The sequence below is a fragment of the Natronolimnobius sp. AArcel1 genome, assembly GCF_011043775.1.
Taxonomy (GTDB): Archaea; Halobacteriota; Halobacteria; order Halobacteriales; family Natrialbaceae; genus Natronolimnobius.
The window spans coordinates 340,480-455,822 of sequence record NZ_JAAKXY010000001.1; the positions used below are offsets into that span (position 1 = coordinate 340,480).

92 protein-coding genes and 1 pseudogene (2 of these 93 only partly in view) are annotated in these 115,343 nt (G+C 59.9%); 39 read left to right on the forward strand and 54 right to left on the reverse strand.

What is annotated here, in order from left to right; genetic code table 11:
- The 3 genes from G6M89_RS01685 to G6M89_RS01695 form a co-directional block, all read left to right on the forward strand.
- A protein-coding gene (locus G6M89_RS01685) for an RICIN domain-containing protein (protein WP_165160066.1) crosses the window boundary here: on the forward strand, positions 1-1,070 show its 3' portion. The gene continues 601 nt to the left of window position 1, outside the view; 1,070 of the gene's 1,671 nt are visible here — the last part of the coding sequence; its start codon lies beyond the left edge, outside the window; it ends in the stop codon at positions 1,068-1,070.
- 99 nt (positions 1,071-1,169) lie between these two features.
- On the forward strand, positions 1,170-2,156 hold the full coding sequence (locus G6M89_RS01690; RefSeq protein ID WP_165160067.1) for an LLM class flavin-dependent oxidoreductase: 987 nt from the start codon (positions 1,170-1,172) through the stop codon (positions 2,154-2,156).
- A 142-nt stretch (positions 2,157-2,298) separates the two neighbouring features.
- Positions 2,299-3,540, forward strand: coding sequence for a mandelate racemase/muconate lactonizing enzyme family protein (locus tag G6M89_RS01695; RefSeq protein ID WP_165160068.1), 1,242 nt, complete (start codon positions 2,299-2,301; stop codon positions 3,538-3,540).
- Positions 3,541-3,549: 9 nt separating this feature from the next.
- Here the strand turns inward: G6M89_RS01695 and G6M89_RS01700 are convergent, their stop codons facing one another.
- Complete coding sequence (locus tag G6M89_RS01700) at positions 3,550-4,488, reverse strand: dihydrodipicolinate synthase family protein (RefSeq protein ID WP_165160509.1); 939 nt, start codon at positions 4,486-4,488, stop codon at positions 3,550-3,552.
- 123 nt (positions 4,489-4,611) lie between these two features.
- On the opposite strand from G6M89_RS01700, the gene G6M89_RS01705 reads away from it, so the two are divergent.
- Positions 4,612-5,748, forward strand: coding sequence for a mandelate racemase/muconate lactonizing enzyme family protein (locus G6M89_RS01705; RefSeq protein WP_165160069.1), 1,137 nt, complete (start codon positions 4,612-4,614; stop codon positions 5,746-5,748).
- Between the two features lie 332 nt (positions 5,749-6,080).
- Here G6M89_RS01705 and G6M89_RS01710 read toward each other — a convergent pair whose 3' ends face one another.
- The 4 genes from G6M89_RS01710 to G6M89_RS01725 are packed head-to-tail and all read right to left on the reverse strand — an operon-like array spanning position 6,081 to position 8,511.
- Complete coding sequence (locus G6M89_RS01710; protein ID WP_165160070.1) at positions 6,081-6,920, reverse strand: NAD(P)-dependent oxidoreductase; 840 nt, start codon at positions 6,918-6,920, stop codon at positions 6,081-6,083.
- Between the two features lie 45 nt (positions 6,921-6,965).
- Positions 6,966-7,271, reverse strand: coding sequence for an L-rhamnose mutarotase (locus tag G6M89_RS01715; protein ID WP_165160071.1), 306 nt, complete (start codon positions 7,269-7,271; stop codon positions 6,966-6,968).
- A gap of 57 nt (positions 7,272-7,328) precedes the next feature.
- On the reverse strand, positions 7,329-8,327 hold the full coding sequence (locus G6M89_RS01720) for a Gfo/Idh/MocA family protein (RefSeq protein ID WP_165160072.1): 999 nt from the start codon (positions 8,325-8,327) through the stop codon (positions 7,329-7,331).
- Positions 8,328-8,352: 25 nt separating this feature from the next.
- Positions 8,353-8,511, reverse strand: coding sequence for a hypothetical protein (locus G6M89_RS01725; RefSeq protein WP_165160073.1), 159 nt, complete (start codon positions 8,509-8,511; stop codon positions 8,353-8,355).
- 79 nt (positions 8,512-8,590) lie between these two features.
- Between G6M89_RS01725 and G6M89_RS01730 the strand changes: the two genes are divergently transcribed.
- Positions 8,591-9,868, forward strand: coding sequence for a BNR repeat-containing protein (locus tag G6M89_RS01730; RefSeq protein WP_165160074.1), 1,278 nt, complete (start codon positions 8,591-8,593; stop codon positions 9,866-9,868).
- A gap of 69 nt (positions 9,869-9,937) precedes the next feature.
- Here G6M89_RS01730 and G6M89_RS01735 read toward each other — a convergent pair whose 3' ends face one another.
- Entirely contained in the window at positions 9,938-11,779 is a 1,842-nt protein-coding gene (locus G6M89_RS01735) for a DUF2264 domain-containing protein (RefSeq protein ID WP_165160075.1), read from the reverse strand.
- Positions 11,776-14,550 (reverse strand): family 78 glycoside hydrolase catalytic domain, encoded by a 2,775-nt coding sequence (locus G6M89_RS01740; RefSeq protein WP_165160076.1) that lies wholly within the window; start codon positions 14,548-14,550, stop codon positions 11,776-11,778. Before G6M89_RS01740 ends, G6M89_RS01735 begins: the two co-directional genes overlap by 4 nt.
- Before the next feature lie 103 nt (positions 14,551-14,653).
- Here G6M89_RS01740 and G6M89_RS01745 point away from each other — a divergent pair, with 103 nt between their 5' ends.
- The 3 genes from G6M89_RS01745 (at position 14,654) to G6M89_RS01755 (ending at position 20,847) form a co-directional block, all read left to right on the forward strand.
- Positions 14,654-16,270, forward strand: coding sequence for a glycoside hydrolase family 28 protein (locus tag G6M89_RS01745; protein ID WP_165160077.1), 1,617 nt, complete (start codon positions 14,654-14,656; stop codon positions 16,268-16,270).
- Positions 16,271-16,494: 224 nt separating this feature from the next.
- Positions 16,495-18,369 (forward strand): ABC transporter substrate-binding protein, encoded by a 1,875-nt coding sequence (locus G6M89_RS01750; RefSeq protein ID WP_165160078.1) that lies wholly within the window; start codon positions 16,495-16,497, stop codon positions 18,367-18,369.
- Positions 18,370-18,510: 141 nt separating this feature from the next.
- Entirely contained in the window at positions 18,511-20,847 is a 2,337-nt protein-coding gene (locus G6M89_RS01755; protein ID WP_241175185.1) for a right-handed parallel beta-helix repeat-containing protein, read from the forward strand.
- Between the two features lie 322 nt (positions 20,848-21,169).
- Here the strand turns inward: G6M89_RS01755 and G6M89_RS01760 are convergent, their stop codons facing one another.
- The 4 genes from G6M89_RS01760 to rhcD all read right to left on the reverse strand — a co-directional run bounded on the left by G6M89_RS01760 (position 21,170) and on the right by rhcD (position 25,830).
- Complete coding sequence (locus tag G6M89_RS01760; protein ID WP_165160079.1) at positions 21,170-22,207, reverse strand: zinc-binding dehydrogenase; 1,038 nt, start codon at positions 22,205-22,207, stop codon at positions 21,170-21,172.
- A 105-nt stretch (positions 22,208-22,312) separates the two neighbouring features.
- Entirely contained in the window at positions 22,313-23,092 is a 780-nt protein-coding gene (locus G6M89_RS01765) for an SDR family NAD(P)-dependent oxidoreductase (RefSeq protein ID WP_165160080.1), read from the reverse strand.
- A gap of 491 nt (positions 23,093-23,583) precedes the next feature.
- Positions 23,584-24,621: an LLM class flavin-dependent oxidoreductase gene (locus G6M89_RS01770; protein WP_165160081.1), complete on the reverse strand. Its 1,038-nt coding sequence runs from the start codon at positions 24,619-24,621 to the stop codon at positions 23,584-23,586.
- A 3-nt stretch (positions 24,622-24,624) separates the two neighbouring features.
- Positions 24,625-25,830 carry an L-rhamnonate dehydratase gene (rhcD, locus tag G6M89_RS01775; protein WP_165160082.1) on the reverse strand — a complete coding sequence of 402 codons (1,206 nt, stop codon included), beginning with the start codon at positions 25,828-25,830 and terminating at the stop codon, positions 24,625-24,627.
- A 236-nt stretch (positions 25,831-26,066) separates the two neighbouring features.
- Between rhcD and G6M89_RS01780 the strand changes: the two genes are divergently transcribed.
- A complete protein-coding gene (locus tag G6M89_RS01780) occupies positions 26,067-27,101 on the forward strand; it encodes a zinc-binding dehydrogenase (RefSeq protein ID WP_165160083.1) in 1,035 nt (344 codons plus the stop codon).
- A gap of 111 nt (positions 27,102-27,212) precedes the next feature.
- Entirely contained in the window at positions 27,213-28,079 is an 867-nt protein-coding gene (locus G6M89_RS01785; protein WP_165160510.1) for an amidohydrolase family protein, read from the forward strand.
- Positions 28,080-28,111: 32 nt separating this feature from the next.
- On the opposite strand, the gene G6M89_RS01790 is transcribed toward G6M89_RS01785, so the two are convergent.
- Positions 28,112-28,954 (reverse strand): fumarylacetoacetate hydrolase family protein, encoded by an 843-nt coding sequence (locus G6M89_RS01790; RefSeq protein ID WP_165160084.1) that lies wholly within the window; start codon positions 28,952-28,954, stop codon positions 28,112-28,114.
- Positions 28,955-29,121: 167 nt separating this feature from the next.
- On the opposite strand from G6M89_RS01790, the gene G6M89_RS01795 reads away from it, so the two are divergent.
- From G6M89_RS01795 to G6M89_RS01810, 4 genes are all read left to right on the forward strand, one after another.
- Positions 29,122-30,240, forward strand: a complete 1,119-nt coding sequence (locus G6M89_RS01795; protein ID WP_165160085.1) for a Gfo/Idh/MocA family protein — start codon at positions 29,122-29,124, stop codon at positions 30,238-30,240.
- Entirely contained in the window at positions 30,241-30,993 is a 753-nt protein-coding gene (locus G6M89_RS01800) for a hydroxypyruvate isomerase family protein (RefSeq protein WP_206335411.1), read from the forward strand.
- 96 nt (positions 30,994-31,089) lie between these two features.
- Positions 31,090-32,526 carry a glycoside hydrolase family 4 gene (locus tag G6M89_RS01805; RefSeq protein ID WP_165160086.1) on the forward strand — a complete coding sequence of 479 codons (1,437 nt, stop codon included), beginning with the start codon at positions 31,090-31,092 and terminating at the stop codon, positions 32,524-32,526.
- 68 nt (positions 32,527-32,594) lie between these two features.
- Entirely contained in the window at positions 32,595-32,855 is a 261-nt protein-coding gene (locus tag G6M89_RS01810; protein WP_165160087.1) for a hypothetical protein, read from the forward strand.
- Positions 32,856-32,913: 58 nt separating this feature from the next.
- Here the strand turns inward: G6M89_RS01810 and G6M89_RS01815 are convergent, their stop codons facing one another.
- The 5 genes from G6M89_RS01815 to G6M89_RS01835 all read right to left on the reverse strand — a co-directional run bounded on the left by G6M89_RS01815 (position 32,914) and on the right by G6M89_RS01835 (position 40,028).
- Positions 32,914-33,351: a PEGA domain-containing protein gene (locus G6M89_RS01815; RefSeq protein ID WP_165160088.1), complete on the reverse strand. Its 438-nt coding sequence runs from the start codon at positions 33,349-33,351 to the stop codon at positions 32,914-32,916.
- 327 nt (positions 33,352-33,678) lie between these two features.
- Positions 33,679-35,853 carry an ABC transporter ATP-binding protein gene (locus tag G6M89_RS01820; protein ID WP_165160089.1) on the reverse strand — a complete coding sequence of 725 codons (2,175 nt, stop codon included), beginning with the start codon at positions 35,851-35,853 and terminating at the stop codon, positions 33,679-33,681.
- An 85-nt stretch (positions 35,854-35,938) separates the two neighbouring features.
- Complete coding sequence (locus G6M89_RS22720) at positions 35,939-37,099, reverse strand: ABC transporter permease (RefSeq protein WP_343162613.1); 1,161 nt, start codon at positions 37,097-37,099, stop codon at positions 35,939-35,941.
- A complete protein-coding gene (locus G6M89_RS01830) occupies positions 37,086-38,081 on the reverse strand; it encodes an ABC transporter permease (RefSeq protein ID WP_165160091.1) in 996 nt (331 codons plus the stop codon). The genes G6M89_RS22720 and G6M89_RS01830 overlap by 14 nt, the downstream gene beginning before the upstream one ends.
- A gap of 81 nt (positions 38,082-38,162) precedes the next feature.
- Positions 38,163-40,028, reverse strand: a complete 1,866-nt coding sequence (locus G6M89_RS01835) for an ABC transporter substrate-binding protein (protein WP_165160092.1) — start codon at positions 40,026-40,028, stop codon at positions 38,163-38,165.
- 136 nt (positions 40,029-40,164) lie between these two features.
- Here G6M89_RS01835 and G6M89_RS01840 point away from each other — a divergent pair, with 136 nt between their 5' ends.
- Complete coding sequence (locus G6M89_RS01840) at positions 40,165-40,368, forward strand: hypothetical protein (RefSeq protein WP_165160093.1); 204 nt, start codon at positions 40,165-40,167, stop codon at positions 40,366-40,368.
- Between the two features lie 590 nt (positions 40,369-40,958).
- Here G6M89_RS01840 and G6M89_RS01845 read toward each other — a convergent pair.
- The 3 genes from G6M89_RS01845 to G6M89_RS22215 form a co-directional block, all read right to left on the reverse strand.
- Positions 40,959-42,155: an oligogalacturonate lyase family protein gene (locus G6M89_RS01845; RefSeq protein WP_165160094.1), complete on the reverse strand. Its 1,197-nt coding sequence runs from the start codon at positions 42,153-42,155 to the stop codon at positions 40,959-40,961.
- A gap of 111 nt (positions 42,156-42,266) precedes the next feature.
- Positions 42,267-43,397 carry a hypothetical protein gene (locus G6M89_RS22210; RefSeq protein ID WP_241175186.1) on the reverse strand — a complete coding sequence of 377 codons (1,131 nt, stop codon included), beginning with the start codon at positions 43,395-43,397 and terminating at the stop codon, positions 42,267-42,269.
- A 27-nt stretch (positions 43,398-43,424) separates the two neighbouring features.
- Positions 43,425-45,215 (reverse strand): glycosyl hydrolase 115 family protein, encoded by a 1,791-nt coding sequence (locus G6M89_RS22215; RefSeq protein WP_241175187.1) that lies wholly within the window; start codon positions 45,213-45,215, stop codon positions 43,425-43,427.
- Between the two features lie 132 nt (positions 45,216-45,347).
- Between G6M89_RS22215 and G6M89_RS01855 the strand changes: the two genes are divergently transcribed.
- Complete coding sequence (locus G6M89_RS01855; protein ID WP_165160095.1) at positions 45,348-47,024, forward strand: aldehyde ferredoxin oxidoreductase family protein; 1,677 nt, start codon at positions 45,348-45,350, stop codon at positions 47,022-47,024.
- A gap of 6 nt (positions 47,025-47,030) precedes the next feature.
- On the opposite strand, the gene G6M89_RS01860 is transcribed toward G6M89_RS01855, so the two are convergent.
- The 3 genes from G6M89_RS01860 to G6M89_RS01870 form a co-directional block, all read right to left on the reverse strand.
- Positions 47,031-47,327, reverse strand: a complete 297-nt coding sequence (locus tag G6M89_RS01860) for a ubiquitin-like small modifier protein 1 (protein WP_165160096.1) — start codon at positions 47,325-47,327, stop codon at positions 47,031-47,033.
- A gap of 834 nt (positions 47,328-48,161) precedes the next feature.
- Positions 48,162-50,378 (reverse strand): LUD domain-containing protein, encoded by a 2,217-nt coding sequence (locus tag G6M89_RS01865; RefSeq protein ID WP_165160097.1) that lies wholly within the window; start codon positions 50,376-50,378, stop codon positions 48,162-48,164.
- Positions 50,378-50,881 (reverse strand): LUD domain-containing protein, encoded by a 504-nt coding sequence (locus G6M89_RS01870; RefSeq protein WP_165160098.1) that lies wholly within the window; start codon positions 50,879-50,881, stop codon positions 50,378-50,380. Before G6M89_RS01870 ends, G6M89_RS01865 begins: the two co-directional genes overlap by 1 nt.
- Positions 50,882-51,054: 173 nt before the next feature.
- Here G6M89_RS01870 and G6M89_RS01875 point away from each other — a divergent pair, with 173 nt between their 5' ends.
- Positions 51,055-53,313, forward strand: coding sequence for an RICIN domain-containing protein (locus tag G6M89_RS01875; RefSeq protein ID WP_165160099.1), 2,259 nt, complete (start codon positions 51,055-51,057; stop codon positions 53,311-53,313).
- An 87-nt stretch (positions 53,314-53,400) separates the two neighbouring features.
- Here G6M89_RS01875 and G6M89_RS01880 read toward each other — a convergent pair whose 3' ends face one another.
- Together G6M89_RS01880 and G6M89_RS01885 are read right to left on the reverse strand one after the other, a co-directional pair.
- Positions 53,401-54,165, reverse strand: a complete 765-nt coding sequence (locus tag G6M89_RS01880) for an IclR family transcriptional regulator (protein ID WP_165160100.1) — start codon at positions 54,163-54,165, stop codon at positions 53,401-53,403.
- Between the two features lie 77 nt (positions 54,166-54,242).
- Positions 54,243-55,274 carry a mannonate dehydratase gene (locus G6M89_RS01885; RefSeq protein WP_165160101.1) on the reverse strand — a complete coding sequence of 344 codons (1,032 nt, stop codon included), beginning with the start codon at positions 55,272-55,274 and terminating at the stop codon, positions 54,243-54,245.
- 385 nt (positions 55,275-55,659) lie between these two features.
- Here G6M89_RS01885 and G6M89_RS01890 point away from each other — a divergent pair, with 385 nt between their 5' ends.
- From G6M89_RS01890 to G6M89_RS01925, 8 genes are all read left to right on the forward strand, one after another.
- The gene (locus G6M89_RS01890) at positions 55,660-56,433 is read left to right on the forward strand and encodes an SDR family NAD(P)-dependent oxidoreductase (protein WP_165160102.1); all 774 of its coding nucleotides are present in this window, start codon (positions 55,660-55,662) and stop codon (positions 56,431-56,433) included.
- A gap of 204 nt (positions 56,434-56,637) precedes the next feature.
- Positions 56,638-57,957 carry an extracellular solute-binding protein gene (locus G6M89_RS01895; RefSeq protein ID WP_165160103.1) on the forward strand — a complete coding sequence of 440 codons (1,320 nt, stop codon included), beginning with the start codon at positions 56,638-56,640 and terminating at the stop codon, positions 57,955-57,957.
- Complete coding sequence (locus tag G6M89_RS01900) at positions 57,958-58,875, forward strand: carbohydrate ABC transporter permease (protein WP_165160104.1); 918 nt, start codon at positions 57,958-57,960, stop codon at positions 58,873-58,875.
- The gene (locus tag G6M89_RS01905; protein ID WP_165160105.1) at positions 58,872-59,738 is read left to right on the forward strand and encodes a carbohydrate ABC transporter permease; all 867 of its coding nucleotides are present in this window, start codon (positions 58,872-58,874) and stop codon (positions 59,736-59,738) included. The genes G6M89_RS01900 and G6M89_RS01905 overlap by 4 nt, the downstream gene beginning before the upstream one ends.
- A gap of 1 nt (position 59,739) precedes the next feature.
- Positions 59,740-60,462: a DUF624 domain-containing protein gene (locus G6M89_RS01910; protein ID WP_206335412.1), complete on the forward strand. Its 723-nt coding sequence runs from the start codon at positions 59,740-59,742 to the stop codon at positions 60,460-60,462.
- Between the two features lie 120 nt (positions 60,463-60,582).
- Entirely contained in the window at positions 60,583-61,815 is a 1,233-nt protein-coding gene (locus G6M89_RS01915; protein ID WP_165160106.1) for an ABC transporter ATP-binding protein, read from the forward strand.
- A gap of 28 nt (positions 61,816-61,843) precedes the next feature.
- Positions 61,844-64,633: a glycoside hydrolase family 2 protein gene (locus tag G6M89_RS01920; protein WP_165160107.1), complete on the forward strand. Its 2,790-nt coding sequence runs from the start codon at positions 61,844-61,846 to the stop codon at positions 64,631-64,633.
- Between the two features lie 50 nt (positions 64,634-64,683).
- Positions 64,684-67,098, forward strand: coding sequence for an alpha-L-arabinofuranosidase (locus G6M89_RS01925; RefSeq protein ID WP_165160108.1), 2,415 nt, complete (start codon positions 64,684-64,686; stop codon positions 67,096-67,098).
- Positions 67,099-68,387: 1,289 nt separating this feature from the next.
- On the opposite strand, the gene G6M89_RS01930 is transcribed toward G6M89_RS01925, so the two are convergent.
- The 10 genes from G6M89_RS01930 to G6M89_RS01975 form a co-directional block, all read right to left on the reverse strand.
- Positions 68,388-69,368: an isocitrate/isopropylmalate dehydrogenase family protein gene (locus tag G6M89_RS01930; RefSeq protein ID WP_165160109.1), complete on the reverse strand. Its 981-nt coding sequence runs from the start codon at positions 69,366-69,368 to the stop codon at positions 68,388-68,390.
- Between the two features lie 60 nt (positions 69,369-69,428).
- Positions 69,429-69,878 carry an SHOCT domain-containing protein gene (locus G6M89_RS01935; protein WP_165160110.1) on the reverse strand — a complete coding sequence of 150 codons (450 nt, stop codon included), beginning with the start codon at positions 69,876-69,878 and terminating at the stop codon, positions 69,429-69,431.
- Positions 69,879-69,953: 75 nt separating this feature from the next.
- On the reverse strand, positions 69,954-72,233 hold the full coding sequence (locus tag G6M89_RS01940) for a S8 family serine peptidase (RefSeq protein ID WP_165160111.1): 2,280 nt from the start codon (positions 72,231-72,233) through the stop codon (positions 69,954-69,956).
- Positions 72,234-72,370: 137 nt separating this feature from the next.
- The gene (leuD, locus tag G6M89_RS01945; protein ID WP_165160112.1) at positions 72,371-73,015 is read right to left on the reverse strand and encodes a 3-isopropylmalate dehydratase small subunit; all 645 of its coding nucleotides are present in this window, start codon (positions 73,013-73,015) and stop codon (positions 72,371-72,373) included.
- Positions 73,012-74,433: a 3-isopropylmalate dehydratase large subunit gene (gene leuC, locus G6M89_RS01950; protein ID WP_165160113.1), complete on the reverse strand. Its 1,422-nt coding sequence runs from the start codon at positions 74,431-74,433 to the stop codon at positions 73,012-73,014. The genes leuD and leuC overlap by 4 nt, the downstream gene beginning before the upstream one ends.
- Positions 74,430-74,696, reverse strand: a complete 267-nt coding sequence (locus tag G6M89_RS01955; RefSeq protein ID WP_165160114.1) for a hypothetical protein — start codon at positions 74,694-74,696, stop codon at positions 74,430-74,432. Before G6M89_RS01955 ends, leuC begins: the two co-directional genes overlap by 4 nt.
- Positions 74,697-74,711: 15 nt before the next feature.
- Positions 74,712-75,758, reverse strand: a complete 1,047-nt coding sequence (ilvC, locus tag G6M89_RS01960; protein ID WP_165160115.1) for a ketol-acid reductoisomerase — start codon at positions 75,756-75,758, stop codon at positions 74,712-74,714.
- A complete protein-coding gene (gene ilvN / locus G6M89_RS01965; RefSeq protein WP_165160116.1) occupies positions 75,751-76,446 on the reverse strand; it encodes an acetolactate synthase small subunit in 696 nt (231 codons plus the stop codon). The genes ilvC and ilvN overlap by 8 nt, the downstream gene beginning before the upstream one ends.
- Complete coding sequence (ilvB, locus tag G6M89_RS01970) at positions 76,443-78,263, reverse strand: biosynthetic-type acetolactate synthase large subunit (protein ID WP_165160117.1); 1,821 nt, start codon at positions 78,261-78,263, stop codon at positions 76,443-76,445. The genes ilvN and ilvB overlap by 4 nt, the downstream gene beginning before the upstream one ends.
- Before the next feature lie 347 nt (positions 78,264-78,610).
- The gene (locus G6M89_RS01975) at positions 78,611-79,819 is read right to left on the reverse strand and encodes a LeuA family protein (protein WP_206335434.1); all 1,209 of its coding nucleotides are present in this window, start codon (positions 79,817-79,819) and stop codon (positions 78,611-78,613) included.
- Between the two features lie 519 nt (positions 79,820-80,338).
- On the opposite strand from G6M89_RS01975, the gene G6M89_RS01980 reads away from it, so the two are divergent.
- Positions 80,339-80,629 (forward strand): DUF5779 family protein, encoded by a 291-nt coding sequence (locus G6M89_RS01980; protein WP_165160118.1) that lies wholly within the window; start codon positions 80,339-80,341, stop codon positions 80,627-80,629.
- 86 nt (positions 80,630-80,715) lie between these two features.
- Here the strand turns inward: G6M89_RS01980 and G6M89_RS01985 are convergent, their stop codons facing one another.
- The gene (locus tag G6M89_RS01985) at positions 80,716-81,405 is read right to left on the reverse strand and encodes a VOC family protein (protein WP_165160119.1); all 690 of its coding nucleotides are present in this window, start codon (positions 81,403-81,405) and stop codon (positions 80,716-80,718) included.
- A gap of 124 nt (positions 81,406-81,529) precedes the next feature.
- Here G6M89_RS01985 and G6M89_RS01990 point away from each other — a divergent pair, with 124 nt between their 5' ends.
- Both G6M89_RS01990 and G6M89_RS01995 read left to right on the forward strand, forming a co-directional pair.
- Positions 81,530-82,216, forward strand: a complete 687-nt coding sequence (locus G6M89_RS01990) for a hypothetical protein (protein ID WP_165160120.1) — start codon at positions 81,530-81,532, stop codon at positions 82,214-82,216.
- A 63-nt stretch (positions 82,217-82,279) separates the two neighbouring features.
- Positions 82,280-82,702, forward strand: a complete 423-nt coding sequence (locus G6M89_RS01995; RefSeq protein WP_165160514.1) for a hypothetical protein — start codon at positions 82,280-82,282, stop codon at positions 82,700-82,702.
- Between the two features lie 13 nt (positions 82,703-82,715).
- Here the strand turns inward: G6M89_RS01995 and G6M89_RS02000 are convergent, their stop codons facing one another.
- A complete protein-coding gene (locus tag G6M89_RS02000) occupies positions 82,716-82,925 on the reverse strand; it encodes a ribbon-helix-helix domain-containing protein (protein WP_004216700.1) in 210 nt (69 codons plus the stop codon).
- 124 nt (positions 82,926-83,049) lie between these two features.
- Between G6M89_RS02000 and G6M89_RS02005 the strand changes: the two genes are divergently transcribed.
- Complete coding sequence (locus G6M89_RS02005; protein ID WP_165160121.1) at positions 83,050-83,379, forward strand: hypothetical protein; 330 nt, start codon at positions 83,050-83,052, stop codon at positions 83,377-83,379.
- Positions 83,380-83,436: 57 nt separating this feature from the next.
- Here the strand turns inward: G6M89_RS02005 and aglJ are convergent, their stop codons facing one another.
- The 5 genes and pseudogenes from aglJ to G6M89_RS02025 all read right to left on the reverse strand — a co-directional run bounded on the left by aglJ (position 83,437) and on the right by G6M89_RS02025 (position 88,872).
- Positions 83,437-84,483: an S-layer glycoprotein N-glycosyltransferase AglJ gene (gene aglJ / locus G6M89_RS02010; RefSeq protein ID WP_165160122.1), complete on the reverse strand. Its 1,047-nt coding sequence runs from the start codon at positions 84,481-84,483 to the stop codon at positions 83,437-83,439.
- 141 nt (positions 84,484-84,624) lie between these two features.
- Positions 84,625-85,917: a UDP-glucose 6-dehydrogenase AglM gene (gene aglM / locus G6M89_RS02015; protein ID WP_165160123.1), complete on the reverse strand. Its 1,293-nt coding sequence runs from the start codon at positions 85,915-85,917 to the stop codon at positions 84,625-84,627.
- Positions 85,918-86,036: 119 nt separating this feature from the next.
- Positions 86,037-87,020 (reverse strand): GDP-mannose 4,6-dehydratase, encoded by a 984-nt coding sequence (locus G6M89_RS02020; RefSeq protein ID WP_165160124.1) that lies wholly within the window; start codon positions 87,018-87,020, stop codon positions 86,037-86,039.
- Between the two features lie 161 nt (positions 87,021-87,181).
- Positions 87,182-87,354 (reverse strand): annotated as a pseudogene (locus tag G6M89_RS22520) (sugar phosphate nucleotidyltransferase); the annotation flags it as partial.
- A gap of 78 nt (positions 87,355-87,432) precedes the next feature.
- Positions 87,433-88,872: an oligosaccharide flippase family protein gene (locus tag G6M89_RS02025; protein WP_165160125.1), complete on the reverse strand. Its 1,440-nt coding sequence runs from the start codon at positions 88,870-88,872 to the stop codon at positions 87,433-87,435.
- A 447-nt stretch (positions 88,873-89,319) separates the two neighbouring features.
- Between G6M89_RS02025 and G6M89_RS02030 the strand changes: the two genes are divergently transcribed.
- Positions 89,320-89,877 (forward strand): hypothetical protein, encoded by a 558-nt coding sequence (locus G6M89_RS02030; RefSeq protein ID WP_165160126.1) that lies wholly within the window; start codon positions 89,320-89,322, stop codon positions 89,875-89,877.
- A 250-nt stretch (positions 89,878-90,127) separates the two neighbouring features.
- Here the strand turns inward: G6M89_RS02030 and G6M89_RS02035 are convergent, their stop codons facing one another.
- Positions 90,128-91,015 (reverse strand): hypothetical protein, encoded by an 888-nt coding sequence (locus G6M89_RS02035; RefSeq protein ID WP_165160127.1) that lies wholly within the window; start codon positions 91,013-91,015, stop codon positions 90,128-90,130.
- A 7-nt stretch (positions 91,016-91,022) separates the two neighbouring features.
- On the reverse strand, positions 91,023-91,766 hold the full coding sequence (locus tag G6M89_RS02040; protein WP_165160128.1) for a hypothetical protein: 744 nt from the start codon (positions 91,764-91,766) through the stop codon (positions 91,023-91,025).
- 175 nt (positions 91,767-91,941) lie between these two features.
- Here G6M89_RS02040 and G6M89_RS02045 point away from each other — a divergent pair, with 175 nt between their 5' ends.
- Complete coding sequence (locus G6M89_RS02045) at positions 91,942-92,397, forward strand: hypothetical protein (RefSeq protein ID WP_165160129.1); 456 nt, start codon at positions 91,942-91,944, stop codon at positions 92,395-92,397.
- A gap of 26 nt (positions 92,398-92,423) precedes the next feature.
- Here the strand turns inward: G6M89_RS02045 and G6M89_RS02050 are convergent, their stop codons facing one another.
- Both G6M89_RS02050 and aglG read right to left on the reverse strand, forming a co-directional pair.
- Positions 92,424-93,386 (reverse strand): glycosyltransferase, encoded by a 963-nt coding sequence (locus G6M89_RS02050; RefSeq protein ID WP_165160130.1) that lies wholly within the window; start codon positions 93,384-93,386, stop codon positions 92,424-92,426.
- Positions 93,376-94,350 carry a glucosyl-dolichyl phosphate glucuronosyltransferase gene (aglG, locus tag G6M89_RS02055; protein ID WP_165160131.1) on the reverse strand — a complete coding sequence of 325 codons (975 nt, stop codon included), beginning with the start codon at positions 94,348-94,350 and terminating at the stop codon, positions 93,376-93,378. The genes G6M89_RS02050 and aglG overlap by 11 nt, the downstream gene beginning before the upstream one ends.
- 177 nt (positions 94,351-94,527) lie before the next feature.
- Between aglG and G6M89_RS02060 the strand changes: the two genes are divergently transcribed.
- Positions 94,528-97,455, forward strand: a complete 2,928-nt coding sequence (locus tag G6M89_RS02060) for an oligosaccharyl transferase, archaeosortase A system-associated (protein WP_165160132.1) — start codon at positions 94,528-94,530, stop codon at positions 97,453-97,455.
- Between the two features lie 399 nt (positions 97,456-97,854).
- Positions 97,855-97,989: a hypothetical protein gene (locus tag G6M89_RS22525; protein WP_255487936.1), complete on the forward strand. Its 135-nt coding sequence runs from the start codon at positions 97,855-97,857 to the stop codon at positions 97,987-97,989.
- A gap of 77 nt (positions 97,990-98,066) precedes the next feature.
- Here G6M89_RS22525 and G6M89_RS02065 read toward each other — a convergent pair whose 3' ends face one another.
- The 5 genes from G6M89_RS02065 to glpA all read right to left on the reverse strand — a co-directional run bounded on the left by G6M89_RS02065 (position 98,067) and on the right by glpA (position 105,909).
- Positions 98,067-100,154, reverse strand: coding sequence for a hypothetical protein (locus G6M89_RS02065; protein WP_165160133.1), 2,088 nt, complete (start codon positions 100,152-100,154; stop codon positions 98,067-98,069).
- A gap of 123 nt (positions 100,155-100,277) precedes the next feature.
- Entirely contained in the window at positions 100,278-101,429 is a 1,152-nt protein-coding gene (locus G6M89_RS02070) for a Cdc6/Cdc18 family protein (protein ID WP_165160134.1), read from the reverse strand.
- On the reverse strand, positions 101,429-102,775 hold the full coding sequence (locus tag G6M89_RS02075; protein ID WP_165160135.1) for an anaerobic glycerol-3-phosphate dehydrogenase subunit C: 1,347 nt from the start codon (positions 102,773-102,775) through the stop codon (positions 101,429-101,431). The genes G6M89_RS02070 and G6M89_RS02075 overlap by 1 nt, the downstream gene beginning before the upstream one ends.
- Before the next feature lie 37 nt (positions 102,776-102,812).
- Positions 102,813-104,216, reverse strand: coding sequence for a glycerol-3-phosphate dehydrogenase subunit GlpB (gene glpB, locus G6M89_RS02080; protein WP_165160136.1), 1,404 nt, complete (start codon positions 104,214-104,216; stop codon positions 102,813-102,815).
- A gap of 1 nt (position 104,217) precedes the next feature.
- Positions 104,218-105,909, reverse strand: a complete 1,692-nt coding sequence (gene glpA / locus G6M89_RS02085; protein ID WP_165160137.1) for an anaerobic glycerol-3-phosphate dehydrogenase subunit GlpA — start codon at positions 105,907-105,909, stop codon at positions 104,218-104,220.
- Positions 105,910-106,199: 290 nt separating this feature from the next.
- Here glpA and glpK point away from each other — a divergent pair, with 290 nt between their 5' ends.
- The 3 genes from glpK (at position 106,200) to G6M89_RS02100 (ending at position 109,825) form a co-directional block, all read left to right on the forward strand.
- Positions 106,200-107,738 carry a glycerol kinase GlpK gene (glpK, locus tag G6M89_RS02090; protein WP_165160138.1) on the forward strand — a complete coding sequence of 513 codons (1,539 nt, stop codon included), beginning with the start codon at positions 106,200-106,202 and terminating at the stop codon, positions 107,736-107,738.
- Positions 107,739-108,074: 336 nt separating this feature from the next.
- Positions 108,075-109,022: a hypothetical protein gene (locus tag G6M89_RS02095; protein WP_165160139.1), complete on the forward strand. Its 948-nt coding sequence runs from the start codon at positions 108,075-108,077 to the stop codon at positions 109,020-109,022.
- Between the two features lie 110 nt (positions 109,023-109,132).
- Entirely contained in the window at positions 109,133-109,825 is a 693-nt protein-coding gene (locus G6M89_RS02100) for an HAD-IIB family hydrolase (protein ID WP_165160140.1), read from the forward strand.
- Between the two features lie 21 nt (positions 109,826-109,846).
- Here the strand turns inward: G6M89_RS02100 and G6M89_RS02105 are convergent, their stop codons facing one another.
- The gene (locus G6M89_RS02105) at positions 109,847-111,043 is read right to left on the reverse strand and encodes an iron-containing alcohol dehydrogenase (RefSeq protein ID WP_165160141.1); all 1,197 of its coding nucleotides are present in this window, start codon (positions 111,041-111,043) and stop codon (positions 109,847-109,849) included.
- 128 nt (positions 111,044-111,171) lie between these two features.
- Here G6M89_RS02105 and G6M89_RS02110 point away from each other — a divergent pair, with 128 nt between their 5' ends.
- Positions 111,172-111,462, forward strand: coding sequence for a hypothetical protein (locus G6M89_RS02110; protein WP_165160142.1), 291 nt, complete (start codon positions 111,172-111,174; stop codon positions 111,460-111,462).
- 3 nt (positions 111,463-111,465) lie between these two features.
- On the opposite strand, the gene G6M89_RS02115 is transcribed toward G6M89_RS02110, so the two are convergent.
- Complete coding sequence (locus G6M89_RS02115) at positions 111,466-112,269, reverse strand: AAC(3) family N-acetyltransferase (protein WP_165160143.1); 804 nt, start codon at positions 112,267-112,269, stop codon at positions 111,466-111,468.
- 283 nt (positions 112,270-112,552) lie between these two features.
- Here G6M89_RS02115 and twy1 point away from each other — a divergent pair, with 283 nt between their 5' ends.
- The gene (gene twy1 / locus G6M89_RS02120) at positions 112,553-113,533 is read left to right on the forward strand and encodes a 4-demethylwyosine synthase TYW1 (protein ID WP_165160144.1); all 981 of its coding nucleotides are present in this window, start codon (positions 112,553-112,555) and stop codon (positions 113,531-113,533) included.
- Between the two features lie 15 nt (positions 113,534-113,548).
- Here the strand turns inward: twy1 and G6M89_RS02125 are convergent, their stop codons facing one another.
- Positions 113,549-114,157, reverse strand: a complete 609-nt coding sequence (locus tag G6M89_RS02125; RefSeq protein WP_165160145.1) for a TetR/AcrR family transcriptional regulator — start codon at positions 114,155-114,157, stop codon at positions 113,549-113,551.
- A gap of 500 nt (positions 114,158-114,657) precedes the next feature.
- Between G6M89_RS02125 and G6M89_RS02130 the strand changes: the two genes are divergently transcribed.
- Positions 114,658-115,343, forward strand: partial view of a COG1361 S-layer family protein gene (locus tag G6M89_RS02130; protein WP_165160146.1) — the start only. The gene runs 1,054 nt beyond the window's last position; 686 of the gene's 1,740 nt are visible here — the first part of the coding sequence; the start codon lies at positions 114,658-114,660; its stop codon lies off the right edge, out of view.

The window sequence follows — 115,343 nt, forward strand, 5'->3', positions numbered from 1 at the left end:
TCGACTCCGCGACGATTACGGGGTCGGGCTCACACGCCGTCGAAACCTACGGCGTCCACGATATCGACATCGGAACGGTCGAAACGGAAGATACCGGCGGCTGTGGCGTCCTGTTGAACGACACGAGCAGCGCCAGCGTCGACCTCGTCGATGCCGTCCGCGCGGACGAGGGCGGCGGCTACGCCGGCTTTCGCTGTGCAAACGATGCCGGGCCGAACATCCACGTCAGCGAGGTTCGCGCGAGCAACTGCGGGCGCGGCGTCTTCACCGTCTCGGGCAGCCACGGCATTACAATCGATCACGTCGATATCGACGCCTGTGGCTCGAACCTGATTCAGGACTCGAGAAATGTCCAGATCAACGGCGGATCGATCACGAACAATGCGGGCGAGGGCGTTCGTATCGACTCACGCAGCGAGGACAGCCATCACCACACGCGTGATGTGACGGTCCAGTACGTCGACATCCACGGCAACGACTACGGCGTCCTCGAGACCGGCCCTGATACCGAGGAAAACGCGATTCTCGACAACGACTTCTGCGATAACGGGACAGATATCGAAACCTACGCCGGCAGTACGACAGTCAGCGGCAACACCTACTGTGGCGACGGCGGGGGCGGTAGCGGCGGTGACAGACCCATCTCGAGTGGTACCTATCGAATCACGAACGTCAACAGCGGCAATCTCCTCGAGGTTGCAGACGCCGAGACGGAAGAAGGTGCAAACGTACAGCAGTGGAGCGACACCGGTTGTTCCTGCCAGCACTGGCACGTCAGCGAGGAAGGAGATGGCATCTACACCCTCGAGAACGCAAACAGCGGGCATTTACTCGATGTTGATGCACTCGGGACCGACGAGGGCGATACGCTGATTCAGTGGCCGGATACGGGCGGCGACAACCAGCGATTCGTCATCGAGGACGTTGGCGGTAGCGAGTATCGACTCGAGAACGCAAACAGCGGGCTGGTCGTCGATGTCTACGGTGGCCGAACCGATGACGGCGACGACGTTATCCAGTGGTCTTGGAGCGACGACGCCAACCAGCGCTGGACGTTCGAGGAAGTGTAGAGTCGCACCGGCCACTCCCGAACGAGGCCGTTCCGTCGACACGACGTGCCACACAGCACAAAAGGTAAGTAGATGTATTACAGATTTCGAGACAACCACATGAAGTTCGGGATTTTCCCAATCGAAGGCGGAGACCGATGGACGGGCGTTGTCGAGCAGTGTCAGCTCGCCGAAGACGTTGGCTTCGAGACCTGCTGGGTCAACGACCACCAGGCGACCGAGGGCGACAACTACTGGCCCTCGCCGCTGACGCGCCTGACCAGTATCGCCGAAGGCACGGAGGACCTCGAGTTGGTGACCTCCGTTCTCATCCTGCCGCTGTATCATCCGCTGCACGTCGCCCAGCGCGCGGCGATGCTCGATAACATCTCTGACGGCCGGCTCACGCTCGGTGTCGGACTGGGCTACGTCGAAGAGGAGTTCGAGGCGTTCGACGTACCGATGGACGAACGCGCCGGGCGGATGATCGAGGGACTGCGATTCATCGACGAGTTCTTCCGCAGTGATGAACCGATCACGTTCGAGTGTCCGTTCTTCTCGGTCGAAGACTGGGAGCCGCTGCCGAAGACGGTACAGGACCCGCGTCCACCGCTGTGGATCGGTGGCTGGGGCGACAAACAGATCGCTCGCTCGGTGAAGTTCTCCGACGCGTGGGTGCCGGGCGTCGTTGCCGACCTCGGCATCGTCGAAGACCGCAAGGAACTCCAGCAAGAGCGTATCGAAGACAGCGATCAAGAGTGGGACGAGATCGCTCACCCGCTGATGCGCGAAGCCGTCATCGCCGAGACCGAAGAAGAAGTCATGGAGCGCAAGCAGTACCTCCACGAAACGTACGTCTCGGAGTACGGCGGCGAGTTCTCGCACCCGCTGATGAACGCCGACAGCGTCGAAAACTTCGAAGAGTTGGCCGACGACCGCTTCATATACGGCACGCCGGACCAGATCATCGAACAGATCGAAGCCATGCAAGAGCGGTTCCCACTGACGGAACTGACGCTTCGCTTCCACCACTCCGGCATGCCCGCCGACCTGGTCGAAGACCAGATCCGACTGTTCGGTGAGGAAGTCATCCCGGCTTTCGAGTAAGTCTGGACCGTTTTTTAGACTGCATTTTGCAGCAATCATCCGTTCACAGCGGATACTCCTCGAGAGCCATCTCGTAACTGCATTGTTGCTGATCTCTGCGGACGAGCGGTGGATTCATTTTGATGCCCTTCGATGGGAGCGTATGGAAATCGCAACAGTGAGCGGCTACGCTCTCTCGTCACCAATCGACCCGGTACAGGACCGACCGTTCCATGGCGGTACGCGCCGTCTGCACAAACGCGATGTCGTCCTCGTCGTCGTCGAAACGCGCGATGGCACCCGCGGATTCGCAACCGCCGGAGCCAGTAGTTCCGCGATGCGTGAGTACTTCGAAGGCGACTCACAGGGAACGTTCGCCGATGTCGTCAACGACACTGTCGCCGACGCACTCGAGGGCGAGACACTCGAGGAAATCGCCGATGCAGCGACTCACATCCGGGCAACTTCGTTGCCTGCGCATCTCCAGATCGAGGCGATTTCGGCAATCGATGTTGCGCTCTATGACATCCGCGGGAAGGAACTCGGTGCGCCCATCTACGAACTGCTCGCCGCGGAGAACGACGGCTGGGAGCCGACAACGGAGATTCCACTCTATGCGAGCGCGGGCATGTACATGGAACCCGAGGGGTACGCCGAGCAGGCCGCAGTCATCGAGGACGCGGGCTTTTTCGGCTACAAGTACCGCCCCGGGATCGGCCCCGACGGCGACCGCCAAACCGTCGACTTACTCGCTGAAACGCTCTCGGAGACGGAGTTCATGCTCGATGTCCACACCTGGTGGAAACTCGGCGAAGCCTACGGCGAGGACGTCGTGACCGAACTGGTCGAGCACGCTGCGGATTCGGGTGCGTACTGGATCGAAGAGCCTGTCGAGCCGACCGACCGCGAAGGGTATTGTCGGCTCGCCGAAACCGGCGCGCCACTCGCTGGCGGCGAGAGTGAAGAGACGCCTACATCGCTCGTCGAACTCGGTGAAACCGGCTCGGTCACGTTCTTGCAGGGCGACGTGCGCCATCACGAGGGCTTTACTGGCTGTCTCCCAGCAATCGAATCCTGCCGCGGCCGCGACGTGGAGTTCGTCCCGCACAACTTCGGCACCTGGCTCGGCCTCATCGCCAACGCCCACCTCGTCGCCGCCGCGCCGGAGGTCCGACTGCTCGAGTATCCAGTCTTCGAAAACGATCCGCTCATCGATGCGGAGCCAGATCCGGGCATGTATCCGTTCGAACTCGCGTTCGACATCTTCGAGGGTGAGCCTGCAGTCGATGACGGGCAGTTGACCGTCCCTGACGGGCCGGGGCTCGGGTTTGAGGTTGATCTCGACGTTCTCGAGGAGTATCCCTTCATCGAGGGACCGTGGACTGAGTTCCAGTACGACGAATAACACCGAGGACTACTCGAGCAGCCGCTCGAGGTCGTCGTCGAGTTGCTGATAGAGCGCTTCGGCGCGACGTTCGTCCGCGTCCGACAGGGGCTGAATCGGCTCGCGCACGTTGCCCCCGTTGAGCCCGGCGAGTTCGAGTGCTTTTTTGACTGCAGAGACGCTTATTGCGCCGGAAATTGCGTTGTCCTGCCCCGTTTCCTCGCGGAATTGCTGGTACGGCAGGCAGGCGTTTCGAAGTTCGCGGGCGCGTTCCCAGTCGCCACTCGAGAGTGCGTCGAAGAGTGCGAGGCCGACTTCGGGGCGGAAGTTACTGACACCAGCGGAGAAGCCTTCGACGCCCTCTGCCCAGAAGGAGACGGCGTAGGGTTCGGCGAGACCGTCGACCCAGACGACGTCGTCCGCACCGGCGGCGACGCCAGCACCGAGTTTGATTGGATCCGGCAGGGCGTACTTGATGCCGACGACGCCATCAATCCGGGTGAGATCGCCAAGATACTCGACGGATGGCTCGAAGCCGCGGACGTAGGGAACGAGCGGCGTCTCAGTCGCCGCATCGAGCTTTCGATAGTATTCGAGGAGGCCGCGCTCGTGGATGTAGGTGTGATCCGGCGGCATGATCATCATCGCGTCGACGCCGATCTCGTCGTAGCGCTCGATCAACTCGATTGCGTTGGCTGTACTACCGCCGACGCCGGCAAGGACGCAGGCGTCGTCCGGAAGCGCGTCGACGCTCGTTTCTGCAACCGCGACGCGTTCGTCCTGCGAAAGCGAGTGATACTCACTAATGTTCGCCGTGGCGAGAAACGTCTCGATACCGGCACTCGAGAGGGTATCTGCGTTCTCGCGGATGTCCTCGTGGATGATCCGGCCCTCGTCGTCGAACGGTGTCAGCAGTCCAACGGCGACTCCGCGGAGATGCTCCCGTACGTCGTCAGCGGCAACTGTCATACGAGGCTGGTGACCGCGAATTACATTAAACCCATCGACGCTCTCGTCGGCGTTCAGGCCGGAAACGGGCATTATCTCCCCTCGAGCACAAGCTATATTGGAGCCGCGTCCGGCCGTCTATGCATGGAAATCACTGCCATCGAACCGATTCCGATCAGTCACACCCTGCCGGACGGTGAGGGCGTTGGTGACGCCCGAAGCTTCGGTCACGACCGGGCGACGACACTGGTGCGACTCGAGACTGACACCGGCCTCGAGGGCTGGGGCGAGGCGTTTGCGCCGGGCCGAATCGTCGAAGCGACGGTCGCAGAGTTGTTCGCCGAGGACGTACTCGGGATGGACCCGTTCGCCGTCGAATCGCTCGCTATTGACTCCTATACGAACCCGTATCACTTCGGTGGCGACGTCTTCGTCCAGAGCGTCGTCAGCGCTATCGACGTCGCCTGCTGGGACATTATCGGCAAATCGCTCGAGCGCCCGATCCATCGAATTCTTGGGGGTACTGAACGCGAGACGCTCGTTCCCTACGCCTCAACGATGTACTTCACCGAGCAAGAACGCCCCCTCGAAGAGCCGATTCAGGCGGCCGTCGACGAGGGCTTCACCGCCGCAAAAATCAAGATCGGCGCAAACACCGAAACCGACGTTGAACGTGTGCGAACCGCTCGAGAGATTCTCGGAGATGAGGGCCGACTCATGGTCGATATGAACGGCAACTATCGCCCGCATCAGGCAATCGAGACGGCACAGGCAATCGCCGAGTACGATATCGACTGGATCGAAGAGCCGGTCCCGCCGGAAAACGACAGCGGCTATCAGGACGTGAAAGCAGCTATCGACATTCCGATTGCTGCCGGTGAAGCCCACTACGGCCGGTTCGCGTTCAAGAAACTCATCGACAATCGTGCCGTCGATATCGTCCAGCCAAACCTCGGTCGCTGTGGCGGACTCTCGGAGGCCCGGCTTATCGCCGGCATGGCGACCACCGAAAACGTCGCCGTCAGGCCCCACATCTGGAACAGCGCCGTCGGCATGGCCGCTGCAATCCAGTTTGCCGCAAGCGTCGCCGACTACCCTCACACGCGCAACATCCCCGAACCGATGCTGATCGAGTTCGACCGCAGCGAGAACCCTCTCAGAGATGACCTCCTCGAGTCGCCGTTTGATCCATCCGGCGGCGAACTCGCGGTGCCCCAAGAGCCTGGACTCGGGGTTTCAATCGACGAGGACGCCCTCGAGCGCTATCGCAGCGACGAGTAACACCACTGTTTTTCGAGCAATTCAGGATCAATCATCCGGTATTGCCGAACAAGTGGGCTGACAGGGGAGGGGCAGCCAAAAATCCAATATATAGCCTCGAGACGGCCACATTCTACTATAAAACAGAATAGCCACACAAGGAATTACGCGGGTACGCCTGTAACAGATGTGAGATCATGACCGAGTCTCACAGCGGATGTGAAGTCACAAATCCGACCATACCGGACGCAGTGAGCGAGTTGTTCACACACCATTGCTACCGCTCGAGGTCGCTAATCGATGCTGACCTCGAGTCGAGTGTGTCCGCACGAAAAATGTGGGTCGCTTTTGGCCTACGCTGGCGGTTCGTCCCACTCCTCGCCGTTATCCTGCGGTGTGTAGCCGATGAGCGAGCGCGCGTGTTCGATCGAGTACCAGCGTCGGTCGTTATCGCTGACACCGTGGAAAATCTCGAACCCATCGATATCGGCCTGCAGACAACAGTCGATCTGGTGGGCGAAATCCCGCCGAGACTGCCACATCGCTTTCATTCGGGCCACGTTTCGGTCGTACTCGGCGCTGCCGTGTTCGAACTCGCCGTTGTCAGCCTTCTCTTCGGCATCACCGTACGGATGATCGTACGCCGCTGCATTGACCGTGCAGATCCGTAGTGCGAAAAAGCGCTCGAGTTCGGAGTCGTTCTCGACGTACTGGCGGCCGAGATTTTCGCCCAACGCCTTCGTCGTCCCGTAGTACGAGTCGGGGCGGACAGGGTCAGTTCGCTCGAGGGCGATTCCGTGCCCTGGTTGATAGATTTCCGGTGCGTGTTCCTCTTCGTACATCCCCATGACGTGATTCGTCGACCCGAAGATTACTGTCTCGATACCGGCGTCATCGGCCGCCTCGAGCACGTTGTGCATGCCCTCGATGTTCGGATCGTGTACCTGCTCCCAGGTCCCGTCTGTCTCGGGATACGCGGCGAGATGGATGACGGCGTCCTGTTCGTCGAATGCGGGTCGAATAGCGTCGTAGTCGCTTACGTCCGCAAGAACGGTGTCGTAGCCGCCGTATGGGTGATCGTCGTCACGATCCGACCGATTCAGGTAGGTGAAGTCGTAGTCGTCGCGGTCATGAAGGTGGTCGATAATCGCGGTCCCACACCGACCGTACGCGCCGGTGACCAGTACGTTCATACCGCTAGCAGGGCGCGTGATCGATATAAACGCTTGGGAGCAACCTCAGCGCAGCCGATACACTTCGTCCATCCAGCCGCCATCCTCGCTTGGCTCGAGGATGCCGTCCATCACCTCGTCCCAGTCAGCCTGGGCCTCACTCTCGTTCATGACGGTCTTGAGCGCATTGGGGTCCTCGAGTTCCAGAAAGCCAAAGACATGGCCGTCTCGCTCGAAAACAGAGTAGGTCTCGATGCCAGCGTCCGACTCGAGGTAGGCCTCCTCGAGTGCGTCGTGGACGTTTTCGTGGGTCTCGCGGTATGCATCGCGCTGTCCGTCGATAATCTCCAGGTGGAACGCAATTCGCTCCATACGAATCAGTTCGGTTAGATGACTATAGCCGTTTGGGTCGACGAAGACGCGAATGGGCTATTCGAGGTCCACCGAGACTCGCTCACCCGTCCGAGCCGACTCGTAGGCGGCATCGAGCAGCGCAGTCACCCGCACGACATCGTCGACGGTCGCTGGCGGCTCGGTTCCCGTTTCGATGGCCTCGACGAACGCCTCGACCTTGCCGGTCGCGTTCTCGTGATCGAGTTCGCGCGCCGACTCGTCGTCGGCGTCGATTGCCGTCAGCGTCGCTCGCCCCCAGTCGCGTCTGTCTACCTCGAGTGCGCCGTCGTCGTCCCAGATCCGAATGCGCTCGCGGGCGGCCGGGGCGGTCGCCGTATCGCTCATCGACGCGAGCGTGCCGTTGTCGAATCGGATCGAGAGCACGGATTCCTGGTCGATCTCCTCTGCGTCGTCGTAGAACGTCATCTCGGCGCCGACGGAGTCCGGTGTCAAGCCAGTCATCCAGACAATCGACTCGAGGACGTGCGTGCCAACGCTAAAGAGGTGGCCGCGCCCGCCCACGTCGGGGTCAGTCCGCCAGTTCGTGCCGGATTCGAAGTGCTCCGACCAGTCCTGGGTGAGTTCGCCCGTGATGAACGTCGGCTCGGCGTCGCCGTCGCTCCAGCGCTCGTAACACTGGATAAACGCCGGATCGAGGTGGCGCTGGTAGCCCGCCATCAGCACCTGTGAGCTGTCCTCGAACAGTCCCGCGATATCGCGAGCCTCCTCGAGGTCGACGACGACCGGCTTCTCACAGAGGACGTGCAGTCCGCGGTCGAACGCCTCTCGGATCTGTCCGTGATGGAACGCGGGTGGCGTTGCGATGATGACCGCATCGAGGTCGTGGTTGTCGTACAGCGCCGTTTCGTCGGTGTAACAGGCGTCCTCCTCGACGCCGAACTCCTCGACGGCCGTCTCGAGATTGTCCTCGGTGACGTCGACGACGCCCTCGAGTGTGGCGTTCGGGTGCTCGAGCAGTTGCCGTCCGAGCAGTTGACCAAAGCCGCCGAGTCCCACAATTGCGGTCCGAATCATGGCTCGAACAACAGACACTCGGCAGTTAGGTGTTTCCCTTCCGGCACCAGCGGAGCCCTGAGAGCGCCACATCGCCCGTGAGTGGGACATCCTCGGTGACTCGAGTGATTGTATACGTCTTCGTCATCGCTCGAGGATAGATTTCGCCGGCACCGAGATAAATCGCCGTGGTCCGTCCGTTCACCTGTCGCGTCCCGATCCGTCCATTGTCTCGCAGCGCAGTGTCACAAGAGCTATGCGTGCGTTAGGTGTTATGAGTTAGCATGACGACGAACGTCGACCTTCTCGAGTGCGACTCGCTCGAGATTACCGATGTCTGGGCGGGCACACCTGCAGCCGTCGACTGTTATACCCACGGCGACCAGCAGTTCGTTGCGTTCTACGACGCCGAGCGACGGCTGACTGTCGGCAGCCGCGGGCTCGACTCGAGGGAGTGGACGCTCGTTCGCCTACCTGAGTACCGCCAAATCCAGTGGGACGCACACAACTCGATTGTCCTCGCGGTCGACAGCGCCGGACACCTCCACGTCAGCGGAAACATGCACGTCCATCCGCTGAAGTACTATCGGACGACTGAGCCACTCGATATCGAGACGCTCGAGCGCGTCGACGAGATGGTCGGCACGGACGAACAACAGGTGACGTATCCGCAGTTTCTCTCCGGCCCGAACGACGAACTCGTCTTTACATACCGCGACGGCTACAGCGGCGGCGGAAACTGGCTGTACAACATCTACGATGAGTCCACACGGGAGTGGGAGCGACTGCACGATGCGCCGCTTACGTACGGCGGCGACGCGATGAACGCCTACCCGCACGGTCCGATCGTCGGCCCCGACGGCACCTACCACGTCTGCTGGGTCTGGCGCGATCACGGCGGTGCACAGACGAATCACGACCTCTGTTACGCCCGCAGCCCCGATCTGCGCGAGTGGGAGACGAGCCAGGGCGAGCCACTCGAGGTGCCGATGGATAGCAACTCGAGCGACCTCGTCGACCCCGTCCCTCCCTACGGCGGGATGATCAACAACAACACGAAAATCGGCTTCGACACGCAGAATCGAGTGATCATCAGCTACCACAAGTTCGACCACGAGGGCAACACGCAACTCTACAGCGCCCGCGCGGAGGCCGACGGCTGGACAATCTATCAGACGACCGACTGGGACTATCGCTGGGCGTTCGGCGGCGGTGGCACGATCCCCTTCGAAATCGAGTTCGGCCCTGTCAAGCGCGAGGATGGCCGACTCGTCCAGACCTACGACCACGTCGAGTACGGCACCGGTAAGTGGGTGCTCGAGGAAGATGCCCTCACGCCGCTCGAGTGGTTCTCACCGTGGCACACCTACCCAGACTCGCTCCGGACAGTCCGCAGCGACTACCCCGGCATGCAGGTCAATTGGGCTGCCGACAGTGGTGAGTCTCCCGGCGAGACGCAGTACGCGCTTCGCTGGGAGACGCTCGAGGCGAACCGCGATCGAGCCCGCGAGGACGAACCGCCGGCGACAACGCTGACGCTCCACGAGTTCGAATCCCACTAACGCCCTGTCAACAATTGCGCGAAACCGCATTTCGATCGCTTGCATCACCTCGTTTCTCCGCCTCTCCGCTTATCGATCACAACGAAGAGGTTCAGTTCCGTTCGAGTCGAGAATCGTGACAGGGTCCATCGCCTCGAGACGGGGTGGCTCCGCCCATTGATCGTCGCCGTCGGGACTGGCCGCAGTCGCCACCGTCACCAGCCAGTGAACGCCGGGGCCGTGCTCGCCGACGAGCGTCGGGACGACCGTTCGCGGATGACAGACATTGGTGTTCGGCTCCTGTCTGATCGCCTCGCCTGCTCTGTCGCTGCGGAGATCTCGAACGCCACTCGAGCCGCCGGGCGTCCGGCACCACGCGCTCTCGTCGTCCGTTCGGTTCTCGTGGCGTGCTGGGCTGTCTGCCTCGCCTTTCGGGAGCGCGAAGCCACCTTCGGCGCTTTTGAGTGGGCGTTCGGTCTCGAGGCGATGCACTCGGACGTGCCAGGGCGTTGCGGCTGCGAGCCACGTTTCAACGGATACATCGCCCCAGGGCGACCAGCGCGAGTAGAGAACGCCGCTTTCAACCACTGTCTCGTCGATCTCCTCTCGAATCCGATAGTTGCGGCCATCCTCACTCAGCGCGAGCGCACTATCGTGGCCTGCTCCCTCGAGGCCCGGCCGTCGGCCCCGCACGCCGAACCCGAACGCGCTCGAGTAGGCGAACTTTGTGTACTTCTCGCGGTATTGGGTCGACTGACCGGCGGCGAGTGCGTAGTGGTGATCCGCGCTCCGGTCGCGACAGATGAGGAGTTTGGGTTCGGGCTGGACGGTCTGTTCGGGTAATTTCGGCAATGGCTCCGGTTCGGCCTGCCAGAAGGGATGGCCTGCCTCGAGTGCGAGCGGGAGGAAGGCCTTGAGCGCCCAGTAGGGCGAACTCGGCGAGTTGTAGGGTTCGCTTATCTTGGTCGTCGGATAGCGGTAGCCAACCGAGAGGACGCCGCCGTCAGTAAACATTGGCTGGTCGGCCCACCACTGCAGATTGCGCAGCCACAGGCCTTTGAGTTCGCCCCAGGGAAGCGCCTCGCAGTCGGCGAATGCGAGCGCGCCCCAGAACGCCGACTGAGCGAACCGGTAGGTTAGGCTGCGCCCGTAGGGAAGGCCCGCCCCGTCCTCGCGGAACCAGTGGCGAAACTGCGGTACAAAGTCGGTTGCGCGCTCGCGGAATCGCTCGGCTCGGTCACTGTCGCGGTCGTCCGCCAGCGTCGCGTAAATAAGCCCGTAGGTGTGCATCGCCCACGGAATGTAGTAATCGCGCGCACTCTCTGCTGGCGGCCCATCGGCGTACCAGCCGTCCTCGGTGGCAAAGGACTCGAGTCGGTCGAGCGTTGCTCGAGACAGCTCGCGGTCGTACGCCTCACCGACGTTCTCGAGGCCAAGGTGGACCAGCACGCGAAAGAACAACCAGTTGCAGTCGTGCAGGTCCGCATCATCAATTTGCTGGAGATACGTCGCGACTCGCTCCTGGGTCGCTGGCTCGAGTGGCTCCCAGATCCGCTCGGGTGCAACTGCGAGTGCAAATCCGATTGCCGCTGTCTCGACGTGTTTTTGTGAATAGTCATCCGCAGGACCCCAGTACTCCGGATGGTCGGGATTCGTCCCGTTTCGGAGTCCCGCTCGAAACCAGTCCCAGCCATCGTACTCGTCCTCGCTGGTCGTACTCGAGGACCCTGCGGCGAGTGGAGCAAGCCCCCACAACGGCCGTGCAAAGCCCTCGAGGTCGGCCGAAATGTCTGGAAACCAGGCTCCCGCTGCGCTCGGTTTCAGGCGGGCTCCGCCGGGGCTACGATGGGCCTCGAGCGGATCGACCAGTTGGCTGACTGCACGCGCGATATCCTCGCGGGTTTGCAGTGGATTGTCAGCGAACGCGTTCATAGTGGCTGCTCTCGAGAACGTGAATTGCGTGTTGTGCTGTCACACTCGAGTGTGAGCCGATACGTCCCCGAGCAGATTCCGACAGACACTCCCTCATCGAATCGAACGGCAGCAACGCCCTCGAGGTCAGCGGTCGCTGCCGTGTCGTCGTCAGAGATGGCCGTTCCGTTCACTGTCACGGCATCGCCAGCGACCGGCAGCGTCACGGTCGCTGTCGCGTTCCATGGCACCGTCACCTCGAGGTCGAACGCCTCACCCTCGCGGCTCCAGTCGACGGCGACGGTGCCGCGTTCCGTCGGGACGGTTCCGCTGGCAGACTCGAGGCCCGACTCCGGCGGCTGGATCTCGAGGTGCGAGCCTTCGCGGCCCACGAGGCGAACGCCAAGCAACGCACGCTGGATGCTGACGAGTACGGGCGCGCCCATTGCGTGGGATTCGCTGCGATTGCGCCGCTCGCTGGTCGGCAACTCGGGGTCGCGACAGTGCCACGTTTCCCAGGTGAACGTCCCATCCTGTGCAAGGATGTTCGCCCAGCCGTCGTCCTCGGAGTTCGTGATGAGGTCGACCAACGCGTCGACCCGGCCACTTGTCTCGAGTGCGCGACAGAGCCATGGGACCATCATCGGCCCCATGCGCATTCCCATGTCGGCGATGTGGTCGGCAACGCTCTCTTCTGCATACGCAGGGACAATCCCAGCCGCGAGCGCGAACGCGTTGGCGTGCTGAGAGTGGTGGTCGCTTGCCGACTCGGCATTGCAGCCGTCGACGAACAGTCCGCCGTCGAAAAGATGGTCTCGAATCGCGGCCTCGAGTGCGTCCTGGCGCTCTCGATAGGCCTCGATCTCTTCTGGAGGTCGCTCGAGCGCCTCGGCGATAGCTGCGGCTTTCGCGAACGCGTTCGCGCCGAGGATGTTGACAGTCGTCCGAGCGAGCCAATCGCGGTCATAACCGTAGCGCATCTCCGGTGGCCAGTCGACGATACCCTCCTCGTAGGGGCCGCCAACACCGCCCGAGAGGTTCGTGATGAGTCCAGTCTCCTCGTCGACGTGGTCTGTAATGTACTCTATCACGGCCTCGACGACAGGGTAGGCCGTCTCGAGAATCGCGTCGTCGCCCGAGTCGCGGTAGTACTGCCAGACCCACTCGGGGAATGCTTCGGTGAAATCGGGGATGTCGCGCTTGCCGTCGCCGTTCGGGTAGACCGCGTTCAGCCTGCCCTCCTCCTCCCAATAGCGATAGTGTGAGCGGACGAATTCCTGTATTGCCTGTCGACTCATCGCGCGTTCGCCAAACGCGCGTCTCGAGACCGCAGAAATATTTAGTGCGTCCATGAGGAACTGGCCCTTCTCGCGGGTCGGCGTGTCGATGAACTGCTCTTGGGTACCGTACAGCGCCGAATGCCGAGCGAGTTCGAACACCGCGTCGACCGTCTCGTTTGACGACTCGAACGTGCCCGCGTGCGTGCCTGGGACGTCATTGTGTAACCCGCGGAGACAGACCTGCTCGAGACCGATGTCCTCGCCGGGAGCCTCGATCTGCAGGTAGCGCACGCCCAGATAGTTGAACGGCTGGAACGTACACGCGCCGTCGCGCTGGATATACTCGTAGCCCATATCAGTCCACTGGGCTCCGTCGTTTTCGTGGACTGTGCCGTCCTCGCGTCGGAGATACGCCGCCCGAATCTCGACGCGGTGGCCCGCGGTTCCCTCGGCGAACTCGATGGTTGGCAATCCAGTGTAGACTTTCCCGAAGTCGACGACGTAGGTGTCGTCATCGACCTGTTCAATCGACTCTGGCTCGAGCCGCCGGTCGACGACCGCCCGGTTCTGTGCGATGAGTCGCTCCCAGGGCTCGGTGGGGTGGTCGCCGATGACGCCAGCCGCCTCCCAGTTGGCGTCGTCGAAGCCGGGTTCATCCCAGCCGATGGGGACCTCGCGGCCGTCGATAATCTCGAGTGTCTCGCCGATTTCGTCGTTTCGAAGCGGCGCGTCCTCGTCCCACTCGGCCTCGCGAAGCCGCCACTCCTCGTCCGTGCTGATCGTTCGCTCGCTGCCGTCGGCGAGTTCGATCTCGAGTTGGCAGATAACTCCCGGTTCGGCAGTTGGGCGACCCTGTCCCTCGCCGTGCCATGTAACGAGCGCGCCAAGAGCGTTTGTGCCCGCCTCGAGCATCTCGGTGAGGTCGACGGTCTTGTAATAGTGATAGTCGGGATAGGAAAATGACTGCCCGCGGTCGACGCGCTCGCCGTTGACCGAGAGTTCGTACTGATGGCAGGCAGCGACGTAGGCGCGCGCTCGTTCGATTTCGACATCCTCGGGAAGGTCGAACTCGCGGCGGGCGTACGTGAACTGCCCGCGGTCGAACTCTGCGACGGTGTCGGCCTCGAGTTCCTCGGCGCGGCGAATCCAGTTCGCCTCCCAGTCGCCATCCTTGAGCAGCCCCATGCCCCACATCGCAGGTTCGCTCCAGTCACTCGCCTCTTCACCGTCCCAGACCCGAACCGCCCAGTAGTAGTCCGTATCGGCCTCGAGCGGCGGGCCATCGTAGGTGACCGACGGCCGGGAGCTTTCGCGTCTGCCCGTATCCCAGACTTCGGCGTCGTCGACGGTTACTCGATCCGGACTCGAGGCGACGAGCACGCGATAGGCCGTCTGTTGTGCTCCGCGCCGGTCGGTGTCAACGCGCCAGCGCAGGGTCGGCGTTCGCTCGTCGATGCCGAGCGGGTTCCGGACGTACTCGGTTCTACACTCCGTTGGGTGCATCCGCGTCATCTGGTATGGGGTTGTGAGCCAACCAAGTAATAGGTGCCGGGATTGTCGACTCGCAGCCGCCTCGCCACAAACCATTAAGCGAGAGCGCGCGAGACCAATTCGCATGAATAACCGACGAGCACGCGTTTCGATTGACGACTATCTCGAGTCCGATGCGGAGCTGGCGACTGATGCGGTCCAGACAGCCATCGACACCTGCGCAGATGCGGGCGGCGGCACTGTTGTCGTCCCCAGCGGCGAGTACGAAATTGGGACGATTGACCTTCGAAGCGATATCACGCTCTCGCTCGAGCCCGGGGCAACGGTGTATGCGGCCCGCGATCGTGACGCCTACGCGGGCGAGTACGGGCCTGACGGCGAGCGCCCGTTCATCCGCGGCGACGGCGTCGAAAACGTCACGATCACGGGCAGAGGGACGGTCGACGGTCGAGGGACCTGGTTTCATGAGATGGATGAGCCACTGCGGGGCCACTCAGGCGAGAGCGACGGCCACCCGCTGATCTCGAACGCACCCCATGAGGCCCGACAGGGCGAGGACTACCTCGATCCCGAACGCGGCACGGATGAATGGCCCCGCGCCAAGTCCGACTTTCGCCCAGGGCCGATGTTCTTCTTCGAGGACGCGACTAACGTCCGCCTCGAGACCGTAAGCCTCCGAGATATGCCTGGCTGGACGATTAGCCTCCACGACTGTAAGGAGGCGGATATCCACGGGTTGGACATCGACAACCACATGCAGATTCCGAACTGCGACGGCATCTCGATTATGGACTCACGGAACGTCCACGTCTCGGACTGTTCGATCCGCTCGTGTGATGACTCGATCACCATCGGATCGCGGCCGGACGGCGAAGGGCCAACGGCTGGCATTACGGTCATGAACTGCACGCTTTCCTCGGCTGCCTGTGCGATCAAATTCGGCTCGGAGACCCATGGCCCGATTCGGGACTGCCTCTTCGAGAACTGCGTGATTCGAGCCTCGAATCGCGGTCTCGGCATCCAGCACCGTGATTCGGGCGACCTCGAGAACGTGCTCTTTTCGAATATCGTCCTCGAGACAGGGTTGCTCCCCGGGCCGTGGTGGGGGAAAGCCGAACCGATCTACGTGACCTCGGTCCCGCGCGACGAGGAAACTGATCTGGGGCGTGTACGCAACATCCGCTTTTCGAACATTGTTGCCCGAAGCGAAAACGGTGCGCTCGTCTACGCACATGACGAGGCCGACGTGGCGAACGTCACGCTCGAGAACGTCCGCCTCGAGATTTCGGACAGTCCACACGCCGATCGCGTCGGCGGCAATATCGACCTCCAGCCGACAGCGGTACAAGCGCCGATTGCCGAACGCGACATCGCTGGCATCGACTGTGGGGGCGTGGCTGAGCTAACTCTGCGTGAGATCGACCTCGAGTGGGGAGCCGAACTGCCCGACTACTACGCAAACGGGCTCCGGTGTACCGACGTTTCAGGCCTCGAGATCGATGGCTTCGCCGGGCGGCAGGCCCACATTGAGACGGACACAGCGGCAATTGCACTCGAGGGCGTTCAGCAGGTGTCGATCAGGAACTCACGGGCGACAGCCGGAACCGAGACGTTCTGCTCGCTCGTCGAGACGGCTGACGAACGGCTATTTGCGGGCAACGATCTTGCTGTAGCCGAGACTGTAATCGACGACGAGGCACACGACTTTACCGAGCACGGGAACGTTCGACCAGTTTCGTGATCGGGTAGTTGGTCCGCAGTATCACGTGTCAGTGAGACCGCCATCACGGTTGTGTCCCACCCGCAATAACTCATACACCAACCACAGACTCTCTCTTTGCTCTCGTCAGATATCGCGTCGGGCTCGAACTCCGAAGCGTGATCTGCACAGCCGATCAAGAACATAAGCAAAGAGAACAGTTAATAGCATAAACTATTTATAAAATAATGATGAATGAGTGGTTGATGGTAGCAGATAACAATGGGAATGGTGACTGGCTAACCCGTCGAATGGCTCTCAAAAGTGGAGCCATTGGGGGTGCAGCGATGCTCGCAGGGTGTATGGGTGGTGGTGACGATGGGAACGGAAACGGTGATGGCGGTCCGTCTGGCGAACTCGTTCAGGAGCGAGTTGAGAAGTCCTTTACCAAGTCGCTCCACCGGGGAACCTACGGGATGGACAACGCGTCGTGGAATCCGTTCGATCCGTCGAACGAGATGGCAGATTTCGATCCACCGGGGTTAATTTACGATCCCCCACTCGTCCACTATCAGAGCCACGATACGTTCCAGGGTGTTATTGCGAATAATTGGGAAGACGAGGATGATTCCATCCTAGTCGAGCTCAACGACAACTGGACGTGGCACGATGGCGATTCGGTAACAGTCCATGACTGGATAACAGATCTCGACATCTGGTTTGCAATCTCGGAGATTACATCACCAGACGATAATCCGAGTACGTACATCGGCGACTACGAAGCAGTGGATGACTATACGATTCGATTCCACCTCCGGGATGACTTTACAATGGAATCCGTGCTGATCAACGAGATTGCAAACGGACCTCTGATCATCAAAGAGGACGTTGGCTCGCCCTCGTTCGGCGAGTGGCGCGACGACCTCGTTGATGTTGACCCCGAAAGCGATGAGGCGACCGAACTGGTCTCTGACTTTCAGGAGTGGTCACCAGAAATCGACGAGGTTGTCGGGAACGGCCCGTTTGAGCTAGTAGAAGTGACGGATACGTCCTTTGTCACAGAAGTGTACGACGACCACCCGAACGCGGACAACATCTACTTCGAGGAGTACGTTATCGAACACCACGAAGATCAGGTGCTCGCGTTCATGGAGGGAGCAGTCGACGCAATTGGGTTGAACCTCCCTGACTCCCCAGACGTCATGGAGCAACTGCCAGACCACCACGAAATCAATCGCGATTTCGACCACCTCTGGTCGATCCTCTTTAACTTCGGCGACTACAGCTGGTCCGACTCGCCGGCCAGCGATCCGACGAACCAGCCGATTACGGCCGACGAAAACGTTCGGAAAGCCATCGCCTACGCACTTGATCGCGACCAAATCGCAACGTCAGTCCCGTCGGAGTACGAACTGTACGAACTGCCACCAACGTTCCTCAACCAGACCGCAGTCGATGAGGGACTCGTCGATATCGACGGTTACGACAACTACGATACCGACCTCGAGCGAGCAACGGAGCTGATGGAAGAAGCTGGCTACGAGTTAGACGACGACATGTGGTACGACGAGGACGGCGAGCCAGCCGAACTCGAGTTGCTTGCCCAGTCGGGGACCAGCGTGCAGGTTGACGCCCTCGACTCCGTGCAGTACCAGCTCAACGAGTTTGGTTTCGATGCAAATCTCAACGCAGTTGATGAGGCGACGTACGGTGAGAGTCGCTTCAACGGTGATCACGACCTTCTCTTTGATAACCATCCCGTGTTCTCGATCATGGGCATGACGTTCGTTGACTTCGTCTGGGACTGGTTCAGCCAACTGAATCATATCGACTACGGAGACGAGGAGTGGGAGGTTTCGGACGAAATCGGCAACCCCGATGCCAGTGGCACAATGTCCATCAACGTTCTGGACGAAATCGAACAACTTCATCTCACTGGCGACGACGAATACGTACAGCGCCTGACCTGGTGGTACAACCAGGCGCTACCGATGTACGGGATCGTCATCGCGGGTGACTACGGTGCGATTCAGGCAGACGAATGGCACGTCGATGGTCCTGACGAACTGCTCGATAACCGTGTCGCTGAATTCAACCTAACGAAGATTCCAGACGGCGAACTGATCCCGTACAAAGAGTAATTTACTTGTCGTCCCCGATTTTTGCACTCTGTCGGCCCGAAAAACTCGACGCCACCGCATCGTGTGTATCAGCGATAGCCACTGTAGACATCTTTCAGCGATAATCATTAGCTATAAATAGAGCTTCGTGGATGCACGACTATGGCAGGAGATGACTTGTCAGACGGCAGTGACACACACGGGCACACAGACAGCGGGCTGACGCGGCGCATGGCGCTCAGTCTGCTTGGCGTCGGGGCAGTCGGTACCGCGATGGCGGGAGTCGGGGCTGCCGGTGACGGCCCTGCAAACAGTGGCGGCGGTCGGGACGGACGCCCGTGGAACCAGGATATCGACGCACAGGGCCACAGCTTACAGAATCTGGGCGCACTCGAGGTCGATCATATGTATACGGCCGCACGCGATGCGGACGTGATCGTCTGGAAAGATACGGAGGGCGTTTTCCACGCGGATAACCACGAGGAAACAGTTGCAAGCGGCGAGGATGTTCTCGAGGTGACGCAGGCCGCGGTCGATAGCCTCACCGACGGCCGCGACTGGATGGAGAAGGTCGCAGTCGTCTCGCCGAGTACGGTCGGCCCTGCCGATGTCGACGACTCGCTGGACGATTACGAGTATTCGGACGACGTCGCAGGAATCGAACTTCCAAGTTACACAGTACTTGATATCCCGGCACCGATGCGTATCGAGGAAACGGGTGACCAGACGTTCGTTGATCCGATCAAAGCGGCCGACGCTGAGCACATCGAAATCCCCAACCTTCGCCTCGTCGGTAACCCGCGGTTTGGTATGTTCCTTCGGAGCGTGCGCAACGTTCGGCTTGGAAACATTCATATCGAGATGACTGATGACGAACCCCGTGGCAACATCGGCGTGCGAATTGATGGCTTCGCATATGGGCGGGATGAAGACGATGTCATCCGCTGTACAGACATTCAGGTCGACAACGTCTACGTCGAGAATTCGGGCGGTCACGCTTTCGAAACCTACGCTGTCGACCGCATTCAGATCGGAAAGGTCCTCGTCAATGGGACAGAAGCCGGTGCTGGTGTCCTGCTCAACGAGACCACCGACGCAACGGTCGATGCGGTCGGTTGCAAGGACATCGATCCCGGCGGGGGCTACGCCGGATTCCGCGTCGCCAACGATACCCACGACGTCACCTGCGATCAGGTCGTTGTCCGCGGCGGCGCGCGCGGTATCTTCGGTGTCTCCGATTCACACAACGTCACCATCGGCGAGGTCAACATCTCCGAGATGGACGTGAGCGGAATCTTCATCGAGGACAATCAGAACGTGGCGATCAATGGCGGTGTCGTGAAGAACTGTGACGGCGAGGCCGTCCGCATCCACTCTCGGCCAGACTTCGGCCACGACCCGACGGAGGGTGTCACGATCACGAACCTCCGCACCTACGACGACCGCGACGAGGACGACCGCGAGCAGTCCCACGGGATCCACATCTCCGGCGAACAGACGTCTAACGTCCGAATCATCAACTGTGACGTCCGTGGCGGTGGGAGCGGCGAGAACGAGAACATCCGTGTCGACGACGACGTTTCCGAGACCGTACTCGTGAACAACCATGGTGGCGGTCTCGAGACGGGAACCGTCACACTCGAGGGCGGCGCGGATCCCGCAGCGGTCGTCGAAGGTGTCAGTCCGTTTGGTACTCAACGGCCGTCGCTGCGCGCCGATCCCGTCGAAGATGGCGGGACGACGTTCGCCTACGACCAGTACTTCGTTTGGAACGGAGAGAGCGACGCGTGGGATCTCCACCTCGAGTGGAAACACGATCCAGGAGAGAACGTCGACATCCAGTACGTCGTCGACAGTCCGCGCGCCCACCTCGGTGCGCTGTTCGACGAGGAAGACGATGAAGACGACGATGATGGGGAAGAGTTCGATCACAATACAGATCCCGGAATCGTTGACTCGTTCGAATCCGGTGATATCGACGTATACGAGGGCGTGACAGACTCTTACGAGGTGACCGATGAGGACCCGGTTGCACATGGCGACTACAGCTTGAAAGGCGATGGCGTCAGTGCCGGGGATACGATTATTTCGATGGATGGACTCGATCGGTATCCGGCGGCCGGAACGACCTTCTCAGCGAAGATTGGGTACACCGAAGCGAGTCCTGTTATGGGCCTCGCGTTCGGTGCGCAGGATCTCGGCGAGTTCTACTTCGCGCGGGTCTACAACCCTGACGACGATGCCAGGCTTCAGCTCTGGTCGCCGAGTGCCGAGATTGGCAGTGCCGATATTGAGGCGCTCGAGCCGGGCGTCTTCTACGAACTCGTCATCGAGTGGGGCGACAACGAGGAGTTTGACATTACGCTCACTGACCCCGACGGTGAGGAACTCGCCTCGTTCACTGCAGCCGATAATGCCGGTTACACCGGCGGTGGTGTCGGTACTCGTAGTTCGGCACTGCTCGACGAGATTCGCATTCTCGAGAGCAACGAGGAATAGCGAGCAGATGCAGATCCTCGAGCGAACCCTTGTTCGTTCGAGGAAACCACCGAGAAGGTCCGTTCATAGAACGCTGGCGTCATCGACGGCGAGGATGTCTTCGATGAGATGGGTGACAAAGCCGCCGAACAGAAGTAGACGTCACTGCACTCGAAGACGGCGTCTATCGCATCAGTCCAGCGATCGATGACGTCCTCGCAGTTGACGGCTGGGACGGTAATTCCGATCACGTTGATCAACGCCAGTTGGTGCCAGACGGCGACAGTCCGCAGCTATTCGGGGTCGCGACTTCTGAACGGGAGTCGTTTGCGGTCGTCGCTACTCACCCCGTCGTATTGACGACGATTCGCCCGATCCGCTCGTTCCCGTCGAGCATGAGATCGATTCCCGACTGAATCTCCTCGAGATCGATTTCGTGAGTAATCGACGGTGACACGTCGACCTGTTCTCGCTCGAGCAGCGTGAGAATTTCCTCGAGGTCCGATCGCCGGTGGTCGCCGACGACACGGAACTGACCCTCACGGACATCACCGAAGTCAAGCGAGATGTCAGACGTCTGAATGCCGACGCCGACCACGGTTCCTGACTCGTAGCCGTTCTGCCCGCCGATTGCGTCGATCGCCGTTTCCATGGCAACTGCCGACCCCGAACACTCGATTGCCGCGTCCGCACCCCAGTCGTCCGTCGCCTCGAGGATAGCTGCCTGTGCATCGTCGGTTGACGGGTTCACCGTGAGATCCGCGCCGTATTCAGCGGCGGCCGCAAGTTGTTCGTCCTCGAGATCGACGGCGATCACTGTCCCAGCGCCGACGTGGGTTGCCCAGAGGACAGCGTGGAGGCCGACGCCGCCGGCACCGAAGACGACAACTGCGTCGCCAGGCGCGAGATCCGCTCGCTGGACGGCATGGTAGCCGGTGGCGACAGCACAGCCAGCGATCGACCCTTCGGCAAAGGAGACATCGTCGGGTAGCGCCATGAGCGCACGTTCAGGGACGGCGATGTACTCGGCGAACGTGCCGTCGACGTGGTGGCCGATCGAGTCGCGATTCCGGCAGCGATTGTCATAGCCGCGCGAACAGGGCCGACAGATGCCACAGGAGCGGATGTAGTGGATAGCAACGCGATCGCCGACAGCGACGCTGCGTACTGTCTCGCCCACCTCGCGAACGACGCCGGCACCCTCGTGACCCAGCGTAAGTGGGTCGCTGGCAGGCTCGGTCTTGCCCGTCAGGTAGTTCACGTCGCTCCCGCAAAGACTCGCCGCTTGGAGATCAACGAGCACCTCATCGGCTTCAAGGTCCGGTTCCCGAACCTCCTCGACGCGCAGATCGTGTTTGCCGTGGTAGCGTGCTGCTAGCATGGGACGTAACTGATCGGAGGACGACCTTAGCCATTGCGTTGTTTGCATGGAGCCTGTCGGCCTGTCCTGCTTGGAGCCGCCACTGAACCAAACGACACGCGAGTCTCAGAATATCGCGTGCCCGCCGTCGACATAGAGCATGTGGCCGGTGATGAACGAGGCATCCTCGCTGGCTAAAAAGAGGTACGAACCGGCGATTTCCGCAGGTTCGGCGCGCCTGCCCATCGGATTCTCCTTGCCGAGGTCTCGCGTTCCCGAACTCGAGCCATCGCCATCTGTGTTGATCTGTGTCGCAACCGGCCCCGGCGCAACCGCGTTAACCCGAATATCTAACTCTGCACACTCGAGGGCGGCAACCCGTGTGAGCATCATGATCGCGGCCTTCGAGGGATCGTAGACGGCGTGGCCGGTCTGTGCGTACTCGGAACTGATCGATGCGGTGTTGATGATCGACCCCGAGACGCCCCGATCGGCCATATCTTTCGCCGCCGCCTGCGTGCCGACGAAGACGCTTCGCGCGTTCGTCTCGTAGACCGCATCGAACGTCTCGACCTCGAGGTCGAACAGCGAGCCGCCACGGAATATTCCCGCGTTGTTGACCATGACATCGACGCCGCCGAACTCGCGGGCGGCCTCGACGACTGTCTCGAGGTCTGTTGGCTTCGAGACGTCCGTTTCGACGAACGTGGCAGTCCCGCCATCGCGTTCGATTTCCTCGTGTGTCGGCAGACGGTCACCCTCTCCCTTCGGTGACTCGTGGATGTCGGCAATGAGGACGGTCGCGCCGGCGGCACCGAACCGTCGTGCAACGGCGCGGCCGATGCCGGAACTGCCACCTGTTACGATAACCGTCTCGTTGTCGAACTCTGCACTGCGTGCAGTCATACACTCGTATGGGCGCAACAGTTCCTTATGCGTATCGACACCGGCGCTCGCACAAACTCCACGTAGTAACTCCCAGCAACTCGTCCGGTGAGAGCGGATATGTGGCACCGACTGTCTAGACGGAACTACCATCATGTGGGCGTGACACCAACAGTCGTCCCCGATGCGTGTGGAAACGACACATACCACACAGGCTCCACGTCCGCTATTGCCAGAGTGCGTTCCCAATCAGAATACAGGCATACTGCTGTAAATTTCTGCGCTGAAATATCGTTCGTAGAATGAGAAACAGGAGGGAGAGCGCTTCAATAGACTAAAATACTGGCTTCTGGTGGCAGAGTAACCGTTTAACCAACCAAATTCGGTATGACCGAACGAATTCGGTGAGGCCGTGTATGTATGTCGGAACAAGTGATACCACACAGTGATTCGACTGCGACGTCCCATCGAAACCGAACGTGAGAAAATGGCTGCTGGGACTCGAGACAGCGTTACTGGAACTGCGGCATGACTTCGTCCGCGAACAGTTCCATCCCGTCCGTCTCGGGGAAGTCGATAAACCAACCCTGGAACTTCGTTACGCCGACATCGATCCGGCGCTCGATTGCCTCTGCACACTCCTCAGGCGTGCCCATGATGAAGTACTCGCGGGCGTCCTCGACGGTCTCGATCGGCGGCTGATCCTTGTACTCCTCCTCGAACTGGATCGGCGTCATTAGATCAATCAGGTCCTCGAGTTTCTCCTCATCGCGCGTACAGATGATGTGACCGTCCCAGGAGTATTCGATCTCGTCGGGGTCGCGCCCGACGGTGTCGCAGTGGTCTTCGATCACGCCGATCTTGTGCTCGAGTGTGTCGACATCGCCGTTGAACACGTCAGTGTTCCAGCAGTCGGCGTGTTTCGCGACGAGTTTGAGCGTCACCTGCTCGCCCTGTCCGCCGACGAGAATCGGCGGGTGGGGGTCCTGCACGGGACCGGGCGTGCAGTAGGCGTCCTCAATTTCGTAGCGCTCGCCCGAAAACGACGCTCCCTCGCCGGGCTCGGTGTCCCACATATTCTTGATGAGTCGAATGCCCTCGTCTAACCGCATGAGACGCTCGAAGCCATCGCGATACTCCCAGCCGTAGGCCTCGTACTCGCCGTCGTGCCAGCCAGCGCCAAGGCCCAGTTCGAGGCGGCCCTCGGAGATGACATCGAGCGTCGCGGCCATCTTCGCGACCAGCGCGGGGTTGCGGTAGTCGTTACAGAGCACGAGCGAGCCGATGTTAATGTCCTCGGTGAAGCCCGCCATCGCCGAGAGGAGCGTCCAGACCTCGTACTCAGCGTTGTCGCGTCCGAGCATCAGGTGATCGGGTGCCCACGCGGCGTCAAAGCCGAGCTCTTCGGCCAGCAGGATCGACTCTTTGGTCTGGTTCCAGTCGAGCCCCTCGAGTTTCGGGGTGTCGCGATGGACTGGCTCGTCGTCGCCCTCGTCGGGCGCGCCGGCGAACACCGGCACGTTGAATTCGAATGAGATATCCCTGGACATGGTTCACTCGACGGCGAAGTGTTCGAGCGCCTCGCGGTTCAGTTGGGTGCTGACGCCGGCATCCTCGGGAATCGGGATCGCCCCGTTCTCGGGCGATGGTGGGTTCTCGAAGATCGCGTCGGCGTAGGTCGAATCCTGTTCTTGCTGTTGTTCCTGGAACCATTCGGGGGTCGGGAAGTACTCCGCCATCGGCATGTTCGTATGCGCCGCGATGGCGTGCAGCGTCGGATTCGTCCCGGCGTGGGGAATCACGGGCACGTCGTGAACTTCGGCCATATCGGCGACTTTCATCATCTCGGTGATGCCGCCAACGCGACCCACGTCGGGCTGGAGGATGTCGACGGCTCCGGCCTCGAGCAGGTCCTCGTGGCCCCAGCGGGTGAACTCGTGTTCACCGCCGGAGATCGGCATCGGCGCGGCCTCGCGAACCTCGGCGTAGCCGGAGATGTCGTCGGCGATGACCGGCTCTTCGACCCACGCCATATCGTAGGGCTCGAGGCGGTCGAGCATCTTCTTCGCGTAGCCGACCGACCAGCCCATGTAGGCGTCGGCCGCGATCTCGATCTCGTCGCCGACGGCATCGCGGACCGTCTTGACGATCTCTTCGTTCTTGGCCATCCCCGCGCGGCCGGCCTCCGGCCCGTGGAGAAAGCGCATCTTCATCGTGTCGAACCCGGCTTCAGCGTACTCCTGGGCCTCGCGCTCGAGTGTCTCCATGTCGACGGGGTGGAGGTTCGACGCGTAGGCGGGGATTTCGCTTTTCGTCGGGCCGCCGAGCAGTTCGTACACCGGCTTTCCGGCTTCCTTGCCCGCGATGTCCCACAGTGCTTGATCGACCGCGCTGATCGCCATGACGGCGGCACCTTTGCGACCAAACGGCAGCGTTGCGCGATACATCTGCTCCCAGAGGAGTTCGCGCTGGACGGGGTCTTTGCCCATCACAATCTTCGAGAGCGTTTCCTCGACGATGGTGGCGATGGCACCGGTTCCCCAGTTACCGACGCCAACGCCAGTAGTGCCGGCGTCTGTTTCGACCTGAACGACGACATCGCCGACAGGCCCCATCCACTTACGGCGAGCCTGTGGGTTCTCGCCGTTGATGTTTCGATACTCTTCGTACTTCGACATGATCGTGGTCAGCGGGAACTCGATAAACTCGCCCCACGACTCGTTGCTGATTTTGGTCGCAGTAACGTCTGTGATTTCCATTATATCTCCTCGTAGCTGTGTGTGCTCTCGGCAGGAACAAAATCCTTTCTACTGAACTGATCAGGTGCCATCGTTGCGGGAAATGGACTGCAGTCATGACTCGCTGGGCGTATATCTGAACCATCCACCCAACGATCTGACCAGTTCGCACCCGCGAGCCCAGAGACACCTAAAGTTATATGTGTGTGAACGACCCAATTACCGATAGCTCGACTAGAGCGTGAGGTAGCTCCATAATGAAGGCTATAGTTCATACCGGACCCCGGTCTATTGAGATCCGCGAACGAGAGAAACCGACACTTGGCGATGGCGACGTACTCGTCCGCGTCCACACTGCGGGGCTCTGTGGCAGTGATGCACACGCCTACACCTACGAAGATGGCTATCAGTGGATTCCGTTGCCCCGAATCATGGGCCACGAGTACTCCGGTGAGGTCGTCGAGGTGGGAAGCGATGTCACCGATTTCGAGGTGGGAGACCACGTTGTTGAAGAACCGATTCACGACTGCGGCTCGTGTTTTCAGTGCAAAAACGGCCAACCAAACGTCTGCCAGAACTTCGAAATTACTGGCATGCACAAGGACGGAGTCTACACCGAGTACACGACCGTCAAACCTCGAGATCTTCACTATATTCCTGACTCCGTCCCACTCGGGCAGGCAAGCATCACTGAACCGCTGAGTATCGCTACCCGGGCCGTTTTCGACCAGTCGACAGTCACGCCCGGCGATACCGTCCTCGTCGAGGGGCCAGGCCCGATCGGCGTCCTCGTCGCGGCCGTCGCCGACTCGCTCGGCGCGAACGTCGTCGTCTCCGGCCTCGGGAAGGACACCCAGTACCGACTCCCACTCGTCGAACGCCTTGGCATCGACACCGTCGACGTCGAAACCGACGACCTCGAGTCGTTCATCGAAGCGAGAGCTGACGGGGGCGGCTTCGACGTTGTCTTCGATACGACCGGCCACCAAAGCGGCGTCGAGATGGCAATCGAGTACGTCCGCAAAGGTGGACAGGTCGTCGTCGTTGGCCTCCCAGGCGCGCCGAGTGAGCTGTTCATGACACCAGTCGTCCGCGGCGAAGTCGACATAAACACATCGTACGGTTCGACCTGGCGAAACTTCGAACAGTCAATTCGGCTCCTCGATGCCGGTGAGATCGACGCTGACGAAATCACAGATCACTCCTACAGTATCGACGACCCGACTGCCGCGTTCGAAGCGTTCCTCGAGTCTGAAACCTGTAAGCCGTTGTTTTCCTTTTCAAATCTGTAATCGGCCGGCGAGTACCTGTTCTGTACCCGTCAACTGTCGTCTCGAGCAGCCAGTGGCGTTCCCGACAACACAACGTTTAGTATCGATCAATACATCACTTATGTTGACATGGTGCTCGATACGCATACGCACGCGTGGACACGGCCGTCGCGAGAGCGTCCCTGGGTCAACGGCTCGCTCGTCGAGACTGTCGAGACGTTTTCGACAGAGATGATCTACGACGCCGACAGCCTCCGCGCCGATATGGACGCAATCGGCGTCGACGAAGCGGTTGTCGTTGGCTATCCGATCTGTGAATGGACGGACAACGCCTACACCATCGAGTGCGCCGCCGAGTACGACGAACTCTACGGTATCCTCATGCTCGATCAGTTCGCCGACGACGCCGACGAACAACTACGAGAGGCGATGGCCGTCGACGATGTCCTCGGCTTCCGACTCGGGGCGATCTGTCCCTACGACCGTATGTGGGAGACGTTTGACCCAGACGTGAGCTGGCTCGAGGATGCCATCGACGAACCCACGTTCTGGGAGGCTGCCCACGACACGGACGCACTGGTCCAGATACTCGCCCACGTCGACCAACTCGAGCAGGTCGTCGACCTCGTTGAAACCTACCCCGACCTCTCCTACGCGCTCGATCACTTCTGTCACGCCGGCCCTGACGTGGCTCCCGACGACGCACTCGCCCCGCTCGAGCCCCTCGCGAGCGACGAGTACGACGTCGCAGTAAAAATCTCCGAAGTCGTCCACCGCTCCGAGGAGGACTTTCCCTACACCGATATGCACGACCACGTCCACTGGCTGCTCGAGACGTTCGGGCGCGAGCGGGTCGTCTGGGGATCGGACTTTCCAAACGTCAGCGACGAAGCAGCCTACGAAGAGAGTCTCGCGTGGCTCGAGCACGTCGGGACGCTCTCGAAAACGGACCGCGAGTGGCTCACCGAGCGATCCTTCGCGGACACGGTCGGTCTCTAATCAGGACCCAAGACGCCGACGGCGGGTCGAACTTATTCGCCGACGACGTGGTTCTCGAGCGTGCCGATTCCTTCAATCTCGGCTTCGACCGTATCGCCGGGCGAGAGCAGTTCTGGCGGGTCGCGGAAGATGCCGACGCCGCCGGGCGTGCCCGTCGAGATGACGGTTCCGGGCCGCAGCGTCGTGACGTTGCTGATGAACTCGACGACCTCGCCGACATCGAAGATGAACTCCGCGGTCGTCGAGTCCTGTTTGGTCTCGCCGTTGAGTCGGAGTGTTGCCTCGAGGTCGTTTGGATCGACGGCATCGGGGCTCGTCAGCGCTGGTCCCATCGGTGCGAACGTATCGTAGCTCTTCCCGCGGAAGAACTGGCCGTCGTCGAACTGGGCGTCTCGAGCGCTCACGTCGTCGATGACGGTGTAGCCCGCGATGTAGTCTTCGGCGTTGTCGGCGTCGACGGAGTCGGCAGTGCGGCCGATGACGATGCCGAGTTCGACCTCGTAGTCGACCTGCTCGATGCCCTCGGGGTGGATAATCGGCGCGCCGGGGTCGGTGACCGTCGTCGGTGACTTCGCGAACAGCATTGGATTCTCAGGAATCTCTTCGTCCTGCTCTTCGGCGTGGTCGTGGTAGTTGAGGCCAACACAGATGATCTGGTCGACATCCTCGACTGGCACCGGCGAGAGCAGATCCGTCGGCTCCTCGATTTCGGGCAGTCGGCCCGTCTCGACCGCGCGGGCGACCTGTCGGCGATAGCCCGGCGTCGCGAGTTCCTCGAGTGTTGGTTCTCCGAGACGCTCGAGATCGTATGTCTGGTCGTCGACAGTTACTCCCCAACTCGGCCCGCTGTCGGTTGCGTATCGAACGAATTGCATCGTATCGACCTTTCTGGCCTGAATCTTCAATCTTTCTTTCGCTCCGGACCTCCGTCGATCACCGACCACCTTCGCTGGTGCAGATCATTGGGAACAGTTTAGCCGACCAACACGAGCGAGCACCCTCGAAACGAACTATTATACTGGTTGCACCGAAATGGGATGGTATGTCGTATCAGGTTGCGATGATTGGAACCGGCACCGAACCCGAGAATCCCGGGCGGGATGGCTATGCGATGGCGTACCATCACGCCGAGGGCTACGAGAAACACGACCAGTGCGAGATAGTCGCCTGCGCGGATATCGTCCCCGAAAACGCCCAGGCGTTCGCCGACGAGTACGGTGTCGACGACGCGAATATCTTCGAAGACTACACCGAGATGCTCGAGACGGTTGAGCCGGATATCGTCTCGCTGTGCGTGCCGCCGGTGATCCACGCATCAATCGCAATTGATTGTATCCGCGCGGGCGTCGACTCGATCCACTGCGAGAAGCCGATGGCCCAGACCTACGGCGGCGCGCGCATGATGACACAGGAAGCAGCCCGCCACGATACACAATTGACCTTCAATCACCAGCGCCGGTTCAGCGACGCCGTCCGAACCGCCAAACAGCTGCTGGATGACGGTGAAATCGGCGACCTCGAGCGAGTCGAGTTCTCCGCACCGGTCGGTATCTTCGACTACGGCAGCCACTCCTTCGATCTCTGTAATTACTTCAACGACGAGGTTTCCGCCGACTGGGTCCTCGGCCAGATCGACTACAGCGAGGAGAACCTCGTCTTCGGCTCGCACAACGAAAACCAGGCCGTCGTCATGTGGGAGTACGAAAACGGCGTCCACGGACTCGGCACGAGCGACGCTACCGGCACCGGCGGCCCTGCCGGCGCTGTTCAGTGTCACAACCGACTGATCGGCTCCGAGGGCACCATCGAACTCGGCCCCTCGAGCGCCGACGAGGACGAAGACGAATCACTCCCAGTCCTGCGTATCCGCCGCGCCGGCGACGAGGAGTGGGAGACCGTCGACACCGAAGATGGCCTTCACAGCTGGGAGTTCATCGACCGCGCGATTGCGGAGAACGTCCGCTGTCTCGAGGAAGACGACGAGCCGGAACTCAGTGCGACGAACGCCCTGAACGCGACCGAGCAAATCTTCGCCACCTGGGAGTCCGCACGCCGCCGCGGCCGCGTCGACCTGCCCCTCGATATCGACGACAACCCGCTCGATTCGATGGTCGAGGATGGACAGCTCTCGCCCGAGCCAATGGCCGAGGAGGACAACTAAATGGCCAACATCTCGATCTGCGTCGAGATGGTCTACGATGACGAGCCCTTCGCGGACCGCATCGAGCGGGCCGCCAACGTCGGGGCTGATGCCGTTGAGTTCTGGGGCTGGCGCGAAAAAGACCTCGAGACGGTCGTCGAAACCGCTGACGAAGCCGGCGTCCCAATCGCTGGCTTCCTCGCTGGCGACACGCTGACTGACCCCGAGGTCGCCGACGACGCCGTCGAGACGATTCGCGAGTCCATTGAGACTGCCGCCGAACACGACGTGCCGACGCTGATCGTCACGACGGGCCAGGATCAGGACGGCCTCGACCGCGAGACGCAGTACGACAACATCGTTGACGTGCTCTCGACCGTCGCGCCCGACGCTGAAGACGCAGGTGTCACGCTCGCCGTCGAGCCGCTGAACACTGCCGTCGACCATCCCGGCTACTTCCTCGAGACCTCCGAGGAAGGCTTCGAAATCATCGACGACGTGGGCTCGCCGAACGTCACGCTGCTGTACGATATCTATCACCAGCAGATCACCGAAGGCAACCTCATCGAGACGATCACCGAGAACGTCGACCGCATCGGCCACTTCCACATCGCCGACGTGCCCGGCCGCCACGAACCCGGTACTGGCGAACTCGCCTACGAGAAGATCCTCGAGGCGATCGACGACACCGACTACGATGGCTACGTCGGCTGTGAGTTTTCGCCCGTTGGCGACGCCGACAAGGCCGTTGAAAACGTGCTGGACTGGCAGTAACGCGCCAGAACGCAGTTTTTGACGCCGGACGCAAACTCACCGGCTGACTCCGCCTGAACGGCAACGCTTTTGGGTGTCTCGGGTCGTCACAGTAGCATGCATCAACTGCGCAGTGCAGACACATCGTTTCCCGACTCGGTGTCGGACATTACAATTGGCTACATTGGCGGCGGCAGCCACGGCTGGGCGCACACGCTCATCAACGACCTCCTGCAGTGTAGCGACCTCTCCGGGCACGTCGCACTCTACGACGTCGACTACGAGGCCGCCGAACAGAACGCGACGCTTGGCAACGAACTCACTGCACGGGATGAGGCTGTTGGCGACTGGACGTTCGACGCCTATGCGGACCTCGAGGATGCACTCGAGGGTGCGGACTTCGTCATCTGCTCGATTCAGGACCCGCCCGAGGAGACGTTCGTCCACGACATCGACATCCCGAAGGAGTACGATATCTATCAACCGGTTGCAGACACCTGTGGCCCCGGCGGTGCAGTGCGATCACTCCGAGCGATTCCGCAGTACCGCGAGATTGCAGCGGCGGTTCGCGAGCAGTGCCCCGACGCCTGGGTGCTCAACTACACGAACCCGATGACGGTCTGTACGCGCGCGCTGTACGAGGAGTACCCCGATATCAACGCCATCGGCCTCTGTCACGAGGTGTTCCACATCCAGATCCTGCTGGCCGAAATCGCCGAGAGATACATCGACGAGGCCGAGGACGTTTCCGGCAGCGAGATTGACGTCAACGTCAAAGGCGTCAACCACTTCACCTGGATCGATGAGGCCACCTGGTACGGCCACGACGTCTTCCAGTACCTCGACGACGAACTCGAGGAGCGAAAGCCCCTACCGAGTTTTGAGGCCGGCGACCTCGAGGATGCGGACTACTGGATCAACCACCACGAGATTGCGTTCGACCTCTACGACAAATTCGGCCTGCTGGGTGCTGCGGGTGACCGCCATCTCGTAGAGTTCGTCCCGTGGTATCTCGCCATCGACGACCCCGCAGAGATCCAGCGCTGGGGATTCCGCCTAACGCCGAGTTCCGCCCGCGTCAGCGACAGCGACGACGGCCCTGCGAAGATGGACACCTATCTGGCAGCCCCCGAGCAGTTCGAGTTCACCCAATCCGGCGAGGAAGCCGTCGACATCATGCGCGCACTCGTCGGCCTCGAGGCACTCAAGACGAACGTCAACCATCCAAACGTCGGCCAGATTCCGGACCTACCAGACGGCGCGGTCGTCGAGTCGAACGTCCTCATCACCGGCGCGGGCGTCAAGCCGATCACGGCGGGCGAACTCCCACGCGAGATTCGCAACATGGTCACGACTGCCGTCAACAATCAGGAGACGCTCATCGAGGCCGGCTTCGCGGGCGACCTCGATCTCGCTTTCGAGGCGTTCCTCAACGAACCGCTCGTCACGATTTCGCGTGAGGACGCCCAAGATCTCTTCGCCGAACTGATCGAGATCGAACGCGAGTACTTCACAGACTACGACCTCGAGAACGCAGCCATCCTTGAGAATTGATCGATGTGCTGACCGGCAACTCATGACCGTCCGAAACAGCTAACACGCCCCACGACAATTGGCAACGTATGTCCGTTGATACAGACGAGGACTCACAGCTCACTCGTCGTGAGGCCGCCGACGCAGCAGAGTCGTCGGTGCTCGAGACGATTACGAACTCGTACTCGATTCAGTTGATCCTCGGTGGAGTCTTGTTTATCGTCGTCGGATTTATCATCAACACCGGGGTTTGGGCCGCAGTGCTGGCCATCTGGGGTGCTGGCATCGTGGTAGTTGGCGTTGTCACTCACCTTCTGACCATCTTCGCCCGACGCGGCTCGCGCGGATAACTCAATTTTTACGCCACCAGGTTCGACTCGGCCGTCTGCGGTGGTCGAGTCTGATCGCCTACGACGACGCCTCGAGTTCGAACTGTAGTGTTTCATCGTCGCCCTCGTCGAGCGTGACCTCGTCTTCAGTGTCTTCGTACTCGTCGCTGACGACGCTCACCGTGTACGTCGTCGGCTCCGTGAAGTCCGGCTCCGCGACGCCGTCTTCGATTTCCTGATCGATTGTATACTCGATATCCGTCTCCTGATCGAGGAGTTCGAGTATCACGTCCTCAGCAGCGACTGACTCGCCATCCCCGTCCTCGAGGTAAATCTCAAGTGTTGTCTCCGCAGTGTCCGTCTCGAGGTCGGCGCCGTCATCGTCATCACCGTTATCGTCCGGCTCAGTCTCGGTATCATCGGCTCCGTTGTCTGAACAACCTGCAACAAGGCCAACGGCACCTGTCGCAAGCAACGACGCGACGCGTCGGCGTGTAAGGGCATTCTGGCGTCCCATTATGCAACTGGTCGTTTCAAATGAAGGCGAATGATACTACCGATCTACCGAATAGTGCACCTCGATTAGCAAAGGTATGATGATCGATCACACATTCTTCGACAACATGTTAGTCTTTGAATAGCTATCTATCAACGGGGTGGCTCGTCTCTCGACAGGCATGATGACTCACGTGGAGACACGTTCCGCTCACGATACAATCGACACTAACCATTTGGACTGCAAAAGCGAACACCAGACCCACCCGATCCACGTGGACGTCGACCAGCAGTTCGGGCGGTCGAGTCACCCTGCGGCCGTGGCGAAACTGTGAGACAGGAGCCAGTCTCAGTCGGCGTCGACTGGGTCTGGATCGTCCGGAATCGGCTCGCTGTTCCAGTACTCGTGATTCTCGAGCGCGCGGAAACAGGCCGCGTTCTGGACGCCGTTTTCGTCGCTACAGTCGACCATCTCCGGTTTTTCCTCTGTACAGACCTCACGGGCCTTCGGACATCGAGTGTGGTAGCGACAGCCCGACGGGATGTTCGTCTGGTCGGGCACGTCGATGGTTCGCATCGGATTCTCGTCGCTTTCGTCTTCCGGCTCGAGTTCCGGCGTGGCCCAGCGCAGCGCCTGCGTGTAGGGGTGCTGTGGGTTGTGGATGATCTGCTCTGGCGTCCCAATCTCGACGAGTTCGCCGAGGTACATCACACCAATTCGACCGCCGGTCTTCTCTGCCATGTAGCGGGCGTTCGAAAGATCGTGCGAGATCGCCAGAAACGACGTGTTAAAGGCATCCTGCAACTCGATCATCAGATCCATCATACTGACGCGTAGCGACACGTCGAGTGCCGAGACGGCCTCGTCGGCGAGGATAAGATCCGGATTGATCAACATCGCACGGATCAGCGCGATCCGCTGTTGCTCGCCACCCGAAAGCTGGTGTGGATACCGGTCGATGTAGTCTTCCGGCGGGCTGATCCCAACGTACTCGAGCATGCCGAGAATCCGCTCGCGTCGGTCGTTCCCGTCGAGTTCGGGATGCCAGCGCTTGAGTGGCGACTCGAGGATCGTTCGGACACGGTGGTGTGAGTTCAGCGAACTGCCGGGGTCCTGATGGACGATCTGGAGTGCGCGGCGAATTTCCTTGTCGGCGAGCGTGCTGCTACCGGAACTGCCCTCCCAGATGTCCTGCTCCTTGTACTCGATTGAGCCGCCAGTGGGTCGCTGGAGTCCGACCGAAGTCTTCCCAAGTGTGGTCTTCCCACAGCCACTCTCGCCGATGAGGACGACGACATCGTTCTCGTAGATGTCGAGCGAGACGCCATCGACGGCGGTGACGACATCAGAGTCGCCAAAGTCGAGGAACCCATCGTTTTTCGAGCCGAATTCGACTTCGACATCGGTGAGCGAGACGATCGGTTCGGCACCTGGTTCCTGTGAGGTCGTCGAGACGCTCGCCTGGCTGTCCGAATCGGACGCGGCAAACGCGTTATCAATGTTCTCGATCGACTCTTCCCAGTGGTGACAGTAGACGTCGTGTTCGTCACCTGCATCGTACGCACCGGGATCGTGTGAGCGACACTCGTCGTCAGCGAGTGGACAGCGCGGATGATACGAACAGCCCTTCGGGATGTTGACCGGATCCGGGCTCTCGCCTTCAATCGGGCGCATCTCCTCGAGCGGCGCGGAGAGATTCGGCGTTGCATTGAGTAACGCCCGCGTGTAGGGATGGGCCGGATCCTCGAGAATGTCGTCCGCTGGCCCGACCTCTGCGAACTCGAAGGCGTATAAGACCGCGAGTCGATCCGCGAGGTCTGCGACCAGCGGCAGGTCGTGCGTAATGAAGACAATCGTCAGATTGTGCTTCTCTTTGATCTCGTGGAGCAACGAGATGATCGAGCGCTGCATCAACAAGTCGAGTGCGGCCGTTGGCTCGTCCATCACCAGCAGGTCCGGATCGAGCACGAGGCTCAACGCGATCAGCACGCGCTGTTTCATCCCGCCCGAAAGCTCGTGTGGATACGACTCGAGCATCCGCTCTGGCTCGAGGTACAGATCCTCGAGGAGGTCTTTTGCGCGTTCGATCCCACGGTCGACGTTGTAGTCGTGAGCGCTGAGCGTCTCGACGAAGTGGGTGCGGATCTTCAGGACGGGGTTGAACGAACTCATCGCGCCCTGGAAGACCATCGAGACCTCCTCCCAGCGGAACTGCCGGAGCGCCTCTTTCGAGAGATCTGTGACGGAAATCGGCTCCCCCTCTTCGGGGTAGTACGTCACGTTTCCGGTCGTCAGTCCCGGTTCGGGGACGGCATCGAGCATCGCCGAGGCGAACATCGATTTGCCGGAGCCGGATTCGCCGATCACCCCAACGATTTCGTCGCGGTAGACCTCGAAATCGACCTCGTTGAGGACTTTCGAGCGTCCACGGTTCATCCCGAACGAGACCGACGTCTCCTCGAGTTCGACGATGACGTCTTTGTCGTGGCGGTCAGTCTGTGTCGCCGACTGCGAGACCGTCATTGGGCCACCTCCCATGCGGTCGGGTGAGTCGTCTGTGTGTCCCTGGTCGAGCGCCGAATCGGTGTCGTGGGTGTCATAGACAGCATCATACGTTCATCATATCCTTCGTTTCACTTTCGGAGTCCGGTTCAAGTCCCTCGTCGCCACCGATGTCCTGATGACGCGCCCGGATTCGTGGGTTGAACACCCGGTCCAGCGACTGTGCGAGCAAGATGAGCCCCATCGCAATACCGGAGATGGCGATCATCGGCACGAGCAGCCAGTGGAGTGCATCAGTGCGGTACAGTGCGCCGCTTTGGTAGGCGTTTTCCAACATGACGCCCCAGTTGGCGTCGGAGAACGGCAACACACCCAGGTAGTAGAGTGCAACTGCCGAGAAGATGATGTGACGTGCGGCGTTCACCATGTTCACCACGATGTACGGCATCAGGTGTGGCAGAATCTCCTTGATCAGGATCCATCGCGTGGGCATATCCATCGCCCGAGCAGCCTCAACGAACGACTCGTTTCGGATCGTTAATACTTGCGAGCGGATCGCCCGCGCGAGTCCAGCCCACGCTGCGACGGCCAGTAAGACCCCGAGTGTGACTGGATTGTTGATCCAGGCCTCGAGCAGCGTTGCCAGCACAATAACGAGTGGCAGTCCTGGGATATTAATAAAGACGTCTGTGATCGAGCTGAGGACGGTGTCGACCATCCCACCTTTGTAGCCAGCAACGACGCCGAAGAAGGTGCCGACGGCGACAGTGAAGGCGGCACCCGAGGCCATCATGATCAGGATCGTTGGTGTCGAGTGGACGGTCATCGAGAGAATGTCACGGCCGTTGGTCGTCGTTCCGAGCGGGTGATCCCAGTTCTCGAACGCGCCAACTAACTGCGGCCCCTGTGCTGGATGGGTCGGCTCAACCAGATAGACGCCGACCGTTCCGATGATGAAATAGATTCCAAGAATCGCAAAGGCGACGAGTGCCCGCCAATCATTCCGCAGAATCGACCACGGCGTCCGGATGTACTCCTCGAGGAAACGATCGATGCGGTCGTTGCGTGTTTCTGCGACAGAGGCAGTCGTCTCAAACGGTGAGTCGCGATCAACCGTTCCACCATCGCTTCGGACGACAGTGGCCTCATCGTCGGCATCGGTGCTCGTTGTGCCAGTGTCGCTCTCGCGAGCAGGCACGAACGCTTCGACAGAGTCGCCTGAGTGCGTGTCGTCCGAGTTGTGTGTGTCGTCTTCAGAATGCTTCACGGTCTTCACCTCCTGCACGCGGATCGATTTTGCCGTAGGTCAGATCGGCGATCAGCAACGCGATAACCACGGCGATCGTGATAACGGTAAATGCGCCCATCATAAGCGGGTAATCACGTGCACGTACGGCCTGAATCATATAGTACCCCATGCCCCGGTACGAGAAGATTTCCTCGAGGACGATTGCACCACCGAACATCGTCCCGATGGCGATCATCAGTCCGGTATACATCGGAAGAATCGCGTTCCGGGCGACGTATCGGACGGCAATCGTACTGTCTGGTAGCCCGCGAAGTCTGGCGACGCGCAGGTAGTCTTCACCAAGGACACGCACACTGTTCCCACGCATCGTCAGTGATGCCGCGCCGGAGGCGACGAACATCGAGAAGACAGGTAATGCTGCGTGATGGATAATCCCGAGCATAAACGGGAGGTTGAAGCCGGCTTCGACACCGGTCGGTCGGCGACCCCCAGTTGGGAACCAGTTGAGGCGGTAGGCGAAAGTCATCAACAGCAACAGTGCGAGCACGTAGAACGGAATCGACGTGAGGACTGTCGCGTAGCCAGTGAACGCAACATCGAATTTGCTGCCTTCCCAGTACGCCATCAGCGCGCCGAGTGAGATGCCCACGACGAAGCCGATAAAGATCGCCCAACTCATGACGAACAGCGTCCACGGGATGGCATCAGCCATAATCGAGGTGACCGTGGCGTTCTGGCTCATCGAGTAGCCCATATCTCCCTGAAGCATCGCCGTCATATAGTCGATGTAGGCGATATGCATCGGGGCTTCAGGGTTGATATTCATGTAAATCTCTGCAAGCTCGTACGCCTCCTGGGGGTTGTCTAACTCAGGGCCGATCTGTGCGACAAAAGCGTCGACCGGATTCCCCGGCATCATCCGCGTCAAAACAAACGCCAGGGTCATCACTGCCCAAATAGTGAAAAGGCCCTGGCCAAGCCGTCGTATTTTCCAATTCATTGTATAGCTACGTCGTGATACGGTATCATTAGTATTGTGGTATTTGGTACCGTGGCGAATACGGATTTGGATAGAGCGGGACTACTCTTCGTACGGGATCAGTTCAGCGTCCGGAATCTTCGTCAGGTTGAACTCGGCGACCCGATTGTCGAGTAGTTCCTCAGGCGCGTCAACGTGCCACTCGTCGGAACGGATCGCACCGTAGTCACCCGCGATGACGACTCCGTACATCGGCAGTGTCTGGTTGAGCCACCAGGCCAACCGCTCGATGTACTCATCGTCACCAGTGAGGTGGAGCTGTTCGATCTCGTCCATGACAGTCAGTTCCATCGTCCCACTGGCGTCAGGGTTCCCGATTTCATCAGGAATTTCCCATGTTTCGCTTTCGTAGTCGACGTGATTCAGCTGGCTGAACCACTCCCAAACGTGGTCGACGAACGTCAGTCCCATGATCGAGAACACGGGATGGTTGTCGAAGAGAAGGTCGTGATCGCCGTCGAAGCGACTCTCACCGTACGTCGCCTCATCAACCGCGTTGAGCGTCGCGTCGAATCCAAACTCCTCGAGTTGATACTGCACGGAGTCGAGGGCATCAACCTGCACGCTCGTTCCCGACTGGGCGAGTAACTCGAGTTCGGCCGGGTCGCCGTCCTCGTCGTACCACATGCCGTCGTCTAGCTGGTAGCCAGCTTCTTCCATCAGCTCCGTAGCCCGGTCGAGGTCGGTATCGTAGTTGTCGTAGCCCTCAACATCGACGACTCCCTCGTCGACTGCGGTCTGGTTGAGGAGCGTCGGTGGCAGTTCGTACAGTTCGTACTCTTCGGGGACGGACGTCCAGATTTGCTCCCGATCAAGTGCACAGGCGATGGCTTTCCGGACGTTTTCGTCGGCTGTAATCGGCTGGTTGGTCGGATTACTGGCGGGCGAATCAGACCAGTCGTAGTCGCCGAAATTAAACAAAATTGACCAGAGGTGGTCGTAATCACGGTTGATTTCGTGGTGTGGTGGGAGCTGGTCCATAACGTCAGGCGACTCCGGCAGATTGAGGCCGATCGAATCGACCGACTCCTCCATAAACGCGAGCACCTGGTCTTCGTGGTGCTCGATAACGTACTCCTCAAAGTAGATATTGTCCGCGTTCGGGTGATCATCGTAGACCGTCCCGACGAACGACGTATCCGTCACTTCCTCGAGTTCGAATGGGCCGTTTCCGACAATGTCGTCAACGTCTGGCGACCACTCCTGGAACTCAGAGACAAGTTCGGTTGCCTCGTCGCTTTCAGCATCGACATCCAGTAAATCATCGCGCCACTCCCCGAACGAGGGTGAACCGACGTCCTCCTTGATAATTACGAGGTCATCAGCGAGTTCGTTCGCGAGAACGGACTCCATCGTAAAGTCATCGCGAAGGTAATAGCGAATCGCATACTCGTCGACGATTTCGTAATCTTCGATGTAGGAACTTGCATGCGAATCTGGAGACGTGATATCAGAGATACGGAACCGAATATCAATATCAGTAGCAATATCTGCAGTCGTAACCGAATCGCCGTCGTGCCACGTCCAGTTGTCGCTGAGTTCGAGCAACAGCGAATCGCCTTCGTCTTCCCAATTCTCTGCAATCACGCCCTCGAAGGAATCGTGGCTGTGGTAGTGAACGAGTAGTGGATCGTAGATCAGTCCCGGTGGATCGAAGTTCGCCATCTCATCGGATGGATCGTACGGATTCCACGACGCGTTGTCCATCCCGTAGGTTCCCCGGTGGAGCGACTTCGTAAACTGGCGGTCGACTCGCTCATCGACTGGGTCACGATCACCCGCTGGGTCCTCCCCATTCCCTTCGTCGGTGGCACACCCCGCAAGTGCTGCCACCCCTCCTGCAACGCCTGCTTTTAACGCAGTCCGTCGAGTGATGGTGCTACGCCAATCATTGCTATTCGTTGGCATCGGCCAAGTGTTCATGATAGACTCATATATATTTTTCCAATCAACCAGTCCGCTGTCGTGGCCTCCCTGTCACGATCACTCATCGTCACCACTGGAGTACAAACTTATATTTCGATAGCTTTCAACTAGTCAAGCGATGAACCGCACTCGGCCCGTCCTCAAGTTGGTGTTTGCGTTCAACATGGTTGTTCTCCTCTTGCTCGCGTTTTCCTATCCGTTCCTCGAGCCGGGGAGTGACTCCTACGTTGCTGCAACGATTACGCTCGTTCTCAGTCTCGTCATGTTGGCCCTCGTTGCTGTCCTTACCTATACTGGGTTCGACGCGTTCGATAAGTTTTGATTCGATTGGGACTCTCGGTTTGTCAGTCCAACCACGACTGGCTGTTGGGTAGATAGTACTACTGAAAGAACACTATCGCGGCGACCAGCAGTCGTACGCGGTGACTATCACGGAACCCCGTACGAACGTGTTCGGTAGTGGCGGACGAAATTCCACAGAGAGTGTCGAAACGAGACCGATGTCTCTGATAGTCCAGTCGGAGACCAATACGTATCGGCCTCGAAATCCGAGTTAGACCGTGGAACACGCTCACTCCCTGGCGTTTGCGCCCGGAGTATGGAGATGAGCGAACGCCGGTAGTACACCAATTCATTCCGAAATCTGTCCGGTGACACCGGATAATTGGCAGTCAACTGCAAGAGAACTGACGTTGAATGTGGCCCTATTCGACCGTTTTCAGCACCCATACCGAAACACCTGCAGAGATTCCTTGCCGTCTCTAGTGCAACACGAGACACGATGATCCAGGAATTAATACAGTAGTACTAATGTAAAATAGCGTGTTGAATCGCTCGTCGAACGTGTTTACCGTGTTACAGCAAGACATCCACGTTCGCTCAGGCCGGACAACGTGTCGTGCATGAGGATGGTCACTCTCCGATGGAACTTCCCCGGTCGGGCAGTTTCGATACGTCATCGGGAACGTCAACCAGATACACGTCACTGTCGGTCCCACCGTGTGAGCTATCGAACGCAACGCGAGTTCCGTCTGGACTCATCCGGGAGTGTGGATGGACATCATCATCACTAGCCCACTCATGCGTTGCGAGCGCTCGTGGTCCCTCGTAGGTCTCCGTGTCAGCGTCCCACTCCCAGAGTAAGAGTGCATGGGGGCCGCGATGTGAGCCATCACCAACGACGAGGTCTCGAGTGCGACTATGAAAGTGGGTATAGACAGTTGGTGCGGGCCATTCGCGTCGGTCGGTGCCGTCGTATCGAATCTGCCCGAAGAAGGCATCGCGGTCTTCGCGGGGACCCTGCCAGCCGTGATACCCGACATATTTGCCGTCGTCCAGCCAGTACTCGTGTCCGACTGCTTCGTCTTCAGCAGTCGGTCGAATCTGCCACGTTTCATCGGTCTCGAGGTTCAGCCCCCAGATTCTGTCGACATCTTCCCAGGGACCTTCCTCGCAGTAGGTGAGCCGGTCCGAGTGCTCCGGCGCGGGCGACGGGTTGACATGCGTGAGCCAGCGCTCCGTATCGACGTGAACCGTTGGCTCTCGCTCCGGTTCGTCAATCGGGACCGAGATAACCTGCGAGTGTGGCTTCGCTGCGAGTCGCTTGGCCATCCACGCCTCGCGGTCTTCCGGATCCTTCTCGTCATCGAGTGGGAGTTGCTCCGAGATTGCAGCGACGGCTCGTGTCCCATCGGCCGTCCCACCCAAATGCCCGCCGTTGTAGCCCGCAGGGAGCGTGTAGTGCGTCTCGAGAGCAAGTGACTCGAGGTCAAGCGAGACAAGGTGGCCGTCACACCAAAAGAGCGCAACGGGATGGTTCGGACACCGCGTCACGCCGCTGATATTGTATGAGAGGTCGGTGAGTTGTGTGAGTTCGCCCGACTCGAGAGAAATCGAGTAGAGGTCACGCGTGTCGCCGCGGTCCGAGCGTATCAGGAGTCGGTCGCCGTCGTCGTAAAACGCCGGTTCGGTAAAGTACAGGTGCCAGTCGCCAGCCGAATGCGTCGTTAGCCGATGGACGGTCGCGCCCGTCTCCGGATCGGTCGTCGTTTCCCGTTCGGCTGGCCACGTTCGACCAGCATCTGGCCCCTGTGTGAGGTGTGTCGTCATAGCATGTTTCTCCGCCGACGGACACAAAAACCTTCGCTAGCCGGGGATTCAGAGAGGTGTGACAGTTGGGAAACAGCACGCACTCGTGGATAACTGCCACTTCCAGTCGCCTCACTCGAGGCGTCGATCCCGCGTCTCTCGAGGACCGAGAGACGACCGCCGGGTGTCGTCGTCCGTGTAGACGACAATCCGGTCGATGACGACACTCGGATCGACCGCGTACACCGAAAGCGTCTGCCGGCCGGGAGCCGACACCTCGTGATGCGTTCGCGAGAGAACACTCGAGCGACACACATTTTCTTGCCACTGCGGGTCGTGCTCGCCGCCGTTTGCGTCGAAATCGACGACTCTCGGTTCGCCGTCACCGACTGCCACGGCGTACCGGTGGGGCGTCTCGTCAGTCGGCGCGTGCGTCGGCAAGAGCTGTATCTCGATGCACACCTCCTCGGCAGCGCTCGAGATCTCGAGGTCGTACTCGAGGCGGGCCGCATCCGACGCGATAGTTGCGGCGTCTGCAGCGAGTCGTGGCCCGTCAAGCGGTCGGCTGACCATCGTCGTACCGGTCGTTCGACTGAGTCCGTCAACGGGTTCCCAACGGGTTTCGCCCTGCTCGAGTGCCGTCGGCCCCTCGGCGTCAAGTGCGATTCGGTCGTTCGATTCGACGAACAGCGGCGTTCGGGCAGTGTCTTCGCCAACCGCCGACAACGGTCGCGGCCGAATCGGCACCGATACCTCGAGTTCACGACCGGCACCCGCAATCTGTATCGTCCCAGTTGTCGGTTCGTCGGGTGCATCGTCCCAGTCGACACCGACCCAGAGACGCTCGTCCTCCTCTAACGTCCCCGACGTGTGCGCGATGGTGAGCCACGCCTCGTTGGCTGTCGCTGTCCACTCGATGCTCCCCGAGCCACGATTGTAGCAGTCGATGAACCGTCGGCGCTCGAGTCCCTGGACAATCGTCGGCACTTCGCGATTGCGGACGCCAGTGCCAGCGACGCCGGCCTCGCCTTCGACGGTCACCTCGAGTGTTGGCTCCTGCTCGTCGGTCACGCGGCCAGTTGCTGGCAGGTCGAACGCCGGCAGCTCCCGCGGGTTCGCGGACAGCATCCGTCGCCACTTGCCGTCCGCTGTCGCGTTATACTGTCTCGTCGCCGTCTCGAGGTGGGCAAACGCGTTCTCAGCGTACTGAGCGTACATCTCAGCAGCGGTTTGCCCCTGTCCCGCGTAGAGACGACTCCGCATCGCCGTGAGCACACCCTCGTTGATCGCTCACGACGCTCGAATGGGGTACTCGACGAGGTGGAAGAACGCCGTTCGCACGTTGTCGGGCAGCGACGAGGCGATCTCGGCGGCTCGTTCGTCGATTTGCTCGTAGGCCTCGAGGCGGCGCTCGGCTTCGTCGCCGTGGGCAATCGCACTGAACTCGGGTTCGTTCTTCTCGGTGTTCGGGTAGACGCTGTTCCAGCCGAGGTGTTCGGGCTTTCGTGCGAGCGCGAGTCGGTAGTACTCCGTGAGTATGTCGGCGATTTCGTCTGCGCGTTCCGGCCGGAACTCGCGGGCTGCCCACTGTGTCAGCCACTCCGTCTCCGAACGCGCCGCAGTCGACTCGAGATCCCAGGCTAACTCGAGGAAGTACTCAGTCTCTTTCTCAGCGGGCTTGAGGTCACCGACGTTAGCCATCCAGAACGTATCAGCGCCGTGGCGGTAGGCTCGTACCAGTTCCTGGCGGATCAGCGCCGGCGGAATCGAGCAAAGCCACTGGTGGTCGTGCGGACGACCCCAGTACGAGAGGTGATAGTAAACGCCGTGGCCACCGGCTCGCTCCCGCTCGTCTTCCCTCGGCAGTCGGCGCATGAACCCGAAGTTGTCGTCGGGCCAGACGAGACAGACATCGTCGGGAACGTCGACTCCCTCGCGGTAGATCTCGAGTGTCTCCTTGTACGGACAGAAAATCTGCGGGATGGATTCGACCGGTGATGTGTGATGCTCGTCGAGGATCTCGCGCTGCTCGTCGATCACCTGTTGAAGTAAGTCGGCGCGCTCCTCGAGCGTGTCGCCGCCGGGCATCCCCGAGTCGTGAATGCCGCGCATTCCGATGGTGAACATGTTTTCGGAGCCCGCAACGTCTTCTACGCGGTCGGTCCAGTACTGCCGGATCGTCTCGGCGTTGGTCTCGTAGTTCCACTCGCCGTGTACGTCGGCGTCCCACTCGCCGACGTTGTTCCGGTGCATCGGCTCGCAGTGAGAGGTTCCGACGACGATGTGATAGCGGTCGGCGGCTTCGGCCGTCCCCTCACACTGGTAGAACGCTTTCGTCCCCTCGTGCATCGCCGGCCAGATCGTGTTCGCTTTGAGCCGTAACAGGAGTTCGAACAGCCGTTCGTACGTTTTCGGCCCGATTCCATCCGGCACCTCGGGTTCGTGGGTGTGCTGTGCCCACTCGCGAATGCCGAAATCCTCGTCGTTGATGAACACGCCCCGATAGCGAACCGACGGCGGTCCCGCCCACTCGAGGCCGTGACTCACATACAATTCGTCGTAGTCGGCAGTTGGCACGTCCGCCCACCAGTACCACGGCGAGACGCCGATTTTCCGTGCGAATTCGTAGACGCCGTATGCGGTTCCACGGGGGTCGCTACCGGCGATGAGCAGCGTTTCGTCCGTTCCGAACAAGGACGTACCGGTGTCATCGGCTGTCGATTCCGCAGCGATGAGATAGCTCTCTGGTCCCTCGAGTCCGTCGTCCTCGCTTCTGTGCGTCTCGAGAACCTGCTCGACCGCGCGATCAAAGACAGCGTCGACGCCGTACGTCCCGACGATGATGGCTCGCTCGCCGCAGTCCTCGAGGCCGCGCTCGCGGGCTGGTCGCTGGCCCGTTACGCGTTCGATGTCGTCTTGGAGGTCGCTGGTTGCGATTTCGACGACTGACTCGGTGGCAACGTACCGAATCGGAGCAGCCGAATCGGTGACAAGCGAGATGGCGTCACACTGGCCCCTCTCGCTGCTATCGCGGCCGTCTGTTCCGCGTATCGCGATCCCGTCTGCATCCGTGTCGGTCATGTGCTACACTGCTATCGTGCATGACTATTAGTCTGTTTGCTTACCGTTGTTGCTTACCACAAACGGTGGCCAACTGCGACTCACCCAGTACTGGTCCCTAGCTTTTTGAGTATCTGCTGCGTTGACGGTCGTATGCTACACGCCACGGGCACGCTGTGTTCGATTGATGTCGGTGAACGGTCATCGGTGACCGAATCCATCGATGAGGAACTCGCATCCTTCGTCGGCGGACGCGGCGTTGCGACCAAACTCGCTCACGACCGCATTCCGTTCGATGCCGACCCCTACGGACCCGAGAACCGGTTTTACCTCTCTGCTGGCCCACTCCAACAGTCCCAGATGAGTTTCACCGGCCGGATGAACTGTACCGCACTCTCGCCGCTAACGGACGGCGTTGCCTCCGCTAGTGCCGGAGGGTATCTCTCGCGGAACTTCGTCGACACCGGCCATAGCGCCATCGAACTCACCGGCGAAAGCGACGACCTGCTCGCCGTCCACGTCACCGACGACGGCGTCGAGTTCGAGGAAGTGCCCGAACTCGAGGATGCAACCGTCACCGAAGTCACGGCCGCGATGAACGACCGCCACGGTCTCGAGGCCGAGAACCTCGCCACCATCGGTCCCGCGGGTGAGCGCGGCGTGCGCTTTGCCTGCGTGATGACCTACGACAGTCGCGCGTTCGGTCGCGGCGGCCTCGGCGCGGTCATGGGCGCGAAAAACGTCAAGTGCATCTCGTTCCGTGGCGACTCCGCACCTGACCTCGAGATGCCGGCTGACGCCGAGGAGATTCACTCGACCGTCCATCAGGAAGCCGCGACCAGCGACGACATGATGCGTCGGCAGGGGACGTCCAGTTCGGTCGAGTTCGTCAACGACAACTTCTCGTTCCCGACGCGGTACTTCTCCGAGCAGTCGTTCGAAGATATCGACCAGATCCACGGCGACGCCATCGAGGAGAAAAAGTACACAAAGGCCTCCTGTTCGGTCTGTGCGTTCGCGTGTAAGCTCCCAACCAAGGACGAAGAGCGAGGCGTCGAAACCGAAGGCCCTGAACTCGAGACGGTCTACTCGTTGGGCTCGAACTGTGGCGTCGGCGACATCGTCGACCTGATGAAGTCCAACGAGCTGTGCGACCAGTACGGGATGGACACCATCTCGGCCGGCGTCACCGTTGCAGCCTACCTCGCCAGTACGGATGAGTTCGGCAATGCCGAGCTCGTCCACGATCTGCTCGAGAAAATCGCGTTCCGTGAGGACGAGGGCGACCTGCTCGCGGAGGGCGTCGACCGCATCCACGACGACCTCGGCGTCGAGAACTTCTCGGTCAAAGGCATGGAGTTCGCCGCCCACGACGGCCGCGCACTCCACGGCCAGGGCCTCTCCTACGCTGTGGCGAACCGCGGCGGCGACCACATGTACTCGACGACGCTCGGCGACGAGTACGGCGGCGAGGTCGATCCGCAGGGGACTGCAGGGAAGGCCGGACTCGTAATCGAAAACGAGAACCGTAACGCGTTCCGCGACTGTGGCATCATCTGCCAGTTCGGTGTTGGCCGCGCCGTCGAAGGCGAGCGCTTCGAACTCCTGTTCGACGCTGACTACGACGACCTCCTCGAGGTCGGCTCCCGTGTCGTCGAACTCGAGCGTCACTTCCGAAACCAGCGTGGCTACGACGCCGCCGAAGACCGGCTGCCCTACGATCTGCCGGATCTCGAGTCCTCAATCGAGGAGTACTACGAACTGCGCGGCTGGAACGACGACGGTACGGTGCCGACCGATGCCCTCGAGAGCGAGGCGACGGCCGATTAATCTCCGTTAGCGGCCGCAGCCACCTTCTGCCGGCGGTGACGCACTGAGCGTATCGCCATCCTCGAGTGGTGTGTCGATGCCGTCCTCGAAGGCGACGTTACGGCCGTTTTTCATGACGCTAATCGAATCGCTGAATGTTCGGTCCTCATCGAATAGCAGCGCTCGCAGATCGGGATACTCCGCAGCGAGGTCGTCGAAGACGTCGCCAGCAGTTTCCTCGGCGTCGATTTCGCGCTCGAGCGATTTCGTGCCGACGATCTCTCGCAGAGGGCCGTAAAGTGTGCAGGTTACGTGGTGTGTCATTGACACAGGATTAGACAGCACAGCCCTTCAAAGTCGCTGTTCGATATCGCTGACAGCCGTGGCGAACTCATTCGTCGCTGGGAGGGATAGGTACTGTTGAAATCTCGAGGCCGGGACCGTTCGACGTGTGCGATGCCGTGGCGCACACGTCGTGGCTCCTATTCCCGGCCGGCCGAGACAGCGGCGGGAGGGGGAGTTCCCGCCGCCGTTGGATATGCCAGGAACCGCAAGGTGCGGTCGGTGAAGTGGTGCCAGTTACCGGAACGTTCCGGTAGCTATGCCGATGATGGGAGAGGTGAAAAATCTTCTGTATAGATGATTATATTTCTGCGGATTGATGACGGCCTTGGCTCAAATCCGGCAATATCGAATCGTCCGTATTCTGATGATACAGGGAATGAAAGAGAGGTTTTCGACTGATAGGTACCCAGATACTGTAGTACCACGTCCGGTGGTGCCGAATAAAACAGTGAGCAATAGACGAGTTTTTGACCAGCGAGTTACAGACATACTACTGTAAATATATGGCAGTCTACCGTCTCTGTTTGAGGACTCAGGAATTAGAACGGCTCTACTACAGGATATCTGCCGATCTGGTTTATATCCGGTGCTAACGGACGCCAGTGATATGTTCCACCATGACATGTTTCGATGTTACACCGGGCTGATCGACAGCACAGGAGCGCTTCCACGAATTCTCTCAATACATGGCATCAGAACGGTCAACAGCATTCATGGACTGACGGTCGCAGCCACCGGATACGGATAATGGCCCCTCCTCGAGAAAACACACTGCCACGCAAAGAGGCGATACCAGCCCACGACGCTGGCGCGCTACGACTGTGGTGGGTCGATGAGCGTGATCGGATGGCATGGCTGGCGCGTCAGCAACGAATCTAACTGCTCGAGACAGGACGTGCCGCTGGCGACGACGGTCCGCCCCGCAGCCTCGGGCGTCTCGAACTGCGTCCCAAGTCGGTCCCCAACGTCCATGCTCAGTTCGTAGTACTCGCTCTTGTAGCCGAAACTGCCGGCCATACCACAACACTCCACATCGGAGGTGAGCACGTCGTACTCGAGGTTTTCGAGGACGGCCGTCGTGTACGACTCGAGGCCAAGCGTGCGCTGCTGGCAGTGTGAGTGGTAGGCAATCTCCTTGGTCGCGCCTCGGTCAGCACCCCGCAGTTCCGCAGGGTCTGCACCGTTCTCGAGCAGGCCATAGATGTACTCGAACACCTCGTAGCTCTGGCTCGCAAGCGGCTCGTACTGTTCCTCGGCAAGCAGTTTCTCGTACTCGCGCTGGAACATCGCGTGATCGCTCGGTTCGATGACGACCACGTCGTAGCCCGCCTCGAGATAGGACTCGAGCGAGTCTGCGACCTGTTCGGCGTGGCCCCCAGCAGTGTCGACCATCCCCTGCGAGAGCGGCGCACGTCCCGACGCGCCCACGTCGGGCACCTCGACGGCGACGCCGAGTGCCTCGAGCGTTCGAACGGTTGCTTTCCCGCGCTCGGTACGGACGTGGTTCGTGTAGAGGTCAGGATAGACGACCGCGTGGTAGTCGGCGTCGACAGGCCGAGGTACGTCTCGGGTGCGGAACCACTCGACGAACGTCTCGCGTTCGAAACTGGGGAGTTCGCGCCGCCGGTCGATGCCGAGAACGCGCTCCATGAGCCATCTCGAGGGCGGGAGATCCGCGCCCCAGTTCGAGAGCGGTGCAGTCGCAGAGCCGAGTTTTGCGAGCGTCGAAAAGTTCCCAAAGAACCGCTTTTGGAGATCGAGGCCGGCGGGTTCTGCGTCGGGTGTGAGCCCCTCGACGAGGAAGTCGAACTGGCCGTCCCCACCGTCGCGATTGATCCGGTCACGGACGACGGTGTTGATCCATGGGATGTCGATTTTGACCGGGCACTGATTGACACAGCGCGAGCAGCCGGTACAGAGGTCATTGAATTCTGCGGCGCTCTCTTGGCTGTGCACGCCAGCTTCCCACCCTGTTGCAATGCCGCCGGTGTAGGTCTCGCCGCCGAAGGCGTGGCCGCCGACGGACTGGAAGTTCGAACACGAGTTCGCACAGGCCGAACACCGGATGCAGTACAGCGTCTCGCACAACTGGTCGTCTTCGCGCATGTCCATCCGGCCGTTATCGAGCAAGACGAGGTGGAACGCTCGGTCGTCCGGATCGTTGGCAATCGGTTCGTCTGAGTCGAAATCAACTGGCGGCGTCGAAACTGGTGGCGAGAACAACGACACGTAGGAGGTGATGTCTTGGCCTGTCCCCGAGCGGCCGATGAGTTCGACGAACGGCTGGAGTTCTTCGAATGTTGGAATAATCTTTTCGACGCCCGCGACCGCGACATGCGTGTCCGGCACCGCAACGGTCTTGCGGGCGTTGCCCTCGCTCGTCACCAGCGCAATCGTTCCCGTATCCGCTGTGACGAAGTTTGCGCCGGTAATTCCGAGGTCAGCCTCCCGAATCTGGTCACCGAGATACTCTCGCGCGAAGTCCGTGAGTTCCTGGGCCGTCTCGAGGTCCTCGTCCGTGTCGAAGTGTTCGTTAAACAGGTCAGCGATGTCCTCACACGAGCGGTGGATTGCGGGTGCGACGAGGTGACTCGGGGCTTCCTCTGCGACCTGTAAGACGAACTCGCCTAAGTCAGTCTCCCAGACCTCGCTGCCTTCGGCCTCGAGGGCGTCGTTGAGTTCGATCTCCTCGGTGGTCATCGACTTCGATTTGACCACGGTTTCGGCCTCAGTGTCGCGGGCGACCTCGCGAATGTAGCGGTTGGCGTCCGCAGCGTCCTCAGCGAGATAGACCGTCCCGCCATTGGCTTCGACCGTTTCACGGACCTGCTCGATCAGGTCGGGTAGGCGTTCGATTGCGTCTTCCTTGATCGCCCGCGCTCGATCCTTGTACTCCTCGTACTCCTCGAGTCGGGCGACGGATTCGTAGCGCCCGTCGTTGAAGCCGCGGGCGTTTGCCTCGACGCTTTCGCCCTCGGTGGCAAGCAGATGACGGATGTGTTCTGCCTTCTGCGTGCGGTCGGCCGCCATCAGTCGTCCTCCACGATGATTGCGTGCGTTTCGCGCGGGCCGTGGACGCCGTGGACGAGTTCGCCCATGTCGGCCGTCGCACTCGGTCCAGTGGCGATGACGGCGTCGTTTCGCCCCTCGCGGAATCGCTCGCCCATGGTCTCGAACGCTGCTGTCATGTCGGGAACCACGTCGCCCTCGCGGATGACGATGACGTGTGTTTCGGGGAACAACGCCGACAGCTCCGCGCCCGACGGTGTTGACTCGAGGATGACGGAGCCGTAGTCCGCCACGCCAAGTGTCGCCGCCGTCACGCCACAAGCGGCCTCGCGAAGCTGTGTCGGTGTTGGATCGAGAACGACGCCTGTCTCCGCAAGCGAGAGGTCCTCGAACGGCAGTTCGACGCCGACGGCTGGATCGTCGATGACGTCATCGACTGTCTCCGCGAACCCCGCCGCGTTCGTTCGAGTGATCCGCGTCCGGACCGCCTCGAGATTCGTTTCGAACGTCTCTAGTGTCGCCATTGCTTGGGAGTTACTACCGCGGGCTGGGATTTGGGTCTTGCCATTGACCAGCATAGCAATGCATAGTGAGACTCATCAACTGATGTCCCTATAGTGACTGTATAATCCAAGACGAAACTATTATATAATGATGTATTGAGCGTTACGCTGTCGCAATAGCGACAGTAATTAACATGGGCAACGATAGCACTCATGCTGGACAGCACAGTCCAGCGCAATCGAACGGGAACGCGGACGGAACCGACGCACGCAAACACGTCCGGCCGGACACCGAATCGTCGGGGCTTTCACTTGGTCGACGTGGCGCACTGGCCATGCTCGGCGCGACCGGACTTGGCGTTGCGCTTTCGGGGTCGGCGAGCGCTCGAGGAGATGGCGGAGAGAGCGATGATGGTCCAGTGACTGGCAATGAGCCGTGGCACGAGTGGGAGGCGGACGTAGATGCGGGCGACAACGGACTGTACAACCTTGAGCGGCTGCAGACTGGCCACGTTCACACGCCAGCTCGGACGCCCGAGGTCGTCGTCTGGGAGGACGACGAGGGAGTCTACCACGCCGACACGGCTGAGACGACCGTCTATAGCGGTGACGAGTACCGAAAAGCGATTCAGACGGCTCTCGACAGCCTGAGCGAGGATCGGAGCGAAAAGGAGACTGTACTGGTCACCGCGTCGGGAACGCTTGGCCCGGCTGACGACCTCGTCCAGATCGAGGTGCCGAGTTATACCGTTCTCGACGTCCAGGGAACGATTTATGTCGACGATGACGGCGAGCAGCCGATGGTGATCCCGATCCGCGCCTTCGACGAAGAAGAGATCGAAATTCCACGGCTCACAATTCGCGGTAATCCGCGCTTCGCCGTCTGGATTCAGGATACCGACGGCATCAAACTGGGCGACATCGACATCCGATTCGAAGACACCGACGACTTCGTCGACTACTGGGAAATCGACGAACCCGACTGGCCGCCAACGTCGTTCGACCCTGACGCCAGCCGGGAGGAGGTCCTGGGCGACCCGGGCTGGGTCGGCGAGTTCTTCGAAGCCGTTCGCATTGACGCCCGCGCTCGAGACGGCCCCACGTCGGACATTTTCATCAGTTCGGTCTACGTCGAGGGTGGCCGCCATCACGCCGTCGAGACGTACGATGCTGAACGCGTCGTGATCGATCAGGTGATCGGCGTCGACATGGAGGGCTCTGCCGTAATTCTGAACGAAACCGAAAACGCCGCAGTCAACAGCGTTGTCGGCGAGAACCCCGAGTCGCCGACCTGGTACGCAACCTTCCGGTGTGCAAACGGCTGTGAGAACGTCTCGGTCGGGCAGGTCGTCAGCCGCGATGCCCCGCGTGGGATTCACCTCACGACCGATTCCAACGAGATCACGATTGGCGAAGTCAACATCATCGGTGCGCGATACCACGGTATCGTTGTCGACGCTGTCGAGGACATCACCATCCAGGGCGGTGTCGTCAAAAACGTCGTTCGCGCGGGCGTCACCTCGACTGCAAATGGCTTTTCGGTGTCGAACCTGCACATTGTCGACGACCTTTCTGAGGAGGAACGCGCCGAAATAAACCTTCCCGACGGCGACGGCGCGCCGGACGACCCGGGCCAGACTCGCGGCATCGAGTTCTTCGGCCGGAACGGCCGCATCGTCAACAACGACGTTCGCGATGCCGGCGAGGAGAACATCGAGGTCAACGCGCTGAACACGATCGTTCGGGACAACCTCGGCGGTGGCTACGCCTCGGGAACAGTTACGCTCACGAGCGGCGGCGAGGAAGCCGCCCGGATCACCGATATTCACGAGCGGTTCAACGCTGACTTCGATCTCCGTGCCGAACTCGAGGAGGCACCGTCCGGCTCGACAGCCTGGTCACACTATTTCGAGTGGACCGGCGACGCATGGGACCTCGTCATCGAGTGGGAGACCGACCCTGGCGAGGACCTCGCGCTCTCGTACGTCATCGACAAGACCCAGGCCAGTGAGGGCGGGATCGAACTCGAGACCGTCGATCCTGGCACCTACCGAATTGATGCGAACCACGCTGGCATGCCCGTCACAGCCGACGGCGACAACGTCGTCATGGACGAGTGGGACGACGCCGACGAGCAGCGCTGGATCGTCGAAGAGGATGGCGATCTCTACCGGATCGAACTCGAGGGAACCGGCGAGGTGCTGAGCGTCGAAGATGGTGAGATTGACGATGGCCAGAGCGTCGTCGTCGATGAGGATACCGGCGCAGATCACCAGCGCTGGTCGCTCGAGCCGGTCTTCACCCCGGACGGCGAGTTCGTCTACACGATTCATCCCGACGGCGCGGATCAAGGGTTCGACGTCGAAGGTGCAAGCGACGAACCCGGGACAGACATTATCCTCTGGGATCATGACGGAACCGCACACAACCAGTTCGTCTTCGACGAACTGTAGCCGACGGCTCAAGCCGGTATGATCGCGGGCTCGAGGTGGCCCTCCCAATCACTAGTTGAGAAGAGAGAAAACGGCGCGACGGCCCGATCAGGAGTAGGTCATATTGACTTCGATCACGTTCGCAGTGCTCAGGACGTGTTTGGGGATTTCGTCTTCGAACACCGAATCGTTGAATCGGTTGGTTGGTCCGGAGACACTGATTGCGCCAAGGGGTGTGTCGTTTTCGTCACAGATCGGTGCAGCGACACACCGCATCCCGAGGACGCGCTCTTCGTCATCAATCGCATAGCCACGCTCGTGAATCTCCTCGAGTTCGGTTTTCAGTTCCTCGCGGTCAGTCACGGTCTGTTCAGTGACACCCGGAAGGCCATGACGCTCGATAATCTCGTCGACTTCAGACTCAGGCCGCCGTGAGAGAATCGCTTTGCCGAGTGCGGTCGTATGCAGGTGGACGCGCTTGCCGATGTGCGTATCGAGCGTCACTGCATCCTGGCCTTTGAACTTGTTCAGGAAGATGCCCTTCCCGTGTTCTTCGATCATCAGATTCGCGTGTTCGCCAGTCTCATCAGCCAGTTTCTTCAGCTCTGGCGAGGCGACCTGATACAGTTTCATCTGGCTGCGCGCGAATCCGCCTAACTCGAGAAAGCGCGCGCCAACGTGGTAGGTGCCGTTGTCGTTGATCAGGTACTCGGCGGTGGTTAGCGTCTGGAGGTGGTCATGAACCGTACTCTTTGGCATCTCGAGTTCGGCTGCGAGTTCGGCGACGCCTGCGCCGTTGAGGTCGTGCAGCGTCTCGATGATGTGAAACGTCGTCGCCGCGGCCTGCACCGGAGAGCGTGATTTGTGCGCCATTTGAACACTCATATGTACACGATCTATTTAACAGTTATCCGGCGTCACCGGACTCGAGTGACAGATCGCGACCGACCTCACTGCACGGTGTCGATTACGCCACGGAGATAGCCAACGGTATAGCCTCGCGAGCGGTGTCGCCAGTCCGTGTCGTCGGTCATCTGAGGAACGTGGTCCGGAATCACAACGCCGTCGTAGCCGATATCGTCTAAGGTTTCGATGACTTCGGTCGTGTCGAAGTTGCCTTCGTCGACGAAGGTCTCGTGGAATTTCGGCACCGTGCCGACGACATCCCGGAAATGGATGAAGCCGATCTGGTCGTGCTCGGCGAACGTCCGCAGGACCTCGGTCACGTCTTCGCCCATCTGAGAGAAACACCCAAGACAGAGCTTTAAACTATGGTTCTCGCTTTTGACGAGGCCCATTGCTCGCTCGAACGCCTCGACACTCCGACAGAGCCGCGGAATCCCACACATCGACTCGAGGACGGGTGGATCGACGGGATGTAGCGCCATCTCGACGCCGGCTTCCTCAGCGATTGGCAGGACCGTCTCGAGGAACGCTTCGTAGTTGTCCCAGAACTCGTCTTCGGTGTACTCGCGGTCGAGACCGGGGGCGAGTTCATCGGGAGCCTCGAGCAGGTCGTAGTCGAAGGCGGTTCCCTGTGCGTTCCCGCGAAGGTCGACGGTTCCCGTTCGCATCGGGACGACGCCACGAGGATTCCACTGATAGCCCAAGATTGGGATTTCCGCCTCGCCGAGGTTGCGGATGAGCGTCGTAATCTGTGCAAGTGCCTCCTCGCGTCCGTCGCGACCGAACATGATGTCGCCGTACAGTGAGTACGGCAGCGACTGGATGCCAGTCAGGGTGAGTCCGGCCGCCTCGGTGCGTTCTTTGGCCGCCTCGAGGGCGTCGACGGTTGGGATTTCGTCGCGGCCGACAGGGAGCGTCGTTCCGGCGTCCTGGTCGTTGAACTCGTCCGGTTCCTCATCGATATCAGCGTGGTCGATGAAGATGTCGGTCGCGCCGAGTTGGCGAATGTACTGGAGGCGTGGCTCCGCGAGTGAGCGCGTGCGAACGCCGACGCGGATCGATGTGTTGGATGCCATCTGTGGTCTTGTCTCGAGTCTTCCGCTCGAGAGCGTATCGGTCTTACGGACGCATGAAGTACCAGCCAGTACGACTCATCTGTGCTCACTTCCTGTCCGGTCCCGGCGGACTGCTCAAGCAGTCGATAGGTTGAATCGGCTGAGAACGCATTGGCCTTGAAACGGACACAGTGCCCTGTATTCTTAGCAACGCACCCGTTGTACTACTTGTTGGAGTGAGTGTCAGAACGTCACCTGCACAATTTTGTCCGGCATGTACGAATTCAATATCAGGAGGTAGTATAGTCCGATAGCTGCAGAACCGAAGCGGCTGCTGGCTGTTTCGCACGCTTGGTCGTTCCAACTGATGAAAACGTTCATACCGGTCCATGAGTGTCTCTGGTGTATGGACACCTATACGCACACCCCGGTCACGGTGGACGGAAAACGTGCCGTCGTCGTTGGCGGCACGAGCGGTCTCGGACAAGCAATCGCAGTCGGCCTCGCAGCCGATGGTGCAGACGTCATTGCAACCAGTCGCTCCGAAGACGCCGTCAACGAAACAGCCGACTTGCTCGAGGAACAGGGCGCCACAACGGCTCGCGTCACCAGCGACGTAACTGATCCGGACTCACTCGAGAATCTACTCGAGGTCGTCGAAGAGACCCTCGGTGGCGTCGATATCGTCGTCTCCTCTGCGGGTGCCATCTCTCGAGAGCGCGTCCTCGAGATCAGCGACGATGACTGGGATTTCGTTACTGAGGTGCAACTCGACGGTGTGCGTCGGATCACCCAGACATTTGCGCCCGCCATGGACGAGGGTGGCAGCATCATCAACATTTCCTCGCTTGCGGCGCGACTCGCAATGGGGAATCTGCCGGCGTATTCGGCCGCGAAAGGCGGCGTCGAAGCCTTCACCCGCGCGTCTGCAAAGGAACTATCGCCTGAGATCCGCGTCAACGCTATCGCGCCCGGCTTTTTCATCACGCCACAGAACAAGGACACCTACGCCGAGGGCACCGAAAAGCGAGAGAAAATCGATGACCGAACACCGCTCGGCCGTGTCGGCGACCGCGAGGAACTGATTGGCGCAACGATCTTCCTTGGGAGTGACGCCTCCTCGTTCGTCACTGGCGAAGTCCTCACTGTTGACGGCGGCTTCGCTGACAGCGCGTTCTAAGCATACTCGAGCGCTTTTTGCAGCACATCTCGAATCTCGAGTCCGCGTGAACTGTGTGAACTGTTCTCGAGACGAAAGTGCTATCCAGTGCTGATTGCCATTGCGGGTCGCTATTGCTCGCTCCGGCGATATGCCTTCCGAGGCGTCTGCTATCGGTGCGAACGACCACAACATACATATAATGTGATTAATTCATATAGTGGTATGCCAACGGGCAACAGCAATCGTGGTGAGACGATGGTTCGTCCACCCGACCCCGACTCGAGAGGAGGTGTAAGCCGTCGCCGACTGTTACAGGTGACGGGGGCTGCGGGCCTGACGAGTGTTGCCGGCTGTACCGGCTACCTTGGAAGTGCACAGGATGGCGTCGAGTACTGGACGCTATTCGGTGGCGGAGACGGCGACGTAATGGAGGAGATGGTCGACGAGATCAACGATGGCGATGAGTACGACCTCCGCATCAATCGGCAGCGAGTCCCGTGGGACGAACACTACGGCCGCCTCTATACGTCCATGGTCGGCGGCAATCCGCCGGACGTAGCGGTGATGCACTCGCGGATGATGCGCGATTACGAGGAAAGTCTCGTCCCAATGACCGACGCAATCGGGACCGACCCGTATCTCGATGAGGTCGCCCAGGGCGGTATCGTCGATGGCGAACAACTCGCCGTGCCGCTCGATACGCACCCGTTCGGGCTCTACTATAACAAAGAGATTTTCGAGGAGGCAGGGCTTGATCCCGAGGAGCCGCCGAACACGCCTGAGCGTTTTCAGGAGGCTGCGGACGCGATTGTCGAAGAAACAGACTATTATGCGTTCGAGTACCCCGACGGTGAGTTCCACGCTGAGACGATGCGGATGCTCTTACACGGCCGTGGGGGCGAACTCCTGACCGACGACTACGAGCCTGGCTTCGATACCGACGATGGCCTCGCGGTCGTCCAGGAGATGCACGACTGGGTCCACGAACACGAGTGGACGCACGTTGACCCCGGCTCCGGCTGGGATGCCTGGAATCGCGGTGAGGTCGGCATGATGATCGAAGGGACCTGGCACGTCACCGTCGTCCGCGAAGCCGGCTTCGACTTCGGCCTGGCCGAACCGTTTGTCATGCCGGACGCAGACGATCCCGTCACGCTCGGTGATAGCCACATGCTCATCATCCCCGAAAGCGACGAGCGAACCGACGCGCAACTCGAGAATGCACTCGAAACGGTTCGGTTGCTCTCACAGGAGTTCAACGATCGGTGGGGCTACGACGCCGGACACCTCCCGGCGAGCGAGGCCGCGATCGAAAGCGATGAACTCCGAGAGTCAGAGACCTGGGACGACACTCTCGAGACCTTCCATACAATGGTCGAAGAAGATCAGTTCATCCGGCCGCCCGCCACACCGAACGTCGAAGAGTACATGGAACAGATCTACCAGCCACTCGATGACATGCGCGCCGGTAACGCCACACCAGAAGAGGTCATCGAGGACGCCACGGCTGGCGTTCGACACGCATTCGAGAGGCGATCATAGATGGCACACTCAACTCAACAGGCTGACTCGAGTGACGACGACTCCGGACTGCTCGACAGAGCGGACTCGTCGGTCAGCGAGGTAGTCGCCGGGATCTCTTTTGCACTGCCATATCTCATCATCGCGGGCCTGTTCCTGTTCGGCCCGTTGCTGTTGGCACTGTACATGAGCCTTCATGAGTGGAACGCACTTGATCCAGGCCAATCGCAGTTCATTGGCTTCGAGAATTACCGGATTCTGCTTGGCGATCCTGACTTCTGGAACGCGCTGTGGAACACGGTCTACTTCGTGATCCTGACGGTGCCACCGATCGTCATCGGCTCATTGCTGTTGGCACTCGGTGTCAACCGCGACGTGAAAGGCAAATGGCTGTTGCGGACGATCTTCTTCAGCCCCTATGTGTTAACGGTGGCAGTCGTTGGCCTGCTCTGGACGGAAGTCTTCAGCGCATCCGGGCTGATTCCGTACTACGTCGGTGGCGGCAACTGGCTGAACGATCACACGCTCGCGATGCCGGCGCTCGCTATCGCGACCATCTGGTGGCAGCTTGCGTTTAACTTCATTATCCTGCTTGCTGCTCGCCAGAACGTACCGGATCGCCTCTACGAAGCGGCGAAATTAGACGGCGCAAGCACCTGGCGGATGATGCGCGACATCACGATTCCGCAGATGCAGAATCCGCTCATCTTCGTCGTCATCGTGACGTTCGTCGGCTCCTTCCAGGTGTTCGGCCAGCCGTTCATCATGACCGACGGTGGTCCATCGTTCGAGACAACAACAATCGTCCTCTACCTGTACGATACAGCCTTCACCGGCCGCGAATTCGGCTACGCTGCCGCCGTCGGTTACGTGCTGTTCATGATCCTGATCGCCGTCTCGGCGACCAGCTACTACTTCCTGAGCGGTGATAACCGATGAGCGTCGACTCACGTAATCCACTCGAGAACGTATCGCTATCGAACACCCGGCTGCGGACGATTGCGCTCTACGCCGGGCTGTACGGAACGGCGGCGCTGTTCCTGATCCCGTACTGGTACATGTTCGCCACGTCGTTCATGACGCGGGATTTGGTGTACGCTGAGGTTCCGTACATGATTCCATGGGACGTGACTCTCTACTGGTACGAATACCTGCTGACGAACTCGTTGATCGTCCAGTGGACCGTCAACACGTTCATCCTGGCGGCGATTACGACCGCCGTCGTCATCCTGATCGACGCGATGATTGCGTACTCGCTGACCCGCCTCGAGTGGGCTGGCAGGCGCGTCATCTTCGCGGTGATCGTGGCGAGTTTCATGGTGCCCGGAATCGTCAACCTCGTTCCGGTCTACATCATCGTTAGCGAACTCGGCCTCGTCAACTCCGTCTGGGGAGTCGTCCTCCCGAGCGCTGCGAACCCGCTCGGCGTGTTCATGCTCGTCCAGTTCTTCAAGGACATTCCCGAAGAACTCGAGGAGGCAGCCCGACTGGATGGGTTCTCGCGGCTGCGGATCTTCAGCCACATCGTCCTGCCGTTGATGCGGTCGGCGCTTGCCGCGCTCGGCCTGTTCATCTTCATCTGGACGTGGAACGCCTTCGTCTGGCCGCTGCTCATCTTCCAGGATGACGCGATGTACACGTTGCCGATTGGCCTCGTCACGCTGCAGGACAATCTGGGCGTCACCGAACCAGGCATCATCATGACCTCGGCGGTCATCGCCTCGATTCCGCTGTTGATCGTCTTCCTCGTGATGCAGAAACACCTCGTGCGCGCCGTCGAAATGCAGGGGACCACCAAGTGACATGACGGGAACACACCAACAGATCCAGACCCAATCATCGGATATCGATCCGATGTACGCCACGCTCGAGCGGACGACACGGTTCGTCTGGAATCACCTGCTCTCGATCATCGCGATCAGTTTCGCGTGGTTCCTTGCGGCTATCCCGCTCGTGACGATTGGCCCCGCGACGGTCGGCGCGTACCGCGCTGTGCTCTCGCTACGAGACGACGAGACTGTCGGCATCGACCGTGAAGCGGTGCTCGAGACAGTCCGCGAACAGTTCCTTCACGCGACGTTGCTCGCGTTCGTCCCGTTCGCGCTGTTCGTAGTCGCTGTGAACTACGGGCTCGCGTATCTGGCGAGCGCGAGCGTTTCGGCAGGTCTGCTCGCACTCGGCTGTGCGTACGCGAGTCTCTATGCGGGACTCGTGGCGATGCCAACCCTGCTCGGGCTGGCGACGGGCAAGTCTGCCCCCGCGGCGGTCGTCGACGGCTACCGGTGGACCGCCCACCACGCCGTCGGCGCGGTTGCAGTGGCGGTCGTCACCACCGTTTTGTTCGTCGTCAGCTCGCTGCTGACCGTCGCCGTCGCCCTCCTGTTCGCCGGCATCGCGTGCACGCTGCACATCGAGTTCGTCGCCGGCGTCGGCGACTTCGACCTCGAGACGGATCGCGTCGAACACGACGAGCACTCGAGCGAGCCAGTTGATAGCCGGCCGATTTCGGAGGTGACCAAGCCGTGAACGAAACGCGCGGATACGTGCCTGCGACGCCAACGTTCGCGACTCGACGCACGCCCAGAACCGAAACTGCACCGACAGACGACCGACTCTCCCACCCAGAAACACCAGACCCATCCACCCATGAGTGACGCAACTGAGACTCCAGAGACCGAATCGGCAGCGACCACAGCATCGGCATCCGACACCGACTCGAGCGCCTCGGTGAGTACGAACGGCGACTCGGCGTCCGTGTCGTTCGACGACGTTCGCAAAGTGTACCTCGACGAGTTCGTCGCCATCGAGGGCTTCAACGCCACGATTGAGGACGGCGAATTCATCACCATCGTTGGACCCTCCGGGTCGGGAAAGTCGACCCTGTTGCGGATGATCGCCGGACTCGAGGACATCACGAGCGGCGATATTCAGATCGGTGACGAGAGCATCAAAGGCGTCGAACCCCAGCACCGGGGCATCGCCATGGTGTTCCAGAACTACGCGCTCTATCCGCATATGTCCGTCCGGAAGAACATGTCCTACGGGCTGAAGCTGACGACGGACCTTGAGGAGACAGAAATCGAGCAGCGAGTCGAAGACACAGCGGAGATGATGGGCATCGGCGACCAACTCGAGAGCAGGCCGAGTGAACTCTCGGGTGGCCAGCAACAGCGGGTTGCGACCGGCCGAGCAATTGTCCGCGATCCGAAAATCTTCCTGATGGACGAGCCGCTATCGAATCTCGACGCGAAGCTCAAAGTCCACATGCGGACCGAACTCCAGCGCCTCCAGGAGGAACTCGGGACGACGACGATCTACGTCACCCACGACCAACACGAGGCACTGACGATGAGCGACCGAATCGTCGTGTTAGACGAGGGCGAACTCCAGCAGTTCGCGCCACCCGAGGAGGTGTACAACAATCCCGCCAATCGGTTCGTCGCCGACTTCATCGGCAGCCCGGCGATGAACTTCTTCGACGTGACACTGACGGGGTCGACACTCGTCGCCGACGGCTTCGAGTACCACCTGCCGGAGTCACTCATCGAGGAAATCGAGCGTGCAAACGCCGGCGACGACCTCGAGCTTGGGATTCGCCCCGAAGATATCGACTACGGCGTCAGCGGCGAGAACACGATTTCGGCGACCGTCGACGTCCTCGAGGTTGCGGGCAGCGACAACTTCGTCTACCTCGACATTGCGGGCGCGGAGTGTCGCGTTCGCGTGCCAGGCGACGTGAAACCCGACGTCGGTGAGCAGGTCGAAATCGCCTTCGATCCGGCGGACATCCATCTGTTTGACCGGCGAGACGGCGATAATCTACTCGCCGACCATCGCAGAAAGACCGCCTCGGAGTCCGACCTCGAAGAGACCGCATAACGACCACGCGACGGCTTTTGAAGATCCAATGAAATATTCGAACGAGTATCGACGGGAAACGGAACTGAACGGCACGTGGCAGTTCGTCACGGACCCGAACAACAGCGGCGACGAACAGGCGTGGTACGAACCGGGCACCGAGTGGCCCGACCGCACACAGCCGGTCGAGGTTCCCCACGCCTGGCAGGAACTCGAGGCCTACCGGGAGTACACGGGAACGGCGTGGTATCGCCGGACGGTCGACCTCGAGTCCGGCGCTCTCGACAGCGACGAGCACGTTCGAGCATTGCTGCGGTTCGGTGCGGTCGACTACGAGGCGACGGTCTGGGTCAACGGCGAGCGACTCGGCTCGAATCGTGGTGGCTACCTGCCGTTCGAACTCGAGGCCACCGACGCGCTCGAGGACGGCGAGAACACCATCGTCGTCGCGGTCACCGACCCCGAGGACCTGCGCGAAATTCCACACGGCAAACAGGGCGAGCCCTGGTATCAGCGCGTCAGCGGCATCTGGCAGGATGTGACGCTTGCCCTCGTCCCGGAAACGCGGGTCAAGACGATGCGTGCCACGCCAGACCTCGAGACAGATAGCGTCGCTATCGACCTCGAGACGACTGCAACGGCGACCGACAATATCACGGCAAGCGTGGTCGTCTCGCGTGACGGCTCAGACGTTGTCAACGCCGAAACGTCACTCGAAGCAGATGGCACAGCGACGGTCACGCTCGAGATCGACGACCCAGACTACTGGACGCCGGAAGAGCCAGCGTTGTACGACGTTCGCGTGGATCTCGAACACACCGACTCCGGCGAGGTGTGCGATCAGCACACCGACTACTTCGGGATGCGTTCCGTTGAGTCCCGAAACGGCCGTATCTACCTGAACGGCGAGCTCTATTTCATCCGGGGCGCACTCGAGCAAGGCTACTACCCCGAGACACTGTACCGGCCGCTCGGCGACGACTGGTTCGAAACTGAGGTACAACTCGCGAAAGACCTCGGCTTCAACCTCCTGCGAAAGCACATCAAGCCGGCCCATCCCGACTTTCTCGAGCAGGCAGACCGACAGGGGCTGCTCGTCTGGGAGGAGCCGGCAAATCCGACAGTCCATAGCGAGCGCTCGAAACGCGAGGTACGCGAGCAACTCGAAGGAATGCTCGAGCGCGATTACAACCGGCCGAGCGTCGTCATCTGGAGTATCTACAACGAGGAGTGGGGGATCGGCAACCCGCAGGGGCTGGACGTCGAGACCTCGCTCTGGGAAAACGAGTCGAAACAGCAGTATCTTGCCGACCTGTACGACGAGACGAAACAGCGCGATCCGACGCGACTCGTCTGCGATAACTCGGGGTGGGCCCACGTCGCCACCGACGTCAACGACTACCACCGATATTTCGTCAGCCCGGACCGTGCGGAGGCGTGGGCAGCCGATCTGGACCGAATCCGCGACCAACCCGAGGAAAACTACGCAGCGACCGAAACCGACCCGCAGGACGCACCAATTGTAATCTCGGAGTTCGGCACGTGGGGACTGTGTGACGCGCCGGCAATCGAAGCCCCCTACGAGGGCCAGCCGCCCTGGCTCGACTACGAGTTTCTCGAGGAGGGGCTGAAACGACCCGAGGGCTACCGCGAGCGCTTCGAGGAGACCTCGCTTTCTGCTGCCTTTGACTCCTTTGAGGAACTGGTCGAGGCGTGGCAGTGGCGACAGCTGCGCTCGAACGTGGACGTGATCGCTCAGATGCGCACTCGAGACGAAATTTCGGGCTACGTCATCACCGAATTCTCGGATATCGAGTGGGAGTTCAACGGCATCCTTGATTACCGCCGAAACCCGAAGACTGTCACGGACCGGTTCGCTCAAATCAACGCTCCCATCGCTGTCTTCCTCGAGTTCGACTCACGCGTCGTCTGGGATGACGGCACGATCACAGCGGATGCCGTGATCGTCAACGACACGGACGAGCACCTCGAGGAGACGCTCTCGTGGCAGTGTGGTGACCACACCGGACAGCAGACGGTTACAGTTGACCCAGCCTCGACAACTCGCCTCGAGTCAGTTATCGCGGTCGACGCGGCTGCGGTGACGGATCGTTCGACGGCGACGACGACCGTGACAGCAACGCTCGAGTACGGAGAGGTTCGAACCGACGGAACGGTGACCGTCGTCTCCAACGCAGCAGTCAACGAGGGCCGCCGTTCGGCCGAGAGCGCAGACACGTCGATCTACGTCGGGCCGGCGCTGCGACCGGCGATTGAGAATACACTCGAGGGCCGCGGTGTAACCATCGTCGACGACCTCACTGACACCGGTGGCACTGGCGTTGACCTCGCGATTGTGAGTGAAACGACGGATGCAGTGCTCGAGTACGCCGACGATGGCGGGGACGTGCTCCTCCTCGCGAATCGCGAGGGCACCGTGGCCGACGAGACGGTCTTCGACTATCGTGAGTTGCCCGAAGACGAAAGCTGGAATCTCGTCGCCTCCCTGCTGTACACCGTCGACAACGACTTCGAGGCGCTGCTTGGCCGAGTTCCAGGTTGGGAACTCGAGGGGCTGTATCCGTACACCGTCGCGACGAACGTTCCTGCCGAAGACGTCGACGTAGGCTCGATTGAGGGCTGGCTAGCGAACCCCTCTGCCACGATCGCGAGCCGACAGTATGGTGCTGGGAGCGTCCACCTCTGTACGTTCCGACTCGCCGACGCGCTCGCTGACTCAGAGTCTGGCACGGAGCCCGAAGTGGATGCCACTCAGAACGATCAGCCAATGGCATCGCTTCTCCTCGAGCGGGTACTCGAAACCGCCCTCGAAGCGTAACTCACTCGAGACGTGATAACTATTATAATAGTTGGCTATGAATTTATGGCATGGCGGATCAACACGATCGTTCCGTACCGACGAGGTCGACGTATCGACGACAGTGCCTTGGACTGCAGGCCACAGCCCTTGCAGGCCTTGTAGCCGGCTGTAGCGAACTCGGGTCGGACGACACCGACAGCGACGACCATGCTGCGGACGGCGATGACGACGACTCGAGTGAGAGTGACGACGATGACCATCCAGCGTCGTTCGAGACAACTATCGCCGTTGATCCGGACGAGCAAAACGACCGAGACGTTCCACGGACGCTATTCGGCCGCTTCGCTGAACACTACGGCGATCACGAGATCTACCCCGGCATCTACGCTGAGTACGTGACGAACACGTCTTTCGTCGCCTGGGGACAGGTTCAATCAGATATTCCGTCTCACGTCTACGGCTTCGACGATGTCGGCGAGTACGACGATATCCCATTCCCATGGGAACCGATCGGCGACGCCGCCTTTGCACTGCCAGACGACGGTGGTGTCCGTGGCCTCGAGGATTGGGACTCAGATGGCGGCTGGCCCGAGGTCGACCAGGAGCCACAAAACGCCTTCCAGCGACTCGAACTCGAGGACGAAACTGCAGGGCTGCGCCAGCAGATTCCCCTTCCAGACTGGCGGACGCTCACCTACGAGTTCGCCATCTCTGCTCGCAGCGAGGACCTTGAGGCGCTCGAGGTTCGACTGACAGCACCCGACGGCGACGAACTCGCAAGCGAGACAGTCGACGGACTTGCCGCTGACTGGCAGCGCTTCGAGGGCGCCGAACTCGCGCTCGAGGCCGAAAGCGGGAGTCAACTCGAGGGCGGCGCACAGGGTGATTTCGCCTCGCCGTACGGGGAGTACGTCCTCGAGATCGTTGCGGAGGGAACGGGAACGCTCGATCTTGACTGGGTGTCGCTCATGCCAGATGACGCGGTCGAAGGGAAATTTAACCCGACGACGATAGACCTGATGGACGACCGGAACGTCTCGTTGTTGAAATGGCCCGGTGGCAACGTCACGAGTACCTACCTGTGGGAAGACGGTGTGGGTCCCATCGAGGAGCGACCGATTCGGCCGAACGTGGTCTGGAATGGGCTCGATCCGAACCTAATGGGCACCGCAGAGTACGTCGAGTTCTGCGAGCTCACAGATGTCGAACCGACAATTACGGTCGGCGTCACCGTCGATGATCCTGAGCGGGAGTTCCAGCCACCCGAGCCGATCACGCCCGAAGACGCAGCCAACTGGGTCGAGTACTGTAACGGTGATACGAATACCGAGTACGGTGCGTTGCGTGCCGAACACGGCTACGAAGAGCCGTTCGATATCGAGGTCTGGGAGGTTGGTAACGAGGTCTGGGGCGACTGGCAAGCCGGTGGCACCCACGACGGCGGCGCCTTTGCCGAGCGCGCCCTCGAGTTTATCGACGCGATGACGGCCGTTGATGACTCGATTACGGTGATTCCAGACGGTCTGGACCCGATGTACGGCGATGAGGATTTGCCCGACCCGGAGGGCTGGAACGACGCCCTCTTCGAAATCGTCGGCGAGGAAATGGATGGTATCGGCATGCACCGGTACAATTGGGGCATTCGCGACGAGGACCCCGGCAGCGTCGAAGCGTGGAAAGACGACAATGATGCCGACGCGCTCGACTACAACGAAGTCCTGCTCTCGTTCCCAACGCAGTTCGGCGAGCTTATCGATGAAACCGCTGTGCGAGCGGAAACAGAGTACGGCCTCGAGAATCTCGAGTTTTTCATCGGCGAGTGGGGTCTGTACCCAACAGTCGCCGACGGCGATCCGTGGCCGGGGATGCCAACAATGGCCGGCGCGTCCTACATCGCAGGGATGTTCAACGCGTTCATCCGGCAGAGCGACCGGCTCCGGCGAGCCAGCCACACGCACCTTCCCGTTCGCATGTTCCCACCAGAACACATCGATCACCCGGCCAACCCGAATCCACTCCTTCCGGTCGGGTACACGCTTTCGCTGTACGCCACCGTTTTCGACGGTGAACGAACCTGGCAAGTAATCGATACGTCAGTCGACGGCCTGACACGAGACCTCCCCGAAACTGGCGTTCGAATCCGCAAACAGGACGACGTCTCCTACGTCGACGTCACCGCGATTGCGACGCCCGATACTGACGCCTACTGTGCCTTCCTCACGAATCGAAACCTTCGCAGCGACGCCGACGTGACGCTCGAGGTTCCAGATGAATTCGACGATTCCGATGCGAGCGTCGTCATCCAGTACCCGACTGACGACCCGCACGACCCACAAGACGGCGTTGGTGACGCGCCTGAGACGTGGTACGACTGGAATGACCTCGAGAGCTACGCAATCGATGAGGACGAACAGACAGTCGACGACGGAACGCTGTCTCTCTCGCTCGAGCCGTCAGCGGTCGCACGCGTCCGCCTCGAGTGAGTGACGAGGGTCGAATCAGGAACCAGTTGAATTCAATCAGCGCCGTGTTTTGGCGTGAATCCGCACTGTTTGCAGACCAGCGTCGGTGCACCGGCCGGGACCGCCTGCGAGCAGCGTGGGCATGTGTATTCCATATGAGCGATCAGTATCGCGGATTACTAAAACGTTGCTACGACAATTGTCGAACATTTGTGACGGGTAGTTTTCCGGGTCTCGAACGTGGACACGACTCCAGTCCCACATGGTAGAACAATCCCTTAGAGCTATACAGAACAGCCTTCCAGGATAGAACTCAAGGATTCACTCACGCCGGTGAGCCGTTGTTTGAATAGACAGGGATCCGACGGTCGCTAAGCACGACTGTCTCCCCTAATGGGCGAACAGACGACGAGACGTGGCCACACAACACGTTCCTCGCTTGCCGAAATTCATTTTTCTAATCATGCGATTCGAGTTGGTCACTACACGATGGCTACAACTGCATCCAGTATACGAAATGTTGGCGTCGACCTACGGAAACGACTAAAAAACGGCTTTACACACCGTCTCACTATCGCACATGGCGGTATCCGTTCTCGACTGGGAGTGACTCGAGCGAGAATTTAAATTACACACATATGGTTGTAAATGTCGGGCCTGTCACCGTTGCCGATGGAACCGACACCGTGCTTGCCGGCCGCTCGTTTCGAGATGGTCGACGAGCCAGCGTAACGCAGTAGAGATGCTTATCGGGATCGTCTCACTGTTGTTCCCCAGTATAACTACCAATTCAAATAGTATCACTAAAATTGTACCCTATTGCAGTACGATGATTGATAGGCTCAAACTAAGTGCGGAGTGAAACCTAGTAACAAACCCACAGATTCGGCATTCTCCATCAATAACGTTCTCTTATATGACCAATATTGATTGAAACTCTAGAGTTATACTGTGATTCCTCCTCAGAAATGGTTTTTGCCAAGTTTACGTCTGTGACAGGGACACGCCCATCGTATTCGGGGTTATACAACCGTATTGATGCGATAATCGCAGTTTTCCCGCCAATACTCTTGCGAATCTCCGGGCCGGTCAACTGGGAGATTTTCTCGGGAAAACTAATACTATACTGATGTTTCACACCGTATATCTAAATAGCAGTATTTCTCTGCTCTCGTGTCTGTCGGTCCCTACCGTCTCCGCATTGAGGGCGGGCCGGTTCCGCAGCTGCCAAAATATGTTTTGTGAAAGAATACAATTCCAATCCAAACAGCCCCGTTCGTCGACCTCGAGACGAAACGAGGCGACACCTCTTAGAGTCGGTCGATAATCGCGTTGGTCACGTCTTCGGTCGAAGCATCGCCGCCCAGATCAGCCGTTCGTGGTCCTTCCTCGAGCGTGGCCTCGACGGCGTTGTGGACTGCCTGCCCCTCCTCGTCGTAGCCGAGGTACTCGAGGAGCATAGCGGCTGAAATGATTGTTGCAGCGGGGTTTGCGACGCCCTCGCCGGCGATATCGGGGGCGGTACCGTGGACGGGTTCGAACAGCGCGCGCTCGGAGCCAACGTTGGCGCTTGGAAGCAAGCCGAGGCCGCCGACGAGACCGGCCGCAAGGTCCGAAAGCACGTCGCCCGCAAGGTTCGGACAGACGATCACGTCGAACTGCTCGGGGTCGAGACAGACGCGGGTTGCGAAGGCGTCCATCAGCACCTCGTCGGCGTCGACGCCGTTTTCGTCGGCGACACGGGCAATCGTATCGCGGAAGACGCCGTCCGTCTCGCGCATGACGTTCGCCTTGTGCGCAATCGTGAAGCCGTCGTAGTCGTTGTCTTCGACGTACTCGCAGGCGAACTCTCCCAGATCCTCGGAGGCAGATTCGGTGACGACGCGGGTCAGCGTCGCAACGTCCTGCGTGAGCCGGTCTTCGATGCCCGAATAGACACCTTCGGTGTTCTCACGGAGGAAAACGAGATCAGTCTCGGGTCGCACCGCGTCGATGCCGGGGTAGGCTTTCGCGGGCCGAATGTTGACGTACGAGTCGACTGCGTCACGAAGCGGCAGGATAACGTCAGCTGCGGTCTCGCCGGCTGCACCGAACAGCGTCGCGTCGGCCGAGGCCGCGAGATCGTACGTCTCCTGTGGCAGCGCCTCGCCAGTGTCTGCTTTGACCGCGTCGCCTGCGTCAGCCTCGACAAACTCGAAGTCGAGTTCGAGTGCCTCGAGGACGTCGACAGCGGCGGGAGTGACTTCCTGACCGATTCCGTCGCCCGGGATAACGGCGATTTCGTGAGTCATGCTCCCATCTCGAGTGGGCGCCAAAAAGAGGGTATCGATGTGTGCGAGCAACTGGTCGGATTATCGCTCGAACTCTCGGCTGCGGGATCGGTCGGTGTCGTAGTCAGACGAACCATACGAACTCGAGTGGCCGCCGGACTCGCGGTCGACGTACTCTCCGATGCGGCGTTCGTATTCTTCTTCCGAAATCTCGCCGCGGACGTACTGCTCGGTGAGGCGGTCCTGTGGACTTTGCGGGGTCGATGTCTCAGGACTGCTCCCACCGAGTGAGTCGAGGCCGTAGTTGCTCGCGTTGCTCATCGAATCCTTATTGCGGAGATACGCGACTGCGAGGTAGATGAGTGCGCCAAGCACCAGGATTGGGATGAGCGCCATCAGCAGGCCAACGACGGCGGAGACGATTGCCGAGACAATCGTAATCACCACCATCAGCGCAATGAGTCCGACGATCCCCCAGAGTAGTATCTCGGTGAGCGTACTGGCCGCACGAGTATCGGATCGCCACTCCATGTCCGTAGAGGGGGCCAACAGACAGATAAAACTACGGTATGGATTCCTCACTGAGAAATCACGATCCGAGACCAGTCACGACGACTCGACATGGCCGCGCGCAGCCACAGCCAGTACGAGCGTTAGGAACGCTATGGCCGTGATCCTGACGCCAAAGCCTGAAACCGGCAGCGGCTCAGACAGCGCCACCGTGACGGCAACTGTCTCCCCAGATTCCACGGAATCGGTCTCAACACTGGCTGACTCGAACGACGAATCAGGTGCGACCGCCTCGAGTGCGTAGCGCTCTCCGGTGCCGGGAACTGTCACCGCGAGCGCGCCAGCGTTGTCGGTCGTCCCGGCCTCGAAGTTAGCGCCATCACGCTCGAGCAAGACGGTCGCGTTCTCAATCGGCTCGCTGTCTTCGGTTTCGACGGCGACCTCGAGAGTAGCGTCCCCGACGAGCGTGACTGTTTCAGCACGAGTATCGTCGGTGTCCGTCATCGCCGAGACGGTCCGCTCGGAATCACCGTAGCCCATCGCGGTGATGGACAAGTTGTACTCACTTTCCGTCGGTACGTTCTCGAGTCGATAGCTCCCGTTTCCGGTATGTGAGCCCGTGTACGTCCCGCTCGAGCTGACCGCCTCGACCGTCGCGGTTTCGATCCCCTCACCGAAGTGATCGTCTGTCACATCGACTTCGATTGATCCGCTGCCGGCGAGAGACACGTCGAGGTCCGCCGTCGTCTCAGCCGGAATCGTCTTCGTCTCCGTCATCGTATCGTAGCCGGGCTTTTCGACAGTGATCGTGTACTCCCGGTCACCCTCGAGACCGGGCAGTTTGAACGTGCCGTTCGTATCCGTGGTTCGCTCGTACACTGTTTCGTCGGCACTGACTTCGACCGAGACGTTCGACAGCGCACCGTCGGTTTCAGCGTCGCGGACGGTTCCCTCGAGTGTTGCGTGCGTGCCAACTGCCTCGAGTGCAGCGTACGTGTCGATAATACCGTCGCCGTAGCGCGTATCCGTCTCGTCGGGCTCTCCGTCGGGCTTCCAGGCGGTTGTCTCGAGTGCGTATTTGATCTCGTCGGGTTCGAGGTTTTCGGCGGTTCCGGCCTGGACGAGTGCGACTGCACCGGCGACGTGTGGTGCGGACATGCTGGTCCCGCGAGCATGAGTGTGGCCACCGCCATCGTTTGTTGTCTCGATAGAGACACCGGGAGCGACGACGTTCGGGACGACGTAGCTGTCGGGCCAGTGGTCAGGGGCGTGTGAGCCCCACGTTGCTGCCGTGTCGATCTTCTCGCCGCCCGAAAAGGAGGGCACGCGGTCGCGGCGATCCACCGCGCCGACGCTGATCACGTCCGCAGCGTTCCCCGGCGAAAGTGAGGTTCCCTCCCCGCCGTTGCCGACGCCGGCGACGACGACCGTTCCCGTCTCGCGTGCGTTCTCGAGTGCGTTGACCGTCGCTGGGCCGGGATTTTGCCACCCCAGACTCAGACTGATAACGTCCGCATCTTCGGCGAGTGCCCACTCGATACCTGCTAACACGTTCGAGGATTGTGCGCGACAGCGGTCGTCACAGTCGGTCGCGACAGCCCCGTGCAACAGCGTTGCATCGGGGGCAACGCCGATGTGGCTCCCACTCTCGTTGCCACCACCGACAATCCCGGAGACACGAGTGCCGTGGCCATCGTAATCCACCGGGTCGGCTGCGGGCTCGTCGCTGAAGTCCTTCCAGCCATCGATCTCGAGATCAGCGTGCTCACCGTCGACGCCGGAGTCGAGGATGGCAACCGTGGTACCGTCACCCCTCGTGTGGAAGTCGTTCCAGACCTCGGGGGCGCGAATCGTCTCGAGGCCGTCTGTGTACGCCTCACCAGCGCCTCCTGTTGCTGCCGGCGAAGCCGTCACAGCGCTCGAGAGCGTCACCTCTTCGTCGGCCTCGAGTCCACGCACGACCTCGAGTCGCGCTAGGTCTTCGAGTGGCGACTCCGCGCGATCCGTCTCGACCGTCACCAGCGCGGCGTTCGTGACCCAAAAGCCACGCTCGAGGTGGATTCCCTCAGTTGCGTTCGCATACTGCTCGAGTGGCTGCTGGCTCGTCTCTGCGTGGCTCTGTCGCGCAGCGATGGAGTCCGCGCTTGTCTCAGCGTGTGTCTCGTCGAACGCCTCGAGGCGAACGAGTACAGAAACGGTTCCGTTCGCCTCGGTGAGTTCGTCGTCGATTGGGGCTGGCGCTGTCGCCTCGTCACCGGTCGGCTGTATCGCTCCGACGCCCCCAGCAAGTGCGACACCCAGGACAACTGTAAATAGGAGGACTGCGGTCGTCACCACCCCGGCACGCGTTCGCCGACCGCTCTGCGCGACAGACATTATCGAATTGGAGACAGTCAGTGCGGTTAAACATGGCTGTTACACTGATGATTGCATTATCACTCCCTGCGTGACAGCAAAACAAACGCGAGGAGAAAATCGTCCGCTCGAGTCGATCGAAAACGGCTCCGTATCCGTTAGTCAGCGCGTGGAATCGCCGACTCGTCGACGTAGGCCAACTCTTCGGCCTTTTTCTGGACTTCGCCAGCGTTGGACTTCATCAGCGCCGTCGTATCCCAGACGCCCTCAACAAGGGCCTTGCGCTGGGCGTCGTCGACGGTCACGTCGATGGTCTCCCCGCCATAGGTGACGGTTTCAGCCTCAATGTCGATCTCGAGGTCCTGATCGGGGTTTTGATCAACCCAGTCCTGCAGTTCCTGAACCGTCTCCGCGTCGGCGGTGACGGTTGGAATCCCGAGTGCGAGGCAGTTGCCCGCGAAAATCTCGGCGAAGCTCTCGCCGATGATTGCATCGATGCCCCAGCGCATCAGCGCCTGCGGGGCGTGCTCGCGCGAGGAGCCACAGCCGAAGTTGCTGTTGACGACCATCACCGAGGAGTCTTGGAACTGTGCCTCGTTGAACGGGTGGTCTTTCTGATTGTCGTCATCGTCGAAGCGGACATCGAAGAAGGCGAACTCGCCCAGTCCGTCGAAGGTGACGACCTTCATAAAGCGCGCCGGGATGATCTGGTCGGTGTCGATGTCGTTGCCACGGATCGGGACGCCCGAGCCGGATACGTAGTCGACTTCTGGAATCTCGACTTCGTCGCCGTCGTCGGTCATGCTGTCGTCACCTCCTTCAGTTCGCGCACGTCAGTAACCTCCCCAGTGATCGCCGCCGCGGCGACCATCTGCGGGTTCATCAGGACGGTGCGGCCGTCCTTGCTGCCCTGACGGCCAACGAAGTTCCGGTTCGAGGAGGAGGCACAGGCCTCGTCACCCTCGAGTTGGTCCTCGTTCATGCCGAGACACATCGAACAGCCGGCGTTTCGCCACTCGAAGCCGGCTTCCTCGAAGGTGTCTTTGAGCCCTTCTTGCTCGGCGGCCTCCTGAACGCGCTGACTGCCGGGAACGACCATCGCGCGAACGTCGTCGTCAACCTGACGACCCTCGATGATCGCCGCTGCGCGTCGCAGATCAGGCAGTCGAGCGTTCGTACACGAGCCGAGGAAGGTAACGTCGATATCGTAGCCCTCCATCGTCTCGCCGGGCTCGACGCGCATGTGTTCCTGTGCGCGTCGTGCAGTATCTTGCTTATCCGCTGGCAGGTCTTCCGGCGCTGGAATCGGCTGCGTGATACCGATACCCTGTCCTGGTGTGGTTCCCCAGGTGACGACGGGCTCGAGTTCGTTCGCGTCGATGTGGACGACGTCGTCGTATTCGGCGTCCTCGTCGCTCCGGATCGACTCCCAGTACGGTTTGAGTTCGTCGAACTTCTCCGGATTCTCCTGGAAGTAATCAGTTTCTTCGAGCCAGTCGTAGGTGGTCTCGTCAGGGTTGACATAACCCGCACGAGCGCCGCCCTCGATGGACATGTTACAGATCGACATTCGGCCTTCCATGCCGAGGTTCTCGATAGCCTCGCCGGCGTACTCGTAGACGTAGCCGACGCCGCCTTCAGTCCCGAGTCGGCGGATGATCTCTAAGATGATGTCTTTCGCTTCGACACCGTCGCCGAGTTCGCCGTCGACCTGGATTTTTCGTACCTTCTGTTTCTCCATCGCAACGGTGCCCGTTGCGAGCACGTCCCGAATCTGGCTGGTTCCGATCCCGAACGCGAGTGCGCCGAATGCGCCGTGCGTGCTCGTGTGGGAGTCGCCACAGACAATCGTCTTGCCGGGCTGGGTCAGTCCCTGCTCCGGCCCGACGACGTGGACGATCCCCTGATCGCCGCTTTCTGGGTCCGAAAACTCGATACCCGCATCGCGGACGTTCTGCTCGAGTTCGGACATCATCTCTTCGGCGGCGTCCTCCTCGAAGGGGCGAGACTGGTCCGCCGTCGGGATGATGTGATCGACCGTTGCGTGGGTCAGTTCGGGGAACGCAACCTCGAGGTCACGTTCCTCGAGCATGCCGAAGGCCTGTGGACTGGTGACCTCGTGGATGAGGTGCAGGCCGATGAACAGCTGGTCCTGGCCGGTTGGCAGTTCGGTGACCTTGTGTTCGTCCCAGACCTTGTCGTAGAGCGTGCCCTCGCTCATTCTGCGTCCTCTACAGATCGGTTTCCGCGCTCGAAGACGCGGTTTGCGTCCTCGGCGTCGTGTGGCGGGGTGTGTTCAACCTCGGCCATCGTTCGTGTTTCTGATTCCTCGTCAGTCCTGTCAGCAGCAGCGTCCGCTTCGCCGCCGTCCGCCGCGACCGTCGGGCCGCGATGGAACAGGTGGCCAGCACGTCGCCCCGTGTAGGGGTTCGAGTGGCTGACGTCGGCCATCGTTCGTGGTGTGTCGTTCTGATTGTCGCTCATCGTGTCATCTCCGGATTAGTCGTCTGCTGGAACTTCCTGTGCCTCAGCGTCGGCGTCTTCGTCTGCCCACGCAAACAGCGCACGCAGTCGCTCGCCGACTTCTTCGATGTTGTGTTCCTGTTCAGCCTGTCGAAGCTGTCCGTAGCTTGGGCGACCAGCCTGGTTCTCGAGAATCCACTCACGCGTGAACTCGCCGTTCTGGACCTCCTCGAGGACCTCTTCCATGTTCTCGCGGACGGTGTCGTCGACGATTCGGTCGCCACGGGTGAGACCGCCGTATTCGGCGGTGTCAGAGACGGAGTTCCACATCTCCATGTTGCCGCCTTCGTACATCAGATCGACGATCAGTTTGAGCTCGTTCAGGCACTCGAAGTAGGCGATTTCGGGCGAGTAGCCTGCGTCGACGAGCGTCTCGTAGCCGTGTTTGACGAGCGCGGTGACGCCGCCACACAGCACAGCCTGCTCGCCGAAGAGGTCGGATTCGACTTCTTCCTGGAACGTCGTCTCGATGACGCCAGCGCGGGCACAGCCGATTGCCTTCGCGTATGCGAGGGCACGCTCTTGGGCGTTGCCGGTCGTGTCCTGATAGATCGCGAGCAGGCCGGGCGTCCCTTCGTCGTTCTCGTAGTTGCGCCGGACGAGGTGGCCCGGGCTCTTCGGTGCAACCATCGTCACGTCGACGTTTGCGGATGGCTCGATCTGGTCGTAGTGGATGTTCAGCCCGTGGGCGAACTGCAGCGTGTCGCCATCCTCGAGGTTTGGCTCGATGTCGTTCTCGTAGACCGTTGCCTGAACGGTGTCGGGAACGAGCACGGAGATGTAAGAGGCCTGCGAGACGGCTTCGGCTGGCGTCTCGACGGTGAGACCGTCTTCCTCGGCGGCCGAGCGCGAAGACGAACTCTCGCGCAGCCCGACGATCACGTCAACACCGCTCTCGTGGAGGTTCAGCGCGTGTGCGTGGCCCTGGCTCCCATAGCCCAGCACGGCTACGGTCTCGTCGTCAAGCGTCGATACGTCTGCGTCGTCGTTGTAATAGATCTCGGTGGTGAATTCGTCAGTCATCTGTTGTTGTCTGCGTGTATTGTTGGGTCTGCTGTTGGTTCGCCTTGTCGGCGGTCGATGCAGCGTCGTCTGTGCTCGGGGCTGCTGCCGTCTCGTCAGTGCCGCGTGCAAGCGCCGTCAGCCCGGTCCGGGAAATCTCCCGAATGCCGAACTGGCTGAACGTCTCGACCGCGGCATTGATCTTCTGGCGCGCACCCGTAATCTCGAACGTCGCCGTTTCCGGACTCGAGTCGACCGTTTTCGCGTCGTACATGTCCGCAACGGCGTTCACCGCAGCGGGATCGTGCGCGTCGACCTTCACGAGCGCCAACTCCCGGCGCATCGCATCCGGTTCGAGTTCCCGAACCGAGATGACCGGCAGCAGCTTTCGGAGCTGCTTTTTGATCTGGTCGATCCCGGGGTCGGGCTCTTCGACGACGACCGTGATCCGCGCACGGTCGTCGTTTTTCGTGGGCCCCACTGTCAAACTCTCGATGTTGAACTGCCGCCTCGAGAACAGTCCCGAGGCTTCAGCGAGCACGCCGGGTTCGTGTTTGACGAGCGCCGAGATGACGGTTCGGCGGGGTTCGTGGGTCGCTTCGACTTCGGGGTCGATACGAATTCCTTGTTTGTTTCGCCGTCCCGCTGGCGTTGGGCGCTCTTCCGGTGGTGGACCCTCGAGGCCCTGCTGGTATGTTTCGTCAGTCATAGCTGGTCCTCCGTCAGTGCGAACTGGCCATTGTCGCCGCCACTTGGCACCATCGGGTAGACGTTTGCCTGCGGATCGATGTGAACGTCGATCACGGAGGGACCGTCGTAGGCGATGGCCTCCTGAATCGTGTCTGCGACATCGTCGTACTCGTCGATGCGATAGCCCTGTGCGCCGAAGGCTTCGGCGAGTTTGTCGAATTCGGGCATCCACCCGTAATCCGAGGCGGAGTGACGCCCGTCAAAGAAGGCGTCCTGCCACTGGCGGACCATCCCGATGTACTCGTTGTTGAGCACTGCAACGGTAATGTCGAGGTTCTCGCGGACCGCAACGGACAGGCCCTGTAACGTCATCAGGAACGAGCCGTCGCCGTCAATGCAGATGACCTCCTGATCGTCATCGGCTGCGACGCGTGCGCCGATTGCTGCAGGCAGTCCGTACCCCATCGTCCCGAGCCCGTGACTCGAGACCCACGTGCGTGGTTCGGTGTAGGTCCAGTACTGGCAGGCCCACATCTGGTGTTGGCCGACGCCAGTCGTGACGATGGCGTTGTCGCTTGTCGCCTCGTCAAGGGCTTCGACGACGAACTCCGGTTGAACCGGCCGGTCCTCGGGCGCGTCGTAGGCCATCGAGTAGTCAGATTTCCACTGCTGGCACTGGGCGCGCCACTTTGTCGCCTGTGGCGAAGAGTCGACGGCCGCTTGCAGCTGTTCGACGACGGTCGCGGCGTCGCCGATCAGTGGATAGTCCGCGTGGATGTTTTTCGAGATTTCGGCGGGATCGATGTCGATGTGGATCAGTTCCGCATCAGGGGCGAACGTCTCGATGCCACCAGTTAGGCGGTCGTCGAATCGGGTTCCGATGCCGATCAGGGTGTCACAGTGCGTGATCGCCATGTTGGCGTAGCCGGTGCCGTGCATGCCGGCCATCTCCATCGAGAGTTCGTGGTCTTCGGGGAACGAGCCGAGGCCGGGCATCGTCGTGATGACCGGAATCTCGTGTTCGATGGCGAACTCGCGACAGACATCGCTCGCTTCGGCTTTGATGACGCCGCCACCGAGCAGCAAGGCCGGGCGGTCGGCGTTTTCGATCCGTTCGGCTGCAGCCGCGACGATTTCCGGGTCGGCCTCCTCTTGGACCTCATAGGTGTCAGGCGTTTTCGGCGCGTCTGGCTCGACCTCGGTGTCAGATTTCGTGATGTCTTTCGGCAGGTCGACCAGTGTTGGGCCTGGTCGTCCTTCGCTTGCGAGTGCGAACGCTTCGCTGACATCGGTTCCGACGCGGTCCGGATCGGTCGAGAAGGTGTTATCCTTCGTCACTGGTGTTGTGACGCCTGTCGTATCCGTCTCTTGGAAGGCGTCGTTGCCGACGAAATCCGTCGCGACCTGGCCCGTCAGCGCGACCATTGGGTCAGAGTCCATGTCGGCGTCCGCGAGCCCAGTCACGAGGTTCGTCGCACCTGGCCCCGAGGTTGCCAGACAGATGCCCGGCTTCCCCGCGACGATGCCGTAGGCGTCGGCTGCGTGCGATGCGCCCTGTTCGTGGGCCATCGTGATGTGCGTGATGTCCGAATCGTACAGCGCGTCGTAGACGGGCATGATCGCCCCGCCTTGCACGCCAAAGGCGTACTCGACGCCTGCGTTCTCGAGTGCACGAATCACGGACTCGGCACCGTTCGTGACCGGCTTCGGCGTCGACTCGCTGTCGGCTTCGGCCTCAGTCTCGGTCGCAGCGTCCGGTGCGGCGCTGTCTGTTATCTGGTCGTCTGCCTGTTCATCGTCGTCTGTCGGTGTGATTTTGGCTGCGCGTTCGCTCATCAATTCTCCCCCGCCGCGATGTGGCGAGCGGTTGGTCCGGATGGCTGGTGTGATCTCATTGTGGGTGTGGCTGATCGCTCTGAAAACGATACGCGTTCGGGTCCGGAACAACGAAGTACTAGGGATGGGGCGAGGACGCCCCTACAATACGAATCGGCGCGAGCGCGCTGCTGTCGCCCAGATGAGCCGACAGGGAAGCGCGGTTCGTCATTACTGACGATGTAGGACGCTCGAGCCATATAATCCTTGTGAGTCGAGCGGCCGATTCGCGCTGCCTGACTCGCATCGTTCGGTTGCGAGCGCCGTAGCCGATGCTCGCGAACGGAGGCAAACGGGGAAGACATCGCTCAGGCGCGCACCTCCTCTCCTTCCTGTTGGCGGTCAACGTCGGCTTCCTCGGCAAAGCGCTCTAAGTCACTGACTGTGACGCGGCGTTTTTCGGCTCCGTAGTCTTTGACGCGGCGAGTCACGGCGCGGACCTGGTCCTCGGTGGGGTCGAATCCACGCTCGTGGAGGCGCTCGCGCACGGAGTGCGTGCCGGTGTGTTTGCCCATGACGAGTTTCCGCTCGGCGCCGACCATTTCGGGGGTCATGACGCCGGGTTCGAAAGTGTCGGAGTTTTCGATGACGCCAGCGGCGTGGATTCCGCTTTCGTGGGAGAAGGCGTTATCGCCAACGACGGGCTTGTTGCCCGGCGTTTCGATGGTGCTTTTCTCCTCGACGATTTCCGACAGTTCCGTGATGCGGGTCGTGTCGATGCCCGTATCGGTCTGATACAGGGATTCGACAGCCATCACGAACTCCTCGTAGGCGGCGTTGCCGGCCCGCTCGCCGATGGAGTTGACCGACACCTGTGCCTGATCTGCACCGGCTTCGATGCCAGCCAGCGCGTTGGCGGTGGCCAGCCCGAAGTCGTCGTGCGTGTGGACGTCGATCCGTGCGTCAGTGTGGGCACAGACCTTCTCGATCATGGCCCGGAACCGCGTCGGCGTGGCGACGCCACAGGTGTCGGGAATGTTGATCCAGTCGACGCCGGCCTCGGTGACCGCTTCGATCACGTCGATCAGGAACTGTTCGTCGGTTCGCGTCGCGTCCATCGGCGAGAACATGCAGGTCGTTCCCGTCTCGGTGATGCGTTCGACCGACTCGACTGCGCGCTGTACTACCTCCTCTCGAGTGGCGTGCATCGAATCTTCGATCTGGACATCGCTGGTACTGACGAACGTGTGTACCATCTCGACGCCGGAGTCCAGCGCCGCATCGATGTCCTTGTCGACGACGCGGGCTAACCCGCAGGTCGTCGTCTGTGTCGAAGACGCGATATCACGAACGGCCTCAAACTCCGCGTCCGAGTTGACGGGGAACCCTGCCTCGATGACGTGGGTGCCCATCTCATCTAAGATCGCGGCGATCTGCCGTTTGTCGTCGTACGAGAACGAAGTCCCGGGCGACTGCTCACCATCCCGGAGGGTGGTATCGAAGACACGTGCTGACTCTATTTCGTCAGTGGAATCTAACGTGCCCTGGAAGAACTCGACCCCCCTGACTGGTGTCAGAGGACGAGGCGTCGTGTGAAGACATTGTATCCAAATCCGAGGTGCGACAACATATATAAATGTACCGCTGACACCCGTCCAAATCGATGAGTTACCACGCCACAGAGAGACACAGATATCAAAAAATCGCACGACATAAACGCCCTTATACATTCTGTATGGACTATTATCATACCAGTCGAACGCCACCGAAACACCGTCTGGGTCCGACAGTAGGTGCCATTTGCCCCCGATACCGAGCCGAACGCGCTGGCGCGCGCTGTTGGTGGACAGTTGCCCACTGTCGGACGCGCTACAAGGTAGAAAACTCCTATTTTCTATTTCTGAAGTTCTTAGGTAGTTATTTGGCCACTGAAGAGTCCTCGAGCGTGACGGTCTCTCTCGTGCTGGGCGCAACACGGACGATTCGGCGCTTCACGGACGACTCGAAGACGACTCGGGTGTGACAGCCCGCTCTCGATCATGTCGACACATCGAGAGAGGCGAACGTTTTTCTTATCCCGGTTCGACGCTGGCGATATGAGCGATTTCGACCTCGACTTGCGAACCGTCGAGGAGCACATCGAAGAGGAGTTCGAACTCGAGGGAAGTATCGTACTTGGCGTGCTGGACGGCGATACATCCGACGAGAAGTGGCTCGAGGCAATCGGTGCTGGGAACGTGTTGATCCTCTATGTTGACGGTGAAGTCAACGAACTCGCGCGCGGATTCGCCCGCGATGTAAAAGAATCGGGCGGAAATCTGGTTCACTTCCGTGGCTTCCTGATCGTGACGCCGCCGGGAATCGACGTGGATACCAGCCGTCTCTAACGCACTCGTTTGTTCTGCCGTCTCGAGCCAGTGTTGCCCTGAAACAGTCCGTCTCTTGAGTCTGTCCCCCGCCGTGATCCCAGCGGTTACACAGTGAACGTAATGATGTGTCCGTCCGGGTCGCGTACGACAACCCGTTCGTCAGCGACGTGGTCGACCTGCTGGACGGCATCCGAAACAGCCTCAAGCGCGGCCGTCGGCTCGCTGGTTTCGAATCCCAGGTCGACGTGGACGCCGCCGCGGGCGTCGGCGATGCCGAGGTGTGGTTCCCAGAGTTCGAGCGCAACGCCGTTGAGCGTCATCCGTACGCGCTCGCGATCCGACCCCGTATCGACCGTTTCGAACCCGAGTGCGGCGTAAAACCCCTCTGATCGCTCGAGGTCCTCGACCTCGAGAACGACCTCGAAGATGCCGTCGATTCCCGGTCCCCGAACGTCCGACTGGCCGAGTTCGACGCAGTTGCCGTCCGGATCGTACAGGTACAGCGACTTTGAGGTCCCGAATTTGGCTTCCTCGAGGTCGTACCCGGCCTCCGAGAGTCGGTCCCACCACTCGTCATATTCGTCTGCCGGAATCGAGAACGCATAGTGGGTGTGTACTCCGCCACGCGGGACCGAATCAGGTCGGCGAACCACGAAATCAGTCTCGCCAGCCGCGAAGACGAGTTCCCGCTTGCCACGCTCGTGAGCGGACAACTCGAGGAGATCAGCGTAGAACGATTCGGCTCGCTCGAGAGATTTGACCTCGAGTGCGAGCCAGGCGAGACCAGTGAGCATACATACGGTACTCGCGTGAGCGCTATAGTTCCAGTGCCACTATTCAGTCGTCTCTGCTCGCCTTTCGAGTCTGAGCACGACCGAACGCGCAGTCGTTTATACGCCCGCAGACCGTACAGACGGTATGGCACTCCGCGTCGACGAGCGTGCAGACGAGTTCACGGTAGTCGATCAGTTCGAAAACGGCGTCACTTGGATCGCCCATCCCGACGAGACGATGCAGCGGGCAAGCCACGCCCTCACAATCGACGGCGACGTCTGGGTGATCGACCCGGTCGACGCCGACGGGCTCGACGAGTTGCTCGGCGAATACGGAGACGTGACCGGTGTCGTCGTCCTCCTTGATCGCCACACCCGCGATGCGGCCGCGATTGCAAACCGCCACGAGGTCCCCGTCTTTCTCCCCGAGAGTTTCGACGACATCACCGGCAACGATCTCGAGGCTCCAGTTGCTCGCTTCCGTGACGAACTCTCGACGACGGGACTCGAGGCGCACACGGTTGTCGAAAACCGCTTCTGGAAGGAGGTCGCCCTCTACAATCCAGACGACGGAACGCTCGTCGTCCCCGAATCCGTCGGCACGGTCGAGTACTTCTGTGCGGGTTCGGAACCCCTCGGCGTTCATCCGATGCAGCGACCGATGCCACCACAAGAGGCACTTGGTGGGTTCGCCCCCGACCGGATTCTCGTCGGTCACGGACCCGGCGTGCACTCGAACGCGAGCGAGGCGCTCGAGGATGCACTGGCAACGTCGCGACGACGAATGCCTCGAGTCTACGCCGGTACGCTTTGGCGCGCTTTGCCGTTCTGAGTCCGCCTATTCCAGGGCATTCGCGGGGAATACAGCTAACTACGTGCTGTGCATACGTTCATTGTGGTCTATATCACGCACGCCCTCGTCGATGTCTTGCTTGATCTGGCCAGCGACGCCGACCCTGACCGCGTGACGACCGGCGTCTCGATCACACCTGCAGCCGAACTAGAAGGTGCAGACACGATTCCACCGGAGACGCCAGTCTTCACGGATTTCTTCCTTCCCGATCCCGGAAACGCGGTCAACGCCGTCTTCGGCGTCGACCTTTCGACGCCTGCTCGCCAGGCACAGGGCCAATTCGTCTCTCACCCCGTTCGCGAACTCGAGGTGACGAAACGTGACGACCTCGCGCAAGTGATTTTCGTGGCTGTACCGCCGTGGGAACTCAGCGAGGACACGTTCGGCGCGTTCAACCGAAGCGGCGAGCGCCTGCCACTCGAGGTCATTGATGCCCAGCCGCCAGAACAGTCGCTCTCTGAGTAACAGAGAGACAGTACTACTCGAGGTATCCTAGGCCACGAAGCTGTTCAGTAATCTCTTCGAACTCGGCTTCGGTTAGTTCACCCTGTTTCTGATGCTGGATGACGATACTGCGCAGCAGAAAGCGCACGAGGTCGCTCGTGCTTTGAAAACTCGTTCCTTCGATCGTTTCGTCGACGCGGTTTGCAAGGTCTTTCGGGATCGAAACCGTCGTGTATTCGGTCATACTGGTTGATGTACTGCAGCGCCCAAATGCATACCGACAGTGACAGTCCACCCACCCCAGACCACAGCCATGTCTCGGCCTGTCTTCGGAGCGACTTTTATCGTTCGCACGCCAATGAACACGTATGGGCGTTCGGCCACCTTCGAACGGAGACAATGACGACCCCGAAAGTATCGAATTCGGCATCGCTGCCGTTGATGCCACACTCAGACGCACCGACCTCTCCTTCCCGGCATCGAAAGACGACGTTGCTGCCGAACTCGGACATGAGCAAGTCGCATACGATGTCCACGGAAACAACGTCGCACTGCACACAATGCTCGAGGAAGTCGACGCGACCGAGTTTCGGTCCCGTCAGGAACTCCTCAACGAACTTCACGAACCGTTCGAGGCCTACCGGAAAGAACACTCTGGCGGCGTTTTTCAACAGATGCGCTCGATGTTGCCGTTCTGAGTGACCACTGTCCGCTAACTGCACCACAATCACAGTGAGAGGACGCGTGTGTTCTCCTTACTCCTCTTCGCGCCGGCGAGACTCGGAGGCTCTCGAGTCACGAGCCTCCCGCGTAATCTGTTCTAAGCGCCGGCGTTGCTCGCGGTGTAAGCTCACGAGCATATCCGAGAGGACACCGAACATAAGCAACTGGACGCCGAGCAAGATTGCTGCGGCCGACGCCAGCGCCAGGATTTCGTGTCCAATTCCGTACTGGAGCCAGCGCCAGAGGACGTAGGTCGCAATCGCACCGCCTGCGACGATTCCTGTTGCGCCGAGGCTCCCGAAGTAAAACAGCGGGTTGTTCGTCTTCGCAAGCGAGTACAGCGCGAGGATAATCGTGCCGCCGTCTTTGATCGGGTGGAGGTTCGTCTCGGATTCCTCGGGACGGGCGCTGTAACTGACCGGAACGACCGTCGTATCGACACCGTGTTTGACACACTCGACGGCGAGTTCCGTCTCGATCGTAAAGCCATCCGAATCGAGCGAGAGCCGTTCGAACGACTCGAGCGTAAACGCCCGATAACCCGACAGAATATCCTCGTAGTCCGCGCCGTGGATAAATCGGAACGCCCGGTTGATCATCCGATTGCCGAAGCCGTTCAGCGCCTTCATCGCATCATCGTCCATATCCGCAAACCGGTTGCCGATGACGTGCTCGTAGCCCTGCGCCAGTGGCTCGAGCATCCGTTCGGCGTCTGTGGGATCGTACGTCCCGTCGCCGTCGAGCATCAGGACGTATGGCACGTCAATGTACTCGACAGCTTCGCGGACCGCTTGCCCTTTCCCATCGCCGGACTGAACAAGCACCTGCGCGCCGCGCTCGCTGGCGATTTCTTGCGTCTCGTCGCTCGAGCCACCGTCGACGACGACGACAGTCGAGAACCCTTCCTCGTAGAAGCCGTCGATCACGTCGCCAATCGTCGCGGCCTCATCGAGCGTCGGGATGAGAATACAGACGTCATCGGCGGAGATGTCGCGCGTTTGCGTCCGTTCGCTCATGGCGAGGACCTCCCCGCCGTTGTCGTGAGCGCCGCCATCCGCACGAACCGCATCATCATCCATCGCCTGTCACTCTCCCCTACGGGCGCAAAAGCGTACTGATTGATCGCTGCGTAACATGTTGTGACCGTTCTCGAAGCCAGAGTGTCACAGTCAGCAACCAGTTGACCACACACCGACAGTGAGCACCGAGAACAGTCGTCGTTACCAGGTCAGTCCCTCATATACCTCAAGGGCGTCCTCATCAACGCCGATCCGTCGGCCATCGACGAGTACACGAGTTGTCATCCCATCGAACGCGAGGTCGTCGAACTCAGGCCAGTCCGTCGCGACGACGGCTCCATCTGCGCCCTCGAGTGCGCTTTCGGTCGAGTCGGCGTACTCGATATCGAAGTCGTACTGCTCGCGAACGTTCTCGACGGCGACCGGGTCGTAGGCCACGACTGACGCGTCGCGCTCGAGCAGGGACTCGATCACGTCCAGCGCGCGCGACTTGCGGATGTCGTCAGTTCCCGGCTTGAACGACAGGCCGAGGACAGCGATTCGTGCCTCCGACAGCGAGACGTGGTCCGCAAGCAGGTCGACCAGCCGGCGCGGTTGCTCGTCGTTGAGTCCGACAACGGCATCCAACAGTTCAGGCTCGTAGCCTTGCGCTCGAGCACCCGCCCGAATCGCCGCAACGTCTTTCGGAAAACACGAGCCACCCCAGCCTAGCCCCGAGCGCATGAACCGCGACGAAATGCGGTCATCGAGTCCAACCGCCTCGAGCACCTGGTAGGCGTCCGCGCCGTACTCCTTCGAAATATTTCCGAGTTCGTTCACCAGCGACACCTTCGACGCGAGGAAGGCGTTGTTCGCGTACTTGATCAACTCAGCCTCGCGGATGTCGGTCTCGACAAGACTCGTCTCCTCACGCTCGAGAATTGGCGCATACAGCTCGCGAAGCGTGGCTGCGGCCTCGTCCGTTTGCGCGCCGAGGACCACCTTATCTGGCTCGAGAAAGTCCTCGACCGCGGTCCCCATCCGGAGGAACTCGGGGTTCATCGCGATGTCGATCCCGTCGCCGATCTCGGTTCCGGTGTGCTCCTCGAGAATCGGCGCGACGACGTCCTCGGTCGTCCCCGGAAGGACCGTGCTCTTGACGACCACGAGGTGGTCGTCCTCTTTGTCCGCAAGTGCGTCTCCGAGCATCTCCGAGCCAGCCCGCATTGGAGCCAGGTCAAGGCTGCCGTCCTCGCTCTGAGGTGTCGGGAGACAGAGCAGCGTGATATCGGTGTCGCGAACCTCGTCGTAGTTCGTCGTCGCGCGCAGGGACGACCCGGCATGTTCGGCGATGCGCTCCTCGAGGCCCGACTCGTGAATCGGTGCCTCGCCTGCGTTTATCGCGTCGACAATGTCCTCGTCGATTTCGATATTGACGACGTCGTGCTCGAGGTCGGCGAGACACGCGGCAATCGTCGTGCCGACGTAGCCGCTGCCGACGATAGAGACGTTCATACGCAGTTTGAGGAAGGGGAAATATTTGTCAGTTTGGATGTCCCATCGCGGGCAGGGGACTGTACCGGATTATGGATGTGCCACTATGGACAAGACATCTCGCGAGCGAGACAACCGCGCTACGAACGGCGAACCAACGGCTCGTACCAGTCGCGGTTCTCGCGGTACCACGCGACGAACTGCGAGACGCCGTCGCGGATGCTTGTCGTCGGCTTATAGCCGATCAACTCGTGCGCCCTCGAGACATCCGCATGAGTGTGGCGGGCATCCGCCTCACGAGCCGCGTCGTACGCGATTTCGACATCTGCACCCGTCGCCTCGACAACGTGCGCCGCAAGTTCGTCGATCGTGATCGTTCCCGCCGAGCCAACGTTCATCACGGTTCCATCTGCCGCATCGGTCTCGAGGAGTTTGAGGTTCGCTGCGACGACATCGTCGACGTACGTAAAATCCCGCGTCTGCTCGCCGTCGCCGTAGATTACTGGGGACTCTCCGTTGAGACAGCGTGACGTGAAGTTCGTGATTGCCATGTTGGGACGCATCCGAGGGCCATAGACGGTGAAGTATCGAAGACAGACGGTGGGAACGTCGTGAATTTCGCTCCACACCCGGCAGTAGTGCTCCGCGGTGAGTTTACTCACTCCGTAAGGGCTCTGTGGCGTGTTCGGGTGGGATTCGTCGTAGGGAAGATACTTGTCGACGCCGTACACCGACGACGAAGAGGCGTGGATCACGCGCTCGACATCGTACGCGTTAGCCGTTTCAAGCAGATTGAGTACCCCCGTCGTGTTGATTTTGTGGACCTTCTTCGGGTTTTCGACACTTGCTCGGACGCCTGCCTGTGCGGCCTGGTTGTAGACATACTCGATATCGTTGTCGGCGATCACCCGTTCGATAACATCTTCGTCGGTGATCGACCCTTCGATGAACGAAAATCGATCACCGCCAGCGTCTCGGCAGCGCTCGAGATTTTGTTCTTTAATCTTCAGGTCATAAAACGGATCCATCACGTCAAGGACAGTCACGTCGTGACCCGCAGAAAGTAACCCTTCCGTGATGTGCGAGCCGATAAATCCTGCACCGCCCGTGACGAGAACGTTCATACGGTAACGGATCGAGTGCGCGTTGTTTGTACGTTGCGATCACGACTTACTGGATTGCCTACGAGGAGTCGTCTCCCAATCGCTCGCGACTCGATTCCAGTCCTCGAGACAGCTGATGTCTATTTGCCAGCCATCTATCCGAATCGTCTCTATCGTCCATCATAGCCCATGGCGACGATCAGTTCGGTGGTGCCAATCTCGAAGAGATTGTCAAAGACATCCTCGATGAGGGGTTTCTCGTTGGCTTCGACGGGAATCTCGGCTTATCGTCGGTGAGCGGCCGCAGGCGGGTTCCGTTGCCCACGGGGGATCTTGTGAAAGATAGGTCCCTCATACAGACTGCTGTCCGTCAGTTCCGGAGGACCCGCGAATATCCTGCGGTTACCTTGGTAACTCGGGGCAGCAGTCCGTATCAGTTGGCGAGTGGGACCTCGAAAGGAAGGTTATCCGACACTGCGGTCCGGAGTCGACTCGAGATTGTGAGTAATACCGCGAAGTATACTCCCGCGCCGAGGGCGACTAACAGGACGACGAACACCTCGTTGTACGCTTCGATTGGGTGTGTTTCTCCGACTTCTCGAGCAGCGTAGACGACGACGCCCATAAGAAGGGCGGCAAGCCATTGCCGGGTGACTTCAATGTACGGCAGATGAACATCAATCAATTTCCGGGTGTAGTACAACGAGAGAACAAAACCGACGGTTGCTGACAACGCCGTTGCGATCGCTGCGCCGACCCATCCGAACGAGTACACGAGCACAATGTTCAATACGATGTTCGCGACGATGAACGTCGCGTTCGCCCGAAACGCCAAATCCGGACGATCAATGGCGTTGAGCGTAGTGAACAGCTGTTTCGAGTACGTGTAGATGAGAACCGCAACAAGAAGGATGACGAGTACGTGCGCGCCGATGTCTAGCCCGGGCCCGTACACGAGCAACAGTCGGTCGCCGAGTAGCATCGCGCCGACAACACCGGGAACCAGAAACAGCCCTGAGAACGTGAGTGCATCGTTCGTGAGCGTCCCGATCAGCTTCGTATCGTCCTGCTTCGAGAGTTTGCTTATCTCCGGAAAGAACGTCGTGCTGATCGCGCTTCCAAAAACCTCAAGAAACTTTGCCAGTGAGTAAGCGACAGCGTAGATTCCGGTGAGCCCAGCTGGAACGAAGAACCCGAGAACAAGAATATCCATATCGCTGAACGTTTTCTTTTGCATTTTTCCAATCCAAGCATACTTTGCGAAGTCGAACAGCCGAACGATGTGGTGCCACCGCGGAACAGCGACACTCGGCCGAACGATCAAGAGGCCGAGTGCAGCAACAATGGTTATGCCGACAGCGTGGCCGATAAGCATACCCGTAAGACCCCACCCGAGGAGAACGAGTGCGATCATTGCGACAGTCTGTGCACCTTCTTTCAACGTCTTCAGTGGCGCATAGATGTGGACTCTGTGCGTGCCTTTGAGCGCCGAGCTAACAAGTTCGCTAAAAATCGTAACGACCAGTAACAAAATCACCAACTCTGCGACAGACTGGCCAACGTAAGAATCAACATAGTCACGGAAAATATATACACCGCCGGCGACGGTCGCCGTCAGAACCACTTTGATCATCGTACCTGCAGCGAAATACGCGTCGACCTCTTCGCTTTCACTCATTCTCTTGACAATTGCCTGTCCAAAGCCGACGCTTTTGATAATTCCGAGCCACGAGACTAGTGCAAGCGTTACCGCGTAGAAGCCGTAGACTTCCTCGCCGAGGAGCCGAATGAACACGATCGTCGCGATGAACCCAAGCGCCGACGCGGCAAACTTCGAGATAAAATAGATGGCCGAAGTCTGTCCGAGACGCATCGTGTGTTAAGTAAAACTGAGGAAGGTATCCAAATTATGCTTTCCGGTTGATCAACTTGCGAAGTGACCGTCCTGACCGTGGGTTTCGTTCGCACTCATGTGTCGTTCACAGATATCGCATAGACTTATATATTCTCGTATCTTTTGATACTGTAAACCCAACAAAGTGGACGGGTGCAACGCAGTGACTGTGATCCTGTTCCCAGCCGACCGCATTTTGAAAGGTATTCGATAGACATGCTCGTAGAGGAAAACGTCGCAAGGATCAGAGAAAAAATTGAGCGGGAGGGTTTGATGTCGCTTCTTGTGGAAGGCCCGCTATGGGCCGTTCGCAGGACAACTGCAGCTCGGAAAGCACGAAGGGGCTATTTATTAGCCCGATACGATACGATATCTACTTCCTCGCAGCGGATCTGGGTAGACGCAACTGACGTGAACGACCATCTCATGAAAAGTTATCTGACACGACGAGATCTCCCGTTTGGCCGATTTCACAGAACATATCACAGCGGGTTAGTTCTTCCTGGGAGTTGGGATCTATACACGGCACCGATCGAGTCTGAACCAATCTATCGGGCGTACAAACGACGATTCAACGACGGCGTCCCGTGGGAGCGAACTGAGTATGGCAAGCGAATTTTTCGCGAGTATGAACGCGGCCGGTCGAAAAAAGGCTACGACACGAAAGATGCGTACTTCGAGAGTCGCGAGCAACTGTATCGAACGCTTGAGTCCGAGGGATACGATCCAAGTCACGGACCGATTACAATAAATATCGGTAGGGACGGTTCGCTAATCGCCAACAACGGGATGCGCCATCGAACGGCCATCTGTGCACTGCTTGGTTTGGAGTCAATTCCGGTCGAGGTCATCGTTCGACATGATTCCTGGCAGGAGGTTCGTGCCGAGATTCGAACGGCAGACGCTGTAGACGACCTTTCCAAACGGGCGCAGGCGCACCTCGATCATCCGGATGTCGCTGAATACGCAATAGAGAGGTCATAATATTGAGTGGTTTGGAAGAACATTCTGAAACGTCTGATGGTCCACTTTGCACAGCCACACGAACCGTAACTCGACGAGGCCGGGCCTGAACTCGTAACAGCGATCGATACCGCTCTAAATCGTTTTTTGTTTCCAAAAGTAAGTGATTACTTCTAGTGACGACTATAGAACAGATAGCATAGCAACACACCATCTAACGGACGTACAATACTTCCTTCTGTCCGATCATTCGGGTCGCGATTCACTCGCTCTACGATCGCCCGATATGTGGTAGATCCTGTAGATCGGGATGAGTTGTTTTGCGCTTGGCTTGAGCAACCGTCTCACGGTGTGCCATCCACTGTTCGTGTCTGGCAGCGACAAACACAGGTACCGACTCGATTCCGAGAAGTTGTGAAATGATCAACCGATTTCGGTTGCCGGCGAGGAGCAATTCTCCGTCGCGATCAATGTCAGCGGCAATCTCGTTCACTCGTTCGTTGAAAAATCCGAATCCTGTTTGATCGGTCAGCGATGGCGGCGTTTCTCGGAGGTCCGCCTGGGTTTTGTAACCAACCGTATCGAGCGATTTGGTGAGGTCATCAAGATAGCGACAGCGGTCGCGGACATCGGCTACATCCAGACAGCCGTACCAGCCTGGGTTGGACAATTGTGTTCGACTAACTAGTGCCCGATAGAATTCGGTCTCCTCCCACTCTACATTGTCGTGAATCCGTCGCTCAAGAGCCTTGTATAGTAGTGTCTCTTCGAGTCGCTCCGAACAAACAACGCCCTCAACGTCGGAGAGCGGTTGCTGGTCCCAGTCATCGTCAAGTACAACTCCAACATCGTAACGCGGGTTTTGCTTCCAGTTGATTCGTGGCGAGAACCGTTCGATCATGTTCGGATCGATCCATATCAGTTTGAATGGATGTGGGGGATGGTCAAACTGCGAGAGGTCGTCATTGTACCGTCGTCCATAGAACTCAGGTGCGAGACGCCAGTATACTGCTCGAACTCCCGGAAGAAGCAGAACGGAATACTCGAGGAGACGGCCAGCAATGTGGCGAACGTCATTATTATCGAGTGCTCGTCTGATGATTTGCGTACCGTTGTGCTGTTGTTTTCGCGGTTCGTCGTACTCTTCCGCGTCAGTCATGTCTAAGTCACTCATCGGTAGCGTTTGCTTCGACCCATTCGCGGTGGCGAGCGGCGATTCTGACTGGAATTCGATCTATATTGAGGCAGCGAGCGATGGCGAGTCGGTGACGACCGTCGACGAATAAAAGTTCGCCGTCGCGACCGATATCGACGACGACCTCATCGTACGGCTCGAACCGCGGGTGGGCAGCCGTCGATTCATGGCCGTTCTGTTTGAGAAGGCCCCGCTTGCGTTTGTATCCATCCGCCGCTATTGATGCGTACAGTCGATCGACGGCTTCGCGGTCAATCTCAGCCGCAAAAGTCATAGATTCTCCGTCTGCGTCGGACGCAGGCGGCGATACCTCACTCCATGCATTCTCCTGATCAAATCGTTGCATGAGCTCACGGACAACTGGTAGGTCATCAACGCGTTCGGTACTTCGATCCCAGTCACCTCCCGAGACAGTTCCAATGTCAATCCATCTGAATCGACCCGGGAATGGCCCACGTCCCGTCACAAATTCGATTTCCGATGGATCGACTTCGACGATTTCGAATGGTTCGGCGTTGTAATGGCCGAACCCGGCATTCTTCCACTGCAGCAACTCAAGAAACTGGTCGGAGCCGTACAATCCGATCAGGCCGGCCTTATGAAGGGTTGATCGGTATACATAAGAAATCGACTTCCCGACCAGTGAACGGAGTCCTTCCTCTGCGTATACCCGACGAAGACGCCCGAAGATCGACGACAGTTGAATCATGTTCATGTTCGACAGTCAGTCGGTACTGTAACCTGTGGAAGTCGTGATACAAACCCTTCTCGGATTAGAAGGTCAGTCACCGACTTCACGGGGGATTCAAGATCGCGTTCTCGAGCTTCAATATGGTTTCTCTGCAATAGAGGCAATGAAGATATTTACTACTTTGGCAATTGGATTTTTGGTGACAATCTACTTCGATCGCGTTCTTGGTCCCGGAGTCCTCGGATACTATGCGGTTGCGTTGGCAGTCGTCACCTGGCTCTCGGTCGGCGGACAGATTGGGCTCGCAAGCGCGATTACGAAGCAGATGAGTGAAGGAGACGGAGCCCTATGCGTACTTCTGGGCAGACGTCTCGATCATCATCAGAATATTTCTCGTTACATCGTATTTGAAGTGTCGGTTCTTGAAGTCTCCCGACAACTCACTGCGGCGCTGGCGATGGCCTCCGTCGTCTATCCGATGAATCGTGCGGCCGGCCCGGCATCGGAGAGCCTCTCGTCCATCCTTACAACCATCAGTATCGTTGCCGTTGGAGCGCTCGTCTACATCGGAATATTGCTCATCCTATCGCCGCGGTTCCGCGATGTCATTCGAATCAACGTCCCATTCAATCTGCCGGTTCTCACCAGTCAGTGATTCGCCTCACAATCTATAGTATATTTTCACGGCGAAAGAACTTGGTCATAAATTTCGAGGATCCGATCCCCGATCCGGTCCCAACTAACCTCTCGTACTTCCCCGCGGCCGTTTGATCGGACGCCAGACTCGAGAACATCCACGAGATGATCGACGAGTTCCACTTCGGTCTCTCCGACGCCAGACGGTGATACGTTTCGAAGTCGTGTCCGAACGTCGCCGACGTCGGTTGAGACGACTGGGAGGTTACAGGCCATTGCCTCCTTGACGGTGTTAGGCGACCCCTCGTGTCGAGAAGTGAGCAACAGTGCGTCGGCAGCATTCATGAAGACGGGAACCAGTTCGTGCGGGACGCCTGAGATTGTCTGCAAAGCGAGTTCGTCCTCATCAGTTCCCAGCCGATCCCGCGTCCGCTCGACAACGCGCTCAGCCAGCGGGTAGTTCTTGCGTTCGTAGTCCGGCGAGTACGGGAACAAGACGTGTGTGCGATCCGGATCCCAACCGACTTGCTCGCAGGCCGCCTCGCGGTCCATCAGTTCGAACTTCTCGAGGTCGATGCCACTGGGAAGGATATGTGCGTCGCGACCGAGCAACTCACGCATTTCCTCGCTGCGGACGGTGATCGCATCACAGCGCCAGGCGCAAGCTTTCGTCACGGCACCATCGGCGCCGACGACGTCCGAACCCCACAGCGTGACCACGACCGGAAGTTGAAACTGTGTGATTGCGAAGGGAGCGGTCAATCCGTAGTTCGCATGGATCAGATCGTACTCTCCGGAACGAAGTTCGCGACGAACCTGCGGCAAGAATCGGAGATATTCCATCGGGCCGCGACCGGACCCCATATCGCCGTCAATTTGGTCGGCACCAGGGACGACAAGGACGGTCGTATTGACGCCCTTGCGCTCGAGTGTCTCGATTTGCTGGGAGAAAAACACCTCATTAGAGGTCGCGAGATGCAGAACTCGGAGGGATGTCTCATGCGTCATCGGTATCGGTTCGAGAGTCGGTCACAGCAGGCTCACTGACAAGTGAGTTGTTCGACTGAATCAATCCGTACAGATAGCCGAACCCAACTGCTGCCGTAAACACGAAAATCGTCACTAACTGCTTCATCTTTGGCGCTGACGGCTCGCGAAAGAGCGATCGCAATCGACTCGGAACGAACTCGAGCAGAAGCTGCCCCAAATACTCGTTCTTATCGCCCGACGCTTCGGGCAACAGCAGGTCCATAATCCGCTTCGAGTATCCTTGCCAGAACGATCGTCCCACCAACCAACGGAAATCTCCGCGATAGCCGAACAACTTGTGATGCACAACGGCCTCTTTGTTGTAGATCACGCCCTTACCGTATTTGTTCGCGATTCGGATACAAACCGGCGCTTCGTGGGCCTGGATGTGGCGGTCGCCTTTCCGGCCAGTATTCTCATCGTAGCCGCCGACGCTCAAAAAGACGTCGCGCCGGTAGGAGATGTTCGAGCCGTACGTATTCCGAAGTTCCTCCATATGTTCGCCGAAGCCTCGTTCGTCACAGCCGACCAGCCAGTAGAACTCGGCGGGGAAGAAGTCGGGTTTCTCGGTTACCCAGTCAGGTTTGACGTGGCCGCCGACTGCTATCGCGTCGGTCTCCTCGTAGACTCCTGCAAGTTCCGCAATCCAATCCGCTTCGGCAACGCCGTCATCGTCGATGAATGCCACCACGTCTCCGGTTGCGATCTCTGCTCCGCGCGTTCGACTGTAGGAGATGCCCTGATTCTCGTCATTACAGTGGAGGACGACGTTCTCGCAGTCACCGTATTCGTCGGTGACGCGTTCGAAGACCGGATCGTTCCCGTCGACGACGATGACGACCTCGAGTGGGTCGTAGGTTTGGGCGAGGACGCTATCGACACACTCCGAGAAGACATCGTAGCGGTCCATCGAATACGTACAGATGACGACGGAGACCTTCATTGTTGGATCGGTTGCCCTGAACAGGGAATAAGCCTTTTCGTTCGGGTGTATTGACGAGTCTGAGAGGAGCCAGTGGGATAGATTCTCACCGAAAAAGTACGATTTTGCGTGGTCTGAGAGGAAAACACCGCGAATAGATGACAAGGCTTATTCTTGACTTGGCACTGATGGAAGCTAATGAGTACTGACACTGAACACGTCGACGAGGGTACGGAAACGTCCGTCCTCGAGACGTGGGAAGACTGGTATCATATCCCCATTCTCGGGGCTGTGATGCTGTTTATGGTCTGGGTACGAACTCAGGCGTACGAGAGCGTCGCGATGGTCGACGGCAACGCGCGTCTGGCCGCGGTCGACTCGTGGTACCACTGGCGGACCGTCCAGTGGACGGCCGAAAATTATCCGTACACGATGCCGTACGACATCTGGACGAGCTTCCCGACCGGTCGGTACGTCGGGCAGTTCGGGACGCTGTTCGACCAGATTCTCGTCACGGCGGCGATGATCGTCGGTCTCGGCGATCCGACAACTGAAACGCTGTATACGGTGTCGCTGTTCATGGTACCGGTTCTTGCTGCACTGGTTGCGATTCCGGTGTTCTACATGGGTCGTCGGCTCGGTGGAACGCTTGGAGGGATCGTTTCGGTGCTTCTTCTGGCGCTTCTTCCTGGTCGGTTCCTTGCCCAATCGACGGTTGGCCAACTCCAGCACCATGTTGCTGAAGTGCTGTTCATGGGGATTGCTGTCCTCGCTATGATGGTTGCGCTCCGTGCTGCAGAACGCGAACAGCCGGTGTACGAGTTGCTCGTCGACAAAGACTGGCAAACGCTTCGAAACCCAGCACTCTATAGCGTGCTTGCAGGCGTTGCACTGACGCTCTACATCTGGGTCTGGCCGCCAGCGGTCGTCCTCGTTGGCATCTTTGCGGTGTTCTTTACTGTGCAACTCTGTCTCGACTACGTCCGAGGTCGATCCCCGGAACACACTGCATTTGTCGGTGCTGTCAGTCTCGGGTCGGCAGCGCTGTTGACGGCGCTGCTGATCGAAGAGCCGGGCACAAGCGTCACTAGTTTCAGCTACATTCAACCGCTGAGTGCGGCACTCGTCGCAGGTGGCTGTGTGTTCATGGCCTGGTTCGCTCGCCAGTGGAACCAACTCGAGGTCGAGCGCCGCTACTATCCAGGTGCAATTGCAGGCCTCATCGCTGCGACGTTTCTGGTGATGTGGCTGGTGCTTCCAGATTTGTTCGACACGCTCGTCGATAACGCAACACGCCGTGTTGTTCCGTTCGGTGGGGCAGCAACTGACGCGACGATTCAGGAAGCCCAGTCACCACCAAACTTCGCGACGCACGTCTTCACTCAGACAGGCACTGCGTTCTTTACGATGCTTCTCGGCATCGGATTGCTCCTTGCTCGTCCCTTTTTCGACCGCGAGTATCGGACTGAGCACACGCTGGTCATCGTGTGGGCGCTGTTCCTGACGAGCATGGCTGCGACGCAGGTTCGGTTTGCGTACTATCTCGTGCTTCCAGTTGCCGTCATTAACGCGGCCTTCGTTGCCGACATCATCCGCTTCTTCGATTTCGATATCAGTAGCGGTGTCAACTCACTCAGAGGGATCGAGACATATCAGGCAATTGCCGGTCTACTCATTGTGATCGTGTTGTTTGTGCCACTGCTGACGTCAATGGGAGGTGCAACAGCGATGGACCGCGGCGGCGCCACAGGTCCGTCCGGTGACTCGCTTCTCTGGGAAGACTCAAACGAATGGGTTACAGAGAATACACCTGAACAGGGAGACTGGGGTGGTGCAGATAACGCCAGTCAACTTGATCTCTACGGCAGTTACGAGTACCCAGAGGGCGAGAACTACGACTATCCCGTTGGCTCCTACGGTATCATGTCCTGGTGGGACTACGGCCACCTGATAACGACACAGGGTGAACGAGCACCACACTCGAACCCCTTCCAATCGGGTGCGACCTCCTCGTCTGCCTTCTTGACTGCAGAGTCCGAAGAACGCGGTGAGTTAGTCCTCGACGCCATCTCAGCCGGTGAATCACCCGAAGATGAATCTGACGCAGAACTCGAGGCGATGGCCGAAAACGCCACGCATGAGGAGATGCGGTACGTAATGATCGACGATCAGATGGCAGGTGGCAAGTTCACGGCAATTTCGCAGTGGACCGAGCCGCCGATGGAGACGTACTTCGATGAACAGAACGTCCTCCTCGAGGAAAACGAGATGGCACTCCCAGCGGGTAACGACAACTACCACGACACCATGGTTGCCTCGCTGTATCTCGATGATGCAGATGGACTCGAGCAGTACCGACTTGTCCACGAGGCAGATACGTTCTCGATCGTTGGTGCTGGTGTGCAGGTAGATCAGGCAACGGGGCAGGTTGCGCCACAGCCAACAACGTCGGACCGCTTCCAGCAAGGAAGTTGGAACGATGTCGAAGAGATAGCCGCGCAAGTGGAGATGGCAAGCCAGACGAATCAGGCGATTCCATTCGGCGAGCAGTACTATCACAACGCGCAGGTCACCTCGTCACTGAAGACCTTCGAGCGCGTCGATGGCGCGACGCTCTCCGGTTCGGTTGATGACGACGAGTTGGCTGATGACGATGCGACGGTCACCGCCGCTGTCGACCTCGAGACGGAAACGGATCGACCGTTCACCTACACGCAGGAAGTCGACCTCGAAGATGACGGCACGTTCGAGCTGACGGTGCCGTACGCGACGAACGACGAACGCGGTGTCGATGACGGCTACACGAACAGTAGCGTCGACGCGATGGATGAGTACGAGATCACAGTCAGTGCGGACGAAGATGACGAGACGCTGGTCTACTACGAGGGTCAGACCGACGTCCCTGAATCTGCAGTCCTCGACGGCGAGGACCTCGAGGTCACACTCGAGGAAGTCGACGACCCAGAAGAAGCTGACGAACCGGAAGCAGCGGACGAGATCGATGCGGAAGATGCAGACGAGGATGACATGGACGGCGTTGAGGACGTTGATGAAGATGAGACGGTTGACGAAGAAGACGAGACCGAAACGGAACCGGCGCTCGAGCCGATCGCGCCACGTCCCTGAGACCGACTCCAAAGAGTGTAACTGGTAATTCGCTCGGGCGAGCCGAAGATAACCGTCAATACGGGGCAACGGCCTGTACTCGGCGGCTCTTGCGGACGAGAGAAAGTACTGACGCGTGTGACGACACGCAGTAGTGGCTGAATTTTAACGCGGCGTTCAACTGGGAGTTACACTCGAGTCGCCCACTATTCTGATGGCTACGACTGTTTTCCGACCCTTTCGACGGCATAGCTGGTGTACGCTCTGGTGTTGATGCGGCCTGGGACATGGTCAGAGGTGCGAACACGCGGCCTACCCAATCCAACCAGGCTGGATCTGAGCCTGTTGAACAACAATTAGTCGTCCGGGTGTCTGTAATGATAAATTAAACTTATTACCGTCGGCAACATCCAGTGGTGTATGGTTGAGTCAGACAGCATGCGCGATTACCTCGCCAAGCACCCACGAATGATCGGCGTCCTGTTCACTATGTTCGTCCTGCTGAGTCAAGCGGGCACGGTCGCTGGTGGCAGCACCTCACAGATCGGTCCCTGAATTGGTACAGCAAGCACACACCCAGCTAAGACCCGAAGAACAGCACACGCCGGTTTTTCGGCCACGTCGGCGTTAGGCTACAGATCGATGCCCGGCCCAATTCCGTCGTTCCAGTGGAGTTCATCGTCGTACAACACTGGAAACTTGGTCCACGTGAGATACTCCTGAAGCGCCTGCGAATCGACCGCCGACCGCGGGGTCGTACTGGGTGTCAGATGCCGATCGTCAGCTACCTCAAGCGTCGATGCCGTTGTTGTTCCGAGTTTAAACTCCTTGGTTGAGTACGAGGTTGCACCGAACTGGCAGGAGTCAGCCGTTCGTTCGAGTTCGATGACCATTGGCGCGCCGCCGTCCGATTGGGCGATGTCAGTCGAGCCGTCGCCAACGATCAGATACTGCTCGCCAAGTCGCGAGTGTTCGCGTGCGATCTCGAGTGCGCCACGAAGTGGGAAGCCGCGATTGAGCAGGCGAGCCATCGTTTCGCCGGCGTCGACTGCTTCCTCATTTGGAACGTCCGCGCATGTGCTCACGCCCCCAAACGCGCCGCGACGGGTCAACGCGAGCCCCTGTTCGTAGGAGCAACAGGCGTTCAAGAAGAAAACACCGAGGTCGACCGACTCGAGGGCTCGGACGTCGAGGTCGCCGTCGGGACAGCGAAGTCCATCCGCTGTTGCGTGGCCAATGTAGTGGAGGAAGTCGTAGCCACCATCCTCGAGTAGCGACGCGAACTGGTCCGTATCGACGCCAAATGCGGAGTCGATTTCGAACGGGAGCGCCTCACGGTTACCATAGGTCTCATCGAGCAGGTCGTGTTCGGCGAGCATCCGGGCGTCGTTACAGACGAGCAAAATCTCGATGGACTCGGTTCGTTCGTCTCGAGTGAGTTGATTGCGGTAGGCTTCGACCGTCGCTTTTGAGGCGTTCTGGGGGACGCCGTCACCGAACCAGGCGTGCTCGACGGCTTCGTCGGTAACGTGTGGAACGATCGTCGAGGGCCCGGTATCGAGCGAGTCCGGCGCGTTCGTGCGGGAACTGCTCGCTGACCGAACAACCTGAGCGTCCGGTGTCGACTCGGTATGTTGGGCCGGTGCGGACTCGAGGCGCTGTCCCCGGGCGATCCGAACGATCCCGAGTTCGTTAACGATGAACGGGATGATTTCGGCTGCTGCTGGCTCGGCCGGCAGGTGCGCCGTCAACGGCCAGCGCGGAACGTACGGCTCGAGGAGATCGTACGGCACCTCGAGATAGCGCTCGAGGCGATCTGGAAGCGGGGCGGCGTAGGTTTCGGCGAGATCAAACGGCAACCGGTCCGCAAGTGCCGTTCGCTCGTGGAACTCGTACTGAAAGAGACCGTCAGTGCGGGAGAGACAATCAAGCAGGAAACTCCGCTTGAGTAGTCTGGCGACCGCATCCTCGAGCGAGCGATCCTCGGTGAGCGGGTAGCTCCCGCGTGGTGTCTCGAGTGTTGGCTCACTACCCGGTCGAAGTGTCGCACCGAGGAAAAACGCGAGCGGTGCAGCCTGATAGATCGCTGCGTGTGTGGCTGGGACGATGAGTTCGATGTCGCTGTCGGGGTCCTCGATCGCATCAGGAATCTCGAGGGCGTCACCGAGTTCGATCAGCGGCGGGTGGCCACGGAGTGTCGGCCACGTTCGCTCGGGCGAGGTCGTCTTCAGTGCCGATGGAAGCGTAGAAATCGCCTGCATGAGCGAGTCTGGGTCGCCGGGCGTGGTGATGGTCCCTGCGGGCCGGTCGTGTGGAGAACGGGCACCAAGTGTAACCGTCGCCGGCTCGTCGAACGTGAGCCGAACTGAAGACAGTCCGTGGTCGAGCGTTGCAGCCGTATCAACGCGACAGTACACTCGGATCGGCCCGCTCAGCCCAACAAACTGCGTTCGACCCTCGAGTTGGGCTGTACCACCAACTTCGACCGTTGCCTCCGTCTGGCCGGTCGAATCGTGAATCGACATCGAGTACGATTGGTTGAAGACGAGTTCTGACACAGTAAATCGGCAGGCTCGGTCGACCGGAAAACAAAAGCCATCGGCGTCGACGGTGGTCACTGAAAACGGGCCGTCGGCCTGAAGCTTGAGCCGTCGCTGCTCGATCGAATCACATATTTCAAGACCGACCGGCGATGTCGTCTGTTCAAACTCGATCGTCATACAAGCCTTCGCTATCGAAGCTATCCGTGTCCATCACTAAAAAGGGTCACATCGGTTCACGTGATGACTGATCAGGGTCGTTGCACCAAAAGCGGCGCTCACTGTCAGCGAGACGAAGACTGCTCACTCGAGTCGCGCCTCACTCAGTACGCGAAACGGAATCGTTGGAATGCGTGGCTCGAGCGTGCTTGGCCGGCGGCCGCTGCCGTCGCTTGGGAGTGGCACGCGCTCGAGGACGCCCCGATCAGCGAGTTCGTACAGCAGCCGTGTTACGGTGCTTTCGGTCAGTGAGGACTGATCGGCGATTGTCGCTGCGAGTTCTCGAACCGGCTGGTCGGCCGCATCAATCTCGATGAGGTGTGCCAGGACGCGCTGGCGCGTTTCCGAGAGCGCAAGCGCCCGGTCGATGTGAACGCCGTTGTCGGGAACCGCTGCGTGAGCCTGCTCAAGATGGCTGGCTTCAATCCGATTGGCGTCGTCTTGCATGGCAAGGACAGCCGCACCGAACAAGGTCGCAAGCGCATCGTGTGCGTTCCCGTCTGCCCAGTCAGCAAGCGTGCGAATCGACTCGTGCTCGAGCGCGCCCGGTGCAAGTCCCGACGACGTGCGATCGGTCACGACATCGACGAGTTCGTGGTGTCGGTACGCGGGCATCGAAACCGTTGCGCCAGTCCACTCCGGCGGTGGCTCCTGCCCGACGGCAACGACCGCAACGGATGCGGCGACTGGCTCAAGCAGCGTGATGACACGGTCGTACGACAGCGTCTCGGGCTCATCGTGGTGATCAATCGCGATGACAGCGCGGCGGTCATGGCGCTCGAGGCGGTCGACAAGCCGTGTCCGGAGATCGTCCGTCCCAACACCACTCGTCGGCACCGGCTCCGAAGACACTGCCTCGAGGAGGGTTCGATACAGTGCGAACGGACTGTTGACACGGCGAGCATCGACGGTGACGAACCACGTTACCGGCATCGACGTGGAGCGAGTCGTCGTCCCGATCGCCCGATCCGTTGCGCCGAAGTGCTCGTTCATGGCGGTAAACAGAGCCGTCACAATCGCTGACGTTCCCGAGCCAGCCGGGCCGACGACCGCGACGGGATCGGGAAGGTGCTCGTTGAAAACCGGCTCGAGGACATCGAGGAGGTCTTCAAAGACCGGTCCGCGGCCGATCGGCTCTTGGCGATGCACCGTCGGACTGAGGTGGTCTCGGTCGACGACGATAGTCCGATCCTGATGGGCAGAGCGGCGTCGAGCGATGCGCTCTCTGACGTTCATCAGTCAGCGCTCGAGGGGGCGTCAGACTCGAGGAGTGCTGCTGCAAGTACCTCGAGCGTGTGCGTGATCTCGTAGCCAGTTCCGTGGCCCATCTGCATCGAGCAGGTTGGACACTCGGTCAGGCCCTGCTCGGCGTCGGCGTGCTCCATGTGTTCGAACATCTCCTCCCCGATCTTCATGGACGTTTCGTAGTTCTCTTCCTTCCAGCCGTAGGTGCCGGAGATGCCCGAACAGGAGTCGCCCACGTCGTGTGCGTCGACGCCATCGATCAACTCGAGGAGTTCGACGGTCTGTCCATCGAGGCCCTGATTGCGTGCGTGACATGGCGCGTGGTACGCGAAGTCCTCGAACCGGTCGCCGTCGACTGCGGCGTCTGCGAGCGCCGCCTCGAGGTCTTCGTGAACCCGGAGATATTCGACGGCGTCCCAGGTGTTCGATGCGACGTCCTCGGTGCCCTCGAAGTCGAACAGCTCGGGGTACTCCTGGCGGATCGACATCGAACAGGAGCTACAGGAGGCGATGATGTCCGCGCCCTCGTCGATCGCCGCGGCGAGTTCGGAGACGTTGGTTTCTGCGGCTCTGCGGGCATCCTCGAGCATGCCGTTTGCGAACATCGGCGTGCCGGAACAGGACTGGTCGGGGACCATAACTTCGTAGCCGAAGTGTTCGTAGACGCCGACGAGGGCTTTCGCGACCTCGGGGGTGTTGTAGTTGGCGTAGCAGCCGTGGAAGTACGCAATTCGTTTGTCCGGGTTCTCGACCTGCGCGCCACCTCGTTTTGTCCACCACTCGCGGAACGTTTCCGTCGCGAACTCGGGCAGTTCGCGCTCGCTCGTAATGCCCATGACTTTCTCGCCGAGCCATTTCGTCACGGAGAGGCCGGTCACGAAGTTCGCCGTCCGTGGGAACATCGCCCCCAGTGGCGCGAGCGTCCGGTAGTTCGCGAGCATCCGGTTGCGCCAGTACTCGCGGGAGAGTTTGCTCATGTTCTCCTCGACGTACTCCCCGCGGGCGGTGTTGTGCATCTGCGACAGTGGCACCTCCGAAGGACAAGCGCTATCACAGCGCATGCAGTTCGAGCACTTCATCACCGAGTCGTCGATGTCCTGGTCCTCCTGCCGTTTGAGTCGCCACTGCTCGGGTCCCTGGAACTTCGGCCCGGGGAACTCGTCGTCGACCTCGGCGACGGGACAGTTCGTGTCGCAGGTCGAGCACTTGTAACAGTTGTCCGCCCCCGGCCGGAGGTCCATGTCTTCGGCCTCGGGGAATACCTGAATCGGCTCGAACTCGTCGTCGCTCTCTGTACCCGGTCCGTGATCGTCCGTCGGTTGTTCTGCATCACTCATCGAATCACCTGATCCGTCGTCAGTCGCTGCTGTGTGCTCATTTGCCTGCCTCCTCGCCAACTTGCGTGCCAGCCTGCTTGCCAGCGACGTAGCCCGTCGCGAGCGAGACACCCGCGCCGGATTTCTCCGCTGCGAAGTCGTAGCCGCCAAGCACCGCACCGGCCGCACGCAGGTTCACAAACTCGAGTGTTCCATCCGCCTGAAGCGGGCGAAGCTCCTGATCGGTCTCGAGGCCAAAGCGGGCGAACGGCTGCTCGCCGAAGGCGTCCTCGACGAACCAGTCGTAACGATCCGTCGCGTGTGGGACATGGCAGTCGAAGATCGGCTCGAAGACGACGCCGGTCGCGTCGGTCTCGGACTCGTCCGCTCGCTCGGAGCGAACGCCCTTTCCGATGAGGCCGCCCGTCGCGAGAACGTACTGCTCAGCGTGGTGGGGAATCATCGTCCCGTTGCGGTCGACGATGACGCGGTCGATCCGCTCGCCGTCGCCGTCATCTGGTGTCTCGCGGTCACTGCCACCATCGGCGGCGACTGCATCGGACGCCGTTTCGCTCGTTGCACTATTGGCCGTCTCGTAGTCGATTACTGGCACACCCGAGGTGACGCGAACACCAGCGTCCCCAAGTGCATCATAGAGCAGGTCCTCGAGTCGCATCCCCGGTAAACTGGGTGGTCCCATTGGAACTTCGAATACGTCGACGCCGAGGGCATCTGCGAGAGAAGCGCGTACTTCGTCCGCGTGCTCGTCGCCCAAAATTGCGGGGAAGCCAACGCGGGATTCGTCCTCGAGATGGGCGTCGACGATTGAGACTAACGCCTCGCGTGCGCCGGTCGTGGATCCACCCATCGAGATCGACTCGTTTCGCTCGAGCAGGTGAGCGTATCGCGTCACCTTCGCGTCGTCTCGCTCGATGCCGGGGAACGAGACGGTGACGCCGCGTGTGTCGAAAGGGACACCTGCCGCCTCGAGATGGGCCGCCGCGAGCGGCGCGTCGAAGTCCGGCAGAGTTTCAAACCCGACGAGTAGCGTATCGCGGTCGTCACTCGCGAGTCCAGCGGCGGTCGCAGCCGGGTAGCGAGCGGTTGGTTTGACCGTCCCGCCGTGGGTCGGCACGAGCGCGTTCGTCTCGGTGTGGCCGCCAGCGTAGGCATCGCCCGCAATGTCGTCGAATAAGTCGAGTGCCTCGCGGACGGCATCGGTGCCGACGCGCTGGTAGGGATGGCTGTCGGGCAGCTCCTCGAGTGCGTCGAACGGGTCGGCAAGCGGCCCCGTTCCATCGGGCGTGTAGCCGAGCACGTCGATCAAGCCGCTGGCGCTGCGTAGCGTGCTCTGTTTGTACGTGACCAGGCGAACCCGGTCGGCATGCTCGGCGGCTGACAGCGCGGCCATCGAGCCGGCGATGCCGCCGCCGATCACGAGCACGTCGTCTTCGATTGCCATCTCAGGCACCTCCGTCGAAGGCCGCGTACTCGAGTGTGCCGTCGTCCGGCTGTCGGTCGTCTGCTTGGTTCGCGGGATCGCGGTCTCGGTTCATCGTCGTCGCATGAAGCGCGTAGTTGAGCATCGCCTGGGAGAGTTGCTGGCCCCACAGGGCGTGGCGTTCACCCTTCCAGCGTTCCTGAAACAGTTCGTCGAGGGCTGCTCGAGTCGTCTCCTCGTCGTAGGTGGGATGGAGTTCGTTCGCCATGTTCTGACAGCAAAAGCCGCCCTGACAGTTGCCCATCGAGGCGCGGGTGCGGATCCGAACCGCGTTCAGGTCTGAGCCCGATTGTTCGATTGCATCCTGTATCTCCGCACGAGTGACGCCCTCGCACTGACAGATGACGGGATTTGGCTCGTCGGTCTCGAGCACGTTCTGTGAGCGACTGCCCAACCGCTGTTTGCTCCGGCGGGCAACGGGCGAGCGCAGGCCGAAATCGTCCATCGCGTCCTCGAGACGGGCGAGGTTCTCGCTTCCGGGCAGTGATTCCTCGGCGGTGGCACACGAGGCCTGTACGCCCAGTTTCCCGCAGACGTGGTCAGCAATCTCTTCACCCATCGCACGGTAGGTCGTAAACTTGCCGCCGACGATGCTTGCCATGCCCGAGACGCCGTCGCGGTCGTCGTGATCCAGTAGGAAGAAATCGCGCGTAATATCTGTCGGGTCCGTCGTCCCGGTCCCCGGCGGCTCGTACAGCGGACGCACGCCCCAGAAGGATCGGATTGTTCGTGACTCCTCGAGAATCGGCACGAGATCCGAGAGCGTGTCGATCATCATATCGACTTCCCAGCGTTCCTCCGGGTAGTCGTCCGGGTCAGCGACTTCCTCGTCCGTGGTGCCTAAAATGGCGGTCGTCTCGTGTGGCACGATAATATCGGCGTCACCTTTCGGCCGGCAGCGGTTGATGACGGTATCGACCTGCCGGACGTTCATGATCGTCATGACGCCCTTCGAGGGTCGAACCTCGACCTCGAGGTCGGCCATTGCGCCGATCTGACCCGCCCACGCGCCGCTTGCGTTGACGACGTACTCGGCGGTAATCTCCTCGGTCGTGCCCGGCGTCGCGTGGGTCCGCTTGCCAGGGCCGGACTCGTGGCGAACCTCGACGCCGTAGATATCATCACCCTCGCGCAGCAAGTCGATGACCTCCGCGTGGGTCTCGATGCGTGCGCCGTGGGCCTCCGCGTCGAGTGCGTTTGCGACGCAGAGGCGGAACGGATCGATTGCGCCGTCGGGAACCTCAATAGCTCGCTTGACATCTTTCGCGAGATAGGGTTCGACCTCGCGCGCCTCGCGTCCCGAGAGCACGCGGGCCGGAATATCGCAATCGCGACAGCCCTCGAGTTTCTCCTCGAAGTACGCGTCTGGATCCTCCGGGCGCTGGACAAACAGCCCACTGGTTTCCTCGACGCAGTGGCCCGCAATATCGCGCAGAATCTCGTTTTCTTCAATACACTCCGTCGCGCTGGCCTGGTCGGAAACTGCGTACCGACCGCCGCTGTGGAGGAGTCCGTGCATTCGGCCGGTCGTTCCGTCCGTCAAATTGCCTCGTTCGACGAGGGTAACCTCGAGGCCGCGCATCGCCAGATCTCTGGCAATACCACAGCCGGTCGACCCGCCGCCAATGACGAGGACGTCGGTGTCCCGTGCCATCCCTTCATTCTCACTAGCGTTGCGGCACCTCTTTATTTTATTGGTGCACCCCATAACGGGCATAACAATCACAAATAGTAGTGCTAGTAGCCGAGAACCTCAACCAACAGAACAACAGGATTTGTCGTCGATTCTGTCCGTATTCCGCGCCTGAACGTCGAGTATGACTGACTAATGTGTGACTCGGTATCACTGGACTCGCACAGCAAATTTTATACTGATTGTCCCTTTTGTTTACTAACGCCACGCAATTAGCAGTAAAGATAATGCGTGATCGCAGGGAGACACTCATGACAGCAAACACCTACGTTGGCGCGATTGATCAGGGAACGACCGGCACGCGATTCATCATCTTCGACCACAGCGGGACGGTCATCGCGAACGCCTACGAAAAGCACGAACAGTACTACCCGGAACCCGGTTGGGTCGAACACGACGCAATGGAGATCTGGGAGAACACCAAAGCCGTCACGACCCAGGCGCTCGGCCAGGCCGGCATCAGCCCCGAGCAACTCGAGGCCATCGGCGTGACCAATCAGCGTGAAACGACGGTGCTGTGGGACGCAGATACCGGCAAACCAGTCCACAACGCCATCGTCTGGCAGGATCGGCGGACAACCGAACGCGTGGAAGAACTCGAGGAAGAGGGCAAAGTCGAGGAGATTCGAGAGAAGACCGGCCTCGAGGCTGACGCTTATTTCGCGGCGACGAAAGCCGAGTGGCTCTTAGAAGAAGGCGACCCGATCAAGATGGAGCGCGCGCGGCCAGCAGACGTTCGCGACCGCGCAGAGGACGGCGACGTGCTCTTTGGCACCATCGATAGCTGGCTGATCTACAACCTTACCGGCGAGCACATCACCGAGGTCACGAACGCCTCGCGAACGATGCTGTACAATATCCACGACCTCGAGTGGGACGACGAGTTACTCGAGGAGTTTTCGATTCCCGAGGCGATGCTCCCTGAGGTTCGGCCCTCGAGCGACGAGGACACCTACGGCACGACCGATCCCGAGGGCTTCCTCGAGGCCGAAATTCCCGTCGCGGGCGCACTCGGCGACCAGCAGGCGGCGCTGTTCGGTCAGACCTGCTTCGATGCTGGCGACGCGAAGAACACCTACGGCACCGGTTCCTTCTTCCTGATGAACACCGGCAACGAGGCCGTCACGTCCGATCACGGCCTGTTGACGACCATCGGTTTCCAACGCTCCGGCGAGGACGTCCAGTACGCCCTCGAGGGCGCGATTTTCGTCACCGGCGCAGCCATCGAGTGGCTCGAGGACGTCGACCTGATCGACGATCCCACTGAAACCGCAGAACTTGCCCGCAGCGTCGACTCGACGGACGGCGTCTACGTCGTCCCGGCCTTTACTGGCCTTGGCGCACCCCACTGGGATCAGCGCGCCCGCGGCACTATCGTCGGGATGACTCGCGGCACTGGTAAGGAACACATCGTTCGAGCGACGCTCGAGTCGATTGCCTACCAGACGCGCGACGTGGCCGAAGCGATGGAGGCCGATTCGGGCATCGAGATGTCCTCGCTGAAAGTCGACGGCGGCGCGGTCAAGAACAACTTCCTCTGTCAGCTCCAGTCTGACATCATCGGCTCGGAGATTGTCCGCCCCATCGTCGACGAGACGACCGCGCTCGGATCGGCCTACGCCGCCGGCCTCGCCGTTGGCTACTGGGATGACCTCGAAGAACTGCGCAACAACTGGCGCGTCGACCGGGAGTTCGAGCCGACGATGAACCGGACTCGTGCCGACCGGAAGTACGACCGTTGGAGCGACGCCGTCGAACGCTCGCGTGGCTGGGCTCAAGAAAATGCATAATTCTGATACTTCCAGACAGACCGACGTGAGGATCGCTCGCTCCGCTGCGGCCGTCGCCGCCGGAGGCGGCCACGAATTCGTGACTGATAGAGAGTATCGTTGCCACCCGCAAAATTTGAAGCCCATCCATCGACACTGCGTGTCGGTTCGTTACGGGAGAAACTATGAACTCCGAGCATAATCCTTATGATTTCGTAGTGACTTCTGTCGGTAGTATGAGGCGCCAGCGAACGTAAATCGCTGTCAACTCGAGAGCAGCTTCAGAACCGGAGAGTGTCCCCCTCGCGAGAGGGATCACACAGCATGTCATAACAGTTTTTATGGACGACTCGAGAGATGGTCACAACTGAACTCAACTTTCAGTCGGCCGAGACGGCTGCTGAGAACCGGTCCGGGCAATCCGAATCGACGATCTACAGCACGACGGTCGGCATCGATACGGAGGTCCGACTCGAGTCTGGAGACTTGCGTCCGGGTTCGACAACGGAATCGATGCTCGACACAGAAGATACGGTTCACATCATCAATAGCAATACGAATTCCCGTCACGTACGCTCCTCGATCGGAACGTGGACCGAAGATGGGAGCGCCCCCAACATCGTGGTCTACTGTTCGACCCAAGCGGATCACCGGCAATCAGTACATGGGACCGTCAAACGGTACGAAACGCCAAATGAACTCGTCGATCAGTTGTTCGACGTTGAGACCGGCGTGACTGCAGGAGATTCGATACTCATCTTCCGGGATCACGCCGCTGCCGATCCGCACCTGCATAGTTTCCAGATCGCTGATCGCCTCGATGACCGACTCACTGCATCCACAACGGACGTGGGACCGAACGACGTGTTCGTGCTGATAGAAACGAAACAGTCGCTCTCGGAACAACTGTACGACTCGCTGGCCGTCGATCGAATCTTCAACCCGCTCCGAACAGAGTTGTCCTTCCTCGAGAACCTCGTACTGCTCCGACACAACGACCTCGTACAGGAGGTAGTCGACCGAAAACTGCTCGAACCGACGACTGCCTACGAGTGGGCTGTTGATGTTGCACACTACTTTCGACACTTCACCATCCATCCGCGTACCGATTCCAACGCGTTCAGTTCTCGGGAACGAGGGCCACGCGAGAGCGGCGTCGAAACGGGTAGCGAACGCGATGACTTCCTGTGGATGACAATCGAGTCGGATTACGTGGAAGGAGAGCTGCCGACCGTTGTCCTGGCAGAACCCGACGACGATTCCGAGGACAAATACGAGTACGCGCTCTCGTTTCTAACACACTGACATCATGGCTGCTCGTTCCTTGCACCGATAGGTTTTCGGACGGATCAGATCGGGACCGAACCGCTGCCGCGAACCGACCGCTTTAGGCGCTCGAGCAACCACTCGAGTGTATGGCCACGGCCGACGATCCGCCGCTCATCCTCGACATCGACGGCACGCTGACTCGCCCCGACGGCTGGGGCATCGATCCGCGCATTTTTGACCCGATCCGCGAGTGGGACGCCCCCGTCGTAATCGCCACCGGGAAGGCCTTTCCCTACCCCGTTGCACTCTGTCACTTCGCGGGCGTGCCGGAATTCGTCGTCGCCGAAAACGGCGGCGTCGTCTACACCGGCGACGACGTCTACTTCACTGCCGACCGCGACGCTGCTCAGGCCGTCGCCGAAGCGTACCGCGCCGCCGGCTACGAGTTGGGCTGGGGCGAGGAAGACACCGTCAACCGCTGGCGCGAAACTGAAATCGCAATCAATCTCGAGCAACCCATCGAACCACTTCGTGAAATCGCCGCCGACTATGGGTTAGACGTGATCGACACCGGCTACGCCTACCACGTCAAAGACGCCGACCCGAACAAGGGCGACGGCGTCGAAGTTATCGCTGACCACGTTGGTTTCGACCTCGAGAACGCGGTCGCTGTCGGCGATTCGATCAACGACGTCTCATCCTTCGCGGTCGCCGGCCGCAGTTTCGCGGTTTCGAACGCCGATCCAGATGCGAAAGCCGCCGCGGATGAAGTACTCGAGGAGCCACACGCTGACGGAACGCTGGCAGTGCTCGATCGCGTTCGGGAACGCCATGAGTGAATAGCACTCGAGTCGGAACCGTCAGTACGCCAGCTCGAAGACGTCGATAATATCTTCTTTGTCCATCCGGCGTGGGTTCCGGTCGATGTTATGCTGGGAGTGCTCGAGTGCAATGTCTGCGAAGGCGTCGAACTGCGACTCGTCGACGTCGGCCTCGAGGTTGCGGATCTGGTTCGGAATGCCGATATCGTCGTTGAGCGCTTTGACCGCGTCGACGCATCGGTGGGCGCGCTCGAGGGTCGTCTCGTCGTCGCGCTCGGGAACGCCAAGCAAGGTTGCAACGTCGGCGAAACGCTCGGGTTCGGCGGGGACGTTGTACTCGATGACGTGGGGCAGGAGGACGGCGTTTGCTAGCCCGTGGCCGAGGCCGCACTCGGTACCAAGCGGGTAGGTGAGCGCGTGGACGGCCCCGAGCCCGGAGTTAACGAACGCCTGGCCGCCGAGCATCGCCGCGAGGCTCATGCCGTAGCGGGCGTCGTCGTTGTGCTCGCCCTGATGGACCGCTTCGCGGAGGTGCTCGCCAGTGAGTTCGATGGCGTGGCGGGCAAGGCCGTCGGTGTAGGGCGTCCGCAGCGTCGAGGTGTAGGCCTCGATGGCGTGGGTGAGTGCGTCCATGCCGGTCGCGGCCGCGACGCCTGGCGGGAGCGAGCGCGTCAGTTCAGGGTCGATGAGTGCCAGATCGGCATAGAGGTGCGTGGAGTAGACGACTTTCTTGTTGCCGTCGTCTTCCCCGTCCGCGAAAACACCGATGTGCGTGACCTCGCTGCCCGTCCCCGCCGTCGTCGGCAGCAAGATGGTTGGTCGGCCGGGACCTGGGACGTTCCCCATCCCGAGCATCTCGCGAACCGGCTCGTCGTGTGCAGCGAGCGCTGAGGCGAGTTTCGCCGTATCGAGACTGCTTCCGCCGCCGATTCCCACCACAGCGTCTGCGCCCGTCTGCTCGAGTTGCGCGGCCGCTGCCTCCGCGAGCGCAAGTTTCGGCTCCGGTTGGACGCCATCGTAAATCGACACCTCGAGGCCCGCATCCTCGAGCGCGTCGATCACTGGGTCGGCTGCGCCGGCCTCGAGAACGCCTTCGTCTGTGACGAGCAGTACTGACTCGAGGCCTTCCGCGGCCGCGTAGCTCTCGAGTTCGGCTGTTGCCCCCATCCCGTAGCGAATGTCGTTCGGACTGCCGACGCTGTTGACGTCGTCGATTGATCCGATCCCATCGAACATGCCGGAATAGACAGCGAACACCCTCAAAAACGTTGACGTTCATCCCTCGAGTTACTACGGAGTTACCGCGTGGCGATGGAGTCGGGCGCTCACAGAACGCTTTTGCGCGGGCAGGCGTATCGTCAGGTATGGACCTCACAGCAGTCCTCGTCGGCATCTTCGGTGTGGTGGTGTCGGCTGGACTCATTGGCTGGACCTACCGGGACGCGACGCGACGAGAGGTCTCGCGCCCGATTCTCTGGGCAACGCTTTCCGGCGGCGCCTTCGCCCTCGGTGTTGGTCTCTATCTGTTCGCGACGGTGCCAACGACCGGCGTCATCATGACCGCAAACACTGGGATTGTCCTCTATACGTTCGAACGCGAGGTCTCGAGCGAATCCGACGAGGCTGCAGAACCGGGCGAACTACCCCACAAATAGCCACTACTGGACCAGATAGTACGGATCCGCCTCGAGTTTCGGCTCGAGGAACTGTGCGAGGTCGTTGGTCCGAAACGCCATTACAGTGAGTCCGTTGAGCGAGTGATGCTCAAGGACGCCGGCCGCTTTGGCGTCTTCGCGGATCTTTTCGCGGTTCCAGTAATAGACGTACTCGTTCTTATCGAAACTCGTCTGGGTAATCTGTTCGCGTTCGCCGTCGGCGTAGCGGATTTCGCCGGTCGTATCGGCGAGTTCGGCGTAGGGTGGATTCGAGGCCATCTCGATGTAGTGCAGTTGCGTACTGATTAACCACGGCGTACCGACGTTCACCACGAGCACGTTGTCCGCATCGAGTTTCGCGAAACAACCGTCCGCGCCGAACGTCTTGTGATGGTCGCAATCGTCAAAGCGGTATGAGCCATGGACCAGAATCGAGTGGATTGCATCGTCCGTTCGGTACTGTGCATCCTTGAGAAAACAGCGCGAGAACGCGCCGATTTGGGGGACCGATTCGCGTTTGTCGTACACGCCAGTATCGCGAAACGAGGGAGTGAACCCCGGCACAAGCACCGATTCAAACTGCGAGGTGAGCGTATCAAACAGGAACTCGTAGGGGTCCGTCTCGAACGCATCCGAAACATCGCTCAGCCCTGCGTGAACGAACACGACATCCTCGTCGTACTGGGAGAGTACCTGTTCGAACAGCGCGGGATCGACTGACCCAACCGTCTCGGTCTCGGTTTTCTTTTTGACGTAGTACTTCCCGGTACACCACAGCGTCCGTGGAAGATGACCAAGCTCCGTCATCGTCCACGCAGGTGCGGTCTGCTTGCCCGCATTACGACGTGCCCCGGTGTCTGTACCCTACCTGATCGATTTCGTTTCTCGTGTCCTGTCTGATACACGGACTGATCACGCGCTTGGATAGCGAGGTTGTCAACCATTGTTAGTCGGCGTCTGTCACGGTCTACAGGCGACCTGACGGCAGGTACGCACCGGCTACACTGTCGAAACCGGTGCCTGCGCGCACTCGCCGACCACGGGCGCTCGAACGTGGAGGTTTTTGTCGTCGGGGGCTAGTCACCCGCTAATGAGCGATTCTGACGCAGGGCCGAATCAGGTTGATTCGCCTGACTACCACAGCGAGAACCACACGGCCGCCCAGACCTGTGGCTGGACGGCCAACGCACTCCGAGGCGAAGGACGGTGTTACAAAAACATCTGGTACGGCATCGAGTCACACCGCTGCATCCAGATGACACCAGTCGTCAAGTGCAACGAACGCTGCGTCTTCTGCTGGCGCGACCACCGAGGCCACGCCTACGAACTGGACGACGTCGAGTGGGACGACCCCGACGCCGTCGCCGACGCCTCCCTCGAGTTACAGAAGAAACTGCTCTCTGGCTTTGGCGGCAACGATGAGGTCCCCCGCGAACGCTTCGAGGAGGCCATGGAGCCACGTCACGTTGCCATCTCACTCGACGGTGAACCGACGCTCTACCCGTATCTCCCCGAACTACTCGAGGCGTTCCACGAGCGCGATATCACGACCTTTCTCGTCTCGAACGGCACGAACCCGGATGTGCTCCGAGAGTGCAATCCCACCCAGCTGTATGTCAGCGTCGACGCCCCCGAGCGCCACACGTTCGATCAGGTCGTCAAAGCCGTCGATGACGACGCCTGGGACCGCCTGCTCGAGACGATGGCTGTCCTGCGAGAGAAAGATGACACCCGAACCGTCCTGCGGACGACGCTCGTCAACGGCGAGAACATGCACCACCCCGACTGGTACGCCGGCTTCTACGACCTAGCCGATCCCGATTTCATCGAACTCAAAGCGTACATGCACGTCGGCCACTCTCGAGGCCGTCTCGACCGCTCATCGATGCCTGACCACGAGGAGGTCATGGCGTTCGCAGAGGCAGTTGGGGAGTACATGCCCGAGTTTAGCGAGGTCAAAGGTGTGCCGCCGTCTCGCGTCGCGCTCCTGTCGAAGACCGACGATACGTGGGTGCCCAAATTGAAGAAGGACAGCGAGTTCTGGGCGCGCGATCCGGTCACCGGCGACTGAGTTGGCAAACACCGATCAGCCGGAGTCGTCGAACAGGCCGTCAACAATCGTATCGATCAACTCGTCTCTGATTTCAGGATACCCGGGTGACGTCTCTCGAGAGTGCACATCTTTGTATCGAGTACTGAAAGCGAGGGTTCGAAAGAACTCGTTGACGACTGTCGGATCGTCGTATTTGAACGTCTCTAGCTCGACCCACTCGTCCGTTGCCACAAAGACGTTCTCGAACTCGGCGGAGACCTCCCGTCGTTTTTCTTCCGACAACTGTGTTTGGAGCGTCCTGACCTCGTCTTCGATGATGAGGTTCTTTATAATCGGATTCGACTCCACTTCCTCGAACGACTGTGTGAGCGCGACGCGAACCTGTTCGCGCGGGTCAGATTCAGCCGTAATTTTCCCCTCGAGTTCCGTTGTGAATCGATCGATTTCTCTGTAGAGGACTTCCGTGTAGAGGTGTTCCTTCGAATCGAAAAACCGATAGAATGTACTCGTTCCGATATCGACTTCCTCGGTGATGTCTTTGATGCGAGTTCGCTCTAACCCGAACTGGATAAATAACGCTCGGCCCGACTCGATCAGGTCGGCTCTAATTCGTTCCCGTTCATCGTCGCTGAATCCCTTCATTTACTTGTGGTTGGTGTCGTTGCGTGGTGGTCGTAAATCAATGCGTCCCTTCGGAGTGGGGGCACAACGGTCGTCGACGCTGACTCGAACTAGCGCCGGCGGATATCGGCGTCCATTCCGGGACGGTTGCACTCGATCCATCTCCAGTTGATACTGCCTGACAAAACGAGTTACAGAGTTTCGACCGCCCATTCGGTCGAAACTCTTCACTGACTGTTGTCCAGTAGTATGAGCGGCTACACTCGAGCGTCCCACCAGAGCACCTCGAGTTCCTGCTATCCGTTCCCTACCCCATTGTGGCCGGTCGATTGGCATCTGTTCTCGTGCCTCAATAGAAACTCATGAATAGAAACCTTTTTTATTTTTCTATTCACAGTCTGGTGTATGACGATCGTAGTCGCTAACCCAAATTTTACGAGAGAAACGGCTGACACGACGAGTGGTGAATCACTGACCGGACAGCGACGGATCCTGCGCGTACAGCCTGTGGAGGGTGTCGTATGACGCTCAGGTCGACCGGTACTGTCGTGATGGTCTTGCTGTTAGTCACCTCCGGCGTGTTCGCTGGCGGCGTTGGAACGGTAGCCGCTGATGATGATGAAAATGGAGACGACGGTGAAGAACTTGATCCCGATGAAATTGAGGAAGCGGCGTACGAGGAAGGCCTCGAGATGGGCGAGCAGATGGCAATGTCTCAAATGCAAGGCTCGAGCCCACCGCCAGCGCACGGCGAACCGGACCTCGATGTTCACGTCCCGAGCCCAATTGTGCAGCCCGGCGAGACCAATGAAGTCCCCCTCGTCATCACGAACGATGGCGAGTTCGAGCGCGGGACCGACGAGTCGCGCGACGCCGTGACGACGGCGCGAAACGTCGAAGTCGAGGCCGATGCAGATGACACACCACTGACCGTCAAAAGCGGAACGATGGCGGTTGGCTCCGTTCCGGATGGACAACCAAACGACGGTGCCCAACTCGCACTGGACGTGCCCGATGACATTGACGCTGGCACGTACTCGATCGACCTCGATGTGTCCTATTCGTACACGTGGCGCACAACCTCGGGGAGTAGCGTCTACGAAGACTCCGAAACGGACTCGATGACGATCGATGTCGTCGTCGACGACGATGCGCGATTCGACATCGTCGATGTCTCGACCGACGCACAGATTGGCGACTCAGGAAC

Coding starts and splice junctions, on each gene's coding strand:
- G6M89_RS01690 (WP_165160067.1), top strand. CDS start 1,170: ATGAAGTTCGGGATTTTCCCAATCGAAGGCGGAGACCGATGGACGGGC.
- G6M89_RS01695 (WP_165160068.1), top strand. CDS start 2,299: ATGGAAATCGCAACAGTGAGCGGCTACGCTCTCTCGTCACCAATCGAC.
- G6M89_RS01700 (WP_165160509.1), bottom strand. CDS start 4,488: ATGACAGTTGCCGCTGACGACGTACGGGAGCATCTCCGCGGAGTCGCC.
- G6M89_RS01705 (WP_165160069.1), top strand. CDS start 4,612: ATGGAAATCACTGCCATCGAACCGATTCCGATCAGTCACACCCTGCCG.
- G6M89_RS01710 (WP_165160070.1), bottom strand. CDS start 6,920: ATGAACGTACTGGTCACCGGCGCGTACGGTCGGTGTGGGACCGCGATT.
- G6M89_RS01715 (WP_165160071.1), bottom strand. CDS start 7,271: ATGGAGCGAATTGCGTTCCACCTGGAGATTATCGACGGACAGCGCGAT.
- G6M89_RS01720 (WP_165160072.1), bottom strand. CDS start 8,327: ATGATTCGGACCGCAATTGTGGGACTCGGCGGCTTTGGTCAACTGCTC.
- G6M89_RS01730 (WP_165160074.1), top strand. CDS start 8,591: ATGACGACGAACGTCGACCTTCTCGAGTGCGACTCGCTCGAGATTACC.
- G6M89_RS01735 (WP_165160075.1), bottom strand. CDS start 11,779: ATGAACGCGTTCGCTGACAATCCACTGCAAACCCGCGAGGATATCGCG.
- G6M89_RS01740 (WP_165160076.1), bottom strand. CDS start 14,550: ATGACGCGGATGCACCCAACGGAGTGTAGAACCGAGTACGTCCGGAAC.
- G6M89_RS01745 (WP_165160077.1), top strand. CDS start 14,654: ATGAATAACCGACGAGCACGCGTTTCGATTGACGACTATCTCGAGTCC.
- G6M89_RS01750 (WP_165160078.1), top strand. CDS start 16,495: ATGGTAGCAGATAACAATGGGAATGGTGACTGGCTAACCCGTCGAATG.
- G6M89_RS01755 (WP_241175185.1), top strand. CDS start 18,511: ATGGCAGGAGATGACTTGTCAGACGGCAGTGACACACACGGGCACACA.
- G6M89_RS01760 (WP_165160079.1), bottom strand. CDS start 22,207: ATGCTAGCAGCACGCTACCACGGCAAACACGATCTGCGCGTCGAGGAG.
- G6M89_RS01765 (WP_165160080.1), bottom strand. CDS start 23,092: ATGACTGCACGCAGTGCAGAGTTCGACAACGAGACGGTTATCGTAACA.
- G6M89_RS01770 (WP_165160081.1), bottom strand. CDS start 24,621: ATGTCCAGGGATATCTCATTCGAATTCAACGTGCCGGTGTTCGCCGGC.
- rhcD (WP_165160082.1), bottom strand. CDS start 25,830: ATGGAAATCACAGACGTTACTGCGACCAAAATCAGCAACGAGTCGTGG.
- G6M89_RS01780 (WP_165160083.1), top strand. CDS start 26,067: ATGAAGGCTATAGTTCATACCGGACCCCGGTCTATTGAGATCCGCGAA.
- G6M89_RS01790 (WP_165160084.1), bottom strand. CDS start 28,954: ATGCAATTCGTTCGATACGCAACCGACAGCGGGCCGAGTTGGGGAGTA.
- G6M89_RS01795 (WP_165160085.1), top strand. CDS start 29,122: ATGTCGTATCAGGTTGCGATGATTGGAACCGGCACCGAACCCGAGAAT.
- G6M89_RS01800 (WP_206335411.1), top strand. CDS start 30,241: ATGGCCAACATCTCGATCTGCGTCGAGATGGTCTACGATGACGAGCCC.
- G6M89_RS01805 (WP_165160086.1), top strand. CDS start 31,090: ATGCATCAACTGCGCAGTGCAGACACATCGTTTCCCGACTCGGTGTCG.
- G6M89_RS01810 (WP_165160087.1), top strand. CDS start 32,595: ATGTCCGTTGATACAGACGAGGACTCACAGCTCACTCGTCGTGAGGCC.
- G6M89_RS01815 (WP_165160088.1), bottom strand. CDS start 33,351: ATGGGACGCCAGAATGCCCTTACACGCCGACGCGTCGCGTCGTTGCTT.
- G6M89_RS01820 (WP_165160089.1), bottom strand. CDS start 35,853: ATGACGGTCTCGCAGTCGGCGACACAGACTGACCGCCACGACAAAGAC.
- G6M89_RS01830 (WP_165160091.1), bottom strand. CDS start 38,081: ATGAATTGGAAAATACGACGGCTTGGCCAGGGCCTTTTCACTATTTGG.
- G6M89_RS01835 (WP_165160092.1), bottom strand. CDS start 40,028: ATGCCAACGAATAGCAATGATTGGCGTAGCACCATCACTCGACGGACT.
- G6M89_RS01840 (WP_165160093.1), top strand. CDS start 40,165: ATGAACCGCACTCGGCCCGTCCTCAAGTTGGTGTTTGCGTTCAACATG.
- G6M89_RS01845 (WP_165160094.1), bottom strand. CDS start 42,155: ATGACGACACACCTCACACAGGGGCCAGATGCTGGTCGAACGTGGCCA.
- G6M89_RS22210 (WP_241175186.1), bottom strand. CDS start 43,397: ATGCGGAGTCGTCTCTACGCGGGACAGGGGCAAACCGCTGCTGAGATG.
- G6M89_RS22215 (WP_241175187.1), bottom strand. CDS start 45,215: ATGACCGACACGGATGCAGACGGGATCGCGATACGCGGAACAGACGGC.
- G6M89_RS01855 (WP_165160095.1), top strand. CDS start 45,348: ATGCTACACGCCACGGGCACGCTGTGTTCGATTGATGTCGGTGAACGG.
- G6M89_RS01860 (WP_165160096.1), bottom strand. CDS start 47,327: ATGACACACCACGTAACCTGCACACTTTACGGCCCTCTGCGAGAGATC.
- G6M89_RS01865 (WP_165160097.1), bottom strand. CDS start 50,378: ATGGCGGCCGACCGCACGCAGAAGGCAGAACACATCCGTCATCTGCTT.
- G6M89_RS01870 (WP_165160098.1), bottom strand. CDS start 50,881: ATGGCGACACTAGAGACGTTCGAAACGAATCTCGAGGCGGTCCGGACG.
- G6M89_RS01875 (WP_165160099.1), top strand. CDS start 51,055: ATGGGCAACGATAGCACTCATGCTGGACAGCACAGTCCAGCGCAATCG.
- G6M89_RS01880 (WP_165160100.1), bottom strand. CDS start 54,165: ATGGCGCACAAATCACGCTCTCCGGTGCAGGCCGCGGCGACGACGTTT.
- G6M89_RS01885 (WP_165160101.1), bottom strand. CDS start 55,274: ATGGCATCCAACACATCGATCCGCGTCGGCGTTCGCACGCGCTCACTC.
- G6M89_RS01890 (WP_165160102.1), top strand. CDS start 55,660: ATGGACACCTATACGCACACCCCGGTCACGGTGGACGGAAAACGTGCC.
- G6M89_RS01895 (WP_165160103.1), top strand. CDS start 56,638: ATGCCAACGGGCAACAGCAATCGTGGTGAGACGATGGTTCGTCCACCC.
- G6M89_RS01900 (WP_165160104.1), top strand. CDS start 57,958: ATGGCACACTCAACTCAACAGGCTGACTCGAGTGACGACGACTCCGGA.
- G6M89_RS01905 (WP_165160105.1), top strand. CDS start 58,872: ATGAGCGTCGACTCACGTAATCCACTCGAGAACGTATCGCTATCGAAC.
- G6M89_RS01910 (WP_206335412.1), top strand. CDS start 59,740: ATGACGGGAACACACCAACAGATCCAGACCCAATCATCGGATATCGAT.
- G6M89_RS01915 (WP_165160106.1), top strand. CDS start 60,583: ATGAGTGACGCAACTGAGACTCCAGAGACCGAATCGGCAGCGACCACA.
- G6M89_RS01920 (WP_165160107.1), top strand. CDS start 61,844: ATGAAATATTCGAACGAGTATCGACGGGAAACGGAACTGAACGGCACG.
- G6M89_RS01925 (WP_165160108.1), top strand. CDS start 64,684: ATGGCGGATCAACACGATCGTTCCGTACCGACGAGGTCGACGTATCGA.
- G6M89_RS01930 (WP_165160109.1), bottom strand. CDS start 69,368: ATGACTCACGAAATCGCCGTTATCCCGGGCGACGGAATCGGTCAGGAA.
- G6M89_RS01935 (WP_165160110.1), bottom strand. CDS start 69,878: ATGGAGTGGCGATCCGATACTCGTGCGGCCAGTACGCTCACCGAGATA.
- G6M89_RS01940 (WP_165160111.1), bottom strand. CDS start 72,233: ATGTCTGTCGCGCAGAGCGGTCGGCGAACGCGTGCCGGGGTGGTGACG.
- leuD (WP_165160112.1), bottom strand. CDS start 73,015: ATGACCGACGACGGCGACGAAGTCGAGATTCCAGAAGTCGACTACGTA.
- leuC (WP_165160113.1), bottom strand. CDS start 74,433: ATGAGCGAGGGCACGCTCTACGACAAGGTCTGGGACGAACACAAGGTC.
- G6M89_RS01955 (WP_165160114.1), bottom strand. CDS start 74,696: ATGAGCGACAATCAGAACGACACACCACGAACGATGGCCGACGTCAGC.
- ilvC (WP_165160115.1), bottom strand. CDS start 75,758: ATGACTGACGAATTCACCACCGAGATCTATTACAACGACGACGCAGAC.
- ilvN (WP_165160116.1), bottom strand. CDS start 76,446: ATGACTGACGAAACATACCAGCAGGGCCTCGAGGGTCCACCACCGGAA.
- ilvB (WP_165160117.1), bottom strand. CDS start 78,263: ATGAGCGAACGCGCAGCCAAAATCACACCGACAGACGACGATGAACAG.
- G6M89_RS01980 (WP_165160118.1), top strand. CDS start 80,339: ATGAGCGATTTCGACCTCGACTTGCGAACCGTCGAGGAGCACATCGAA.
- G6M89_RS01985 (WP_165160119.1), bottom strand. CDS start 81,405: ATGCTCACTGGTCTCGCCTGGCTCGCACTCGAGGTCAAATCTCTCGAG.
- G6M89_RS01990 (WP_165160120.1), top strand. CDS start 81,530: ATGGCACTCCGCGTCGACGAGCGTGCAGACGAGTTCACGGTAGTCGAT.
- G6M89_RS02000 (WP_004216700.1), bottom strand. CDS start 82,925: ATGACCGAATACACGACGGTTTCGATCCCGAAAGACCTTGCAAACCGC.
- G6M89_RS02005 (WP_165160121.1), top strand. CDS start 83,050: ATGGGCGTTCGGCCACCTTCGAACGGAGACAATGACGACCCCGAAAGT.
- aglJ (WP_165160122.1), bottom strand. CDS start 84,483: ATGGATGATGATGCGGTTCGTGCGGATGGCGGCGCTCACGACAACGGC.
- aglM (WP_165160123.1), bottom strand. CDS start 85,917: ATGAACGTCTCTATCGTCGGCAGCGGCTACGTCGGCACGACGATTGCC.
- G6M89_RS02020 (WP_165160124.1), bottom strand. CDS start 87,020: ATGAACGTTCTCGTCACGGGCGGTGCAGGATTTATCGGCTCGCACATC.
- G6M89_RS02025 (WP_165160125.1), bottom strand. CDS start 88,872: ATGCGTCTCGGACAGACTTCGGCCATCTATTTTATCTCGAAGTTTGCC.
- G6M89_RS02030 (WP_165160126.1), top strand. CDS start 89,320: ATGAAAAGTTATCTGACACGACGAGATCTCCCGTTTGGCCGATTTCAC.
- G6M89_RS02035 (WP_165160127.1), bottom strand. CDS start 91,015: ATGACTGACGCGGAAGAGTACGACGAACCGCGAAAACAACAGCACAAC.
- G6M89_RS02040 (WP_165160128.1), bottom strand. CDS start 91,766: ATGAACATGATTCAACTGTCGTCGATCTTCGGGCGTCTTCGTCGGGTA.
- G6M89_RS02050 (WP_165160130.1), bottom strand. CDS start 93,386: ATGACGCATGAGACATCCCTCCGAGTTCTGCATCTCGCGACCTCTAAT.
- aglG (WP_165160131.1), bottom strand. CDS start 94,350: ATGAAGGTCTCCGTCGTCATCTGTACGTATTCGATGGACCGCTACGAT.
- G6M89_RS02060 (WP_165160132.1), top strand. CDS start 94,528: ATGAGTACTGACACTGAACACGTCGACGAGGGTACGGAAACGTCCGTC.
- G6M89_RS22525 (WP_255487936.1), top strand. CDS start 97,855: ATGGTTGAGTCAGACAGCATGCGCGATTACCTCGCCAAGCACCCACGA.
- G6M89_RS02065 (WP_165160133.1), bottom strand. CDS start 100,154: ATGACGATCGAGTTTGAACAGACGACATCGCCGGTCGGTCTTGAAATA.
- G6M89_RS02070 (WP_165160134.1), bottom strand. CDS start 101,429: ATGAACGTCAGAGAGCGCATCGCTCGACGCCGCTCTGCCCATCAGGAT.
- G6M89_RS02075 (WP_165160135.1), bottom strand. CDS start 102,775: ATGAGTGATGCAGAACAACCGACGGACGATCACGGACCGGGTACAGAG.
- glpB (WP_165160136.1), bottom strand. CDS start 104,216: ATGGCAATCGAAGACGACGTGCTCGTGATCGGCGGCGGCATCGCCGGC.
- glpA (WP_165160137.1), bottom strand. CDS start 105,909: ATGGCACGGGACACCGACGTCCTCGTCATTGGCGGCGGGTCGACCGGC.
- glpK (WP_165160138.1), top strand. CDS start 106,200: ATGACAGCAAACACCTACGTTGGCGCGATTGATCAGGGAACGACCGGC.
- G6M89_RS02095 (WP_165160139.1), top strand. CDS start 108,075: ATGGTCACAACTGAACTCAACTTTCAGTCGGCCGAGACGGCTGCTGAG.
- G6M89_RS02100 (WP_165160140.1), top strand. CDS start 109,133: ATGGCCACGGCCGACGATCCGCCGCTCATCCTCGACATCGACGGCACG.
- G6M89_RS02105 (WP_165160141.1), bottom strand. CDS start 111,043: ATGTTCGATGGGATCGGATCAATCGACGACGTCAACAGCGTCGGCAGT.
- G6M89_RS02110 (WP_165160142.1), top strand. CDS start 111,172: ATGGACCTCACAGCAGTCCTCGTCGGCATCTTCGGTGTGGTGGTGTCG.
- G6M89_RS02115 (WP_165160143.1), bottom strand. CDS start 112,269: ATGACGGAGCTTGGTCATCTTCCACGGACGCTGTGGTGTACCGGGAAG.
- twy1 (WP_165160144.1), top strand. CDS start 112,553: ATGAGCGATTCTGACGCAGGGCCGAATCAGGTTGATTCGCCTGACTAC.
- G6M89_RS02125 (WP_165160145.1), bottom strand. CDS start 114,157: ATGAAGGGATTCAGCGACGATGAACGGGAACGAATTAGAGCCGACCTG.